The following is an 87,664-nucleotide window of genomic DNA, read 5'->3' as shown; positions in this document are numbered from 1 at the left end:
TACCGATCCGGATGAACTGTTCGTACAAGGAGCAGCGCAGAACAGGGCCAAGGCAGTGTGCACCGGATGCCCGGTGCGGACCGAATGCCTGGCCGACGCGCTGGACAACCGCGTCGAGTTCGGCGTGTGGGGCGGCATGACGGAGCGGGAGCGCCGCGCACTGCTGCGCCGGCGGCCGACCGTCACCTCGTGGCGCCGACTGCTGGAGACCGCACGTACGGAGTACGAGCGGGGCGCGGGCCTGCTGCCCGTCGCCATGGAGGACGACGAGACGTACGAGGCGTTCGCGGCGGTGGGCTGACCCCCGCCCGCTCCCCTCGACACCTCCGCGTCGCTACGCAGCTCCGGCCGGGGACGACCCACCGGTCGCGAGACGATCACCGATGGCCCGAAGCCCAGCGAGGTCGTGTACGTCGCCGGGCAGGGCGGCCACCTCGGCCACCGCCACCTCAGGGTGGAGCGCGGTGAAGCGATCGCGCGTGCGCTGTTCACGCACGAGCACCTGCATTCGCTCGGCATGCAGCCGGAGCAGACCTGCGGTCAACTCCTCGACCGTGGGCTCGGCTGCGGGCTCGACCGACGAACGCGCCGACGAAGGTGCCGACAAATCTGCCGACACCTGTGTCGGTGAGGCTTCCGTACGACCGGACTGGGGCGAGTCCGTGAGGGCGGGCTGAGGCTGGGCTGAATCAGTGGCTGGCGGCTCGGGCTCGGGAGAGGGCGCCCAGGAGCCACGCCCAGCAGTCTTCCCGGCCTCCTGATCCACAATGCGGCTCTCCTCAAGATTTTCCGCGGCGGCGAGCGCCCGCTCGGCCGACAGCCGGGCGGCGCCGCTCCCATGGACGCGGTTGAGGACCAGACCGGCCAGCGGCATCTCCTCCGCCGCCAGCCGCTCCACGAAGTACGCCGCCTCGCGCAGCGCGTCCCGCTCGGGCGCCGCCACCACCAGGAACGCGGTGCCCGGTGCCTGGAGCAGCCGGTACGTGGCGTCGGCACGGGTCCGGAAGCCGCCGAACATCGTGTCCATCGCGGCCACGAACGTCTGTACGTCGCGCAGCAGCTGACCCCCGAGCAGCTTGCCGAGCGTCCCGGTCATCATCGACATGCCGACATTCAGGAACTTCATCCCGGCCCGGCCGCCCATCTTCGCGGGGGCCATCAGCAGCTTGATGAACTTTCCGTCCAGGAACGAGCCGAGCCGCTTGGGGGCGTCCAGGAAGTCCAGCGCCGAGCGGGACGGTGGCGTGTCGACGACGATCAGGTCCCACTCGTCCCGGGCTCGCAGCTGGCCCAGCTTCTCCATCGCCATGTACTCCTGCGTGCCCGCGAAACCGGCCGACAGGGACTGGTAGAACGGGTTCTCCAGGATCGCGCGGGCCCGCTCGGGGTCCGCGTGCGCCTCGACGATCTCGTCGAACGTGCGCTTCATGTCGAGCATCATGGCGTGCAGTTCGCCGCCGCCGTTGATACCCCTCACCCGCCGCGGGGTGTTGTCCAGCGAGTCGATGCCCATCGACTGGGCGAGCCGGCGCGCCGGGTCGATGGTGAGGACCACGACCTTGCGGCCGCGCTCCGCCGCCCGTACGCCCAGGGCCGCCGCGGTGGTCGTCTTGCCCACGCCTCCGGCGCCGCAGCAGACGATGATGCGGGTGCCCGGATCGTCGATCAGCGGATCGACCTCCAGACCGGGGCAGGCCTCCAGCCCCCGGCCGCCGTCGCCGCTCTCGTCCGAACCGTGGCTCTCCCTCGCACCTCGGTTCTCGTCCGCCCCGCGGTTCTCGTCCGTGTCCGGGCCGCTCATCGTGCCGCGGCCGCCGCCCCTCCCGGATGTTTCCGTCACGCGCCCACCCCGAGCTTCCGTAGTTCCTTGGCCAGCCGGTACAGACCGGCGATGTCCGCGCCCTCGCCGAGATAGGGGAGTTCGTACGTCGGCACCTTCAGCTTCTCCAGGACTCCACGCTGCTCCCGCTCCAGCTCCACCCGCTGCGCGTGCTCGGCGGCCTGCTCCAGGAGCGGGGACACGAGCTCCGTGGCGCCCGGGACGCCCGTCGCGGCGAGCGCCTTGGCGATGTCGTCGCGGTGGTCGCCGTCGGCTGCCCCGACCGCGGCCTCGTCCAGCAGGTGCGGCCGCACCATGTTCACGATGACCTGGCCGACCGGAAGCTCCGCCTCCTGGAGCTCCGCGATGCCGTCCGCGGTCTCCTGCACCGGCATCTCCTCCAGCAGCGTCACCAGATGGACCGCGGTCTCCGGGGACTTGAGGACCCGCATCACGGCCTGCGCCTGATTGTGTATCGGGCCGATCCGCGCGAGCCCGGCCACCTCGTCGTTCACATTGAGGAAGCGGGTGATGCGGCCGGTCGGCGGCGCGTCCATGACGACGTAGTCGTACGTGTACCCGCCCTGCTTCTCCCGTCGGCGGACCGCCTCGCACGCCTTGCCGGTCAGCAGGACGTCCCGGACGCCGGGGGCGATGGTGGTCGCGAAGTCGATCGCGCCGAGTTTTTTCAGCGCCCGGCCGGCGCCGCCCAGCTTGTAGAACATCTGGAGGTAGTCGAGGAGCGCGCGCTCGGCGTCGATCGCCAGCGCGTACACCTCGCCGCCGCCCGGGGCGACGGCGATCTTGCGCTCCTCGTAGGGAAGCGCTTCCGTCTCGAAGAGCTGTGCGATGCCCTGCCTGCCTTCGACCTCCACGAGGAGAGTCCGCTTGCCCTCGGTCGCGAGGGCGAGCGCGAGGGCGGCGGCGACCGTCGTCTTACCGGTACCGCCCTTGCCGCTGACGACCTGGAGCCTGCTCACGCCTTCGAGCCTAACCAGTGGCACCGCGGCCTAAGCAGGAGGCTGCCTGTGGCAGCGGCTACAGTCGGCTCCATGACCAAGTGGGAATACGCGACCGTGCCCCTTCTCGTGCACGCGACGAAGCAGATTCTGGACACCTGGGGCGAGGACGGCTGGGAGCTCGTCCAGGTCGTTCCCGGGCCGAACAACCCTGAGCAGCTGGTGGCCTACCTGAAGCGGGAGAAGGGCTGATGGGCGCTGTCGAGGAGAAGCTGGCCGAGCTCGGGCTGACGCTGCCCGAGGTCGTCCCGCCGATCGCCGCGTACCAGCCCGCCGTTGAGTCCGGCGTGTACGTCTACACCTCGGGCCAGCTCCCGATGGTCGCGGGCAAGCTGCCGGTCACCGGCAAGGTCGGTGGCGAGGTCACCGCGGAAGAGGCGAAGGACCTCGCCCGTATCTGCGCCCTGAACGCCCTGGCCGCCGTGAAGTCGGTCGCCGGTGACCTGGACCGGATCAAGCGGGTCGTCAAGGTCGTCGGCTTCGTCGCCTCGGCGGCGGACTTCACCGGTCAGCCCGGTGTCATCAACGGCGCCAGCGAGCTGCTGGGTGCCGCGCTCGGCGACAAGGGTGTGCACGCGCGCAGCGCCGTCGGCGTCACCGTGCTGCCCCTGGACGCGCCGGTCGAGGTCGAGATCCAGGTGGAGCTCTTCCAGGACTGACCCGTACGTGACCGGTCCGTACGTGACCGACCCGTACGCGACCAACCCGTACGCGCCCTGTCGATACGGCCCCGTGGCCGCCGCCCGAGAGCGGCGGGGCGGGGCCGTACAGCGTCCGGCGGCCTCGACGGACCCAGCGGCCCTTGGCCGGCCGTGTCGGGGCCACCGCGCGCGGTGACGGCCCCTCGAACATCCGGATGGATGCGCATAGCATCCGGCCATGCCCAATGGTCAGTGGTACCCACCGGAATGGCCCGACCTGATCCGCGCCCTCGCGGACGGGGAGCTCACTCCCGCCGCGCCCAGGCGGGCCGCGACCGTGATGCTGCTGCGGGACGGCGCCGAAGGTCCGGCCGTGCACATGCTGCGCCGCCGGACCTCCATGGCCTTCGCCGGAGGCGCGTACGCCTATCCGGGCGGCGGTGTCGATCCGCGCGACGAGCATCCCGTGCGGTGGGCGGGCCCGTCCCGCGCGGAGTGGGCGGCGCGGCTCGGCGTACCGGACCCGGCCGAGGCGCAGGCCATCGTCTGCGCGGCCGTACGCGAGACGTACGAGGAGGCCGGGGTGCTGCTCGCGGGGGAGACCGCGGACACGGTGGTGAGCGACATCACGGGCGCCGACTGGGAGGCCGACCGCGAGGCCCTGGTCGAGCGGAAGCTGTCGTTCGCCGACTTTCTGGACCGCAGGGGGCTCGTCCTGCGCTCCGATCTGCTGGGCGCGTGGGCGCGCTGGATCACTCCGGAGTTCGAGCCCAGGCGGTACGACACGTGGTTCTTCGTCGCGGCGCTCCCGGCCGGACAGCGGACCCGGAACGCCTCGACGGAGGCGGATCGTACGGTCTGGATCCGGCCGGCCGAGGCCGCGGCCGGATACGACCGCGGCGAGCTGCTGATGATGCCGCCGACGATCTCCACCCTGCGGACCCTGGCGCCGTACGCGACGGCCGCCGACGCGCTCGCCGCGGCCGCCGGACAGGACCTGACGCCCGTCCTCGCCCAGGCGCGGCTCGAAGGCGACGAGCTGATCCTGAGCTGGCCGGGACACGATGAGTTCACCAAGCACATCCCGACGGGAGGCACGGCATGAACCGGCGGAAGGCGCGCGGGCGGCTGCTGCCGGGGTGCTCCGCGCGAGTACCGGCGCCCGGGGAGGCCACCATGGAGGTCACCACGGCCCGTCGCCGAACAGGAGGCCTCGCATGAGTGACGCCGCCGCCCTGCCCGGACAGCCGCGCGGAGGGGTGCTCTCCGGGCCCGCCACCACGCGCGCGGTGAACGTCCTCGCGCCGAACCCGTCCGCGATGACGCTCGACGGCACCAACACCTGGATCGTCTTCGAGCCCGACTCCGAACTGGCCGCGGTCGTCGACCCGGGGCCGCTGGACGAAGCGCACCTGCGGAACGTGATCACGACCGCGGAGCGCCTCGGCAAGCGGGTCGCCCTGACCTTGCTGACGCACGGTCACCCGGACCATGCGGAGGGCGCGGGCCGGTTCGCCGAGCTGACCCGGACTCATGTCAGGGCGCTGGATCCGGCGTTGCGGCTGGGAGACGAGGGCCTCGCGGCCGGTGACGTGATCACTCTGGGCGGCCTGGAGCTGCGGGTCGTCCCGACCCCCGGCCACACCTCGGACTCGCTCTGCTTCCATCTGCCCGCCGACCGCGCCGTCCTGACGGGCGACACGATCCTGGGCCGGGGGACGACGATGGTGGCGCACCCGGACGGGCGCCTCGGCGACTACCTGGACTCGCTGCGCCGGCTGCGCTCGCTCACGGTCGACGACGGCGTCCACACGGTCCTGCCGGGCCACGGCCCGGTCCTGGACGACGCCCAGGGCGCGGTCGAGTTCTACCTCGCCCACCGTGCCCACCGGCTCGCCCAGGTGGAGACGGCCGTCGAGAACGGCCATGTGACCCCGTCGGAGGTCGTGGCCCATGTGTACGCCGACGTGGACCGCTCGCTGTGGCCGGCGGCGGAACTGTCGGTCCGGGCGCAGCTGGAGTACCTCCAGGAGCACGGCCTGATTCCGGGCGGGCGATAGGACCACCCGCCCTCAGCCCTGGCCGGTCCGTGCGTAGGCGAGTCCGCACGTACGCACGCAAACACGCGCGCGTGGAGCGGGAACGGCCCGCCACGCGCGCGTGGCGGGCACGGGCCGTAGCAGCGCTGGGGGACCCTCCCCCTGAGAAGGCTTCGGCCGATGCTTTACGCTCCGCTTACTTCTGGCCGCCGTTCCTGGGGGGAACTCCACGTGTTTGTCCTGTCCATCGTGCTCATCGTCGCTGCGGTGGTGCTGTACGTCGTCGCGCGCACCGGCGACCGTCGTGGTCTGAAGCTCGGCGCGGTCGGTGCCCTGATCGCCGCCGTCTTCGCCGGGCTCGGCTCCACCCTGACCGTCATCAGCGCCTACGAGGTCGGTGTCCCGGTCGCGTTCGGCAAGGTCGGCTCGCCCATGACCTCCGGCATGCACCTCACCTCGCCCTTCACCACGATCACCACCTTCTCCACGCGCCCGGTGGACCTCAACCTCTCCGACAAGGACGTCGTCGAGGTCCGCTCCTCGCAGGGCGGCGTGATGTACGCGGAGGTGACCGTGAAGTGGGCGGTGACCCCGTCGAAGGCGGTCGAGCTGTACAAGCTGGCCGGCAGCGAGGGCGCCATCCAGCAGCGCCTGGTCTTCCCCGACAGTCGCGAGATCATCCGCAATGTCTTCGCCCGCCACACGAGCGAGGAGGGCTACGCCTCGGCCCGCGAGAAGATCAACACCGAGATCGGCGCGCTGATCAAGGAGCGGCTGAAGCCGCGCGGCATCGACGTCACCACGGTCAACCTGCGCAACGTGAAGCCCTCGGACGCCCTGCAGACGCAGATCGACCGCAAGATTCAGCAGCAGCAGGCCACCGAGCGCGCCACCGAGGCGGCCCGTACGGCGAAGGCCGAGTCCGACCGGCGCAAGATCGAGGCCGAGGGCATCGCCCGGGCCAACAAGATCCTCAACGACTCGCTCACCGACAAGATCCTGCTCAACCAGTGCATCGACGCCTTCAAGGACGCCTCGGCCCGCAATCCGGTGTACGCGGTGCCGTGCGGCGGCGGCAGCGGCACTCCGCTGATCGTGGACGGCACGAAGAAGTAACGCCACCCGCGGCGGTCGTTCCCGTACGCGAGAGGGCCGCCCCGGTCGATTCCGGGGCGGCCCTCTCGTACGTACTCAGGCGTATTTCAGCCGTACTCGGGTGAGCGACTCAGCTCAGCGCGAGCGCTTCGCCAGGCGCTCCACGTCCAGCAGGATCACCGCACGCGCCTCCAGGCGGAGCCAGCCGCGCTGGGCGAAGTCGGCGAGAGCCTTGTTGACCGTCTCGCGGGAGGCGCCGACCAGCTGGGCCAGCTCTTCCTGGGTGAGGTCGTGGACGACGTGGATGCCCTCCTCCGACTGCACGCCGAAGCGGCGCGACAGGTCGAGGAGCGCGCGGGCGACACGGCCCGGCACGTCGGAGAAGACCAGGTCGGACATCTGGTCGTTGGTCCGGCGCAGTCGGCGGGCGACCGCGCGCAGCAGGGCGGTGGCCACCTCGGGGCGGGCGTTCAGCCAGGGCTGGAGGTCGCCGTGGCCCAGGCCGAGCAGCTTGACCTCGGTCAGCGCGGTGGCGGTGGCGGTACGCGGGCCCGGGTCGAACAGCGACAGCTCGCCGATCAGCTCACCGGGGCCGAGGACGGCGAGCATGTTCTCGCGGCCGTCGGGGGAGGTGCGGTGGAGCTTCACCTTGCCCTCGGTGACCACGTACAGCCGGTCCCCGGGGTCGCCCTCGTGGAAGAGCGCGTCGCCACGGGCGAGCGTCGCTTCACTCATCGAGGCGCGCAGCTCCGCGGCCTGCTCGTCATCGAGCGCCGCGAAGAGCGGGGCGCGCCGCAGAACGTCGTCCACGAGTTCTCTCCTTGTCGACCTGCTCAGGGGACCGTGGTCCCCATGATGCCGCACCGTAAAACAGTGCGATCGATCACAAGGATCCCCTACAAGTCTGACGTACTGGCGTGCCCCGTTGTGCGTCAGGGGTCGAATCCCCCAACTCGCCGGTCGGAGCGCCGTCGCAGAGGGCCGGGTGGGTGAGGGGCGCCATGGGATTCCGCTGTGGGCGAACACGCTCCGGGCGGGTGGGAGGAATGGGGCAAAGCGCGTGAAACGGAATGGCGCAGTCCGGATGTCGACCGAAGGCCTGGAGGTCACGTGAACATCGACTCGCACCCAGGCCGTCCGGCGTAGCCTTCGGGCATGGCAGAGAGCAACGACCGGACGGTGAAGCCGAAGAAGTCGACGAAGGCGAGGCCGGGGGCGACCGCGGCGGCGACTCCGACGGAGGCCGCCGAGCCCGCGGCGCCGGCGAAGCCCGTCACGCGCGCGAAGGCCCCGAAGCCCGCCACGCGCGCGAAGACCGCCGCTTCGGACTCGGCCACGCCCGCCACCGTCGCCGCTTCGGCCAACGCCGCCAAGCCGGCCAAGTCCGCCAAGCCCGAGAGCAGGCTGGCCATGGTCCGCCGGGCCCGCCGTATCAACCGCGAGCTCGCCGAGGTCTATTCGTACGCCCATCCGGAGCTGGACTTCCGGAACCCGTTCGAGCTGCTCATCGCGACGGTCCTCTCGGCGCAGACCACCGACCTGCGGGTGAACCAGACCACCCCCGGGCTCTTCGCCGCCTACCCAACCGCCGAGGACCTCGCCGCCGCCGACCCGGAGAAGGTCGAGGAGCTCATCCGCCCGACCGGGTTCTTCCGGGCCAAGACCAAGTCGATCATCGGCCTCTCCGCGGCCCTGAGGGACAACTTCGGCGGGCAGGTCCCCGGCCGCCTCGACGACCTCGTCACGCTGCCCGGCGTGGGCCGTAAGACGGCGTTCGTGGTCCTCGGCAACGCCTTCGGCGTGCCGGGCATCACCGTCGACACCCACTTCATGCGGCTCGTCCGCCGCTGGAAGCTGACCGAGCAGGACGACCCGGTGAAGATCGAGGCGGAGATCGCCGAGATCTTCCCCAAGAGCGAGTGGACGATGCTGTCCCACCGGGTGATCTTCCACGGCCGCCGCATCTGCCACGCCCGTAAGCCCGCGTGCGGCGCCTGCCCGATCACGCATCTGTGCCCCGCGTACGGAGAGGGCGAGACGGACCCCGAGAAGGCCAAGAAGCTCCTCAAGTACGAGATGGGCGGCTTCCCGGGACAGCGACTCAACCCGCCCGCCGACTACCCCGGCCGCCCAGCGCCGCCGCTGGACGCCTCATGAGCCGCCCCACCCCCTGGAGGGTGACGCGCCCCGGAGCCGGAACGATCGTGGCCCTCCCCGGCGTTGGAGACGACGGGGGTGCTCATGACGCGCGCGGGTGAGACATACGACGGCGGGATCGACCGCCGTATCGACGGCGAGATCGCCGTGACGAGTAGGGGCCTGCCCGACTGGCTGGAGCCGGTCGAGCGGGCCGCGAGGACCGTCTCACCGGAGCAGCTGAGCCGGTTTCTGCCGCCCGAGAGCGGCAGCGGCCGCCAGTCCGCCGTCCTGATCCTCTTCGGCGAGGGCGAGCGCGGCCCCGAGCTGCTCCTGATGGAGCGTTCGGGCAGCCTCCGCTCGCACGCCGGACAGCCCTCCTTCCCCGGCGGCGCCCTCGACCCCGAGGACGGCGCCCCGGAGAGCGGCGGGCTGCTGCGGGCCGCCCTGCGGGAGGCCGAGGAGGAGACCGGACTCGACCCGTCCGGTGTCCAGGTCTTCGGCGTGCTGCCGGCGCTGTACATCCCGGTGAGCAAGTTCGTCGTCACACCCGTGCTCGGCTGGTGGCGCCGGCCGTCGCCCGTGGGCGTCGTCGACCCGGGCGAGACCGCGCGGGTCTTCACGGTCCCCGTGGCGGATCTCACGGATCCGGCCAATCGCGCCACCACGGTCCACCCGAGTGGGCACCAAGGCCCCGCATTCCTGGTCGCATCGGCTCTGGTCTGGGGTTTTACGGCCGGAGTGATCGACAGGATCCTTCACTTCGCAGGCTGGGAGAGGCCGTGGGACCGGTCGAGGCAGGTCCCGCTCGACTGGCGCTCATGACAGGCTGACCCAGGCGACCGAAGACGAATCTGCGAGGCTATTGACGGTGAACGTGCTGGACATCCTGTTGCTGGTCGCCGCCGTGTGGTTCGCGATCGTCGGTTATCGCCAGGGCTTCGTCGTCGGCATCCTGTCGGTGATCGGCTTCCTGGGCGGCGGACTCGTCGCCGTCTATCTGCTCCCTGTCATCTGGGACCAGCTCACGGGCGACTCCGAAGTTTCGACGACCTGGGCCGTCGTCGCCGTGGTGATCGTGATCGTCTGCGCCTCCGTCGGCCAGGCCTTCACCACCCACCTCGGCAACCGCCTGCGCCGCCACATCACCTGGACCCCCGCCCGGGCCCTGGACGCCACGGGCGGTGCCCTGGTCAACGTAGTGGCGATGCTGCTGGTGGCCTGGCTCATCGGCTCCGCCCTCGCCGGAACGTCCCTGCCCACCCTGGGCAAGGAAGTCCGCAACTCCAAGGTGCTGCTCGGGGTCTCCCGGGTGATGCCCTCTCAAGCCTCGACCTGGTTCACCGACTTCTCCTCGGTCCTCGCGCAGAACGGCTTCCCGCAGGTCTTCAGCCCGTTCGCCAACGAGCCCATCACGGAAGTCCGCGCCCCCGACCCCGCCTTGGCCAACAGCCCCGTCGCGGCGCGCGCCCAGCGCTCCATCGTGAAGGTCGTCGGCACGGCCCCGAGCTGCGGCAAGGTCCTCGAAGGCACCGGATTCGTCTTCGCCGACCGCCGGGTCATGACCAACGCCCACGTCGTGGGCGGCGTCGACGAGCCCACCGTCCAGATAGGCGGTGAGGGCAAGCTGTACGACGCCAAGGTCGTCCTCTACGACTGGCGGCGTGACATCGCCGTCCTGGACGTGCCCGACCTGGACGCGCCCGCGCTCTCCTTCACCGAGGGCGACGCCCGCAGCGGCGACGGCGCGATCGTCGCCGGCTTCCCGGAGAACGGCGGATACGACGTGCGCTCCGCCCGCGTCCGCGGCCGGATCAACGCCAACGGCCCCGACATCTACCACCGCGGCGAGGTCCGCCGCGATGTGTACTCGCTGTTCGCGACGGTCCGTCAGGGCAACTCCGGAGGACCGCTGCTCACCCCGGACGGCAAGGTCTACGGCGTCATCTTCGCCCGCTCCCTGGACGACCAGAACACCGGCTACGCGCTGACCGTCGACGAGATCCGCGAGGACATCACCCGCGGCCGTACGGCGAACCAGCAGGTCGACAGCCAGGGCTGCGCCCTCTAGCTGCGCCCTGAAGCGGTACGCCCGCGGGCCCGTGCGGAAGTACGGCCCCGTAGCCGCATGAACGGGGTGGCAGCGGGCAGGCGAAGGACAGACCTGCCCGATGAATCCCGCTCAATCGATCCCGTTCGAACCCGCTCGACCACGGGAGGTGTTTGCGTCAGGGGCGCGGCGGCGACGGGGTGTCGTCGCCCGGCGACGCGTTCTCAGTCGCGGGTGTGCCGCAACCGCGCCGAGACCCAGCGCGCACGGCGCCGAAGAATCCTTGAAATCCCGACGCCTTGGCCGGGATGCGCGTGGCCCCTCTCCTGGGGACCACCCCTCTCCGAGTCCGTCGGCCCACCGGCCGAGCGTCGGGTGCGTGCCACGTCACCGTAGTCGTGCGTCCAACCCATACCTCGACGTCTGCCCGGGCCCCAAGGTCGGTAACCGCCCCCGGGGCCGCCAATTGGCCTATGCGCCGGGCATTTGGCTGTTCGTAGGACAGGTGTTCAGAGGGGTTTACCGTGCTCAGCGGTCCGGTTCAGGATCCTTGAGCCAGTTGATGAGCTCCGAGGAAAAAGCGACTGGGTCTTCCTCATGGGGGAAGTGCCCCAGGCCGTCGAAGAGCCGCCAGCGGTACGGTGCCTCCACGTACTCGCCCGATCCCGCGGCGCTACGGGTCCGCATGGCCGAGTCGAGCGAGCCGTGCACATGCAGCGTCGGCACCCGCACCGGCCGCTTCATGCGCCGGTTGAACTGGATGCCGTCCGGCCGGGCCAGCGAGCGCACCATCCACCGGTACGGCTCGATCGAGCAGTGCGCGGTCGACGGGATGGTCATCGCCCTGCGGTACACCTCAAGGGCGTCCTCCTCCGGCGGCACCGGCCCCGACCAGTCCTGGATGAGCTTTCCGACCAGCGCCGCGTCGTCCGCGACCAGCTGACGCTCCGGCAGCCACGGCCGCTGGAAGCCCCAGACGTACGAACCGGCCCGGGTCTGCGAGAAGTCGGAGAGCATCGCCGAGCGCCAGCGCCGGGGATGCGGCATCGAGGAGACGGCGAGACGGCGCACCAGCTTGGGCCGCATGACCGCCGCAGTCCACGCGAGGTAGCCGCCGAGGTCGTGCCCGACCAGCGCCGCGTCCGGCTCGCCCAGCGAGCGGATCACGCCGGTGATGTCGAGGGCGAGGTTGGCGGGGTCGTAACCCCGGGGCGTACGGTCGCTGCCGCCCACACCCCGCAGATCCATGGCCACGGCTCGGAATCCGGCGTCGGCGAGCGCCGGCAGCTGATGGCGCCACGTCCACCAGAACTGCGGGAAGCCATGGAGCAGCAACACCAGCGGCCCGTCGCCCATCTCGGCGATGTGGAAGCGCGCACCATTGGCCGCCACGTCGCGATGTGTCCAGGGACCATCGATCCGCACGGGGCTGCCGGTGCCGTTTCCGTTGCTGCTTGCTGGGGCCGTCATGCAGACGAGCGTGCCACAGCCGCGGAGGTGTCCGTGACCGGGCGCGGATGCGGCTTGACGGTTCCCAGTACGGCAGCCGTCTGCTTGGCCGAGGCGATCGACTTCTCCGGGGGCTTGACCTTCTTGAACTTGGCCACGGCGAGCAGCGACAGCAGCCCCGCGAGCACCAGGTACGCGACGCCCACGATCAGGAACGACCAGGCGAGCCCGAGTCCCAGGTTGTGGATGCCGTACGCGGCCGCGAAACTCAGCACCGGCAGCGAGAAGAGCGCGAACACGCCCGCGATGCTGATGGCCGCGCCACCGATTCCGGCGCGCTTGGCGTCCTGCCGCAGTTCGGCCTTGGCCAGCGCGATTTCGTCATGCACCAGTGCGGACATCTCGGCGGTCGCCGAGGCGACCAACTGGCCGAGACTGCGCTCGGTGCCGAGCTCTACGCTCTTGCCGGGGTCGCTCATCGCTGCTCCCTCTTCTCTTCTACGGTCCGACCTCAGATCATGCCGGACTGTCGGCGTCGTCGCGCGGTGCCCCCGCCAGTTCGGCCTGGCGCCGGTGCTCCGCGGCCTTCTTCTCGTAGATCTCCGCCATCCGCCGGTGGTAGTCCGGGTCGTCCAGCTCGTACATGTCCGGAATCCCGTCCTGGTCGTCGTCGCGCTCCTCGTCGGCCAGCAGCGCCGCGTACTTCCTGACCCGCAGTTTCAGGAGTACGCCGGAGAACACGGCCGCGATCAGCGAGCCCATCAGGACTGCGGCCTTGACCTCGTCGGTCAGGCCGGCGTCGCCGGCGAAGGCGAGTTCGCCGATGAGCAGCGAGACGGTGAATCCGATTCCGGCGAGCGCGGCGACGGCGAAGACGTCCGGCCAGGCCAGGTCCTCGTTCAGCTCCGCCCGGGTGAACCGGGCCGTCAGCCAGGTGCCGCCGAAGATGCCGACCGCCTTGCCGACCACCAGCCCGAGGACCACACCCAGCGTCACCGGCTGGGTGAATACATCGCCGAGGGCGTTGCCGGAGACCGACACACCGGCGGAGAAGAGGGCGAACAGCGGTACGGCGAGGCCGGCCGACAAGGGCCGTATCAGGTGCTCGATGTGCTCGCCGGGGGAGTGCTCCTCGTCGGCGTGCCGGGTGCAGCGCAGCATCAGACCCATGGCGACACCGGCGATGGTGGCGTGCACACCGGAGTTGTACATGAGGCCCCAGATGACCAGGGCGAGCGGGACGTAGATGTACCAGCCGCGTACGCCCTTGCGCAGCAGCAGCCAGAAGACGGCGAGGGCGACGACGGCGCCGCCGAGGGCGGCGAAGTTCAGGTCGTTGGTGAAGAAGACCGCGATGATCAGGATCGCGAAGAGGTCGTCGACGACGGCGAGGGTGAGCAGGAACGCGCGGAGCGCGGACGGCAGTGAGGTGCCGATGACGGCGAGGACGGCGAGCGCGAACGCGATGTCGGTGGCGGTGGGGACCGCCCAGCCGTCCAGGGGGCCGTCGCCGACGACGTTGACGAGGGTGTAGACGAGCGCGGGCACGGCCATGCCGCAGATCGCGGCGATGACCGGCAGGGCGGCGGCCTTGGGGTCGCGCAGCTCGCCGGCGACCAGTTCCCGCTTGAGCTCGATGCCGGCGACGAAGAAGAAGACGGCGAGCAGGCCGTCGGCCGCCCAGTGCTGTATCGACAGGTCGAGGCCGAGCGAGGCGGGGCCTATGTGGAAGTCGCGGACCGTCTCGTAGCTGCCGCTGATGGGCGTGTTGGCCCAGATGATGGCGGCGATGGCGGCCACGAGCAGGAGCACACCGCCGACGGTCTCGGCGCGCAGGGCGTCGGCGACGAACCGTCGCTCGGGCAGCGAAAGGCGGGCGAGGACTTTACGGGCGGTGGGGGTGGGCGCGGCCACGTGTGGAGACCTCCGGTCGGTTTGGGCAGGGCTGAGCACATGCCGACCAGACTTCCCGGCGCACCTAGGTCATTCTTGTCGCGCCATTGACGCGATCCTTACCTTACCTAAAGATGCGCGGCTGTGTCCGGTGATCTTTACTCTAGGTGTGTGGCTGTTTGTCCGCATTCGCCTCCCAGTGGTTTCTCGACTTCACGGCGTCACGTGGCGGCGCCCGCCCCCGGGAATCCCTGGGGCGGGCGCCTTCGTGTGGTGCGGTGTCGGTCGGTGCCGTCGAGTCCCGTCAGTCCTCGGAGCCCGCGCTCGGCAGCTTCGTCTGGATCAGGTCCATCACCGACGAGTCCGTCAGCGTCGTGACGTCGCCCAGCTCCCTGTTCTCCGCGACGTCCCGCAGCAGCCGGCGCATGATCTTCCCGGAACGGGTCTTCGGCAGCTCCGCCACCGGCAGGATCCGCTTCGGCTTGGCGATCGGGCCGAGCGTGGCGCCCACGTGGTTGCGCAGGTCCGTGACGAGGCCGTCGTCCTCGCTCGCCGTGCCGCGCAGGATCACGAAGGCGACGATGGCCTGTCCGGTGGTCTCGTCCGCCGCGCCGACGACGGCCGCCTCGGCGACGGAGGGGTGCGATACGAGCGCCGACTCGACCTCGGTGGTGGAGATGTTGTGGCCCGACACGAGCATGACGTCGTCGACCCGGCCGAGCAGCCAGATGTCGCCGTCCTCGTCCTTCTTCGCGCCGTCACCGGCGAAGTACTTGCCCTCGAAGCGCGACCAGTACGTGTCGAGGAACCGCTGGTCGTCGCCCCAGATGGTGCGCAGCATCGACGGCCACGGCTCGGTCAGGACCAGATAGCCGCCGCCCCCGTTGGGAACCTCGTTGGCCTCGTCGTCGACGACGGTCGCCGAGATGCCGGGCAGCGGCCGCTGCGCGGAGCCCGGCTTGGTCTCCGTGACGCCCGGCAGCGGCGAGATCATCATCGCGCCGGTCTCGGTCTGCCACCAGGTGTCCACGATCGGGGTCTTGCCGCCGCCGATGTGCTCCCGGTACCAGACCCAGGCCTCCGGGTTGATCGGCTCGCCCACCGAACCGAGGACGCGCAGGCTCGACAGGTCGAACTTGGCGGGGATGTCGTCGCCCCACTTCATGAACGTACGGATCGCCGTCGGCGCCGTGTAGAGGATCGTGACGCCGTACTTCTGCACGATCTCCCAGAACCGGCCCTGGTGCGGGGTGTCCGGCGTGCCCTCGTACATGACCTGGGTCGCGCCGTTGGCCAGCGGTCCGTAGACGATGTACGAGTGGCCGGTCACCCAGCCGATGTCGGCGGTGCACCAGTAGACGTCCGTCTCCGGCTTGAGGTCGAAGACCGCGTGGTGCGTGTACGCCGCCTGGGTGAGGTAGCCGCCGGAGGTGTGCAGGATGCCCTTCGGCTTACCCGTCGTACCGGACGTGTAGAGGATGAAGAGCGGGTGCTCGGCGTTGAACGGCTCCGGGGTGTGCTCGGTGGACTGGCGGGCGACGATGTCGTCCCACCACACGTCCCGGCCCTCGTTGAAGGCGGTGTCCTGGCCCGTACGGCGGACGACCAGCACATGCTCCACCTGCGGACAGCGGGCCACGGCGTCGTCGATGGCGGGCTTGAGCGCGGACGGCTTGCCCCGGCGGAAGCCTCCGTCGGCCGTGATGACCAGCTTGGCGTCGGCGTCCTGGATGCGGGAGGCCACGGCGTCGGCGGAGAAGCCGCCGAAGACCACCGAGTGCGCGGCGCCGATCCGGGCGCAGGCGAGCATCGCGACGGCGGCCTCGGGGATCATCGGCAGATAGACGGCGACCCGGTCGCCCTTGCGGACGCCCAGCTCGGTCAGGGCGTTGGCGGCCTTGGAGACCTCGTCCTTGAGCTCGGCGTAGGTGATGGCGCGGCTGTCGCCGGGCTCGCCCTCGAAGTGGATGGCGACCCGGTCGCCGTGGCCGGCCTCCACATGGCGGTCGACGCAGTTGTAGGCGACGTTGAGCTCGCCGTCGGCGAACCACTTGGCGAACGGCGGGTTCGACCAGTCGAGGGTCTCGGTCGGCTCGGTGGCCCAGGTGAGCCGCTTGGCCTGCTCGGCCCAGAAGCCAAGCCTGTCCGCCGCGGCCTGCTCGTACGCCTCCGCGGTGACATTGGCGTTCGCTGCCAGCTCGGCCGGCGGGGCGAACCGCCGCTCTTCCTTCAAGAGGTTGGCCAGGCTTTCGTTGCTCACGACATCTCCCTTTCCCAGGGCGTCCTATGTGCCTATGTGTCCCAGGCCATAGCTCATCAGCCAGATGCCCGGGTGCACAAGGGCCTCCCGGAAATTGGTTTAGACCTATGTGGCCATCGGGGCGTGAGTGGCCCCTTCTCCCCGAGCGGTGGGAAGAAGGGGCCATACGCTCTCACGGACGGGACGTCGTGACGGTTCAGGCACGGGCCGCCTGGGCGCGGGTCAGGCGCTCGCCTTCTGGACGGTCGGGGTGACCCGGTCGAACCGGTCCTCCACCCGGTCGTCCGCGCCCGTGTCGGCCAGCAAGTACGCCTGTGCCTCGCCGACGTGGAAGTACATCCCGTGCAGCTGAAGCGTCCCCTCCGCCAGCCGGCGTGCCACGCACTCGTGCGCCCGCAGATGCTCCAGCTGCTGGACCACGTTGGTCAGACAGAGCTGCTCCACCGCGTCGGCCGGCAGCCGCCCTGAGATCCTGGCCCAGGGGTGCTGGGTGCTCGCCATCCGCCGCAGGCTGGGCAGTCCATGGCGAAGCCAGCGCCGCAGCGGGGTCTGCGGGGTGTCCGGGCCGTTGGTGAGCAAGGCCTGCATCGCCCCGCAGCCGGAGTGCCCGCAGACGGTGATCGAGTCGACCCGCAGCACCTCGATGGCGTACTCGATCGCCGCCGCGACCGAGTCGTCGGCGCTCTCCTCGCCCGGCAGCGGGACCAGATTGCCCACGTTCCGTACGGTGAACAGGTCGCCCGGTCCGCTGGACGTGATCATGCTGGTGACCAGCCGGGAATCGGAGCAGGTCAGGAAGAGCTGCGAGGGCCGCTGCCCTTCGCGCGCCAGCCGGGCGAGTTCGTCGCGCACGATGGGCGCCGTGTTGCGCTGGAACGAGCTCAGCCCGCTCGCCAGTTGATGCCCGTTCGCCGGGAGCGGCTCGACCGGGTGCTCCCCGCAGTGGTGGTTGCGCCAGGGGGTCCAGGGGCGGCAGCAGGTGTGCGTCTCGGACGCGGGCTCGGCGATCCGTCGTCCGGACCGGCCGGTGAACTCCACCGTGCCGCCATGCGCGACATGGGAGGTCTGCCAGTCGTGCAGCGCCTCGTGTGCGGCGTGGTCCATGAAGGAGCCGTCCAGCTCCACGGTGCAGTGGGTGCCGTGCGGCACATGGCTGAGCACCCGGCTCAGGCGGGGCACCGCCAGGAACGTCAACTGCCCGCGCACCCGCACACGATGACCGCTCTCGGTCTCCTCGTCCGTGATCCTGGTCTTGGACAGCCGGTGCAGGGCCACCCCGACGGAGACCGCGATCCCCACCGCGACCCCTTCGAGCACGCCGGTGAGGACGACCGCGGTCATCGTCACCACGTACACCAGTAGTTCGCGGTTCCGCCGGACGCTGCGCATGTGCGTGATGTTGACCATCTGGATGCCGACGACCATCACCAGGGCGGCGAGCGCGGCCAGCGGAATGAGGTCGAGGACCGGGACGAGCACCAGCGCGGCGAGGACCACCCACACACCGTGCAGGATCGTGGAGTTGCGGCTCACCGCGCCGGCCGCCACGTTCGCGGCGCTGCGGACGGCGACGCCCGTGACGGGCAGTCCGCCGAGCGCTCCGGAGACGGCGTTGGCGCAGCCCTGACCGGCCAGTTCGCGGTCGAGCCGGGCGCGGGGGATCCGTACGTCCGGAACCTTCCGGGCGGCCGCGAGCCTGTCCACGGCGACCGCGGAGAGCAGTGACTCGACGCTGGCGACCAGGGTGACGGTGAGGACGGCGGCGATCAGGCCGAGGACCGGTCCTTCCGGCATGCTCGGCAGGGCATGGCTGCGCCAGGACGGCAGGTCGACGCGCGGCAGGCTCAGCCCGGCGACGGCAGCCACGGTCGTCGCGGCGGCCACGGCGGCGAGTGCGGCCGGGACCTTGCGCACGGCCTTCCCCGTACGCCCCGGGATCCGCGGCCACAGCAGCAGCAACACGATGGTGAGGCCGCTGATCGACAGGGCCACCGGGTGGAGGTCGGCCAACTGGGCGGGCAGCCCCTGGACGTTGGCGATGGCGGAGCTCTGCGGGGTGCCGCCGAGGACGATGTGGAGCTGGGCGAGGGCGATGGTGACGCCGATGCCGGCCAGCATGCCGTGCACGATCGCCGGCGACACGGCGAGCGCGGAGCGGGCCACCCGCAGGGCGGCCAGGCCGAGCTGGGTGAGGCCGGCGAGGACGGTGATCGCGCAGGTGGTGCGCCAGCCGTACGTGTGGATGAGCTCGGCAGTGACCACGGTGAGGCCGGCAGCGGGGCCGCTGACCTGCAACGGAGCTCCGCCGAGCCGCCCCACGACGATCCCGCCGACCGCCGCGGCCACGAGCCCCGCCTGAAGCGGGGCTCCGGTGGCGAGTGCGATGCCGAGGGACAGCGGCAGCGCGATGAGGAAGACGGCGATGGAGGCGGACAGGTCGGCGCCGGCGATGCGGAAGCGACCTCCCCCGGTGGGCGGCGGACTGTGTGGCCGCTGGAACCCGGATCGAGGGGCAGTGCGAGTGATTCGTGAGAGGCGATTGGTGCGGGTGGGGACGCAGGTCATGTTTCCCGTCTCCTCCGGGCGGCGGGATACCGGGCCGGCGCAATCACGGCTCGGCGTATTTCAACTCTAGGTAAATGGATCGTAATGGAGAGTAAAGAGTCCGGCATGATTTTCGGGGCAAATGGTGCACCAGTTCACCCGATCCAGTGATTAATGCTTTTGTCTCCGCTTGTCGAGGCCTCACCCGCCCTGCTGCGGTGCGAGTTTGACGCCGCTCGCACTGGTGATTCGTCCGATGAACGAGAGAGGTGGGCGGATGTCAGCCGCCACGAAGAGGATCGCCCTGGGTGCCGTCGCCGTGGCGCTGGTCGCGGGGCTCGCCGGATGCTCGGCCTTCGGCAAGTCCGAGGAAGGAGCCAAGGAGGGCGCCCCGGGCGCCAAGAAGGAGCCCGTCGCGGCCCCGGAGGGCGCGGTACGCCTCATCGGCGACGGATCCACCGCCTTCACCGGGGCCCAGCCCCACCAGCCGGTCTGGCACAAGATGAAACCAGGTCAGAAACCCCCGCAGTTCGTGGTGTTCTCCTGGGACGGCGCCGGCGAGGACAGCCAGAAGCTCTTCTCCCACTTCCGCGAGGTCGGCAGGAAGTACAACGCGAAGATGACGTACTTCCTCAGCGGCATCTATCTGCTGCCGGAGGAGAAATCGAAGCTCTACCGCCCGCCCCAGCACGCCCCCGGCAGCTCCGAGATCGGCTTCAACGACACCGAGGGGATCCGCGCCACGGTCCGCGAACTACGCGCCGCCTGGCAGGAGGGCAACGAGATCGGCACCCACTTCAACGGCCACTTCTGCGGCAAGGAGGCGGGCGTCGGCAACTGGTCCGTCGAGGACTGGAAGAGCGAGGTCACCCAGGCCAAATCGTTTGTGAAGAACTGGAAGACCAATTCCGGGCTGACCGGCGAGGAGCCGCTCCCCTTCGACTACGACAAGGAACTCGTCGGCGCCCGCACCCCCTGCCTGGAGGGCCGCGAGAACTTCGTCCGCGCAGCGAGCCAACTGGGCTTCCGTTACGACACCAGCGGCATCAACAGCCAGATCTGGCCCGAGAAGGAACACGGCCTGTGGGACCTGTCGCTCCAGCTGGTGCCCATCCCGGGCCGGGGCTTCGAGACGCTCTCCATGGACTACAACTTCGCCGTGAACCAGTCCGGGAAGATGCACGGCGACCCCGCCAAGCATCAGTACTGGGGCAACCAGATGCGTGACGGTCTCGTGCAGGCCTTCGAGCGCTCGTACCACGGCAACCGCGCCCCGCTGATCATCGGCAACCACTTCGAGTCCTGGAACGGCGGCACGTACATGCGCGCCATCGAGGAGACGATCGCCAAGGTCTGCGTCCAGAAGGACGTGCACTGCGTGTCCTTCCGGCAGCTGGCCGACTGGCTGGACGCCCAGGACCCCGCGGTCGTCGCCAAACTGCGCACCCTCAAGGTCGGCCAGGCGCCCGCCGGAGGCTGGGAGACCTTCATGGCCGCCCAGCCCGCGGTGGCGTCGCCGGCTGCCTCCGCCCCCGCGGCCAAGCCGGCCGAGAGCTAGACCGGCTGGGGCGTGCCGAGGCTCTCGCCGAGCGTGAAGGACGGGTCGACCTGGGCGGCCAGGTCGGCCCCCGTCTTCGCGTTCCCCCAGCTCTCCGCGTTCTTCAGGTGGAAATGGACCATCTGGCGCGTGTAGCGCTCCCAGTCGCGGTGCTCGTACGAACCCTCCGCCGCGCGCTGGAGGCTCCGCAGCGCCAGCCGGTTCTCCATCTCCAGCCGCTCGAACCGCTGCGGCCGGCCCTTCTCCATGGCCCGCACCCAGTCCGAGTGGCCCACGGTCACCAGCAGGTCGTCCCCGACCTCGTCACGCAGGAAATCCACGTCCTCCGGGCCCTGCACCTTGTTGCCGACCACCCTGAGGGCGACCCCGAAGTCCCGCGCGTACTCCTTGTACTGGCGGTAGACCGACACCCCCTTGCGGGTCGGCTCGGCCACCAGGAACGTCATGTCGAAGCGGGTGAACATCCCGGAGGCGAACGAGTCCGATCCGGCCGTCATGTCGACGACCACATACTCGTCCGGCCCGTCGACCAGATGGTTCAGACAGAGCTCCACCGCTCCGACCTTCGAGTGGTAGCAGGCGACCCCGAGATCCGCCTCGGTGAACGGCCCGGTCGCCATCAGCCTCACCCCGCCCCCGTCGAGCGGTACGGAACGGGCGCACGCGTCGTACACCGGGTTGTCCTCGACCACGCGCAACAGTCGTGAACCCTCTCCGGGCGGCGTCGTCTTGATCATCGTCTCCGCGGACGCGATCCGTGGATTGGTCCCTCGCAAATATTCCTTGATCAGCGGCAGATGTGCGCCCATCGCGGGCAGCGCGGCGGCCTGCGACTCATCGAGGCCGAGGGCCACTCCCAGATGCTGGTTGATGTCGGCGTCCACCGCGATGACATGGGCTTGGCCGGCTGCGAGGTGACGGATGAAGAGCGAGGACAGCGTGGTCTTCCCGCTGCCGCCCTTCCCTACGAAAGCGATCTTCATGTTCACCTAGGGTAGTGGGATGATCGCCCCGAGTGGTCAAGTGCGTGAAGAAGACCACTCCAAGGTGGGGCGCCGCGCCAAGGCGCGTAGCCTCCCTACTTATGAGTACGCACGCCTCTGACCCCTTGGCCGCCCTCGGCTCCCTGCCGGGCGTCGCCGACTCGGTGGACTCCGTACGCAAGGCCGTCGACCGGGTCTACGGGCACCGCGTGATGCGGCGCCGCAGCAACGAGATCACCTCTGAGGCGGCGCTGCGCGGCGCGCGCGGCTCGGCGGCCCTCGCCGGCGCCGACTGGGCCCTGGAGGAGGTGCGCCGGCGCACCGACTTCGGTGGTGACCCCGAGGCGCGCATCGTCGGCGCCGCGCTCCGGCTCGGCGCGGAGGCCGGTCAGCTGCTCTCGATCTGGCGGCAGTCGCCGCTGCGGGTGCTGGCCCGGCTGCATCTGGTCGCGGCCGGTGCGCCGGACGAGACGACCGGGCGGCCGCGGCAGGACGGCGAGCCGGTCGACGAGCCGCTGATCGAAGCACCCCTCCCGGACGCGGCCGAGGTCGCCGGCCGCCTCGACGGCCTGGCCCAGCTGATCATCGCCGGCGGATCGGCCCCCGCGCTGGTGACCGCCGCCGTCGTCCATGGCGAACTCCTCGCGCTGCGGCCGTTCACTTCGTGCAACGGCCTGGTCGCGCGGGCCGCCGAGCGGATCGTGCTGGTCGGCAGCGGTCTGGACCCGAAGTCGATCTGCCCGGCCGAGGTCGGCCACGCCGAGCAGGGGCAGGCGGCCTATGTCGCGGCCTTCGAGGGGTACCGGTCGGGGACGCCCGAGGGCATGGCCGCCTGGATCGCGCACTGCGGCCGCGCGGTGGAGCTCGGGGTCAGGGAGTCGACCGCGGTCTGCGAGGCGCTGCAGCGCGGCGCTGCCTGAGGCTGCCGGTGGGGGTGTCGGGTGCGCCCTGAAGGGCCCCTGAACAGGGTTGCGGCGGTACCAAAGTCTGGTACCGCCGCTGGCATGTCCGCCCAGTTACCATGCGTCCTCGATATGTGCCCATCAAGCGGAGTCTTTGCTCATCGCCTGGTGCGGCTGGCCCGTAATCGACGGGTCGACGTCGCGTGGGTGCTCGGCTTTCATGCTTAGGTCCGTGGGGCCTTCTTGCTCAACAGGTGATCCTCTCGGATGTCCTAGGTCTCGCGGGCCTTAACTCCTTTCTACTCCTGTCACGGGGCAAGCGGAACCCCTGACTCATGCCTCTTTACTTTTCGGTGCAAATGCGGGCGGAACGGTTGAGGGGTGGATCAGCTGGCAGCGGCATGCCGTCGGCGGTTGGCGTACCAGACCAGCCCGGCGGTGGCGGCCGCCGCTCCCACGGCCGCCGCGGCGACCAGCGCGGGGCGGGGCGGCATCTTGAACTCGGGCAGGCGCTGCTTGAGCCGGACGGGGCGGTTGAAGACGAGAATCGGCCAATCGCGGGCGGTCGCCACCCGGCGCAGGGCCCTGTCTGGATTGACCGCGTACGGATGGCCGACGGCCTCGAGCATCGGGATGTCCGTGGCCGAGTCGCTGTAGGCGTAGCAGCGGGCCAGGTCGTAGCCCTCCGACTCGGCGAGCTCCCGGACCGCTGCGGCTTTCGTCGGGCCGTAGGCGTAGTACTCCACCTCCCCGGTGAAGCAGCCGTCCTCGCCGACCACCATCCGGGTGGCGACCACCCGGTCGGCGCCCAGCATCTCGCCGATGGGCTCGACGACCTCGGCGCCGGAGGTGGAGACGATCACGACGTCGCGGCCGGCGGCGTGGTGCTCCTCGATGAGGGATGCCGCCTCGTCGTAGATGATGGGATCGATGAGATCGTGCAGGGTCTCGGCGACGAGTTCCTTGACCTGCTGTACGTTCCAGCCTTTGCAGAGCGCGGAGAGGTACTCCCTCATCCGCTCCATCTGATCGTGGTCGGCACCGCCCACGAGGAAGACGAACTGGATGTAGGCCGTCCGCAGGACAGCACGGCGGTTGATCAGCCCGCCTTGGTAGAAGGACTTGCTGAAGGTCAGCGTCGACGACTTCGCAATGACCGTCTTGTCCAGGTCAAAGAAGGCGGCTGTGCGCGGCAACGAGTGGTTTTCCACGAGCCCGAGCATAGGTGCCCGCCATTCGGCGTACGCTGGGGCGCGTGGGTTTGCCTGAGAGGGCTCTCGGGTACACCATGGAAGTCACGGATCGTTCGCGACCGTGCTAACCCGGACCGGCTCCTCCCCCCCCGAGTCGGCCGGAGAGACGACCCCCGCTCTCCCCCCCGGCGGGGGTCGTCGCATGTCCGGACGCGTTTTCGCCTCTCGCGTCGGCTCGAAAACACCCTCTGACGCCCGCATCGTCCTCCCCCTTCGCCGGCTCTGATTCGTCACTCAGCGTATCGGCTGCGCTGCTCTCCGGAAGTCACCGGTATGGGCGATGAAGTTATTCACAACTGGCGAGTTGTCCACAGTTTTCGAGCAAGATCCACACGATTTTCCGGATCGCTGCACGGTGATTCCCGCCGCGAAGTTCGCGGACCGCAGGAATCACCGATCTCACGGCGTGGACCGACGGCGTGGAGATCGCCCGCGGATCGTATGGATAGGGGGAGCGGGACATGACCGGATTCATGAGTTCCGATCGACCGCAGGCCGCCGAGGGGCGGCGCGCCGGACCGCTGATCGTCACCGAGGACGTCGCGCTGCTGGACGACCTGCTGCGGCTGTGCGCCGCCGCGGGGGCCGAGCCCGAGGTGCGGCACGAGGTACTCCAGCACCGGGCGAGCTGGGACGACGCGCCACTCGTCCTGGTCGGCGACGACGCGGCGGACCGCTGCCGGGGCGCGGCACGCCGGGACGGCGTGCTGCTGGTGGGCCGTGACCAGGACGACCCAGGTGTGTGGCGGCGGGCCGTCGAGATCGGCGCCGACTGTGTGCTGCGGCTGCCGGACGCCGAGAGCTGGCTGGTGGACCGTATCGCCGACACCGTCGAAGGCGTCGGCAGCCAGGCGATGACCGTCGGGGTGATCGGCGGTCGTGGCGGCGCCGGGGCGTCCACGCTGGCCTGCGCGCTGGCGCTGGCCGCGGCACGCGGGGGCCGGCGCACCATGCTGGTCGACGGGGACCCGCTCGGCGGAGGGCTCGACGTGGTCCTCGGCGGCGAGCACTCCGAGGGCCGCCGATGGCCGGATTTCGCCGCCTCCAAGGGACGGGTCGCGGGCGGCGCCCTGGAGGAGTCGCTGCCCGCCCTGCATGGGCTGCGGGTGCTCAGCTGGGACCGGGGCGACTCGGTGGTCGTCCCGCCCGAGGCCATGCGGTCCGTGCTCGCCGCAGCCCGCAGGCGCGGGGGCGTGGTCGTCGTGGATCTGCCCCGCCGGGTCGACGAGGGGGTGGCGGAGGCGCTGGCGCAGCTGGACATGGGGCTGCTGGTGGTCCCGGGTGAGCTGAGGGCGGTGGCGGCGGCGAACCGGGTCGCCTCCATGGCCGGCATGGTCCTGCGCGATCTGCGCGTGGTGGCGCGCGGTCCGTACGCGGCGGGACTGGACGAGCAGTGGGTCGCCGGGACTCTGGGGCTGCCGCTCGCCGGGGAACTCCCCGTCGAGCCCTTCCTTCTGGCCTCCCAGGACGCGGGCACGCCGCCGGGGTCCGTCCCCGGGCCGCTGGCCCGCTTCTGCACGGCGTTCTGGGACCGGGCCCTGGCCGCGGACGGTGTCTCATGACGACGAGTCCGACGGCCGGCGCGCAGCTTCTCGACGCCGTCCGGCAGCGGCTCGCGGAGAGCGGGGCCGAACCCACCCCCGCACGCGTGGCGGCCGCACTGCGCGCGCAGGGGAGGCTTCTGGGCGACGCGGAAGTGCTGGGGGTGGCCGAACGGCTGCGGTCCGAGCTCGTCGGCACGGGCCCCCTGGAGCCGCTGCTGGCGGATCCCTCGGTGACCGACGTACTGGTGTCCGCGCCCGACCAGGTCTGGGTTGACCGAGGCGCGGGCCTCGAACCGACCGGGGTCTCCTTCTCGGACGGCGCGGCCGTGCGCAGACTCGCCCAGCGCCTGGCCTCCGTGGCGGGGCGGCGGCTCGACGACGCGCACCCGTGGGTGGACGCGCGGCTCCCGGACGGGACACGGATGCATGCCGTCCTGCCGCCGGTGGCGGTCGGTTCGACCTGCCTGTCCCTGCGGGTCGTGCGGGCGAAGGCCTTCTCGCTCGACGAGCTGATGGCGGCGGGCACGATCCCACCGGGCGGGGACCGGGTGCTGAGGGCGATGGTGGAGCGCAGGGTCGCGTACCTGATCAGCGGTGGGACCGGCTCCGGGAAGACGACCCTGCTGTCCGCACTCCTGGGACTGGTGGGGAAACGGGAGCGGATCGTACTGGCCGAGGACTCAGCGGAGTTGAAGCCGGACCACCCCCATGTGGTGCGCCTGGAGACGCGGCCGGCGAATCAGGAGGGCGCCGGGCAGGTGACCCTTCGCGATCTGGTGCGGCAGGCGCTGCGGATGCGGCCCGACCGGCTCGTCGTCGGCGAGGTACGAGGGAGCGAAGTGACCGACCTCCTGGCCGCATTGAACACCGGACACGGGGGCTGCGGGACGGTGCACGCCAACACGGCGGCGGACGTGCCGGCCCGTCTCGAGGCGCTGGGAACGGCCGCGGGCCTGGACCGGGCCGCGCTCCACAGCCAGGTGGCCGCCGGTCTCTCGGCGGTGCTGCATCTCGTACGCGACCGGGAAGGGCGGCGGCGGATCACCGAGGTGCACGTCCTGGAGCGCGACCCGCGAGGGCTGGTGGTGACCGTACCGGCGCTGCGCTGGGCCGCGGACGGATTCGTCCAGGAGCGCGGCTGGCCGTGGTTGCGGTCGCTGATCGGGGGTGCCCAGTGGTGACGGCGTACTGGGCCTTCGCGGCCGCCCTGTGCGCCGGGGCCGCGGGCTGGCTTGCCGTGGGACACGAACGGAGCCTGCGGCGGGCACGGTTGATGCTCGCGGGAGGGGGAGCGGTGGAGGCACCGGCTCCCTGGCCCTGGGAGCGCTGGTGGCCCGAGATCCGCAGGCGGCCGGAGTGGCTCTGTCCGGTGCTCGGGGTGGCGCTGGCCGTCCTCGGGGAGGCGGTGCTGCCGTTGATCGCCGGACTGGTGGCGGTGCCGCTGGCCGGACGGAAGCGGCGGGCCAGGGAACGTCGGAGGGCCGGGGAGGCGCGAGCCGACGGTGTCATCGCCCTGTGCGGCGCGGTCGCGGGGGAACTGCGGGCGGGTCTGCAGCCGGGGCAGGCGCTGCTTCTCGGAGCCCGGGCCGCGGGCGGGCTCGGCGGCGCTGAGGCCGGGGTGCTGGCGGCGGCGCGGTTCGGCGGTGACGTACCGGCCGCTCTGCGGCAGGCGGCGCGGGAGGACGGCGCGGACGGGCTGGCCGGGATGGCCGCCTGCTGGCAGGTGGCGGTGGACGGCGGCGCCGGCCTCGCCGCGGGACTCGACCGGCTCGACGCTGTGCTTCGGGAGCGCCGGGATCAACGGGAGCGGCTGCGGTCCCAACTGGCCGGAGCCTGGGCGACGGTGGCGGTCCTCGCGCTGCTCCCGGCGGTGGGGCTCGTGCTGGGCGCGGCCATGGGGGCCGAGCCGCTGCGGGTGCTGTTCCACACGCCGGCCGGCCTCGCGTGCCTGACCGCGGGAGCCCTGCTGGAGGCGGCCGGGATCGCCTGGGCCGCGCGGATCGTACGGGCGGGGGAGAAGCCATGACCGGCGAGATGCTCCACCGGCTGGAGATCGGATGCGCCGTGCTGGCAGGGCTGCTCTGGGCCTTCTTCTCGGCGAGCCGCCGGCGGGATGAGCGGCGTGCCCGGGCCAGGATCGCGGCCCTTCTGGCGGCGGAGCGGGTACGGCCGCCGCGCAACTGGGCCATGTACGGAGCCTGGGCGCGGCGTTGGGGCGTGCCTCTTGGAGCGCTGCTCGCCTGTTACGTACTGGTGGGCGGGGTGATTGGCGCCCTGGTCGGCCTGATCGCGGGTGGCGGGGCGCGGTACTGGCAGCGGCGCCGACCAGCGGCCCCTGCGGGCGTTGGCGAGCGGGATCAGTTGCCCTTGGCGGCCGACCTGTTGGCGGCATGCGTCACGGCCGGCGCCGGGCCGCGGGAGGCGGCCGAGGCGGTTGGGGAATCCCTGGGCGGGCCGGTGGGGGAACGGCTGGCGCATACGGCGGCCGAGCTGCGTCTCGGTGGTGAACCGGCCGAGGTGTGGCGGAGGTTCGGCGGCATACCAGGCGCGGAGAGCCTGGCCCGCTGTCTGGAGCGGGCCGGTTCCTCGGGGGCGCCGGCCGCCGAACCGGTGGCACGGATCGCGGCTGAACTCCGGGCGGCACACGCGCGTGAGGCGGCGACCCGGGCCCAGCGGGCGCAGGTGCTGATCACGGCGCCGGTGGGGCTGTGTTTCCTGCCCGCGTTCCTCGCGATCGGGGTGGCGCCGGGGGTGATCGGCCTCGCGGACGGGCTGATGCGCGGATGACGGAACACGTCGAAGACGAACGGAACATGAGGGGGTTGGCATGAGGAAGCTGCTGAGGGATCGGATCAAGCGGCTCAGGAATCAGCTCGGTGAGCGCCTGGGGCGTCGCATGGGCTCCGACGCGGGAATGACGACTGCGGAGTACGCGATGGGGACGATCGCGGCCTGTGCCTTCGCGGCCCTGCTCTACAAGATCATCAACAGCGGCGCGGTCTCCGGTGCGCTGGAATCGGTGATCGGAAAGGCGCTCGATGTCCCGTTCTGACGCGGGCACGGACGCCGGAGTGAGGTGCGCGGAGTGGTCCGGAGCGAAATCGGGCGCGAGGTCCGGAGCGGGTCGCGGCCGCGATCGCGGCTCGGTGACCGCGGAGGCGGCCGTGGTGATCCCGGCGCTGGTGGTGTTCACGACGGCGCTGCTCTGGGGGCTCAGCTCGGTCGCCGCGTACATCCAGTGCGTGGACGCGGCGCGGGCCGGCGCACGGGCCGTGGCCCGCTCGGAGCCCCCCGAAGCCGCGGCCGCCGTCGCCCGGACGGCCGCACCGGGCGGGGCGAATGTCTCCGTCGGCCGGTCGGGTGATCTGTGGCGGGTCTTGGTGGAGGCACCGGCCGCCGGCCCCGGCGGTCTCGGGCTGACCCTGCGGGCCGAGGCGAGCGCGCTCGCCGAGGACACCGTCGGCCAGGACCCCGCCGGGCCCCCGGCGTCGGGGCAGGGCTCGTGAAGCCCAGGGAGCGAGGATCGGCGACGGTGTGGACGGTCGTCGCGGTGGGCGCCCTGTGCGCGGTGTTCGCCGTCGTGCTGGCCCTGGGGCAGGCGGTCGCGGCCCGACACCGGGCCGGGTCGGCGGCCGACCTGGCGGCGCTGGCGGCCGCCGACCGGGCCCTGTGGGGCCAGGAATCGGCCTGTACGGCCGCCTCACGCGTCGCCAGGGCTCAAGGGGCCCAGGTGGTCCGCTGCGCTCTGCGCGGCGATGTGGCGGATGTGACGGCCCGCGTCCGCCTCGGCCCGTACGCCCCGCAGGTCAGGGCGCGGGCGGGCCCTCCGGGGCCGGGTCCGGGGCCTCCCGCAGCAGTTCCGTGAGGAGCCGCACGGCGCCCCGCTTGTGCAGCGGGTCGTTGCCGTTGCCGCACTTGGGAGACTGGATGCAGGAGGGGCAGCCCGCCTCGCACTCGCAGGACGCGATGGCCTCACGGGTGGCGGTGAGCCAGGCGCGGGCGGTGTGGAAGGCCCTCTCGGCGAAGCCGGCGCCGCCCGGGTGGCCGTCGTAGACGAAGACCGTCGGCAGCAGGGTGTCCGGGTGCAGCGGGACGGAGACGCCGCCGATGTCCCAGCGGTCGCAGGTGGCGAAGAGCGGCAGCATGCCGATCGAGGCGTGCTCGGCGGCGTGCAGCGCCCCGCCGAGCTGCTCCGGGTTCACCCGGGCGGCATCCAGCTGGTCCTCGGTGACCGTCCACCACACGGCCCGGGTGCGCAGAGTGCGCGGCGGGAGGTCGAGTTTGGTCTCGCCGAGCACCTCGCCGGTGATCAGACGGCGGCGGAGGAAGGAGACGACCTGGTTGGTGACCTCGACGGAGCCGTAGCAGAGCCGCCCGGCGCCCCAGGGGATCTCGGTGTCGGTCTCCAGGACGGAGATGGAGGTGCTGTCGCGGGCGGTGGTGGAGTACGGCGGGCTGGCCTCCTCGACGAGGGCGACGGAGTCCTTCAGGTCGAGGTGCTTCACGAGGTACGTACGGCCCTGGTGGAGGTGGACGGCGCCGTCGTGGACGGCGGCGTGCGAGGCGGCCTCGTCGACCGTGCCCAGCAGCCGGCCGGTGCCCGCTTCGACGATCTGGACCGGTGAGCCGCCCCCGCCGCGGATGTCGGTGAGGTCGGCGGCCCGCTCGCGGCGGGTCCAGTACCAGCCGGCCGCGCGTCGGCGCAGCAGCCCGGCCGACTCCAGCTGCGGCAGCAGCTCGGGCACGGCGGGCCCGAACAGATCCAGGTCCGCCTCGGTGAGCGGGAGCTCGGAGGCGGCCGCGCAGAGATGGGGAGCGAGGACGTAGGGGTTGTCGGGGTCCAGGACGGTCGATTCGACCGGCTGGTCGAAGAGCGCCTCGGGGTGGTGGACGAGAAAGGTGTCCAGCGGGTCGTCGCGGGCGATCAGGACGGCCAGGGCGCCCTGGCCGGAACGGCCGGCCCGGCCGGCCTGCTGCCAGAGCGAGGCCCGGGTTCCGGGATAGCCGGCGATGAGGACGGCGTCGAGGCCGGAGACGTCGACGCCGAGCTCCAAGGCGGTGGTCGCGGCCAGCCCGAGGAGCTCCCCCGAGTGCAGGGCGCGCTCCAGGGCCCGGCGCTCCTCGGGGAGATAGCCGCCCCGGTAGGCGGCCACGCGGCGGGACAGTGAGCGGTCCACCTCGGCCAGCCGCTCCTGGGCGATGACGGAGATGAGCTCGGCGCCGCGGCGGGAGCGTACGAAAGCGACCGTACGCACGCCCTGGACCGTCAGGTCGGTGAGCAGGTCGGCGGTCTCGGCGGTGGCCGTGCGGCGCACCGGGGCGCCCTGCTCGCCGTGCAGCTCGGTGAGCGGTGGCTCCCACAGGGCGAAGACCAGTTCACCGCGGGGTGAGGCGTCGTCGGCCACCTCGCGTACCGGCAGGCCGGTGAGACGGGTCGCGGCCACGGCGGGCTGGGCGGAGGTTGCCGAGGCCAGCAGGAAGACCGGGTTCGCGCCGTAGCGGGCGCAGACACGCCGGAGCCGGCGCAGCACCTGGGCGACATGGGAGCCGAACACGCCGCGGTAGGTGTGGCACTCGTCGATGACGACATAGCGCAGGGCCCGCAGGAAGGAGGACCAGCGGGGGTGGGACGGGAGTATGCCCCGGTGGAGCATGTCGGGGTTGGTCAGTACGTAGTTCGCGTACTGCCGGACCCACTCTCGCTCCTCGACCGGCGTGTCGCCGTCGTAGACGGCGGGGCGGACGCGGTTGCCGAGCGGGGCGGCCAGTTCACGCACGGCGCGGCGCTGGTCGGCGGCGAGGGCCTTGGTGGGGGCGAGGTAGAGCGCCGTGGCGCCCCGGCCGTTGGGGGCCTCGGAGCCGTCCAGGAGGGTGCTCAGGACCGGTGCCAGATAGGCCAGGGACTTGCCGGAGGCGGTGCCCGTGGCGATCACCACGGACTCGCCGTCCAGGGCGTGCTCGGCGGCCTGTGCCTGGTGGGCCCAGGGGTGGTCGATGCCGGCCGTCTGAATGGCGTTGATCACTTCGGCGCGGATCCGGTCGGGCCAGACGGCATGACGACCCGGTCTTGGGGGCAAGTGCTCCGTATGAGTGACGCGTGCAGCACGGCTCTGCCCCGCGGTGAGCCGGTCGAGGACCGTACCGGGGGAAGGCTGTGTTTGCCCGCTCGCGTTCGGTCGTCCGGGGCGCTGATTCCTGGCCATCGGCACCGAGTGTGTCACCGGCGTGACGGACAATGCTTCCAAGGCGTCGTGCATGGCTGCTGGTAAGTGATTGAATGCCATCGCGGCTGGCGATCCGTCCCCTGGCTCCGCCGGGGAGACCCGAGGGGGCGACCGCTCGATAGCAAGGTGCTGGAGGATCCGTGGACCTGTCCCTGTCGACTCGCAATGTGTCCGGCCCTGGTGGCGACCGTACGGTCGTCGAGGTCGGTGGCGAGATTGATGTGTATACCGCGCCCAAGCTGCGCGAGCAGTTGGTCGAGTTGGTGAACGACGGCAGCTACCACCTGGTTGTCGACATGGAGGGCGTGGACTTCCTCGACTCGACCGGCCTCGGCGTGCTCGTGGGCGGTCTCAAGCGCGTTCGCGCACACGAGGGCTCTCTGCGCCTGGTGTGCAACCAGGAGCGCATTCTCAAGATCTTCCGGATCACTGGTCTGACCAAGGTGTTCCCCATTCACACCTCGGTCGAGGAGGCCGTCAACGCCACCGACTGAGGTCGCTCGGAGGCTTCCGGAGGAGAACAGGGTGCCGGGCGTGAGCCCGGTCCCCTGGTAGTTCGCCCGTATGTCCGAGGGGGACCGTATGGCCACCGTTGAACTCCGCTTCAGCGCTCAGCCTGAGCACGTCAGGACCGCCCGTCTCGTGGCGGCCGCCGTGGCGCGCCGGGCCGGGGTGGACGAGGCTGTGCTGGACGAGGTCAGACTCGCCGTGGGTGAGGCGTGTTCTCGCGCGGTCGGGCTGCATCGGAGCAATGGCGTGACCGACCCGGTGCGGGTCGTGCTGACCGAGGAGGAGAAGACGTTCTCCATCGAGGTCGGTGACGGCGTGCCGGGCGCGGGTGTCGCCGCCGCCGACGCGGCCGGAGTCCCCGGCTCGCGCGACGGCGCCCCCACCGAGGACTTCGACGACGCCGAGGGCGAGGACGAGATGGGCCTCGCGGTCATCAGCGGGCTCGTCGACGACGTCGAGGTGTCGGCCGGCGAGCACGGCGGAGTGATCCGCATGAGCTGGCCGACGACACCGGCCATTGTTCTGCCCTAGATCTGTCCCAGAAGCGTGGCACCCTCCGGGGCTCCCGTCGCCTTCTGAGGCGGGTGCGCCGCCCCGTCACACAATATGTAGAGGCCCTGCTGAGCAGGGCCTCTTTTCATTTACCTAGATCATTGATCAAGTGTCAATGCGTCAGCCCCATTACCGCTTTCGGGGGTAGTTTCGGAACCCGATCATTTGCTGAGGAGCGCCCGAAGGTCAATTCCATTTGCGGCGCCCTGTTTTGATCAGGTCCAGCTCCCTACAATCCGTCCACATCTTGAGCTCTGAACGTCAAGGAGGACGAATGGCGGGGCTCTTCAACCCAGAACTGACCGACCACACCACTTCTCTCGCCGCCGCGGTACTCACCGACGAGAACCGGACGATCGTGATCGTCATCGCGGCGGTCGCACTCGCGGCACTGATCGTCGCCCAGCTGCTGGTACGCCAAGTCCTGGCGGCCGGCGAAGGCACCGACACCATGAAGAAGATCGCGGCCGCCGTGCAGGAAGGAGCAAATGCCTATCTGGCACGGCAGTTGCGCACGCTCGGCGTGTTCGCCGTCGTCGTGTTCTTCCTGCTGATGCTGCTTCCGGCCGACAACTGGTCGCAGCGCGCGGGCCGTTCGGTGTTCTTCCTGGTGGGTGCGCTTTTCTCGGCGGCCACCGGATACATCGGCATGCGGCTTGCCGTACGAAGCAATGTGCGCGTGGCTGCTGCCGCGCGTGAGGCGACTCCCGCGGAAGGAGAACCGCAAAAGGATCTGACGGCCGTCGCGCACAAGGCCATGAAGATCGCTTTCCGCACCGGCGGTGTGGTCGGCATGTTCACGGTCGGCCTCGGCCTGCTCGGCGCTGCCTGCGTGGTCCTCGTCTACGCGGCCGACGCGCCCAAAGTGCTCGAGGGCTTCGGCCTCGGCGCGGCCCTGATCGCCATGTTCATGCGTGTCGGCGGCGGCATCTTCACCAAGGCCGCCGACGTCGGCGCCGACCTCGTCGGCAAGGTCGAGCAAGGCATCCCCGAGGACGACCCGCGCAACGCCGCCACCATCGCGGACAACGTCGGCGACAACGTCGGCGACTGCGCGGGCATGGCCGCCGACCTCTTCGAGTCGTACGCCGTGACCCTGGTCGCCGCGCTCATCCTCGGCAAGGCCGCCTTCGGCGACCTCGGACTGGCCTTCCCGCTGATCGTCCCGGCGATCGGTGTGATCACCGCCATGATCGGCATCTTCGCGGTCGCCCCGCGCCGCACCGACCGCTCCGGCATGACCGCCATCAACCGCGGCTTCTTCATCTCCGCGCTGATCTCGCTGGGCCTGGTGGCCGTCGCCGTCTTCGCCTACCTGCCCGGCACCTACGCCGAGCTCTCCGGCGTCACCGAGGCCGCGATCAAGTCCCACCCCGGCGACCCGCGCATCCTCGCGCTGGTGGCCGTGGCCATCGGCATCGTGCTCGCCGCCCTGATCCAGCAGCTGACCGGCTACTTCACCGAGACCAACCGGCGCCCGGTGAGGGACATCGGCAAGTCCTCGCTGACCGGCCCCGCCACCGTCGTACTCGCGGGTATCTCCATCGGCCTCGAGTCCGCCGTCTACACCGCCCTGCTGATCGGCCTCTCGGTGTACGGCGCGTTCCTGCTCGGCGGCACCTCGATCATGCTGGCGCTGTTCGCGGTGGCCCTGGCCGGTACCGGACTGCTCACCACCGTCGGCGTCATCGTCGCCATGGACACCTTCGGCCCGGTCTCCGACAACGCCCAGGGCATCGCCGAGATGTCCGGCGACGTACAGGGCGCGGGCGCGCAGGTCCTCACCGACCTCGACGCCGTCGGCAACACCACCAAGGCGATCACCAAGGGCATCGCCATCGCCACGGCCGTCCTGGCGGCGGCGGCGCTCTTCGGCTCGTACCGGGACGCCATCGCCACCGCAGTGTCGGAGGTCGGGGCCAAGGCCACCGACATGAACCTGACCATGGACATCTCGCAGCCCAACAACCTGGTGGGTCTGGTTCTCGGCGCGGCCGTCGTCTTCCTCTTCTCGGGCCTGGCGATCAACGCCGTCTCCCGGTCGGCGGGGGCCGTGGTCTACGAGGTGCGGCGGCAGTTCCGCGAGCGCCCCGGGATCATGGACTACTCCGAGAAGCCGGAGTACGGGCGCGTCGTCGACATCTGTACCAAGGACGCGCTGCGCGAGCTGGCCACGCCCGGACTGCTCGCCGTGATGGCGCCGATCGCGGTCGGCTTCACCCTCGGCGTGGGCGCGCTCGGCTCGTACCTCGCGGGGGCCATCGGCACCGGCACGCTGATGGCGGTCTTCCTGGCCAACTCGGGCGGAGCCTGGGACAACGCCAAGAAGCTCGTCGAGGACGGCCACCATGGCGGCAAGGGCAGCGAGGCGCATGCGGCGACCGTGATCGGCGACACCGTGGGCGACCCGTTCAAGGACACCGCCGGACCGGCCATCAACCCGCTCCTGAAGGTGATGAACCTGGTCGCCCTGCTGATCGCGCCCGCCGTGGTGCAGTTCAGCTACGGCGAGGACGCCAGCGCGGGAGTGCGGGCGGCGGTCGCGACGCTCGCGATCATCGTCATCGTCGGTGCGGTGTACGTCTCCAAGCGCCGTTCCGTCGCCGTGGGTGACGAAGGCAACGCGGCCGAGCGTACGGCCCAGAAGCCCGACCCTGCGGTCGTGTCATAACACCTGGTCAAAGGACGGGCGGGCAACACGTGTTGGCGTGTTGCCCGCCCGTCCGTGTGGGTGCCGTTCGGTGTGTCTCCCATGGTGCAAATGGCTTCAATAAGGTGCGGACCGGTCCCACGAAAGGTGGATGTCGCCCGGTTGACGTGTATGTTCCGGGGCCGAGAGCCTTGGAAGGGACCGATCCGGTGAACAAGAAGCTTGCGGCCGCACTGTCCGGCGGCGCGGTACTGGTGCTGGCGCTGTCCGGTTGCGGCGACGACGGCGACGAGAACAAGGTGGATGCCTGGGCCAAGACGGTCTGCGACCAGGCCAAGCCGCAGATCCAGAAGAGGGCGGACGCCCAGCAGATCATCATCTCGACGGCGGCGGACGGAAAGCCCGCCGACATCCAGGCCGCCGACTCGAAGGCCTTCCAGGACATCGCCGACGCCGACCGGGCGCTCGCCAAGTCCATCGAGTCCGCCGGGGCGCCGCCGGTCGACAACGGCGACAAGCTGCAGCAGGACGCGGTCAAGGAGCTCAACGCGACGGCTGTGGCCTACGAGGGCCTCAAGAAGCAGGTCGACGCGCTCGACCCGGCCAACCAGCAGAAGTTCGCCGACGGCCTCCAGGGCGTCGCGGACGGCCTGAAGAAGATCGAGAAGATGGACCAGGACGCGCTGGCCAAGCTGCAGTCCGGCGAGGTCGGCCAGGCGATGGCGAAGCAGCAGGGCTGCCAGAAGGCCACGCCGTCGGTGGGCGGCACCGGCCCGGCCAAGCCGAAGCCCGGCGCGTCGGCCTCGCAGCCCGCGGCCTCGGCGTCCAAGCCGGCCACGTCCGCGTCGAAGCCGGCCGCCTCCGCCTCGGCGTCCGCCTCCAAGGCCGCCGAATAGCCCCGCCGGCCGGCTCTGCCGCCGGCCGCCCTCTCGGCCCGGCTCCCGTTCGAAACGGGGGCCGGGCCGTTCGGCTTTTGTCAGTGGCGACGGCCACAATGGGCAGGTGAGTACGACCAGCCTGACCGCCAGCCTTCCGACGCCCAGCCACGCCACCCGCCTGCGCGAGGCCTTCCTCTCCGCCGGCTTCACCGCCGACGGACTGCTCGACCTGCTCGGCGCACCCGCGTACGCCGCGCTCGCCCGCAGCGAGACCGTGCCCGCCCTGCGCGCCACCCGTGGGGACACCCCGCTGGAGACGCTCGTCCGGCTGTTCCTGCTCCAGCAGCCCGTCTCCGCCGAGCGGGCCGCCCGCGCGCTGCCCCTGGAGGAGGCCCTGGCGGACGGCTGGCTCGTCCGGGACGGCAAGGAGATCGACGGCGGGGAGACCGGCGGCGGGGAGATTCGCGCCACCGTGGACGTCCGGCCGTACGGCGGGCCTGAGGGCCAGGACTGGTTCATCGTCTCCGACCTGGGCTGCGCGGTCGGCGGCGCCGGAGGCATCGGCCGCAAGGACGAAGGTGTCGTGCTCGGCGTCGGCGGAGCCTCCACCACCCTCGCCGGCATCACGGTCCGTACGCCGGTCGCCTCCGCGCTCGACCTCGGCACCGGCTCCGGCATCCAGGCCCTCCACGCCGCCCAGCACGCCACGCTGGTGACCGCGACCGATCTCAACCCCCGGGCCCTGGAGTTCACCCGCCTCACGCTCGCCCTCTCCGGCGCCCGCGGGGCCGAGCTGCTGGCGGGCTCCCTCTTCGAACCGGTCGACGGCGACACGTACGACCTGATTGTGTCGAACCCCCCGTTCGTCATCTCTCCCCTTGCCTCCGGCAAGGGCGACTCCGGCGCCCGGCTGACCTACCGGGACGGCGGGATGAGCGGCGACGACCTCTGCCGCACGCTCGTCCAGCAGGCCGGGGAGCGGCTCAACGACGGGGGATACGCCCAGTTCCTCGCCAACTGGCAGCACGTCGAGGGCGAGCAGTGGCAGGAGCGGCTGCGCTCCTGGGTGCCGCGGGACTGCGACGCCTGGATCGTGCAGCGCGAGGTGCAGGACATCACGCAGTACGCCGAGCTGTGGCTGCGCGACAGCGGCGACCACCGCGAGGACCAGCAGGCGTACGCCGAGCGGTACGAGGCGTGGCTGGACGAGTTCGAGGCGAGCGGCACCAAGTCCGTCGGCTTCGGCTGGATCACCCTGCGCAAGAACGCCGCGGTCGCCGAAGGCCGGACGGAGCCGTCGATCGTCGTCGAGGAATGGACACACCCCGTCGAGCAGCCGCTCGGCGACACCGTACGGGCGCACTTCGAGCGCCAGGACTTCCTGCGGGCCCACGACGACGCGGCGCTCCTGGCCGCGCACTTCCGCCTCGCGTCCGAGGTGACGCAGGAACAGGTGGGCCTGCCCGGCGCCGAGGACCCCGAGCATGTGGTCCTCCGGCAGAACCGCGGGATGCGCCGCGCCACGCGCGTGGACCACGTCGGCGCGGGCTTCGCGGGCGTCTGCGACGGGACGCTCAGCGCCGGGCGGATCCTGGACGCCATCGGCCAGTTGACGGGCGAGGACTCGGTGGTGCTGCGGGACCGTATACCGCAGGCCATCCGGCTGCTCGTCGAAGAAGGCTTCCTCGAGCCCGTGGACGGGGGTGGCGGCCAGGCGTCCTGACGCCCCTTCCCTTCCGCTTGTGCGTGCCGCACGGCTGGTCGGGGTCGCTGGCGGCATCTCGTACCGAGCACCGTCCCACTGCTCGACACCACCTCTCTTCATAGGAACACCGCTGGTGAGGCCCCTGTTTCAGGGGTCCTCTCCGCCTCACCCTGACGGGAACCCGGCACCCCCGGGCCAAGGTTTCGCCCTCGCGGCCGACGCCGCCCCCGCAGCTTCCGCCTCCTGCCCTCGGCAGGGCCCGCGACACGGCCCCTGCACGGTCTTCGACCCCACGTGCGTCCCGTCCACAACCGGCCAAATTCGGCCGGTACCACCGCCCGGCGGGGCGCCGCGTGGGTGAACCACGCTCGGGTCGCCCGCGTCGTTCACCCGGAATTCGCGCCCACGACGCCGGGAGGTGCCAGCCTCTGCCTCCAGGGCGCCGGGGGCAACAGAGCCCGGGCGCACCACCGACCAGCGACGGAACGGGGCACGGGCATGGAGAGCGGGCCGGCCATTTTCGCCGGGACGGCGTTCGCGCTGTTCGGAGCGGGGCTGCTGCTGTGGACAGGGGTGCGGATGGCGCACCGGCAGCCCGTCGCGTACGGCGTGAGCCCCGCCACGGCAGCGACCCTCACGACGATCTTCAGTGTGGTCTTCCTCGTCCTCGGGGTGTGGTGCTTCGGCCGCCTCTGACCGCAGGCCGACCGGACCGGCGTGAGCGGCGCCGCACCGCCCGGGTGGGAGTCCGGGCGGCAGGAATGCCAGGACTCGGGTTACCGTTCGAGTGGCCGTTGCGGGCTTTTGCCGTTTGACACGGGGGCGGGTTGTACCGTCACACTCCGCAGCGACAGCAGCGTAAGCGGCGTCACCGCAGCAGCGCGCAGTCCTCTGTACTGCGCCGACTGCACCACGGCGTCGACTGCGCCGTAGGTGTCACCGAGCGTCGACCGGAGAGAAGAGCGAAGTTGTCCCCGACCAGCGAGACCGCACACGGCGGCCGCCGACTCGTCATCGTCGAGTCGCCTGCCAAGGCGAAGACGATCAAGGGCTACCTCGGCCCCGGCTATGTCGTCGAGGCGAGCGTCGGGCACATCCGTGACCTCCCCAACGGCGCCGCCGAGGTCCCCGAGAAGTACACCGGCGAGGTCCGGCGCCTCGGTGTGGACGTCGAACATGACTTCCAGCCCATCTATGTCGTCAACGCCGACAAGAAGGCGCAGGTCAGGAAGCTGAAGGAGCAGCTCGCCGAGTCCGACGAGCTCTACCTCGCCACCGATGAGGACCGCGAGGGCGAAGCCATCGCGTGGCACCTCCTCGAGGTCCTGAAGCCCAAGGTCCCCGTCCACCGCATGGTCTTCCACGAGATCACCAAGGACGCGATCCGGGACGCCGTCGCCAACCCGCGCGAGCTGAACAAGCGCATGGTCGACGCCCAGGAGACCCGCCGTATCCTCGACCGCCTCTACGGCTACGAGGTCTCGCCGGTCCTGTGGAAGAAGGTCATGCCGCGGCTGTCGGCGGGCCGTGTGCAGTCCGTGGCCACGCGTCTGGTCGTCGAGCGCGAGCGGGAGCGCATGGCGTTCCGCTCGGCCGAGTACTGGGACCTGACCGGCACGTTCTCCACCGGCCGCGCCGGTGACTCCTCCGACCCGTCGTCGCTGGTCGCCCGGCTGGCGACGGTCGACGGCCGGCGTGTCGCGCAGGGTCGAGACTTCGGCCCCGACGGCCGGCTCAAGAGCGACGTCCTGCACATCGACGAGGCCAACGCACGCGCTCTTGCCGCCGCCCTCGCCGAAACCTCCTTCTCGGTGCGCTCGGTCGAGTCCAAGCCGTACCGCCGCTCTCCGTACGCCCCCTTCCGTACGACGACGCTCCAGCAGGAGGCCTCGCGCAAGCTGGGCTTCGGTGCGAAGGCGACCATGCAGGTGGCGCAGAAGCTGTACGAGAACGGCTTCATCACCTATATGCGTACGGACTCCACGACCCTCTCCGACACCGCCATCGCGGCGGCAAGGGCCCAGGTCACGCAGTTGTACGGCGCCGACTACCTGCCCGAGAAGCCGCGCACGTACGCCGGGAAGGTCAAGAACGCCCAGGAGGCGCACGAGGCGATCCGTCCCTCGGGTGATCGTTTCCGCACGCCCGCGGAGACGGGCCTGACCGGCGACCAGTTCAAGCTCTACGAGCTGATCTGGAAGCGGACCGTGGCCTCCCAGATGAAGGACGCGGTCGGAAACTCCGTGACCGTGAAGATCGGCGGACGGGCGAGCGACGGCCGTGACGCCGAGTTCACCGCGTCCGGCAAGACGATCACGTTCCACGGCTTCATGAAGGCGTACGTCGAAGGCGCCGACGACCCGAACGCCGAGCTCGACGACCGCGAGCGGCGCCTGCCGCAGGTCGCCCAGGGCGACGCGCTGACCGCCGAGGAGATCACGGCGGACGGCCACGCCACCAAGCCGCCGGCCCGCTACACCGAGGCCTCGCTGGTCAAGGAGCTGGAAGAGCGCGAGATCGGCCGCCCGTCGACGTACGCGTCGATCATCGGCACGATCCTCGACCGCGGCTATGTCTTCAAGAAGGGCACGGCCCTCGTGCCGTCGTTCCTCTCCTTCGCCGTGGTCAACCTGCTGGAGAAACACTTCGGCCGGCTCGTCGACTACGACTTCACGGCCAAGATGGAGGACGACCTCGACCGCATCGCGCGCGGTGAGGCCCAGGCCGTGCCGTGGCTGAAGCGTTTCTACTTCGGCGAGGGCGACGCGGCCGGCGCCGCCTCGGAGGCCGGCAACGGCGACGGCGACCACCTCGGCGGTCTGAAGGAGCTGGTCACGGACCTCGGCGCGATCGACGCGCGGGAGATCTCCTCCTTCCCCGTGGGCAACGGGATCATGCTGCGCGTCGGCCGGTACGGCCCGTACGTGGAGCGCGGTGAGAAGGAGCAGGAAGGCCACCAGCGCGCCGACGTCCCCGAGGACCTCGCGCCCGACGAGCTCACCGTCGAGCTGGCCGAGGAGCTGCTGGCCAAGCCGAGCGGCGACTTCGAGCTCGGCACGGACCCGGTCAGCGGCAACCAGATCGTGGCGAAGGACGGCCGCTACGGCCCGTACGTCACCGAGATCCTGCCCGAGGGCACGCCGAAGACGGGCAAGAACGCGGTGAAGCCGCGCACGGCCTCCCTCTTCAAGTCCATGAGCATCGACACCGTGACGCTCGAGGACGCCCTGAAGCTCATGTCGCTGCCGCGGGTGGTCGGCGTCGACGCCGAAGGCGTGGAGATCACGGCGCAGAACGGCCGCTACGGCCCGTACCTGAAGAAGGGCACCGACTCGCGGTCGCTGACCGATGAGGAGCAGCTCTTCACCATCACCCTCGACGAGGCCCTGGCGATCTACGCCCAGCCGAAACAGCGGGGCCGCGCCGCGGCGAAGCCGCCGCTGAAGGAGCTGGGCACCGACCCGGTCAGCGAGAAGCCGGTGGTCGTGAAGGACGGCCGCTTCGGCCCGTACGTCACCGACGGCGAGACGAACGCGACCCTGCGGACCGGCGACAGCGTCGAGACGATCACGCCGGAGCGCGGCTACGAGCTCCTCGCGGAGAAGCGGGCCAAGGCGCCGGCGAAGAAGACCGCGAAGAAGGCCGCGGCCAAGAAGGCACCCGCCAAGAAGACGGCGGCGGCAGCCAAGAAGACGGCCGCGAAGAAGACGACGGCGGCCGCCAAGAAGACCGCCGCCAAGAAGACGACGGCCACCAAGGCCACGGCGGCGAAGAAGACGGCGGCAAAGACCGCCGCCGCGAAGTCCGCTTCGGCCGAGGAGTAGGCCCCGGCCAGGCAGAGACCACCCCGTCCCCACTGGGGGCGGGGTGGTCCGCTTCCGGGGACTGCCTCCGGGGATTGCTTCCGGTCTGCTTCCGTGGACCGGCGCGTACGCCGGGCGCGGGCGTTTGTTCGGGTGGGGACTCCGGGGACCCGGGCGCTCCGGATAGGCTGGGCGGATGACGCGAGCCGAGCAGCCTACGGTCGTGAGCTCCACCTCAGACTCCGACGCCGCCCTTGCCGCAGACTCACGGGAACGCGCCGTACGAGCCCTGTTGCGCCATCAGCCGCTCAAGCGGCTGTGGAGCGCACACCTCGTCGGCGGCATCGGCGACGCCCTCGCCGTGCTGGTCCTGGTGCTGCTGGCGCTGCAGGCGGCCGTCGCCGAAGGGGCGTTCGGCGGCGGATACAGAGGCGCGGCCTTCGCCGTCGCCGCCGTGTTCGGTGCGCGGATTCTGGCCACGCTGCTCTTCGGAGCCGTACTCCTCGGGCCCGTCACCACGCTCACCGCGCCGTCCGGCCCGCTGGACCGCCGCTGGACCATGATCGGCGCGGACGGTGTACGGGTCGGACTGCTGGTGGTCGCCCCGCTGTGGATCGACTGGACCCCTGACAGCGCGGTCTGGTTCCTGCTCGGCACGGTCTTCCTGGCCGGGACCGCCGAGCGGTTCTGGACCGTGGCCAGGGAGAGCGCCGCGCCCGCGCTGCTGCCCGCGCCCCCGCTCGAAGGCGCCGCCGTGCGCCCCCTGCCGGACCACCTGGGCGCGCTGCGCCGCCTGTCCCTGCGTACGTCCTTCCTGGCCATCCCCGCAGCGGCCGCGGCCCTGCTGATCGCCACGCTGGTCGGCAACCTCCTCGGCTCTGGCGTCGCGTGGTTCACACAGCACCAGGCGGCCATCGGGGCCTATGTGGCGGCCGGCCTGTTCGCCGCGTCCGTCTCCCTCCTGTACTTCATCGAGCTGCCCGGCGGACAGACCCCCAGGCCCCGCTCCCCGCTGGAGGGGCTGCGCCGGCCGTCGGCCGGAAACGGCCTCGACAAGGGCCGTACGGGCGCCCTCCCGCTGCTCGTCATCGCCTGCGCCACCGTCGCCGGAGCGATCGCCTGCGCCGCTGCCGTCGCGGTGCTGCACGCCGCCGACCTCGGCGGCGGACCGGTCACGTTCGCGCTGCTGATCCTCGCGCTGACCGGCGGCACCGCCCTCGGCATCCGGACCGCCGGATCCGTCCTGACCGTCCTGTCCCGGCGCCGGCTCCTCGCGCTCGCCCTCGCCGTCACCGGCGTCGCGCTGCTCGCCATGGGCCTCGTCCCGGACACGGCGACCGTCCTCTTCATCGCGCTGCTGGCCGGTTACGCCGCCGGGGTCGCCGCGAACACCGGCCACACGCTCATCGACCAGGAGACCGAGGAGTACCGCCGGCCCCGGATCACCGATCACCTCCAGGCCGTCGTGCGCGTCGCCGTCGCGCTCGGCGTGCTCGCCGCGCCACTGCTCGCCGCCGCGATCGGCCCCCACCGCCTCGCCACCGGCGACTTCGTCTTCGCGCACGGCGGCGCCGCCTTCACCCTGATGCTGGTGGGCGCCCTGCTGCTGCCCGTCGCCGCGCTGGTGCTCGCCAAGACCGACGACCGCTCGGGCGTCCCGCTGCGCCGCGACCTGCGCGACGCGCTGCGCGGCGGCGACCCGGCCCAGGCGCCGGCCACGACCGGTTTCTTCATCGCCCTGGAGGGCGGCGACGGGGCCGGCAAGTCCACCCAGGTCGAGGCGCTCGCCGAGTGGATCCGCGCCAAGGGCCACGAGGTCGTCGTCACCCGCGAGCCGGGCGCCACGCCGATCGGCAAGCGGCTGCGCTCGATCCTCCTGGACGTCTCCAGCGCCGGACTCTCGCACCGCGCGGAGGCGCTGCTGTACGCCGCCGACCGCGCCGAGCACGTCGACTCGCTGGTCCGGCCCGCCCTGGAGCGGGGCGCGATCGTGATCTCCGACCGGTACATCGACTCCTCAGTGGCCTACCAGGGCGCGGGCCGCGACCTGTCCCCGACGGAGATCGCCCGGATCTCCCGGTGGGCCACGGACGGGCTCGTACCGCATCTGACGGTGCTCCTCGACGTCTCCCCGGAGACCGCGCGTGAGCGGTTCACGGAGGCGCCGGACCGGCTGGAGTCCGAGCCGCCGGAGTTCCACGCGCGCGTGCGGGCCGGTTTCCTCGCTCTCGCCGCGGCCGACCCGAGCCGCTACCTCGTCGTCGACGCCGGCCAGGAGCCGGAGGCCGTCACCACCGTCGTACGCCACCGGCTCGACCAGATGCTGCCGCTGTCCGAGGCCGAGGTGAAGGCCCAGGAGGAGGCGCGGAAGGCCGCCGAGGAGGAGGCCCGCCGCAAGGCCGAGGAAGAGGCCGCGCGCAAGGCGGAGGAGGAGCGCCTGGAGCGGGAGCGCCAGGAGCAGCTCGCCAAGCTCCGTGCCGAGGAGGAGGAGCGCAAGCGCCGCGAGGAGGAAGAGGCGCGCCAGCGCGAGGCCGAGCGGCAGGCGGAGGAGGCCCGGCAGCGGGCGGAGGAGGCCCGCAAGGCCGCCGAGGAGGAGCGCCGTCGGCGCGAGGCCGAGGAGAAGGCCCGCCGCGAGGAGCAGGAGCGGCTGCGCAAGCAGGCCGAGGAGGAGGCCCGGCTGCGGGCCGAGGCCGAGGAGCGCCGCCGCGAGAAGCAGCGCAAGGCGGAGGAGGCCCTGCTCAAGGCCGAGGAGGCGCGCCGCCTGGCCGAGGCCGCCGCCGCGGCGAAGGCCGCCGAGGAGGCCGCTGCCGCTGCGGCGGTGGCCGCCGCGACACAGGCGGCGGTTCCGGAGGTGTCCCCGAACGAGGTCACCGTCCCGACGCCGATCCCGCAGCCCGACGCCCGGCCCGAGGACGACCCCCGCGCGGAGCGGGACGCCGGCCGGGACCGGACCCGGGGCGCGGCCCGGGACGAGAAGCGGTTCGTGAAGCCCGACGACGTCACGCAGACCATCCCCACGCCGGTCGTGCCGGAGGAGCGCGCCGAGCCCGCCGACGCGGCCGAGACGACCGTCCTGCCGCCGGTACGTGACCCTCGGGCCGCGGACGAGACGGCGGTGCTGCCGCCCGTACGGGACACGCGCGCGGTGGACGAGACGGCCGCGCTGCCGCCGGTACGTGACCCGCGGGCCGCGGACGAGACGGCGGTGCTGCCGCCGGTACGGGACACGCGCGCCGCCGACGAGACCGCGGTGCTGCCGCCCGTACGCCAGGACGACCCGGCCGACCGGGTTCCGCCGGGGATCTTCCGGGACCAGGCGCAGGCCGCGCCCGGGGCCAACGACCGGACGGCCGAGCTGCCCCAGATGGACGAGCAGGGCCGCCCGCGGCGCCGCTCGGACTGGGCGGAGGACACCCCGCTGGACGACCTCCCCTCGCTCGCGGACGAACTGCTCGGGCCGCACGCCCACGACGAGGACGACCACCGCCGCCGGCGGGGCTGAGACCGTGACCCGAGGGGGCGGAGCGCCTGCTCCGCCCCCTCGGCGCGTCCGGGACTGTCAGTGGGGTGCCCCACAATGGAGCCCGTACGTCGAACCCGTGGCAGGACGGGACCGGACCGCGCACCTGAGGAGGGTGGACATGGCCGTATGGGACGACCTGGTGGGCCAGGAGCGGGTGCGTGAGCAGCTCGCCGCCGCCGCCCGGGACGCCGACGCCCTCGTCACCTCCCACGCCGCAGGCGAGGCGCCGCCCGACGCGTCCAAGATGACCCACGCCTGGCTGTTCACCGGCCCGCCCGGCTCCGGCCGGGCGACCGCCGCGCGGGCGTTCGCCGCCGCCCTGCAGTGCGTCAGCCCGGACCGCGCCCTGGGCGGGGAGCCCGGCTGCGGCTTCTGCGACGGCTGCCACACCAGCCTCGTCGGCACCCACGCCGATGTGGAGGTCGTCCGCACCGACCTGCTCTCCATCGGCGTGAAGGAAACCCGCGACCTGGTGCGCCGCGCCCAGCTGTCGCCGGCGGGCGGGCGCTGGCAGGTCATCGTCCTGGAGGACGCCGACCGTCTGACCGAAGGCGCCGGAAACGTGCTCCTGAAGGCCGTCGAGGAGCCCGCGCCCCGCACGGTGTGGCTGCTGTGCGCCCCCTCGCTGGAGGACGTGCTCCCCACGATCCGTTCCCGCTGCCGCCACCTCACCCTGCGCACCCCGTCGGTCGACGCCGTCGCCGACGTGCTCGTACGGCGCGACGGCATCGACCCGCAGGCCGCCGCGGCCGCCGCCCGCGCCACCCAGGGCCACATCGACCACGCCCGCCGCCTCGCCACCGACGAACGGGCCCGCGCCCGCCGGGCCACGGTCCTCAAGGTGCCGCTGCGCGTCGACGACGTCGGCGGCTGCCTCAAGGCCGCTCAGGAGCTGATCGACGCGGCGGGCGAGGACGCCAAGCAGGTCGCCGAGGAGATCGACGTCAAGGAGACCGAGGAGCTGAAGGCCGCCCTCGGCGCCGCCCAGGGCGGCCGCATGCCCCGCGGCACGGCGGGCGCGATGAAGGAGCTGGAGGAGCGCCAGAAGCGCCGCAAGACCCGCACCCAGCGCGACAGCCTCGACCTCGCGCTCAGCGACCTCACCGGCTTCTACCGCGATGTGCTGGCCCTGCAGCTGAACGCCCGGACGCAGATCGCCAACGAGGACGTACGCGACTCCCTCGACCGGATCGCCCACGGCTCCACGCCCGAGCGGACCCTGCGCCGGATAGAGGCGGTCCTCGCCTGCCGCGAGGCCCTGGACAAGAACGTGGCGCCGCTGCTGGCGGTCGAGGCGATGACGATGGCGCTGCGCGCGGGCTGAGCCGCGCCTGCCGCGGCGGCGGCCTGGGAGATCGAGGCCGGCGCCTGTCGCGGCGGCGGCCTGGGTCTGGTCGGCTCCATCACTCGGACCGGGCAGACCGGGTCGGAGTGAGCCGCCGAGGACCATCGCGATCGTGGCTCGGCTCCGTCACTCGTACCGGGCAGATCGCGGCGGAGTGGGCCGCCGGCAGTCGCCCGGTGACTACTGTCCGGATATGTCCTTCCGCCGGTCCTTCAGCCGTTCGCTCCCCGCCCGATCCCGGGCTCGCCTCCGTCCCCGTCGGCGCGTCGCGGCACTCGCCGCGGCCGCCGGGCTGCTGATCGCGGTCGGATGTACGAGTGGCGGCGCGGGAGGTGGCGGCGGTGGCACGACGTCCGCGTCGCCGACGGCGCGGCCTGTCGGGGACCTCTCGGCGTACTACGGACAGAAGCTGAGCTGGCGGGAGTGCGGCGTCCCCGGCTTCGACTGCGCGACCCTGCGGGCGCCGCTCGACTACGCCCGGCCGGACGGCGGGCAGGTCAAGCTGGCCGTGGCCCGGGCCAAGGCCACCGGCCCTGGCGAGCGGATCGGATCGCTGCTGGTCAACCCGGGCGGGCCGGGCGGCTCGGCCGTCCAGTACCTCCAGGCGTACGCCGGGCTCGCCTACCCCGCACCCGTACGCGCCCGTTACGACCTGGTCGCCGTCGACCCGCGCGGAGTCGCCCGAAGCGAGCCCGTCACGTGCCTCGACGGGCCGCGCATGGACGCGTACACGCAGGTGGACCAGACCCCGGACGACGCACGGGAGAGGGGCCTGCTGGCAGCGGCGTACAAGGAGTTCGCGGCCGGCTGCGCGCGCCGCTCCGGCCCGGTCCTGCCGCATGTCTCCACGGTCGAGGCGGCCCGGGACATGGACATCCTGCGCGCCGTGCTCGGCGACGAGAAGCTGTCGTACGTCGGGGCCTCGTACGGCACGTTTCTTGGCGCGACCTACGCGGAGCTGTTCCCGGCGCGGGCCGGGCGCCTGGTCCTCGACGGGGCGATGGACCCGTCCCTGCCGGCCGTCGAGCTGAACCGCGACCAGACGGCGGGCTTCGAGACCGCCTTCCGCTCCTTCGCCGAGGACTGCCTGCGCGGCCCGGACTGCCCGCTCGGGTCCGGATCGGTCACGGCGGCATCCCGCCGGCTGAAAGCGTTCTTCACCGAGCTGGACGCCCGGCCGGTGCCGGCAGGTGAGGGCCGTGAGCTGGGCGAGTCGCTCGCCACGACCGGAGTGATCGCCGCGATGTACGACAAGGGGGCGTGGCCGGAGCTGCGCGAGGCGCTGACGGGGGCGATGGGCGGCGACGGCTCCGGGCTGCTGGCTCTCGCCGACGCGTACTACGAGCGCCAGGGCGACGGGTCGTACTCGAACCTCATGTTCGCCAACGCCGCCGTGAACTGCCTGGACCTGCCGCCGTCCTTCGCCGGCCCGGACGCGGTCGGCCGCGCGCTCCCCTCCTTCGTGAAGGCTTCCCCGACCTTCGGCGAGGGGCTCGCCTGGGCGGCGCTGAGCTGCACGTACTGGCCGGAGAAGGCCACCGGCGCCCCGCACCGCATCGCGGCGAAGGGCGCGGGCCCGATCGTGGTGCTGGGCACGACGAGGGACCCGGCGACGCCGTACAAGTGGGCCGTCTCCCTGGCGGGGCAGCTCACCTCGGGGCGGCTGCTGACGTACGAGGGTGACGGGCACACGGCGTACGGGCGAGGCAGCGACTGTGTGGACACGGCGGTCAACCGCTATCTGCTGGAGGGCACGGTGCCGCCGCGGGGGATGCGCTGCCGCTGAGGGCGGATGGGGCCGGGTGCGTGGGTCAGTGGCCGGCGGTGGCCTTGAACCCGTGCGGTACGAGCCACACCACCAGCACGGTCACGGTCGCCACGATCGCGACGGAGACGTACGCGGTCGTGGTCAGCGCGGAGTCGAAGGCGGCCCGGGCGGCGTCCATGACGGCTCCGTCGCCCTGCTCGGCCAGCTCGTGGGCGCTGCCGACCGACTCGGCGGCCTGGGCGGGCGCGCCGGCCATGTGGTGGGTGTAGACAGCGCCGTGGATGGACCCGAGCAGGGCCACGCCGAGGCCGACGCCGAGCTCGTAGCTGGTCTCGGACACGGCGCCCGCCTGCCCGGCCCGCTCGGCGGGTACGGCCGAGACGAGGACGGAGGCGGCCGTGGTGATGGCGAGACCGTCGCCGAGGCCGAGCGCGACGAAGACGACGGCGACGTAGCCGTACGTCGTCGGCTCGGGGGAGAGCGCGAGCACGAGGAAGCCGAGGACGAGCCCGCCGAGGCCGAGGGCCATGACGGCACGGACGCCGAGCCGTTCCATGAGCCATGGGCTGAGCAGGGATCCGACGAGCATCGCTCCGGCGGCGGGCACGGTGTGCAGCCCGGCCTGGAAGGGCGAGTAGCCGTGGACGTACTGGAGCCACAGGGACATCAGGAACAGCGCGGCGCCGACGGCGAGCATGGCCATCAGGGTGGCGAGCGCGGCGGCGGTGAAGGCGCGGTTCTTGAAGAGCCGTACGTCGAGCAGTGGGTCGGGCAGGGAGAGCTGCCGCCTGGCGAAGAGCGTCAGGACGAGAATTCCGGCCGCGAGGATCGCCAGATCGGACAGGGTGAGGCTGCCCTTGGCGACGTGCTTGATACCCCAGGCCAGGGCGACGATCCCGACGACGGACAGCACGGCCCCCAGCACGTCGGGCGGCCCGTGGCCGGCGTCCTTGAACTCCGGCAGCAGCCAGATCCCGGCGACGACGGTCACCACGACGACGGGCACATTGACCCAGAACGCGGCCGCCCACCCGTACGTCTCGACCAGCAGCCCGCCGACCAGCGGCCCGACGGCGGCCCCCGCTCCGGCGACGGCGGCCCAGATGCCGATGGCGAGGGCGCGCTCGCGGGCATCGGTAAAGATGTTCCGGATCAGCGACAGTGTCGACGGCATGACCATCGCCCCACCGATCCCGAGCAGCACCCGCCCCGCGATCAGCTGCCACGACGACCCGGCGGTGGCGGCGACCACGGACGCCACGCCGAAGAGCACGAATCCGGCGAGAAAGAGCCGTTTACGGCCGTAACGGTCGCTGATTGCCGCGGTGGTGACCAGCAGGCCACCGAGCACCAGTCCATAGATGTCGATGATCCACAGCTGTTGCAGGGCGTCAGGTCGTAGGTCGTCGATGAGCGACGGCAGCGCGACATTGAGGATGGTGGCATCCATGGCGACCAGCAGCAGGCTGGCACACAACACCGCGAGCATCGCCCAACGCCCACCACCGGACGCCCGACGGCTCTGAGCGGCGAGCTCTGTGGGGTGCACGATCAATGAGTATGGCCGGTAATCTCCCGTTACGCCCGACATCAGGCCAGGGGAGGGCCTCGCTGAGGGTGTGCGAGGCACTGGTTTTCACTGTGTAGACTTGGCGACGCTGCTGCACCCACTTCAGGGAACGCACGGCATGCCGCCTTAGCTCAGTTGGCCAGAGCAACGCACTCGTAATGCGTAGGTCTCGGGTTCGAATCCCGAAGGCGGCTCCGTTGAAACCCCAGGTCGGACTCTTCCGAGCTGGGGTTTTTGGTTGTCTGCCGCAGTTGACGTCCCGGGCTCGGTCTCAGTTCCGGTCTCAGTTGGCTGGTTCCGGGTGAGGCGGCGTCTGCTTCGGGAGGGTTGGGTCCGGGGTCGGGGCGGTGATCGGGGCCGTGATCTGGGGGAGGTCGGAGCCGGCGAGTTTCATGATCAGGCCGGCTTGGAGGCGGGTCTTCGTCGCCGGGTCCGAGACGGCCGCCAGGAGCATGATCGCTTGTTCTGTGGAGCGCTCCGTGCGCATGTCGTCCCGCAGGGAGTCGGTCTGTTGCGCCATGTGGCTCAAGGCGAGGTCCGCGCGGCGGTGGAAGAGCTGGCCTATGAGGGCCGTCACCAGGCCGAAGGCGCTGGTGGCGATGGAGAGGTAGAGGTCGCCGGTGGTTTCCGCGCGCCAGATGGCAAGGCCCACGCCGAGCAGCAGGATCGTCGCGCCGAGGCCGGCGAACCACTGGCTGGTCAGGAAGCTGTTGCGGGCCTGCGCCAGGCCGTACGCGTAGTACTCCACGAGCAGTTCGGCGAACCGGTCGTCGTCGATCCGCTGCTGTGCTGCTCGGGCGATCGCCGCCTCGTCGGGTGAGCCGTCCGGGTTCGTCATCCCAGGGCCGGTGTTGATCACCAGGTCCCCGCCGATGTGCATCTCCTGGGCGTTCAGTGATTCGCGAAGGCGCTTGCGTTCCTTGGCCACTTGGCTGTCGAGGGAGGAGCGCACCGCGCGCCAGGCGATGCCGGTGCCGGTGGCTGCCATGACCGCGCTCGCCACGGCAACTGCCGTCTCCAGATAGGTGTTCACGGGCGGCTCGCTCCTCTGTCGCAGGAGCGTGATGGTAGCCGCTGGGTTCGCGCGGCACAGGCGAATCAGACGAGCCCCGCGCCGGTGCGCCCCGGCAGCCTGTAGCCTCGCCGCATGAGTGCGGTGGCCGACGAATATCTCCGTCCCGCCCGGCCCGACGACCTTCCCGCGCTGCTCGCGCTGCGCGCGGAGGCCACGCGGTGGCTGCGGGACCGGGGGAGCGATCAGTGGAGTGACGCCCGGACCGGGCCCGTCGCCCTCGAGAAGTGGCGGCGGGTCGTCGAGCAGGGCAACACCTGGGTCGTCGTCGACGCCCTGGGCGGGGACGCGCTGGCGACCGTCAGCCGGGGCTCCGCCGACGTGGACTTCTGGACCGCGGACGACCGGCCCGAATCCGCCTTCTACCTCGACAAGCTCATCGTCGCCCGGCGCGCGGCCGGGCGGCGGCTCGGTGAGCGCGTCGTCGACTGGGCGTGCGGCGTGGCCGAGCGGGAGGGGCGCGCGTGGGTCAGGGTCGATGTGTGGCGTACGAACCCCCGGCTGCACGCCTACTACGAGCGGCTCGGCTTCACCCACGTACGGACCTGCGTCCACCCGGGCCGGCGGTCCGGCTGGCTCGCCCAACGAGCTGCCGCCACCCGGACGGTGCCCGACGCGCCTCTGACGGCGCGGGGCGGCGTCTAGGGCACGGGTGTACGTGGCGTGTGCTGCGGCGGGACCGTACGGCGCGGGGTCATCGAGCGGCCCAGCCACTCCAGGTCCTCGTACAGCCGGGGTTCCCCCTGCCGGGCGCGCTGCTCCGTGATCCAGGGCCGGTAGTGCTCGGTGAGCGCGACGATCGAGCCGCCCCACGCGCGGTCGATGAGGGAGAGGTCGAAGGCGTCCGACTGGGCTGCCACGCCGAGGTAGTTGTAGATCGTCAGATAACTGGAGATGAGGCGGGCCGCGTCGGCGTCGCCGCCCAGCGCGCGGGTCACCAGCGCCTCGACTGCCTGCTCGTCACGGTCGTCCGGGATGCCGGCGTTCCGCAGCTCCCGGCGCCGGTCCATCGTCGTGCTCAGATACTCCATCGTCGCCTGCTTGCGCCGGCGGTCGTGGTCGAGGCGGGTGGCGCGGGCCAGCATCAACAGCTGCCAGGCGAGTGCTCCGAAGGCGATCACGCTCACGGCGAGGGCTCCGAAGGAGGCGATCAGCGACAGGCGTTCGTATGTCGTCACAGGCGGTCACCCTAGGCAGGCCTTCGTCGATGGCGCCGGGCTTTCGGCAAGTCGAAGCCTCGGCTCCGGTCACGAGCTTCCGACGTCCAGCTCGGTCACGACGTCCCGCTTCGGACGCCCAGCTCCCGTCCCCGGCTCCCGTCCCCCGCTCCCGTCCCCCGCTCCCGTCCCCGGCTCCGATGGCCGGCTCCCGGCCGTCGGCCACCGCCGACAAGACCACCGCCAACCAGCCCGCCGCCAACAACACCCCCGTCCCGCTCATTTGGCGTCGGAGTAGCGCTCCACCGTCGCCGTCGTGAACGGGAACCGCACCGGGGTCGGGCCGAAGGCGATTCGGCCGGCCTCGTCTCCCGCCGCGCGGATCGCTTCCGTCACCGCCTCCGCCTCCTCGGCCGGGCAGTGCACGATGACCTCGTCGTGCTGGAAGAAGACCAGCTCGGCCCGCATTCCCGCGGTCGCCCGGCGCAGGGCGGCCAGCATCAGCAGGGCCCAGTCGGCGGCGCTGCCCTGCACCACGAAGTTCCTGGTGAACCGGCCGCGGGCGCGCGCGTTCGTCGACGCGTAGCCCGGGATGAACTCCCCTCCCCCTTCCGTCACCGGCACATCGCCGGTGTCCTGCGGAATGCCCGCCTCGTCGTCGTCCCCCGCCCCGGCCGCCCGGGGGCTGGTCCGCCCCAGCCAGGTCCGTACGAGCCTGCCCTCCTCGCCGGCCTTCGCCGCCTCGTCCACGTAGGCCACGGCCTTCGGGAAACGGCGGCGCAGCGCCGCGAGGTTCTTCAGGCCGTCGCCGCTGGTCTGTCCGTAGATCGCGCCGAGCAGCGCCAGTTTGGCGTGGTCCCGGTCGCCGGCGAACGCCCGGTCCGACAGGCGGGTGTAGAGATCGTCGGGGTGGCCGGCGACCTCCATGAGGCCCGGGTCGCGGGAGATGGCCGCGAGGACCCGTGGCTCCATCTGGTCGGCGTCGGCCACCACCAGCCGCCAGCCCTCGTCGGCGACGACCGCCTGCCGTATCACCTTGGGGATCTGCAGCGCCCCGCCGCCGTTGGTCGTCCACCGGCCCGAGACCGTGCCTCCCGGCAGGTACTCGGGCCGGAAGCGTCCGTCCCGCACCCAGTCCTGGAGCCAGCCCCAGCCGTGGGCCGTCCAGATCCGGTACAGCTTCTTGTAGGCGATGAGCGGCTTCACCGCTGGGTGGTCGAGCTCCTCCAACTCCCAGCGCCGCGTGGACTTCACCCTGATACCGGCCTGTGCGAACGCCTTCACCACGTCCGCCGGAAGATCCGGCCGGACCCTGCGTCCGAACGCCGCCGACACCTCGTCGGCGAGCTCCGCGAGGCGGCGCGGCTCACCACCGCCCGCGTACCGCTCCCCGAGCAGCTCGTGCAGCACCGCGCGGTGGACGTCGGCCCGCCAGGGCAGGCCGGCCCGGTGCATCTCGGCGGCCACCAGCATCCCCGCCGACTCGGCCGCTGTCAGCAGCCGCATCCGGCCCGGATGCTCGGCGGCATCATGTCTTCGCTGCTGCTCCGCGTAGACCTCCAGGAGGGCGTCGAAGGGGAGGGCCACCGGCTGCGGCTCGAAGAGGGAGTCCTGAGAGCCGGGCTCGGCGGTGCGCTGCGGCGGGTCGGGGGGTACGGGACGGTGGTGCAGCCGCGCCCAGGCCGCGGCCGCCGACCTCGGCTCCCCGAGCCGCCCCTCGTGCCCGAGGAGGAGCAGTTCGGCGGCCTCGATGTCGTAGCACCGCTCGACCCGGACGCCGGCGGCCAGCAGCCGGGGGTAGATCTCCGTGGTGGCCCGCCACACCCACCGGGTCACACCGGGGCGGGACCGGACCGCCTCGACGAGGTCCGGCTCGTGGCGGACGGCTCCGGCGGGCAGCCCGTCGGAGCCGAGGGGGACGAGCCGTGCCCCGTCCCCTTCCGCCGCAGCCAGAGCCCACCTTTCGCTCATGCATGCGAGTGTGGCAGCCGCCACTGACAATCGCGTCGGTACACGTCGCGGGTCGGCCGGAGCGGCCTCGATGGCGCCCTCGCGCGGTACGCGTTGCGGGTCGGCCGGAGCGGCCCCGGTGGCGCCCTCGCGCGGTACACGTCGCTGGTCGGCCGAGCAATGCCCCGACGACCGTCCCGGCGACCGCCCTGACGCTGCCCGACGGGGGCTCCAGCCGGCTACGCCACCGCGTGGAACAGCGCCGCCGCCTCGCCCCGCGAGGCCACGCCCAGCTTCGTCAGGATCTTGGCGACGTGGAACTTCACCGTCGACTCGCTGATGTGCAGTTCCTGCGCGATCACGCGGTTGCGGTGGCCCATCGCCAGGTGCGTGAGGACCTCCAGCTCCCGGCCGCCCAGCGCCCCGAGCGGGTCGGGCGCGGTCTTCGCCGTCGGGGCGTCGGCCGCCGACAGCGGGACGATCGCGGTGACCGTCGTCCCCCAGCCCGGTACGGCGTCGATGTCGAGGCGGCCGCCGAGGACCTCCAGCCGGTCGCCGATCCGGGCCCGCCCCAGGGTGCAGTGGTCGAGGGCGCCCGGCCCGTCGTCCCGTACGGACGCGCGGAGTTCGTGCTCGTCGACCTGCCAGCCGACGTGGACCCGGCTCACCGGCTCCTGATCCAGCACGGCGAGCAGCACCTCACGGACGATCAGCCGCGCCGTGTGCGCCACGTCGGCGGCCACATGGCGGGTGGAGTCCGGGGCGCCGAGTTCAAGGCGTACGTGGCTGTACCGCAGCAGAGGCCGCAGGGTGTCCGCGAGCCGGGCGAAGGCCTCGTCGACCCGCTCCTCGGCGACGGCCTTGTCCCGGTCCGCCTCGGCGCGCAGCTCGACCAGCGCGGAGACGGCGAGTTCGGTGGCGGTGGCGCGGGCGGCCGCGTCGTCCAGGCTGCGGCTGCGCAGCACCCCGAGGAGCCCGGTCAGAGTCGCCGCGTGGGTGGCGGTGAGTTCGGCGATGACCCGGGAGCGGGTGTCGGCGGCGGCCCGGGACCGGGCAAGCGCGCCGGGCGCGGCCTCCGCGGACAGCCGGTCGAAATGGCTGGTCACCAGTGACCAGAGCTGCTGGGCGACCGCGAGTTCGGGTTCCCCGGCGGGCGCGACGCCGTCGGCCCGTACGAGGACGAGCAGCGCGCCCCGGGGGGTCGCGTCCGTCATGAACGTGATGACGGAACGCTCGGCTCCCGCGATCTGCGCCCTGCCCTGCCAGGGCTGCCCGGCGGCAGTGGCGGTGAAGAGCGGGTCCAGCTCGGCCGTGCTGATCCGGTCGGTCAACTCCGCTTCCCCGTATGCCTTGAAAGGCGAGAACGCGCAGTGAGTGGAGAGTTCGGCGGCGGCCTCGTGCGGGATCAGCTCGGCGAGGGTCAAGGAAAGCCGGGGCAGGATCTGCCCCAGCGGCTGCCGGATGATGTCGTATCCCGCGGTGAGCGCCGCGAGCGTGTCGGGGCCGGTGGTGAGCGGAGCGGAACCGGGGCCGGGGCCCGCGACGGGCTCCTCCACCAGGGCCACCGCGGGCACGGTCCTCGGGGCGGGCAGGGGGGTCACCGTTCCGGTGACCGTTCCGATCAGCTCCATGAGAGCAGCCTAGTCAGCACCACCCCACCCTCGCCTGGCCTTTCGGCCAGCGGGGACTGTCCGAAAGGCTGGCCGGAACGGCTGTCCCTGCGCCCCAGGCTTAGGTCATCAACCGGTTCACCGGCCGGTTCATCAACCGGTCCGGAACACACCGGCACCAAACCGGCACCACACCGGACGACCGACCAAGCGGGGAGAACAGTCATGGAAGCGATCGTGTACAAGGAGTTCGGCGGCCCGGACGTGCTGCGCCACGAGGAGGCCGAGAAGCCCGAGCCCGGCCTCGGCCAGGTCCGCGTCAAGGTGGCTGTGGCGGGGGTGAACCCCCTCGACTACAAGCGGCGTAACGGCTGGGTCGAGGAGTTCTACCCGACCACCTTCCCGATGATCCCGGGCCTGGAGTTCGCCGGGACGGTCGACGCCATCGGCGAGGGCGTCACCCATGTCGCCGTGGGCGACGAGGTCATGGGCTGGACGGAGACCGGCGCCTACGCCGAGTACGCCATCGCCGGGGACATCGTCGTCAAGCCGGCCAAGCTCTCCTGGGAGCTCGCGGCGGCCCTGCCCGTGGCCGGCGAGACCGCGCGGCGCGTCTTCGACCTGCTGCGCGTCAAGGCCGGCGAGACGCTGCTGCTCCACGGCGCCGCGGGCGTGGTCGGCACGGTCGCCGTGCAGCTGGCCGTCGCGGCCGGCCTCACGGTCATCGGTACGGCGTCCCCGGCCAACCACGACCACCTGCGCGCTCTTGGGGCCGTCCCCGTCGCGTACGGAGAGGGTCTGGCCGAGCGGGTGAAGGAGGCGGCTCCCCAGGGCATCGACGCCGTCTTCGACGCGGCGGGCGCCGGCGTCCTGCCGCTCTCGATCGAGCTCGTGGGCGGCTCCGCCGAGCGGGTCGTCACCATCGCAGACCCGGACGCCGCCGCGCACGGCGTCGTCTTCACCGGTGGAGGTACGCCCTCGGAGGTCGTCCGCGCCGGACTCACCGAGCACGCCCGGCTCGCCGCGGAGGGCCGGCTCGACGTACGTATCGCGGAGGTCTTCCCGCTCGCGGACGCGGCGAAGGCGCATGAGCTGAGCGAGTCGGGGCACGCGCGCGGGAAGCTGCTCATCAAGATCTGACCGGATCCGGGGGAGGGGGAGAGGGGTACGGCGAGGTCACTCCAGCCGCCGTACCACCCTGGCCGGATTACCCACCGCCAGGACTCCCTCCGGCAGATCCTTCGTGACCACGGCCCCTGCCCCGACGACCGTGTTCGCGCCGATCGTCACCCCAGGGCAGACGATCACCCCGCCCCCCAGCCAGACGTTGTCGCCGATCGTGATCGGCTCGGCCTTCTCCCAGCCCTCTCGGCGACGCTCATGGTCCAGTTCATGCGAAGGGGTGAGGAGTTGGACGTTTGGGCCGATCTGCGCGTAGGAGCCGATGGTGATGGGGGCGGCGTCCAGGAAGACCGCGTTGAAGTTCACGAAGGTGCCGTCCCCGATGGAGATGTGCCGGCCGTAGTCGCACTGGAACGGGGGCCGGATCCTGACCCCGTCACCCACCGCTCTCAGCAACTCCTGCAGGAGGTCGGCCCGTTCGGTGGGTGCGGCGCCACCGTTCGCGTTGTACGCGGCGCAGAGCGCGAAGCGTCGTTCGGTGTCCGCGCGGAGCTCCGGGTCGTCGGGCAGGTACCACTCGCCGGCCAGCATGCGCCGCTTGTTCTCGCCCATGTCGCGTGGGTCCTCTCCGTTTGCGGGGCCAACGCGCGCGTGCCGCGGATCGTGCCCCGCTCTGTGCTGTGCGGCCGGGCGACCACAGCTCACCGCCGGGTCAGCCGCCAGGCGGGCAGCACACCGGCCACCACCGCGACCAGCGCACACGCCCCGCTGGCCGAGCCCGCCACCGCCCAGGGCACCGTCACTTCCACCGGCGCCGAGAGGGAGGCAAGGGCTGCCCCCAGTGCCGACAGGTTGACGGCGGCGACCGTCGCGCCGAGGACCGCTCCGACGGTCACCGCGAGGAGCGATTCACCGGCGACGACCCGCAGGATCTGGCTCCGAACCGCGCCGGTCAAACGCAAGGTATCGAGCTCTCCGCGCCGTACCGATGTGGCCATCAGGAGCGTGTTCGCCAGGCCGATGGCCGTGTAGACGAGGGCGATGCCGAGGACGAGGAGCAGGCCGAGGCGGGTCTTGGGGCTCGTACGGGGATGGGTGGCGTCCGCCCAGGCGTCCGCGGTCCGGACCGTACCGCCGCTCGCGCGCAGCGCCTGTCCCGCGGCTGCCACGGCTTCGTGGCCGCCGCCGGTCGCCCGTACGTCGATCCGGTCCACGGGCACGCCCTTCGCGTGCACGGCGGTCAGATAGGCGCCGTTGTTGCCCGTGCCGGTCGCGAGCACGGCGGCGATGCGCAGGGTCACCGGGCGGCCGTCGCCGAGCCGTACGGTCACCCGCTCGCCGACGGTGTGCCGCTCCCATTCCTCGTTGACGACGATCGAACCGTCGTCCAGGTCGCGGATGTCGCCCGCCACCACGGGCAGCCGCGCGATCTCGGCGAAGGCGGCGGGATCGGTGACCGCGCGGGCGTCAGTACGGATCAGGGCGCGGCCGTCCTCCCGTACGTACACGGCGGTCGACTTGGTGGCGGACACGACGGCGCCGGGGATGGCCCTCGGCGTCAACCGCTCCCCGGTGGCGACGTAGTGGGCGGAGGTCTGCTCGCGCGCCTCGGCCGCCTTCGACTCGGTGACGGTGGCCGCCGAGCCCAGCAGGCTCCCCGCGAGGGCGACGGTGACCAGGACGGGCGCGGCGACGGCGGCCGTACGGCGCAGGGAGGCGGCCGTGTTCTCGCGTACCAGCGTCCCGGTGGCCCCCGGCGGCCGCAGTGCGCGCGCCACCGGCCGTACGAGCAGCGGCGAGAGCAGGGCCGCCGCGGTGATCAGCAGCATCGGCTGGGTGGTGTACGTCTTGCGCTTCAGCAGCTCCGACGGGTCGGTGGCCAGCGTCCACACCAGCAGTCCGCCTCCGGTGAGCAGCAGGGCGGCGCCGGCGAGACGCCGGCCGAGTGGTAGCACGCCCTGGTCCACGTCGGCGTCGCGCAGCGCCTCCACGGGGCCGATGCGGCCGGCCCGACGGGAGGCCGCGAAGGCGCCTCCGAGCGCGACCAGCAGTCCGGTCCAGAAGGCCAGGTGGAACGGCCACAGCAGGCCCTCCTTGATGGCGAACCACTCCGGCGCCACACCACCGTCCACCAGCAGCCGGGCCAGCCACGGCGCGCCCACGGCGCCGAGCGCGCAGCCCGCCGCCGAGGCGAGGACTCCGACACCGGCCGCGTCCGCGAGCAGCAGGCGGCGCACCTGCCCCGGAGTGGCGCCCGCCGTGCGCAGCAGCCCGATCTCGCGGCGGCGCAGGGCGACGGCGAAGGCGAACGTGGACGCCACGACGAAGACGGACACGAAGGTGGTGACGCCGCCCGCGGTGCCGAGCAGGGCGTTGAGGGTCACGAGCGCCTCGGCGTCCCGCCGCGGCTCGGGGTCCGCCAGGCGCCGGTCGTCGCCGGTCAGGACCTGGGCCCGGTCGCCCACCACCGCGCGGACGCGGTCGGCGGGAGCGTCGACCCCGACGGCGTCGGGCTGTCCGTCGGCGCTGACCTCGCCGAGCTTGCGCAGCTCGGTGACGAGGGCGGCGTCCACAGGGTGTGGATGAGCGAGCTTCTGCGGCCGGGAACCGTCGACGGTGAGCGTGTCGGTGCCACGCACGACCACAGGGGAGGCGGCGAAGCGCTGCGGCGCGCGCTCGGGGGCGTCGAAGGTGGAGCCGAGCCCGAGCCCCATGGTGGTCAGCAGCCCGACGGCGAGAGCGAGCGCGACGAAGCTGCCGAGGAAGGTGGCCCAGCGCGTACGCAGGGCGCTCAGCGCGACGGTCAGCATGCCACGGCCTCCTCGCCCAGACCCGACGCACGCACCGGCCCCGACCCCGTCCGCGAGTCAGTCCCCGTCCCCGTCCCCGTGCGAGTCCCCGTCCCCGTCTCCAGGCGAGCCATGCGCGCGGCGACCTGTTCCGCCGTGGGGGCGGCGAGCTCGCCGCTCAGGCGGCCGTCGACGAGGAAGACCACCCGGTCCGCGTACGACGCGGCCACCGGGTCGTGCGTCACCATGATGATCGTCTGGCCCTCCCGGTCCACCAGCTCCCGCAGCATCACCAGCACGTCCCGGCTGGTGGCCGAGTCCAGCGCACCGGTCGGCTCGTCGCCGAACAGCACGGCCGGCCGGGTGATCAACGCCCGCGCGATGGCCACCCGCTGCTGCTGCCCGCCGGACATCTCCCCAGGCCGGTGCCCGGCCCGCTCGCCCAGCCCGACCCGTTCCAGCGCGGCCCGTACCTCGCCCCTGGACGGGCGGCGTCCGGCCAGCCGCAACGGCAGAGCCACGTTCTGCGCGGCGGTCAGCGGCGGCAGCAGGTTGAAGGCCTGGAAGACGAAGCCGATCCGGTCGCGCCGCAGCAGGGTCAGCTCGCGCTCGCGAAGGCCGGTCAGCTCCACGCCGCCGATCTCCACGCTTCCTGACGTGGGCCGGTCGAGCCCGGCCGCGCACTGCAGCAGCGTCGACTTTCCGGATCCGGAGGGTCCCATGACGGCGGTGAACGAGCCGGTACGGAAGTCGAGATCGACCCCGTCCAGGGCGCGGACGTCGCGGTGCAGGCGGCGGAGGGAGGTGAGCCGTACGGCTGTTGAGGTCATGACTCGAGCCAACCGTTTCCGGCGGGCGCGCTCACGACCACTGGAGGGCGTTCCGATGGTGGGGCCAGCCATACCCCTGGACGATCGAGTGCCTGGACACCCTGCTGACCGCCCTGTACGTGAAGATCGACGATGAGTTGGGGGCGGACCGGTGGATGGGCAGGCCGCCCCGGTTGTCGGACTCCACTCCCGGTTCTTTTGGGGCCTGCGCCTGTATCTGGTCTGCACTCCGACCGCTATGCCGATCCTGTGGGCGCTGGCGAATCCGAAGATGGACGAGCGCGAGGTGTTGCAGGCCATGCTCGACATCGACGCTGACCTGGTCGCCGATCGCCAGGGATTGCTGCTGATCTCCGACAAGGGCTTCGCCTCCAAAGTGTTCGAAAACGACCTGGCGATGCGCGGCATCGAGCTGTTGCGGCCCTCGTTCAAGCGCGAGAAGCGCCGCAAGGGCAAGGGCCTGCGACTTGATCGTCTAGGGGCTGCGCCGAGGCCCCGCCTACGGGTCCGTCGTCCGGTTCCCTTCCGTAACTAGGATGTCGTTCCGGGTACGGATCACCGCAGAACCGCAGAACCGCAGAACCGCAGAACCGTAGAAGAGGAGACACGTCGATGCCGGCAGGCGACACCGTCGAGAGGGCGCTGGCCGCCGCGCTCTACGCGGACGACGACACCGCCCTCGACACCGGCGCCTCGCTGCTCGCGGCCGATCCCGGCGCCGATGCGGAACTGGCCAGGCGGGGCGAGGAGTTCGTCCGGCGGGCCTGGGAGCGGGGCTGGCAGCCCGCCGACGTTCTGCGGCTCGTACGCCGCGACCTGGGCGAGCACCACGTGCTGCTGGCCGCCGAGGTGATCACCTGCGAGGTGAAGCGGTACGGGCAGCTGCCGCCCCGTTGGGCCGCCCAGCTCGCCGAACTCCCGGATCGGCAGTGGAGCTCCGACCGCTTCTCGTACGCCACCGCGGTCCTGGAGCTGTACCGGCTCCTCGCCCGCCTCCCGGCCGTCGAACCCGTCGGCCCGGTCCCCGGCTCGCCGCTCCACGCGCCCCCGGCCGCCGGTGAGCCGCGCATGCTGAGCCGGATCCGTGCCCTGCTCGCCAAGGCCGAGGCGACCGGCTTCCCCGAGGAGGCCGAGGCGCTGACCGCGAAGGCGCAGGAGCTGATGGCGCGGCACAGTCTGGACGAGGCGGCGCTCGCCCACCGGACGCACGCGCGCGATGTGCCCGGCGCCTGCCGGATCGGCGTCGACGCGCCGTACGAGACGGCCAAGGCGATCCTGCTCGACGCCGTCGCCGCGGCCAACCGCTGCCGGGCGGTGTGGAACAGCGCGCTCGGCTTCTCCACGGTCGTCGGCTTCGAGGCCGACCTGGAGGCCGTCGAGCTGCTCCACACCTCGCTCCTGGTGCAGGGCACGGCCGCGATGACCAAGGCCGAGGCGGGACAGCGGGCCGGCGGGCGCAAGCGCACCAAGACGTTCCGGCAGTCGTTCCTGATGGCGTACGCGACGCGGATCGGCGACCGGCTGGCCTCGGCGGCCGAGGGAGTGGTCGCCGAGAGCGTGAGCGCCTCCGACGGCCTGCTGCCCGTCCTGCTGGCGCGGGACGTCGCGGTCGCGGACCGGGCGCAGGAGATGTTCCCGGAAACGGTCTCCACGCGTGTGAGGGGCGTGACGGACCTCGCGGGCTGGCAGGACGGCACAGCCGCCGCCGACCGGGCCCACATGGGACAGGGCCGCCGCCCCTTGCGCCCGTAGCGGAGCTCCGGGCGGCGGTGGATCGGTGAGCCGTACGGGCGGCGCCCGCCGAGCACACCGCATGAGAGGCGCCTGGGCGGGTTCGGGGAGCCGCCGCTCCCGGAACCCGCCCCACTCCTGCCGGAATGCGGCCACCCGGCACGCAACAGGCGCCGGGCGCCGGTTCCGGGAGCCGCCGCTCCCGGCCAGGCCCGGCCCCGCCCTCCCGTACCGGACGGCGCCGACCCGCGCGGGCCGACGGCCCCCGCCCGCCGACCCCGCAACAGGCGCTGGGCGCAGCCCGGGAGCCGCCGCTCCCGGACCCGCCCCCGACCCCGTCCCCCTACGGGGGACCACCGCTCCTACCAGGACGCCTTACGGATCCCCGGCAGGAACCCCGCGTGCGCCTGCTCGCGCATCCGCACGCGCGAGAGGCCGAACTTGCGCAGGTGGCCCCGCGGCCGGCCGTCCACCCCGTCGCGGTTGCGGACGCGGGTCGCGCTCGCGTCGCGCGGCTGGCGGCGCAGTTCGGCGTCCGCCGCGCGGCGTTCCTCCTCCGTGGAGGACGGCCGGCGGAGGATCTCCTTCAGCTCCGCCCGCCGCTCGGCGTACCGGGCCACGACCTCGCGGCGCCGCTCATTTCGGACGATCTTGCTCTTCTTCGCCATCAGACCTTCACCCCCCGCGCGCGGATCCGGGCCACGGCCGCCTCGATCCCGATGGTGTCGACGGTCTTGATCGCCTTCGTGCTGAGCGTGAGCCGGACGTACCGGCCCTCGCTCGGCAGCCAGTAGCGCTTGCGCTGGATGTTGGGGTCGAACCGGCGCGAGGTGCGCCGGTGTGAATGGGAGATGCGGTTGCCGAAGCCGGGCTGGGCGCCGGTCAGCTGGCAGTGGGCGGACAAGGGGTGACCTACCTCTCTGATCGGTTTCTTGGTAATGGAAACCGTTTCCATTTACTCTACCCTCATGGCCCGCAACGAACTCCGCCCGATCATCAAGCTCCGGTCCACCGCCGGCACCGGCTTCACCTACGTGACCCGCAAGAACCGCCGTAACAACCCCGACCGACTGACCCTGCGCAAGTACGACCCGGTCGCAGGCCGCCACGTCGACTTCCGAGAGGAGCGCTGACCGTCATGCAGCCCGGAATCCACCCTCCGTACGCGCCCGTCGTCTTCCGCGACAAGGCCGGAGGCTTCGCCTTCCTCACCCGCTCCACGGCGACCAGCGACAAGACGGTCGAGTGGGAGGACGGCAACACCTACCCCGTCATCGACGTCGAGATCTCCTCGGCGAGCCACCCCTTCTACACGGGCCACGCGCGCGTGCTCGACACCGCCGGCCGCGTCGAGCGCTTCGAGCGGCGTTACGGAAGCCGGGGGCAGGGCAGGTCATGAACATCGCGCTCGTCGGCGGGCTCCACGCGGACGCCCGCCGGGCCGCCGTCGACCGGCTGCTGACCGCCGTCCCCGGCAGTGTCGCCCTCCACCACGACCTCGCGACCGCCGTGCAAGGCACGGTCGTACGGACGATCCGCGACGCCACCGGCACCCTCTCGACGGAGGACACAGCCCTCGTCAACGACTGCGCCTGCTGCGCCCTGCGCGAGGACCTCGTGCCGGAGCTGAGCCGCCTCGACGACGCCGGGCTGACCCGGCTCGCCGTCGTCGAACTGTGGGACTCCGTCGAGCCGAAGGCGATGGCCGAGGTCGTCGCGGCCGCCGGACTGCGCGTCACCGGCGTCGTCACCGCGGTCGACCCGGCCCTGCTCCTGCCGTACCTCGGCAACGGCGACGACCTCATGGAGGGCGGCCTCGCCGCCGCCCCCACCGACCAGCGCACCGTCGCCGACACCTGGGCGCGCCAACTGGAGTACGCGCCCGTGCTCGCCGTCCTCGACAACGACGAGGCCGACGACGAGGACCGCGCGCTGCTCACCCAGCTCCACCCCACCGCCCGGCACGTCCGGATCGAGGACGGGCAGGAGCTCGCGGCCGCCGCGCAGGCCGGCTTCGACGTCGAGGCCGCGGCCGCCGCGCAGCACCCGGCCTGCGCGCTGCTGCCGCAGGAGGCCGACGCGAACGGCGTCGCCACCTACGTCTGGCACCGCCGCCGCCCCTTCCACCCCGAGCGGCTGTACGCGGCGCTGGAGGACCTGACCTGCGCCGCCGCCCGCAGCCGTGGGCGGTTCTGGCTCGCCGACCGGCCCGACACCCTGCTGGCCTGGGACGCGGCCGGCGGTGCGCTCTGTGTGGAGAGCGCCGGGCCCTGGCTGGCCTCGCTCCCCGACGCGGCCTGGGACATGGTGCCGCCCGTACGCCGGGCAGCGGCCGCCATGGACTGGCACCCCGACCACGGCGACTGCTGCCAGCACCTGGTCTTCACCTCGCCCGGTCTTGACCGCGAGGGCCTGGCCGAACTGCTCGACTCCTGCCTGCTCACCGACGCGGAGTACGCCGCGGGACGCGACGCCTGGAAGCTGCTGCCGCCCGCCTTCGACTCCCTCCTGGAGGTCTGACCCCATGCCCAAGCCCGCCCGTAACAAGCCCCTCAAGCCCCGGCCGAACCCGCTCGACCGCGACGGCATCACCTACATCGACTACAAGGACACGGACCTGCTGCGGAAGTTCATCTCCGACCGCGGCAAGATCCGCAGCCGGCGGGTGACCCGGGTGAGCGCCCAGCAGCAGCGACAGCTCTCCCGCGCGATCAAGAACGCCCGCGAGATGGCGCTGCTGCCGTACGTGTCGACATCCCGTTAGCCCGGGAGGGATCCGGAAGGGCGTGCTCTGCGTCTCTTCCCGTGGGAACGGCCCGCCCCCGAGGTCCGTTTCCTGATAGCTGTAGTCAACAGGCCACCCCGCGTGCACGTGCATCTGCACATGCATCGGCATATGAACACAGCTATGATCCGGGAAAGTTGACACCTGCATCATGCATCTCTCGGGGAGCTTCCAGTGCACCACGCATACAACGGCATGGCGGCCACGGAACTTCACGGGGTCGTCTGGCAGAAGAGCAGGCACAGTAACTCACAGGGCTCGTGCGTGGAGTTCGCCAAACTGCCGGGCGGAGGGGTGGCCGTGCGCAACTCACGCCACCCCGACGGCCCCGCCCTGGTCTACACGCCCGCGGAGATCGAGGCGATGCTGCTGGGCGTGAAGGACGGGGAGTTCGACCACCTCGTCGAGGGCTGACCGCCCCTCGACGACGGTCGGCACGGATCCGACACCGATCCGACACCACCGGGCCCCGGCACAGCCGGGGCCCGTACTCGTTTATCGGTCACCGGTCACCGGTCACCGGTAGCCGAGTGCGAGCACGCCCAGGCGGCCCACGGCCCGTACCCGCCCCATCGGCCGCGGTGGCCGACGGCTACGCCTCCGCGCCCAGCCGGAACAGCGCCCAGACCACCTTGCCGTGCAGCGTGCCGGCCAGCGGGTGCCAGCCCCAGCTGTCGCTGAAGGAGTCCACGAGGAACAGCCCGCGCCCCGACTCGGCCGCGAAGTCCTCGTCGGACTCACGCGTCCGGGGACCCGAGTGGCTGGGGTCGCGTACCGCGCACACCAGCCGGGTGGTCCAGCGCATCAGATGCAGCCGCACGGGCGGATCCTGCGGGGCCTCGGGGTCGGTGGAATCGGCGGGTACGGCGTGCCGCAGCGCGTTCGTCACCAACTCCGAGACGACCAGGGCCACATCGTCGAAGCGGTCGTCGAGATCCCACTGGCTGAGCGTCGATCTGGTGAACGTCCGGGCGCCGCGTACGGCTTCGAAACGGGCCGGCAGCGCGCACGAGGCGGAGCTGGAGACGGAGGCGGGATCGATCGGCGGAAGGCCCTGCCGTAACGGCTCGAGCATGGTCGATCCATTCGTCCCCATGCGAGGCACTCCCGGGAATCGCGGCTGTGACGCTACAACACGAACGAGTACGCAGGTGCGCGAGGACCATGGTTCCGAATGCGCCGAGCGGATGCAAGGGCAGATGCACGTGCACGCGCCGGACCTGTCCACCCCCGTGCCGTTTCTTGCTCATATCTTCCACCCACCAGTTTCACCTGGTTGGCGAGCGCTTCGCCTTTCCGTAATCGTATGAGTACGGGGTGAAGCGTTTTGGTGGCAGAATCCGGGACTCGGAGTTCGGGGGTGCTCCGTCCACACTGATGTGTAGACAGGCGGCAGACGTGCAGACGGGAACACACCGACGCGAAGGGGAGGCTGAAGTCGTGACCGCAGGTGAATCGAGCGGATCCGTGGTGCGACGGATCCTGCTGGGGTCACAGCTGAGGCGGCTGAGGGAATCGCGCGGGATCACGCGCGAGGCGGCCGGCTACTCGATCCGCGCATCCGAATCCAAGATCAGCCGTATGGAGTTGGGAAGGGTGAGCTTCAAGGCACGGGACGTCGAGGACCTTCTCACGCTCTACGGCGTCGGTGACGAGGCGGAGCGCGCCTCGCTGCTCGGTCTCGCCCGCGAGGCCAATGTGGCCGGCTGGTGGCACAGCTTCGGTGATGTGCTGCCCGGGTGGTTCCAGACGTACATCGGCCTCGAAGGGGCCGCTTCGCTCATCCGGATCTACGAAGTCCAGTTCGTCCACGGCCTGTTGCAGACCGAGGCCTACGCCCATGCCGTTGTCACCCGCGGCATGCCCGACGCCCCGCACGCGGAGATCGAGCGCCGCGTCGCCCTGCGTCTGGAGCGCCAGAAGGTGCTGGTCGCCGAGAACGCGCCGCGCTTCCACGCCGTCCTCGACGAGGCCGCGCTGCGCCGCCCGTACGGCGACCGGGCGGTGATGCAGGGACAGTTGAGGCATCTCATCGAGATCTCGGAGCACCCCAACGTCACGCTCCAGATCATGCCCTTCAGCTTCGGCGGTCATGCCGGCGAGAGCGGCGCCTTCACCATGCTGCGCTTCCCGGAGTCCGACCTCTCCGATGTCGTTTACCTGGAACAGCTGACGAGCGCGCTGTACCTGGACAAGCGTGAGGAGGTCGCCCAGTACGAACGGGTGATGGAGCGTCTACAGGAAGACAGCCCCGATCCCGCCGAAAGTCGTGACCTTCTCCGGGGCCTCCTTCAACTCTCGTAACTCATAAGTACGATGACGTGACATCAGCTGTCAGCAGCGTGCGCAGCCGGACCGGGCTGCCCGCGCACTCCGCGATGAGGGGTCCTGTCTCATGTCCTACTTCACCGACCTGGCCCATCAGTACATCGACGGGGAATGGAAGCCGGGCAGCGGTTCCTGGGACATCATTGACTTCAACCCCTACAGCGGCGAGAAGCTCGCCTCGATCACCGTCGCCACGGCCGACGAGGTCGACCAGGCCTACCGCGCCGCCGAGCGCGCCCAGGCCGCCTGGGCCGAGACCAATCCGTACACCAGGCGGCTCGTCTTCGAGCGCGCCCTGCGGATCGTCGAGGAGCGCGAGCAGGAGATCAGCGACACGATCGTCGCCGAGCTCGGCGGCACCCGTCTGAAGGCCGCCTTCGAGCTGCACCTCGCCAAGGAGTTCCTGCGCGAGGCGATCCAGCTGGCGCTCCGCCCCGAGGGCCGAATACTCCCCTCCCCGGTGGACGGCAAGGAGAACCGCGTCTACCGCCTGCCGGTCGGTGTCGTAGGTGTCATCAGCCCCTTCAACTTCCCCTTCCTGCTGTCGATCAAGTCGGTCGCGCCCGCGCTCGCCCTCGGCAACGCCGTGGTGCTCAAGCCGCACCAGAACACCCCGATCTGCGGCGGCACCCTCGTCGCGAAGGTGCTGGAGGACGCGGGCCTGCCCGCGGGCCTGCTCAACGTCGTCGTCACCGACATCGCCGAGATCGGCGACGCGCTGATCGACCACCCGGTCCCGAGCGTCATCTCCTTCACCGGCTCCGACCGGGTCGGCAGGCACGTGGCCACGGTCTGTGCGGCCAACTTCAAGCACGCCGTCCTCGAACTGGGCGGCAACAGCGCGCTGATCGTCCTCGACGACGCCGACATCGACTACGCCGTCGACGCGGCGGTCTTCAGCCGGTTCGTGCACCAGGGGCAGGTCTGCATGGCCGCGAACCGCGTGCTGGTGGACCGGAAGGTGGAGAAGGAGTTCACCGAGAAGTTCGTGGCCAAGGTCAAGACGCTCAACGTCGGCGACCCGGCCGAGCCCACCACCCACATCGGCCCCCTCATCAACTCCCAGCAGGCCGAGTCGGTCGCCGCGCTCGTCGACCAGACCGTCCGCGACGGCGCCACGGCGCTCCTCCAGGGCGATGTACGGGGCAACCTGCTCTCCCCCTCCATCCTGACCGGGATCGCACCCGACGCGCCCGTCATGACGCAGGAGATCTTCGGCCCGGTCGCGCTCGTCGTGCCGTTCGACGGCGAGGACGAGGCGGTCCGGATCGCGAACGACAGCCCGTACGGGCTGAGCGGCGCGGTGCACACGGGCGACATAGAGCGCGGTGTACGGGTTGCCAAGCGCATCCGCACCGGCATGATCCACATCAACGACGGCACGGTGAACGACGAGCCGATCGTGCCCTTCGGGGGCGAGAAGCACTCGGGCATCGGCCGGCTGAACGGCGAGTCGATGATCGAGGCGTTCACCACCCAGAAGTGGATCTCGGTGCAGCACGGCCGCACCCGTTTCCCGTTCTGATGCCCCGTTCCACCTCCACGCGCGCGTGGAGGTGGACGGTGGGTTTCCGCCGCCCACGCACGCGTGGATACCGGTCACTTTTCCTTTGCGGACAGGAACTGACCGCAAGGGTCCGTAGCTTGGTGGTTGTCCGGGAGGCGCACGGCCTCCCGGAACGGACCGGAAGGCGGACACCATGGTCACTCACGTTCCCGCGGAGGCTCACGGCGACGAGCGCGGTGCGCTGATCAGCTTCGTGGAGGCGCAGCGCGGCGCGGTCCGCCGGTCGGTGCTCGGTCTCACGGAGGAGCAGGCGGCGAGCCGGCCCAGCGCGAGCGAGCTTTCGCTCTCCGGGCTGGTCAAGCATGTCGCCGAGGTGGAGCTGAACTGGCTGCGGATGGCTCAGCGCCGGCCGAACGAGAAGGCGCGTACCGAGGAGACCTGGGGCGACAGCTTCCGCCTGGTCGACGGTGAGACCGTGCCGGAGACGCTGGCCTTCTGGGACGACGTCGCGAAGCAGACAGAGGCGTTCATCCGCTCGGTCCCGAGCCTGGACGACACCTTCCCGCTGCCGCCGGCGCCGTGGTTCCCCAAGGACGGCGCGGTGTCGATGCGCTGGCTGATGATGCACCTGGTGGAGGAGATCGCACGCCACGCCGGGCACGCGGACATCATCCGGGAGTCACTGGACGGCAAGGGCGCCTTCGACCTGGTCGCCCTGGAGCGGGAGCAGGGCTTGTAGTGCCTTGACGGGGCCGCCACAGGCGTCTCGGCGTGGCGCCCGGAGGAGCCCGTACCCTAGTCAAAGTTGATTAGGGAGTGTGGCGATGTCGGCGATCCGGCTTCTGGTTCTCGGTGCCGTGCGGCAGCACGGGCGGGCTCACGGCTATCAGATCCGCAACGACCTGGAGTACTGGGGCGCGCACGAGTGGTCGAACGCCAAGCCCGGTTCGATCTATCACGCGCTGAAGCAGATGGCCAAGCAGGGGCTTCTGCACGCCTACGAGATCGCGCCGAGCACCGCCGGCGGGCCGCCGCGGACCGAGTACGAGGTCACGGAGAAGGGCACGGCCGAGTACTTCTCACTCCTGCGCGAGTCGCTGAAGTCGTTCGACACGAAGCTGGACGTGCTGTCCGCGGGACTCGGCCTCATCGTCGACCTGCCGCGCGACGAGGCCGTCGCCCTCCTGGAGCAGCGGATCGAGGGGCTTCGGAAGTGGCGGGACAGCGTCACGGAGTACTACACGCCGGAGGGTGGCCCGGGGCAGCTGGGCCACATCGGCGAAATCATGCACCTGTGGGTGCATTCGGCGGACACCGGCGCGCAGTGGACGCGCGAGCTGATCGAGCGGATCGAGGGCGGCGCGTACGTCTTCGCGGGGGAGGGCGGCGAGCGCTTCGTGGGGATCCTCGCCGACGATCAGGAGAACCCGTACGGGACCGGTGAACCGCATCCGGGAGATCAAGACTAATCAAGTTTGACCAGTCGGCGATTCGGGGTTATCTTCGGTCGAGTGGTCAAGTTTGACTACTGGGCTGAAGGAGCGGAATGACTGACGCGATCGTCGTCGAGGGCGCGCGGAAGAGGTACGGGGAGAAGCGGGCGCTGGACGGACTGGACCTGCGGGTCGCGCAGGGCACGGTGCACGGGGTGCTCGGCCCGAACGGAGCGGGCAAGACCACCACCGTCCGGATGCTGGCCACGCTGCTGCGGGCGGACGAGGGCAAGATCGAGGTCGCCGGACACGACGTACGGACCCGGGCCCGTGAGGTACGGCGCCGGGTCGGGCTGCTCGGACAGCACGCGGCGGTCGACGAGGAGCTCGGCGGCCGCCAGAACCTGGAGATGTTCGGGCGGCTGTACCACCTGGGCGCGAAGCGGGCCGGCGCGCGGGCGGACGAACTCCTGGAGCGGTTCGGGCTCGCGGACACCGGGCGCAAGCCGGTCAAGCAGTACAGCGGCGGCATGCGGCGCCGCCTCGATCTGGCAGCCTCACTGATCACCGAGCCCGCGGTGCTGTTCCTGGACGAGCCCACCACCGGGCTCGACCCGAGGGGACGCGCCGAGGTGTGGGCCTCGGTGCGCTCACTGGTCGGCGGGGGTACGACCGTGCTGCTGACGACCCAGTACCTGGAGGAGGCCGACCAGCTCGCCGACCGCATCTCGGTGGTGGACCGGGGGCGGGTCATCGCCGAGGGCACCGCCGACGGGCTGAAGAGTCAGGTCGGCGGCGACCGGATCGACGTCGTGGTGCGCCACGCGGAGCAGCTGCGGCGCGCGGCCGCCCTGCTGCCCGGCGAGACGGCCGTCGACGAGGACCGACGCCTGGTCAGCGCGCCGGTGACGGACCGGATGGCGGCCCTGGCGGGCGCTGTACGGGCCTTGGAGGATGCAGGGATCGAAGCGGAGGACATCGCACTGCGCAGGCCGACCTTGGACGAGGTGTTCCTGACACTCACGGGCGGACGCGAGACGGCGGAGGTGACGGCATGAGTACGTACGTCCTGAGCGACAGCTGGACGATGACCCGGCGTGAACTCGCCCACTGGGCGCGGCAGCCGGTACAGGTCGTGGTCGGGCTGGTCTTCCCGGTGATGATGCTGCTGATGTTCGGCTACCTCATCGGTGGCGGACGCGAGGTCAAGGGCGAGTACGTCGACTTCCTGGTGCCCGGCATGCTGGCGCTGACCATGGCGTTCGGCCTGGAAGGGACGATGACCGCGGTCACCCAGGACCTCAACAAGGGGGTCGTCGACCGCTTCCGTTCCATGCCGATGGCCAACAGCGCGGTGCTGGTGGGGCGTTCGGTGGCCGACATGCTGCAGTCCGCGCTCGGCCTGGCCGTGGTGATCGCCGTCGGTTACGCGATCGGCTGGCGGGCCCACGGGGGCCTCGGAGCCGCCCTGGGGGCCGTGGGGCTGCTGCTTCTGCTGCGGTTCGCGATGCTGTGGATCGGGATCTTCCTCGGCATGGTGGCGGGGCGGCCCGAGATGGTGCAGGCGGTGCAGATCCTTGTCTGGCCGGTGGGCTTCCTCTCCAACGCGTTCGCGTCCCCGGAATCCATGCCCGAGTGGCTGGGGACAGTGGTGGAGTGGAATCCGATGTCGGCGACGGCGACGGCGGTACGCGACCTGTTCGGCAACCCGGGCGGGGAGCCGGGGCACATGGCGGCGGCGATCATCTGGCCGGTGGCGCTGGTCGCGGTCTTCTTCCCGCTGGCGGTACGGAAGTTCCAGGCGCTGAGCCGCTGAGCCGGGCGGCCGGCTGCTCTTTCCCTCCCACCACGCAGACCGGCTGATCTCTCCCTGACTGTCCCTGCATTCCGGGGCTCGAGAAGTCGTAGGGCGAATCGTGGAACCCGAAGCCGGTGAGCGGTGTACCAGAAGCAGACGGTTCACCGCGGACCGGCTTCGGGACAGCCTCGGACAGGGGGAGCGCGATGCGTGGACACATCGGAGCAGTCGGCGCCGTCGTGGCGCTGGTGTTGGTGGGTACGGCCGGGACGGCGGGATGTACGGCGGAGCCCGCGGGGCGCTCCGCGGCGCCCGCGCGGAGTGAGGGGGCAGCGGGCCCGGCGGCGGGGGCACCGGCGCCGCCGCGCATGCCGTCGGCGCCGGACCTGCCCGGCTGGGCCCACAGCCCCGGATTCGCCGCCGACGGCAGCGGGTTCACCCTCCTGGCCCGCTGCGTCGAGGACGAAGCGCAGCCGGAGAACAGCTTCTGCCGGCAGCATGTCGCCGTCCTGGACAAAGGCGCGGCCCGCTGGGAGCTGCGCAGATCTCCGCTGCCCGAAGTGCGGGGCACCCACGGCGTCTCGGCGCAGATCACCGTCCTGGGGCCCGGCCGCGCGCTCATCCAGGAGGGGAGCGAGGAGCATCCGCTGCGGACCTGGTTCACCCGGGACGGCGGTCGCTCCTGGACGAAGGGGGAAGGGCGGCCGGCCGGCACGGTCGCGGCCATCCCGACGGGCGGTGCCCTGACCCTCGCCTGCGCCCAGCCACCGGGCGCGAGCGTGGACGACTGCGCCCGTCGGCAGCTGCTGGTGATCTCACCCGAGGACGGGAAGTTCAGGGCCCTGGCGCGGGGGCCGCAGCTCGGGTCGCACATGCGGCCCGCCGACGTGGCGGAGCCCGACGGCTCCTGGTGGGCCTCCGGGGTCGATCCGGTGTCCAAGCGTCCGGCGGTGGCGGTGTCACGGGACGCGGGGCGCAGCTGGGCCACGAGCGTCCTCCCGTCGCCGCCCACGACCAACCCCTGGGGCGTCTCGGTCGCGGTCGGCCCGGACGCGGTCTACGCCGCCGAGATGGGCGAGCTGACGGGCGGCGAGCCGGTCAAGAACCCGATGCGGGCGCTGCACCGCTCGCTGGACGGAGGCCGCACTTGGAAGCGGATGTGGACCACCACCTCGACCGACGAGCCGCGTACGCTGCTCGGCCTGCCGGTGCCCGGACCCGGTGGCAGGGTCACCATCCACGGCGAGGCGGGCGCGTACACCAGCATGGACGGCGGCTCCACATTCCGGCCCGCGGGCGCGCGTCTCGGCCATGTGAACCGTACGCCTATGGGACTGCTGCGCCAGCCGGGCTCGGGCTGTGAGTACGGCATATCCGCCGACGGTGTCCGCTGGACGCAGGTGCGGCTGGCCTGCAGCGCGGAGTCCTGAGCTGCCTGCTCTGGCCCACGGGCCCGCCCCGCCCGGCTTCCGCCGGTAGCGGTAGCGGTCAGTGGTGGAAGGCGGTCGCCGCCTCCTTGTCTTGGGTCAAGGGGCCGGGCTGGGCGCGTAGTTCGGGCATCAGCCGGCCCAGGTCCTCCACGAGCAGGTCGGCCAGGTCGGTCGAGAAGCCGTTGCGGCAGACCACGCGGAGGACGGAGAGGTCCTGCCGGTTCGCGGGGAAGGTGTAGGCGGGCACCAGCCAGCCGCGCTCCCGGAGCCTGCGCGAGACGTCGAAGACGTCGAAGTTCCGCACCTCGGGCGCGGTGGTGAAGGCGAAGACGGGCAGCTCGTCGCCCCGGGTGAGGAGCCGGAAGTCGCCCAGCGCCTCGATGTGTTCGGCGAGGCCGCGGGCGACGTCCCGGGTGGTCTGCTGGACCGCCCGGTAGCCCGCACGGCCCAGCCGCAGAAAGGTGTAGTACTGCGCGACCACCTGCGCCCCGGGTCGGGAGAAGTTGAGGGCGAAGGTGGGCATGTCACCGCCCAGGTAGTTGACCCGGAAGACCAGTTCCTCGGGGAGCTCGGCGGGCGAGCGCCACAGCGCCCAGCCCACCCCGGGGTAGACCAGACCGTATTTGTGACCGGAGGTGTTGATGGAGGAGACCCGGGGCAGCCGGAAGTCCCAGACCAGGTCCTCGTCGATGAAGGGGGCGACCATCGCGCCGGAGGCGCCGTCCACATGGACGGGGACGTCGATACCGGTGCGCTCCTGGAGGGCGTCCAGGGCGGCGCAGACCTCGGCGACGGGTTCGTAGGAGCCGTCGAAGGTCGAGCCGAGCACGGCCACCACCCCGATGGTGTTCTCGTCGCAGAGTTCGGCCGCCGCCTGCGGGTCCAGATGGAAGCGGTCGCCCTCCATCGGGACCAGTCGGGCTTCGACCTCCCAGAACGTGCAGAACTTCTCCCAGCAGACCTGCACGTTGACGCCCATGACCAGATTGGGGCGGGCAGCGGCGGGGTAGCGGTCGCGGTGCCGCCGGGCCCAGCGGCGCTTGAGCGCCATGCCGGCGAGCATGCAGGCCTCGCTCGACCCGGTGGTCGAGCAGCCGACCGCGGCGGCCGGGTCAGGGGCGTTCCAGAGGTCGGCAAGCATGGCCACACAGCGCCGCTCCAACTCGGCGGTACGCGGGTACTCGTCCTTGTCGATCATGTTCTTGTCGCGGCACTCGCCCATCAGCACCCCGGCCTGCGGCTCCATCCAGGTCGTCACGAACGTGGCGAGGTTGAGCCGGGAGTTGCCGTCGAGCATCAGCTCGTCGTGGACCAGCTGGTAGGCGCTGCTCGGCGGGAGCGGTCCGGCCGGCAGACGGTGTTTGGGCGGGGCCTCGGTCATGCCGCCGACCGGATCGGCCTCGCCGAAGAACGGGTTGAGGGCGAGCCGGCGGTCGGGCTCGCCCTGGGGCTGGTGCAGCGGCACGGGGGAACTCCTTGGGAGAGGGGGACGGCTCAGCGCAGGGGCGCGCCGGATGTGTCGAGTTGCATCTGGGGGCGGCCGGTCACGATCAGCCAGGCGGGCAGGGAGGCGATGCAGAGCAGCGCGAGGACGGCGGGGGAGGCGACGAGGACGGCGGCGGTGAAGAGGCTGATCCAGCCCTGCCTGGTGATCGCGAGGAGGAGGCCGAGTACGCCTGAGGCGACACCGACGGCTGGATGGACCGCCGGGACGAGGGCGTGCGCGCAGAGCCCGAAGGCGGCGCCGATGAAGACCGCGGGGAAGATCCGGCCACCGCGGAAGCCGCACGAGGCGGCCACGAGCAGGGCGGCCAGCTTGACCGCGGCCAGGGCGGCGACGGCGCCCGCACCGCGGCCGTCGGGGTCGGCGGCGATCTCCTTCACCTCGTCCAGACCCTTGAACAGCGTCAGATGGCCCCCGAGGGCGCCCAGCAGCCCGAGCGTCAGACCCCCGAGGGGCAGCATCACCATCGGATGAGGCAGCCGCCGGAAGGCGGCGTGGACGAAGGGAAAGGCGTATACGGCGACGAGCCCGAAGAGGGCGGCGGCGGGGGCGATCACCAGCGAGGCCAGCAGATCGGCCCACCCGGGATAGGTGACGGGCGGCAGGGAGATGTCGAACGTGGGGTGGGCGATCAGGGCGGTGGTCGTCGCGCCGGCCCCTGCCGCGACCAGTGGGGCGAAGAGCCGGTCCCAGAGCGATCGGTCGCCGGGCCGGCGGGCGAGCGCCTCGGAGATGACGAGGGCAGCCGCCACCGGTGTGCCGAAGAGGGCGCCGATGGTGGCCGCGGAGGCCAGGGACACCCAGAGGGCGGCGGGTGCGACGGGCTGGGCGCGGCTGCCCAGCCAGTAGGCGAGGGCGATGTTGGCGGCGATGATCGGGTTCTCGGGGCCGAGGCTGACCCCGCCGGCCAGCCCGAGGGCGGCGGCAACGAGCAGACCCGGCACCACCACGGGGGACACCGGCGCCTCGTCCCCCAGACCCATGGTGGCGGGGTCGGGTCCGGCGTGCCCGGGCGCCTTCCAGACGACCAGACCGACGGCGACGCCCGTCGCCGTGAGAATGGTGATCATCCACAGTGAGGAGAAGCCGCCGATCCCCAGCGTGTCCGGAAGCGCCTCCCACAGCACGTCCTTGAACAGCTCGGCGATCTCGCTGACCCCCAGCAGAAGCAGACTCGCGCCCACCCCGATCAGCAGGGCGGGCACGATCTGCGGCAGCAGGACGCGGACGGGGGTCGGCAGCGGCGGAGACGGTGCTGAGGGTGCATCAGGAGCCACGAGCACACCATAAATGGGCGAATCCGGCATAACATCCCGAGATTCGGACTTGCACCTCTCGTTACGTGAGGTCCGAGGCTGATGTCCGTACCGAAAAGTGCCGTACCGAAGAGAGAAGGGAGCGGAAAGCCATGAGCTACTCCGTGGGACAGGTCTCCCAGTTCGCCGGAGTCACGGTGCGCACGCTGCACCACTACGACGAGATAGGGCTGCTGTCCCCGAGTGGCCGCAGCCACGCGGGCCACCGGCGTTACGACGACGCCGACCTGGACCGGCTGCAGCAGATCCTGTTCTACCGGGAGCTGGGCTTTGCGCTCGACGAGGTCGCGGCACTGCTCGACGACCCGGAGGCGGACCCGCAGGAACACCTGCGGCGCCAGCATCAGCTGCTGACCGCCCGGATCGCCGAGCTCCAGAAGATGGCCGAGGCCGTCGAGCACGCCATGGAGGCGAAGAAGATGGGCATCAACCTCACGCCCGAGGAGAAGTTCGAGGTCTTCGGGGACAAGGACCCGGACCAGTACGCGCAGGAGACCGAGGAGCGCTGGGGCACCACGGAGGCCTACGCCGAATCACAGCGCAGGGCGGCCTCGTACACCAAGGAGGACTGGCTGCGGATGAAGCAGGAGCAGGAGGACTGGGGCCGCCGTCTCTCGGCCGTCATGGACTCCGGCGCCCCCGCCGACGGCGAGGCCGCCATGGACCTCGCCGAGGAGGCGCGGCAGCAGATCTGCCGCTTCTACTACGAGTGCAGCCACGAGTTCCACACCTGCCTGGCCGAGATGTACGTCGCCGACGAGCGGTTCCGGCAGTACTACGAGGAGATCAAGCCGGGCATGGCGCAGTACCTGCACGACGCGATCTTCGCCAACGGAGTGCGGAACGTGTGACGAACGCCGGGGGCGGGGGCGGGGTCCGTACGGGGGTCGGGTCCCCGCCTCCCCGTACCCCCGGCTCGGGCACGGACGACGGCCTCAGGCGCGGGCGATGACCACGGCCGTGCCGTAGGCGCAGACCTCCGTTCCCACGTCCGCCGCCGAGGTCACGTCGAAGCGGAACGCCAGCACCGCGTTGGCCCCTCGGGCCCTGGCCTGGTCGATCAGCCGCTCCATCGCCTGGCTGCGGGTCTCCACCAGGGTCTTCGTCAGCCCCTTGAGCTCACCGCCGACCATCGACTTCAGCCCCGCGCCGATCTGGCTGCCCAGATGCCGCGACCGGACGGTCAGACCGAAGACCTCGCCGATCACCTGCTGCACCTGGAACCCGGGCACATCGTTGGTGGTGACGACCAGCACATCGGGGTGCGGGTCCTGCCCGCCGCCGTACTCTTCGATACCCATGGCGACAGCTTCCTGTCCGAGCGTGCTCGCCGCATCCCGGGGGGCCGGTGGAACCGGTGGCAGTGCGGAAGCGTTGATAGCTTTGGGCAGCCGTCCCCCCGCATTCGAACCTGGAGCCCGGAACCCGTGAATACGCTTGCGCTCGGACCGAGCTGGCTCGACCCCGACTTCCTGATCGAGACCTTCGGCCTGATCGGCGTCCTGGTCATCGTCTTCGCCGAGTCCGGCCTCCTGATCGGGTTCTTCCTGCCCGGCGACTCGCTGCTGTTCACCACCGGCCTGCTGGTCACGACGGGCGCCCTCGACACCCCGCTGTGGCTGGTGTGCACGCTGATCGTCCTCGCGGCGATCATCGGCGACCAGGTCGGCTATCTCTTCGGCCGGAAGGTCGGCCCGGCCCTCTTCAAGCGCCCGGACTCCAAGCTGTTCAAGCAGGAGAACGTGGAGAAGGCGCACGAGTTCTTCGAGAAGCACGGCCCCAAGTCGCTGATCCTGGCCCGTTTCGTGCCGATCGTGCGGACGTTCACGCCGATCATCGCGGGCGTGAGCCGGATGAACTACCGCTCGTTCATCACGTTCAACATCATCGGCGGTGTGCTGTGGGGTGCGGGTGTCACGCTCCTCGGCGCCTCGCTCGGCAAGATCGACTTCGTGCACGAGCACATCGAGGCGATCCTCATCCTGATCGTGCTGATCTCCGTGGTCCCGATCGTGATCGAGTACCTCCGCGCCCGCTCCCAGAGCAAGAAGGCCAAGGCGGAGGAATCCCCCTCGGCGGCCCAGGCCCAGGCCCAGCGCGGCCGCCACGCCAAGCGCTAGCAGCAGCTGGAAGCCGGCCGCTAGAAGCCGCGGGTTCGCTTGGCCGCGCGGCGGCCCGCGCCGCTGCCAGGGGCCTGGATGAAGAGGCGGGCCAGCTCGCCGCCGAGGTTGACGCCGATCGCGATCGCCAGGGCCAGCGCGGCCGCCTTCGCCAGCGAGGTGAAGCCCTGGTCGAGATTGTTCTGGGCGATCGCGAGGACACCGAAGTACGTCGCCGAACCAGGCAGCAGCGGCCCGATCGCCGCTGTCACGTACGGCAGGGACGACGTGTGGTGGTAGCGGGCGATCAGCTGCCCGAACAGGCCGACCAGCCCCGCCGCCACCGCCGTCGCCATCACCGCCGACCCTTCCGCGGTCACCGCGATGGACGCGAAGATCACCCACGCCACGCCGCCGTTGAGCGTCGCGAAGAGCACCGTCGCGCGGCTCTGCTGGAGCAGGATCGCGAAGGTCAGGCAGAGCACCATCGAGGCGGCGATCTGGACCGCGGGCCGTTCGACCGGCTCGAGGACCCCCTCGGGGTTGAGGTTGGCCCCGAACTGCACGGCCACATACAGCACGGACAGCACACCGACCACGATCGCGACGAAGAAGTAGCCGACTTCCAGGAGGCGTGCGGAGGCGGTGATGTAGAAGCCGGTCAGGCCGTCCTGGACGGCGGCGACCAGCGCCCGCCCCGGGATCAGGGCGAACAGCCCACCGGTGATGACCGCGGACGGCCGCAGCTCGGCGTGGAGCAGGGTCAGCAGGACCCCCATCGCGGCCGGCGGCATCGCCGCCACCAGGAACTGGTAGAACTCCGGCAGCCCGCGCCCCGCGCAGAACCACGCCAGTCGGTCACCGAGCACCGCGCCGAGCGCCGCCATGAAAAAGACGGTCGGCCCGCCGCCGACCAGCACGGACGCCGCGCCGGCCAGCCCGCCGGCGGCCGTCGTGAGCACCCAGCCGGGGTACGGGTGCCGGTTTCGCCGGATCTCGGCGAGGCGCCGGTAGGCCTCCTCCGGGGAGACGTCTTGGTCCTCGGCGTTGATGTCGGCGAGGAGCTGGTAGACCGCCTCGAGACGGGTGTAGTCGGTGCCCCGCCGCCGTACGGTCCGGTTCGCGGTGACCGGGTCGTCCACCAGCGACGGCTGGTACGTGATCGACAGCAGGGTGAACGTGACCGTCGGCTCGCACCGGTCGAGGCCGTAACTGCGGCAGATCGCGAACATCGCCGCCTCGACGTCCTCGGCGCCCTCGCCGCCCGCGAGCAGCAGCTCGCCGATACGGAGCGTCAGGTCGAGCACGCGGGGGACGGCCGGGCCGGTCTCGTCGTCCTTCCGGGCCGCCAGCTCCGGCACCGGCCGCTCGCTGACCGGCAGCCGCAGCATCGTGCGCATCCGGTCCTGCCAGGGCGCGTCCTTGGACAGCCGGACCATCGGCACGCCGTGGGCCGGGGTGAAGACGGGCGGCGACTTCCGCGCCGAATACGTGGAGGGCGGTGCGAAGGCGGAACCTTCCTGCTCCGGCGGACCTTCCGCGTCCACGCCCTCGGGAAGGGCGAACTCGGAGGTCGGATGCTCCTCCTCCGGTACGACAGGCTGCTCGACCCCGGCCGGCGGGGTGAAGGCGCTGCGCGCCTCGTCCGACTGCGGCTTACGGTCCTCTGGACCGTCCGGCTCCGCCACCACTGCGTTCGTCCTCACTCCCATGCGACCCATGCGGCCCGCCTGCCCAGTATGGACACGGTCAGCCGGTCCCACGCGAGACGGACGGCGCCCCCACCACCGATGCGGACGCGCGACGGGCGGCGCACCCCGTGGGGTGCACCGCCCGTCGGACGTTCAGCAGCGCCTCACCGGCGCCTCGGCGGGAAATCCGCTCAGTGGGCGCCGCCCTGCGCCTCAAGGCGCTTGTAGGAGGCCTCGATCTCGGCCTCGGCCTCGGTGCGGCCGACCCAGTTGGCGCCCTCGACCGACTTGCCCGGCTCCAGGTCCTTGTAGACCTCGAAGAAGTGCTGGATCTCCAGGCGGTCGAACTCGGAGACGTGGTGGATGTCCCGCAGGTGCTCGACACGCGGGTCGGAGGCCGGCACGCACAGCAGCTTGTCGTCGCCACCCGCCTCGTCGGTCATCCGGAACATGCCGATCGCGCGGCACTTGATCAGGCAGCCGGGGAACGTCGGCTCGTCCAGGATCACCAGCGCGTCCAGCGGGTCGCCGTCCTCGCCCAGGGTGTTCTCCACGAAGCCGTAGTCGGCCGGGTAGCTGGTCGAGGTGAAGAGGCGACGGTCAAGGCGGATCCGACCGGTCTCGTGGTCGACCTCGTACTTGTTCCGCGATCCCTTCGGGATCTCGATGGTGACGTCGAACTCCACGGGTGGCTCCTCCTGATCAACACATATGTCTGCTTGCGACATGGCGCAGTGGTTAAGTGTCCCTCACGCACGTGTGTGATCGCGAAAGGGGCTGGTCAGCGATGCCGGAGCCGAGATTGTGGCAGCTCACGGCGGGCTCAGCCGTGCTCGGCCTCGCCCTTGCGGCCGGGGCGGTGACCACGGCAGGCCCCTGGGACTCCGGTCAGCGTAAGGCCGAGCGGTCCTGGGCGGCCGCCCAGGAGGGCACAGGTGGCGCACATCACGAACCGGGCGCGCCCGGCCCCCAGCGCCCGACGCCCGCCCCCAGCGCCGCAGGGGTGCTCACCGCGCTCGCCTCCCCGCGCGGCGCCGCCCCGGGCGACCTCGTCCCCAGGCTCGTACCCCTCCTGAACGACCCCGGCCTCGGCCCGCTGCGCTCCGCGTCGGTCGTCGACGCCACCACCGGCAAGCGGCTGTACGGAGCCGGGGACACCACCCCGATGACCCCCGCCTCCACGATCAAGATCGCCACGGCGGTGGCGGCGCTCACCGCCCTCGGCCCCGACCACCGCATCGCCACCACCGTCGTCGCCGGCAAGGACGCCCGCCGCATCACCCTGGTCGGCGGCGGCGACGCCACCCTCGACCGGGCCCGGCTGCGCGCCCTGGCCGCCGGCACCGCCCGCGCCCTGCGCGACCGGGGCGTCACCACCGTCCGCCTCGCCTACGACACCTCGCTCTACCAGGGCCCGGTCACGCACCGCATCGGCCCCAACGACAACCTCGCCCCCGTCGTCCCCCTCATGCTCCACGCCGGGCGGCTCGACAACTCCACGTACGGCACCGCCCGCCGCAGCGCGGACCCGGCCTTCGACACGGCAACCGCCTTCGGACAGCTCCTCGGCAAGGCGGGCGTGGCCGTCGAGGCCGCCCCCGCCCCCGGCCGAGCTCCCAAGGGCCCCGAGGCCGTCACCGTCGCCAAGACGCTCTCGGCCCCCCTGTCGGCCCTCGTGGAGCGCACCCTGACCCACAGCGACAACGACCTCGCCGAAGCCCTCGCCCGCCAGACCGCGCTCAAGACCGGCCGGCCCGCCAGCTTCGACGGCGCCGCCAAGGCCGTCCGCACCACCCTCGCCCGGCTGGACGTCCCCCTCACCGGCGCCCGCTTCGCCGACGGCAGCGGACTCGACCGGCGCGACCAGGTCTCCGCCGCCCTCCTCACCGCACTGCTGACCCGCGCCGCCGACCCGGCCAGACCCGCCCTGCGCCCCGTCCTCACCGGCCTGCCCGTCGGCGGCTTCAGCGGCACCCTCCGCAGCCGCTTCGAGGACGGTTCACCGGGCGCCGGACTCGTCCGCGCCAAGACCGGCACCCTCACCGGCGTGAACGCCCTCGCCGGAACCGTCGTGACCGCGGACGGCCGACTCCTCGCCTTCGCCTTCCTCGCCGGACGCACCCCGTCCGCCGACACCGCCCAGCCCGCCCTGGACCGGCTGTCCGCGGCCCTCGCCCCACCCCGCTGACGCCCCGTCCGCCGCAGGACCCTCACCCCCACGCCCGGCAGCACGTACGGTTGACGCATGACGAGCATCGGTGGTGCCGAGATGGTCGACTGGAACCTCGCGGTGGCGACCGCGATCCGACTGGTGCGCCCGGGGCCGGAGGTGAGCCGCGACGAGGCCCGCGCGGTCGTCGCCGAACTTCGGCGCCACGCCAAGTCCTCCGAGGAACACGTACGGGCCTACACCCGGATGATCCCCGAGGGCCACACGCCCGACGACACCCCCGTCCTGGTCGTCGACCGGGCCGGCTGGGTCAGGGCCAACGTCGCCGGATTCCGCGAGCTGCTCGCCCCGCTCCTGGCCAAGATGCAGGAACGCCGCTCCGGAACCCCCGGCGCCGCCATGCTCGGCGCGGTCGGCGGCAAGGTCACCGGCGTCGAGCTCGGCATGCTGCTGTCCTTCCTCGCCTCCCGCGTCCTCGGGCAGTACGAGACCTTCGCCCCCGTCACCCGCGACCTGCCCGGCAGCGCGGACGGCGGCGGCCGCCTCCTGCTCGTCGCCCCCAACATCGTCCACGTGGAGCGCGAGCTCGAGGTCGACCCGCACGACTTCCGTCTCTGGGTCTGCCTCCACGAGGAGACCCACCGCACCCAGTTCACCGCCGTCCCGTGGCTGCGCGACCACCTCCAGGGCGAAATTCAGTCATTCCTCGCCGCGACCGACGTCGACCCCTCCACCGTCCTGGAACGGCTGAGAGAAGCCGCTCAGAGCTTCGCAGGCGGCCGCCCCGAGGCCGAGGAGGACGACGGCGGACGCTCCCTCGTCGAGCTGGTGCAGACGCCCGAACAGCGCGAGATCCTCGGCCGACTCACCGCCGTGATGTCCCTCCTGGAGGGCCACGCCGACTACGTCATGGACGGCGTCGGACCCCAGGTCGTGCCGTCCGTAGCGGAGATCCGCGAGAAGTTCCAGCAGCGCCGCGCACGTGGCGCGTCGCGCCTCGACCAGGCACTGCGCAAACTCCTCGGCCTCGATGCCAAGCTCCGTCAGTACCGCGACGGAGAGCGGTTCGTACGGGCCGTGGTGGAGGAGGTGGGCATGGACGGCTTCAACCGCGTCTGGACGTCCCCGAACACGCTGCCGACCAAGGCGGAGATCGCCAAACCGGCGGACTGGGTGGCGAGGGTGCACCGTAAAACAGATTCGTGAGTCCGATGAGGCGGAACGGCAGAAGGACGCCCCCCTAATCACCCATCCGAGGGACCGTGAGCCATGGGTAGGCGTGCAATGCTCGGGGAACGGCCAGGTTCTGTCACCATCGACGCACTCTGAGTGACCGAACCCCCTGTTACGACCGTTAACACTCCGACCGAGGCACCCCTACTCCACGAAGGGCACCGGACATGGGTCCCCATCCTGCGGTCGCGGCGATACGCCTGGCGGTCCGCCGCGTACTCCACGACGTACTGACCGAGACCACCAACGAGAACCGAACCGACGCGCACGGCACTCCGCCCGCGCCCCTGGTCCTCGTCGCCTGCTCAGGCGGCGCCGACTCCATGGCGCTCGCCTCCGCCCTCGCCTTCGAAGCCCGCAAACTTTCCGTGCGCGCCGGCGGCATCACCGTCGACCACGGCCTCCAGGACGGCTCCGACCTCCGCGCCGCCGAGGTCGTCGCACGCCTCCGAGAGATGAACCTCGACCCCGTCGAGTCCGTCGCCGTCCGCGTCGGCCGCGAAGGCGGGCCCGAGGCCGCCGCCCGCGACGCCCGCTACGCCGCCCTCGACGAAGCCGCCGACCGCCTCGGCGCCGCCGCCGTCCTGCTCGGCCACACCCGCGACGACCAGGCGGAAACCGTTTTGCTCGGCCTCGCCCGCGGCTCCGGCATCCGCTCCCTGTCCGGCATGGCCGCCGTCTCCGGCGCCGCAGGCCGCTACCGCCGCCCCTTCCTCGCGCTCGACCGGCAGACCGCCCGCAAGGCCTGCCTGGTCCAGTCGATCCCGGTCTGGGACGACCCCCACAACACCGACCCCGCCTACACCCGCTCCCGGCTCCGCCACGAAGGCCTGCCCGCCCTGGAGAAGGCGCTTGGCAAGGGAGTCGTCGAAGCACTGGCCCGCACCGCGCAGCTCTCCCGCGACGACGCCGACGCCCTCGACTCCTGGGCCGCCGCCGCGGACTCCTCCGTACGCGACGAAGCCGGCCAGCTGGAGTGCGCCAAGCTCTACGGACTGCCCCCCGCCGTCCGCCGCCGCGTCCTGCGCCGCGCGGTCATCGCCGAAGGCGCCCCCGCGGGATCACTCTTCGCCCGTCACATCGAAGAAGTCGACCGGCTGATCACGAGCTGGCGCGGCCAGGGAGCCATCAATCTGCCCGGCCGAGTCGAGGCACGACGGCAGGGTGGCAGACTGGTCATCCGGCAAGGCTGACGCAAGCTGCAACGAAAGTGACCCGGGTGAACGAGAAGGACATGAGCACCGACCTTCAGTCGGTGCTCATCACCAAGGAAGAGATCGACGCGAAGCTGGCCGAGCTGGCCGCGAAGATCGACGCGGAGTACGCGGGCAAGGACCTGCTCCTCGTCGGTGTCCTCAAGGGCGCCGTGATGGTGATGGCGGACCTGGCGCGCGCCCTGTCCACCCCCGTCACCATGGACTGGATGGCCGTCTCGTCGTACGGCGCGGGCACCCAGTCCTCCGGTGTGGTGCGGATCCTCAAGGACCTCGACACCGACATCAAGGGCAAGCACGTCCTGATCGTCGAGGACATCATCGACTCCGGGCTGACGCTGTCCTGGCTGCTGTCCAACCTCGGTTCGCGGGAGCCGGCCTCCCTGGAGGTGTGCACCCTGCTGCGCAAGCCGGACGCCGCCAAGGTCGCGATCGACGTCAAGTGGATCGGCTTCGACATTCCCAATGAGTTTGTCGTGGGATACGGCCTGGATTACGCGGAGAAGTACCGCAACCTCCCCTTCGTCGGCACGCTCGCGCCGCACGTGTACGGAGGCTGAGGCACGGGAACCCGCACCGCCCTCCCGCCGTTGGAGCAAGGGAAGGCGGTCGCGGGTGACAATGCTGGGGTACCGTCCGAAGAACAGCTTTTCTTTCTCACAGCAGCATTTACCTACGGGCAGGAGGGACGGAGCGATTTCGCTCCGTATGGATGGACGTGAAGCGATACTTCCGTGGGCCGGTCATGTGGATCGTGCTGGCCGTCCTCGCCGTGGTCGTGTTGATGCAGGTCGTCGGCTCGTCCGGCGGCTACAAGACGGTGGACACCGGTGAGGTCGTCCAGGCGATCGACAGGAACCAGGTCGATCAGGTCAAGCTGACCACCGGCGACGAGCAGATCATCAAGGTCGACCTCAAGGACGGCCAGAAGGTCAAGGGCAGCGACAAGATCCAGGCCAGCTACATCGGGACCCAGGGTTCCGACCTGGCCGCGACGCTGCAGAAGAAGTTCGAGGCAGGTGAGATCGACAAGGGCTACACGGTCTCGCCGTCCAAGCAGTCCCCGTTCATCTCGGTGCTGCTCTCGCTGCTGCCCTTCGTCCTCATCGTCGTGGTGTTCCTGTTCCTGATGAATCAGATGCAGGGCGGCGGCTCCCGAGTCATGCAGTTCGGGAAGTCCAAGGCCAAGCTGATCACCAAGGACACCCCCAAGACCACCTTCGCCGACGTGGCCGGGTCCGACGAGGCCGTCGAGGAGCTCCACGAGATCAAGGAGTTCCTCCAGGAGCCGGCGAAGTTCCAGGCCGTCGGTGCCAAGATCCCGAAGGGTGTGCTGCTGTACGGCCCGCCCGGTACGGGCAAGACGCTCCTCGCGCGCGCCGTCGCGGGCGAGGCCGGCGTGCCGTTCTACTCGATCTCCGGCTCCGACTTCGTCGAGATGTTCGTCGGTGTCGGTGCCTCCCGGGTCCGCGACCTCTTCGAGCAGGCCAAGGCGAACGCCCCGGCGATCGTCTTCGTCGACGAGATCGACGCCGTCGGCCGGCACCGCGGCGCGGGCCTCGGCGGCGGCCACGACGAGCGCGAGCAGACCCTCAACCAGCTCCTCGTCGAGATGGACGGCTTCGACGTAAAGGGCGGCGTCATCCTGATCGCCGCCACGAACCGGCCCGACATCCTCGACCCGGCGCTGCTGCGCCCGGGCCGCTTCGACCGGCAGATCGCCGTCGACCGCCCGGACATGCAGGGCCGTCTGGAGATCCTCAAGGTCCACCAGAAGGGCAAGCCGGTCGCCCCGGACGTCGACCTCGGCGCCGTCGCCCGCCGTACGCCCGGCTTCACCGGTGCCGATCTGTCCAACGTCCTGAACGAGGCGGCGCTCCTGACCGCCCGCAGCGACAAGAAGCTGATCGACAACCACTCGCTGGACGAGGCGATCGACCGTGTGGTCGCGGGCCCGCAGAAGCGGACCCGGATCATGTCGGACAAGGAGAAGAAGATCACCGCGTACCACGAGGGCGGACACGCCCTGGTCGCGGCGGCCTCGCCGAACTCCGACCCGGTCCACAAGATCACGATCCTGTCCCGCGGCCGGGCCCTGGGCTACACCATGGTCCTCCCGGACGAGGACAAGTACTCGACCACGCGCAACGAGATGCTCGACCAGCTGGCATACATGCTGGGCGGGCGCGCGGCCGAGGAGCTGGTCTTCCACGACCCGACCACGGGCGCGGCCAACGACATCGAGAAGGCCACGGCCACCGCCCGCGCGATGGTCACGCAGTACGGCATGACCGAGCGGCTCGGCGCGATCAAGTTCGGCGGCGACAACACCGAGCCGTTCCTCGGCCGTGAGATGGCGCACCAGCGCGACTACTCGGAAGAGGTCGCGGCGCTGGTCGACGAAGAGGTCAAGAAGCTCATCGAGACCGCGCACAACGAGGCCTGGGAGATCCTCGTCGAGAACCGCGACGTCCTCGACAACCTGGTCCTCCAGCTGCTGGAGAAGGAGACGCTCGGCAAGGAGGAGATCGCCGAGATCTTCGCCCCGATCGTCAAGCGCCCGGCCCGCCCGGCGTGGACCGGCTCCTCGCGGCGTACGCCCTCGACGCGTCCGCCGGTGCTCTCCCCGAAGGAGCTGGCGCTCACCAACGGCGCGAGCAACGCCACGGTGGACACCACCACGGTGGACACCACCAAGGCGACCGAGGTGGTCCCCGAGGAGCGCCCGGAGGCCTGATCTCGCCTTGACGGGTCTGCCGGTCGCCCCGGCAGACCCGGAATGGATGCCGCGCCCCCCAGGTTTTAGCCTGTGGGGGCGCGGCATTTCGCGTACTCAGGTAGACGGAACGAGGCACAAATGACCGACCCGGTGACGCTGGACGGCGAGGGCACGATCGGCGAGTTCGACGAGAAGCGCGCCGAGAACGCCGTGCGGGAGCTCCTCATCGCGGTCGGCGAGGACCCGGACCGCGAGGGACTGCGCGAGACGCCGGGGCGGGTGGCGAGGGCGTACAAGGAGATATTCGCCGGCCTCTGGCAGGAGCCCGAGGACGTCCTGACGACGACGTTCGATCTCGGACACGACGAGATGGTCCTCGTGAAGGACATCGAGGTGTACAGCACCTGTGAGCACCACCTCGTCCCCTTCAGGGGCATTGCTCACGTCGGCTACATCCCCTCCA

Annotated in this window: 79 protein-coding genes, 1 tRNA gene and 1 pseudogene (1 of these 81 only partly in view); 53 read left to right on the top strand and 28 right to left on the bottom strand. The window is 71.4% G+C overall.

The features are described from left to right. The coding region (locus IEZ01_RS17425) for a WhiB family transcriptional regulator (RefSeq protein ID WP_229833028.1) at nucleotides 1–301 on the top strand (301 nt) is incomplete at its 5' end. Between the two features lie 33 nt (nucleotides 302–334). Here the strand turns inward: IEZ01_RS17425 and bagB are convergent. Both bagB and bagA read right to left on the bottom strand, forming a co-directional pair. After that, complete coding sequence (gene bagB / locus IEZ01_RS17420; protein WP_019888266.1) at nucleotides 335–1,801, bottom strand: ATPase BagB; 1,467 nt, start codon at nucleotides 1,799–1,801, stop codon at nucleotides 335–337. 35 nt (nucleotides 1,802–1,836) lie between these two features. Then, nucleotides 1,837–2,799 (bottom strand): ATPase BagA, encoded by a 963-nt coding sequence (gene bagA / locus IEZ01_RS17415; protein ID WP_019888267.1) that lies wholly within the window; start codon nucleotides 2,797–2,799, stop codon nucleotides 1,837–1,839. 72 nt (nucleotides 2,800–2,871) lie between these two features. Here bagA and sp36 point away from each other — a divergent pair, with 72 nt between their 5' ends. The 5 genes from sp36 (at nucleotide 2,872) to IEZ01_RS17390 (ending at nucleotide 6,634) form a co-directional block, all read left to right on the top strand. Beyond that, a complete protein-coding gene (gene sp36 / locus IEZ01_RS17410; protein ID WP_019888269.1) occupies nucleotides 2,872–3,030 on the top strand; it encodes a Sp36 family protein in 159 nt (52 codons plus the stop codon). Then, nucleotides 3,030–3,497, top strand: coding sequence for a RidA family protein (locus IEZ01_RS17405; RefSeq protein ID WP_019888270.1), 468 nt, complete (start codon nucleotides 3,030–3,032; stop codon nucleotides 3,495–3,497). Before sp36 ends, IEZ01_RS17405 begins: the two co-directional genes overlap by 1 nt. 220 nt (nucleotides 3,498–3,717) lie before the next feature. Continuing rightward, entirely contained in the window at nucleotides 3,718–4,584 is an 867-nt protein-coding gene (locus tag IEZ01_RS17400; RefSeq protein WP_019888271.1) for an NUDIX hydrolase, read from the top strand. 112 nt (nucleotides 4,585–4,696) lie between these two features. After that, complete coding sequence (locus IEZ01_RS17395) at nucleotides 4,697–5,539, top strand: MBL fold metallo-hydrolase (protein ID WP_189202492.1); 843 nt, start codon at nucleotides 4,697–4,699, stop codon at nucleotides 5,537–5,539. 210 nt (nucleotides 5,540–5,749) lie between these two features. Next, a complete protein-coding gene (locus tag IEZ01_RS17390) occupies nucleotides 5,750–6,634 on the top strand; it encodes a prohibitin family protein (protein WP_019888273.1) in 885 nt (294 codons plus the stop codon). Between the two features lie 114 nt (nucleotides 6,635–6,748). On the opposite strand, the gene IEZ01_RS17385 is transcribed toward IEZ01_RS17390, so the two are convergent. After that, nucleotides 6,749–7,423, bottom strand: a complete 675-nt coding sequence (locus IEZ01_RS17385) for a Crp/Fnr family transcriptional regulator (RefSeq protein WP_019888274.1) — start codon at nucleotides 7,421–7,423, stop codon at nucleotides 6,749–6,751. A 345-nt stretch (nucleotides 7,424–7,768) separates the two neighbouring features. Here IEZ01_RS17385 and nth point away from each other — a divergent pair, with 345 nt between their 5' ends. From nth to IEZ01_RS17370, 3 genes are all read left to right on the top strand, one after another. Next, the gene (gene nth, locus IEZ01_RS17380; RefSeq protein WP_078513362.1) at nucleotides 7,769–8,770 is read left to right on the top strand and encodes an endonuclease III; all 1,002 of its coding nucleotides are present in this window, start codon (nucleotides 7,769–7,771) and stop codon (nucleotides 8,768–8,770) included. A gap of 84 nt (nucleotides 8,771–8,854) precedes the next feature. Then, nucleotides 8,855–9,574 (top strand): NUDIX hydrolase, encoded by a 720-nt coding sequence (locus tag IEZ01_RS17375; protein WP_028797790.1) that lies wholly within the window; start codon nucleotides 8,855–8,857, stop codon nucleotides 9,572–9,574. A gap of 46 nt (nucleotides 9,575–9,620) precedes the next feature. After that, nucleotides 9,621–10,820, top strand: a complete 1,200-nt coding sequence (locus IEZ01_RS17370) for a MarP family serine protease (RefSeq protein WP_189202490.1) — start codon at nucleotides 9,621–9,623, stop codon at nucleotides 10,818–10,820. Between the two features lie 203 nt (nucleotides 10,821–11,023). Here the strand turns inward: IEZ01_RS17370 and IEZ01_RS35010 are convergent, their stop codons facing one another. The 6 genes from IEZ01_RS35010 to IEZ01_RS17345 all read right to left on the bottom strand — a co-directional run bounded on the left by IEZ01_RS35010 (nucleotide 11,024) and on the right by IEZ01_RS17345 (nucleotide 18,966). Beyond that, a complete protein-coding gene (locus IEZ01_RS35010) occupies nucleotides 11,024–11,212 on the bottom strand; it encodes a hypothetical protein (RefSeq protein ID WP_229833025.1) in 189 nt (62 codons plus the stop codon). A 115-nt stretch (nucleotides 11,213–11,327) separates the two neighbouring features. Next, the gene (locus IEZ01_RS17365; protein WP_028797792.1) at nucleotides 11,328–12,269 is read right to left on the bottom strand and encodes an alpha/beta fold hydrolase; all 942 of its coding nucleotides are present in this window, start codon (nucleotides 12,267–12,269) and stop codon (nucleotides 11,328–11,330) included. Next, nucleotides 12,266–12,727 carry a phage holin family protein gene (locus IEZ01_RS17360; protein WP_019888280.1) on the bottom strand — a complete coding sequence of 154 codons (462 nt, stop codon included), beginning with the start codon at nucleotides 12,725–12,727 and terminating at the stop codon, nucleotides 12,266–12,268. The genes IEZ01_RS17365 and IEZ01_RS17360 overlap by 4 nt, the downstream gene beginning before the upstream one ends. Before the next feature lie 37 nt (nucleotides 12,728–12,764). Beyond that, a complete protein-coding gene (nhaA, locus tag IEZ01_RS17355) occupies nucleotides 12,765–14,162 on the bottom strand; it encodes a Na+/H+ antiporter NhaA (RefSeq protein WP_189202488.1) in 1,398 nt (465 codons plus the stop codon). 283 nt (nucleotides 14,163–14,445) lie between these two features. Continuing rightward, nucleotides 14,446–16,401, bottom strand: coding sequence for an acetate--CoA ligase (acs, locus tag IEZ01_RS17350; protein ID WP_189202486.1), 1,956 nt, complete (start codon nucleotides 16,399–16,401; stop codon nucleotides 14,446–14,448). Nucleotides 16,402–16,623: 222 nt separating this feature from the next. Further along, on the bottom strand, nucleotides 16,624–18,966 hold the full coding sequence (locus tag IEZ01_RS17345; protein WP_189202484.1) for a SulP family inorganic anion transporter: 2,343 nt from the start codon (nucleotides 18,964–18,966) through the stop codon (nucleotides 16,624–16,626). A 256-nt stretch (nucleotides 18,967–19,222) separates the two neighbouring features. Here IEZ01_RS17345 and IEZ01_RS17340 point away from each other — a divergent pair, with 256 nt between their 5' ends. Then, nucleotides 19,223–20,503, top strand: coding sequence for a polysaccharide deacetylase family protein (locus IEZ01_RS17340; protein WP_019888287.1), 1,281 nt, complete (start codon nucleotides 19,223–19,225; stop codon nucleotides 20,501–20,503). Here IEZ01_RS17340 and IEZ01_RS17335 read toward each other — a convergent pair. Beyond that, nucleotides 20,500–21,486, bottom strand: coding sequence for an ATP-binding protein (locus IEZ01_RS17335; RefSeq protein ID WP_019888288.1), 987 nt, complete (start codon nucleotides 21,484–21,486; stop codon nucleotides 20,500–20,502). The two genes, IEZ01_RS17340 and IEZ01_RS17335, sit on opposite strands and share 4 nt — an antisense overlap. 101 nt (nucleotides 21,487–21,587) lie before the next feature. Here IEZ01_RS17335 and IEZ01_RS17330 point away from each other — a divergent pair, with 101 nt between their 5' ends. Then, complete coding sequence (locus IEZ01_RS17330; protein ID WP_028797793.1) at nucleotides 21,588–22,406, top strand: Fic family protein; 819 nt, start codon at nucleotides 21,588–21,590, stop codon at nucleotides 22,404–22,406. A gap of 368 nt (nucleotides 22,407–22,774) precedes the next feature. On the opposite strand, the gene IEZ01_RS17325 is transcribed toward IEZ01_RS17330, so the two are convergent. After that, nucleotides 22,775–23,611 (bottom strand): HAD family hydrolase, encoded by an 837-nt coding sequence (locus IEZ01_RS17325; RefSeq protein ID WP_189202481.1) that lies wholly within the window; start codon nucleotides 23,609–23,611, stop codon nucleotides 22,775–22,777. 491 nt (nucleotides 23,612–24,102) lie between these two features. On the opposite strand from IEZ01_RS17325, the gene ssd reads away from it, so the two are divergent. The 7 genes from ssd (at nucleotide 24,103) to IEZ01_RS17290 (ending at nucleotide 29,050) form a co-directional block, all read left to right on the top strand. Beyond that, nucleotides 24,103–25,203 (top strand): septum site-determining protein Ssd, encoded by a 1,101-nt coding sequence (gene ssd / locus IEZ01_RS17320; RefSeq protein WP_189202479.1) that lies wholly within the window; start codon nucleotides 24,103–24,105, stop codon nucleotides 25,201–25,203. Beyond that, a complete protein-coding gene (locus IEZ01_RS17315) occupies nucleotides 25,200–26,366 on the top strand; it encodes a TadA family conjugal transfer-associated ATPase (protein ID WP_019888292.1) in 1,167 nt (388 codons plus the stop codon). The genes ssd and IEZ01_RS17315 overlap by 4 nt, the downstream gene beginning before the upstream one ends. After that, on the top strand, nucleotides 26,360–27,211 hold the full coding sequence (locus tag IEZ01_RS17310) for a type II secretion system F family protein (protein ID WP_019888293.1): 852 nt from the start codon (nucleotides 26,360–26,362) through the stop codon (nucleotides 27,209–27,211). The genes IEZ01_RS17315 and IEZ01_RS17310 overlap by 7 nt, the downstream gene beginning before the upstream one ends. After that, complete coding sequence (locus tag IEZ01_RS17305; protein WP_189202478.1) at nucleotides 27,208–27,972, top strand: type II secretion system F family protein; 765 nt, start codon at nucleotides 27,208–27,210, stop codon at nucleotides 27,970–27,972. Before IEZ01_RS17310 ends, IEZ01_RS17305 begins: the two co-directional genes overlap by 4 nt. Before the next feature lie 40 nt (nucleotides 27,973–28,012). Continuing rightward, a complete protein-coding gene (locus IEZ01_RS17300) occupies nucleotides 28,013–28,237 on the top strand; it encodes a DUF4244 domain-containing protein (RefSeq protein WP_019888295.1) in 225 nt (74 codons plus the stop codon). Nucleotides 28,238–28,331: 94 nt separating this feature from the next. Beyond that, nucleotides 28,332–28,691 carry a TadE family type IV pilus minor pilin gene (locus tag IEZ01_RS17295; protein WP_019888296.1) on the top strand — a complete coding sequence of 120 codons (360 nt, stop codon included), beginning with the start codon at nucleotides 28,332–28,334 and terminating at the stop codon, nucleotides 28,689–28,691. Nucleotides 28,692–28,717: 26 nt separating this feature from the next. Further along, nucleotides 28,718–29,050 (top strand): Rv3654c family TadE-like protein, encoded by a 333-nt coding sequence (locus tag IEZ01_RS17290; RefSeq protein WP_019888297.1) that lies wholly within the window; start codon nucleotides 28,718–28,720, stop codon nucleotides 29,048–29,050. Here the strand turns inward: IEZ01_RS17290 and sftH are convergent. Further along, nucleotides 28,992–31,469 (bottom strand): DEAD/DEAH box helicase, encoded by a 2,478-nt coding sequence (gene sftH / locus IEZ01_RS17285; protein WP_189202476.1) that lies wholly within the window; start codon nucleotides 31,467–31,469, stop codon nucleotides 28,992–28,994. The genes IEZ01_RS17290 and sftH overlap by 59 nt on opposite strands. Nucleotides 31,470–31,549: 80 nt before the next feature. On the opposite strand from sftH, the gene bldG reads away from it, so the two are divergent. The 10 genes from bldG to IEZ01_RS17235 all read left to right on the top strand — a co-directional run bounded on the left by bldG (nucleotide 31,550) and on the right by IEZ01_RS17235 (nucleotide 48,161). Continuing rightward, entirely contained in the window at nucleotides 31,550–31,903 is a 354-nt protein-coding gene (bldG, locus tag IEZ01_RS17280) for an anti-sigma factor antagonist BldG (protein ID WP_019888300.1), read from the top strand. An 88-nt stretch (nucleotides 31,904–31,991) separates the two neighbouring features. Further along, nucleotides 31,992–32,450 carry an ATP-binding protein gene (locus tag IEZ01_RS17275; protein ID WP_028797795.1) on the top strand — a complete coding sequence of 153 codons (459 nt, stop codon included), beginning with the start codon at nucleotides 31,992–31,994 and terminating at the stop codon, nucleotides 32,448–32,450. 295 nt (nucleotides 32,451–32,745) lie between these two features. Further along, nucleotides 32,746–35,142 carry a sodium-translocating pyrophosphatase gene (locus IEZ01_RS17270; RefSeq protein ID WP_019888302.1) on the top strand — a complete coding sequence of 799 codons (2,397 nt, stop codon included), beginning with the start codon at nucleotides 32,746–32,748 and terminating at the stop codon, nucleotides 35,140–35,142. A gap of 188 nt (nucleotides 35,143–35,330) precedes the next feature. Then, a complete protein-coding gene (locus IEZ01_RS17265; RefSeq protein WP_189202474.1) occupies nucleotides 35,331–36,017 on the top strand; it encodes a small secreted protein in 687 nt (228 codons plus the stop codon). A 106-nt stretch (nucleotides 36,018–36,123) separates the two neighbouring features. Continuing rightward, nucleotides 36,124–37,722, top strand: coding sequence for a DUF7059 domain-containing protein (locus tag IEZ01_RS17260; protein WP_189202472.1), 1,599 nt, complete (start codon nucleotides 36,124–36,126; stop codon nucleotides 37,720–37,722). 480 nt (nucleotides 37,723–38,202) lie between these two features. Continuing rightward, nucleotides 38,203–38,400 (top strand): hypothetical protein, encoded by a 198-nt coding sequence (locus IEZ01_RS17255; RefSeq protein ID WP_019888307.1) that lies wholly within the window; start codon nucleotides 38,203–38,205, stop codon nucleotides 38,398–38,400. A gap of 272 nt (nucleotides 38,401–38,672) precedes the next feature. Further along, nucleotides 38,673–41,528, top strand: coding sequence for a type I DNA topoisomerase (topA, locus tag IEZ01_RS17250; RefSeq protein WP_019888308.1), 2,856 nt, complete (start codon nucleotides 38,673–38,675; stop codon nucleotides 41,526–41,528). A 175-nt stretch (nucleotides 41,529–41,703) separates the two neighbouring features. Next, on the top strand, nucleotides 41,704–45,009 hold the full coding sequence (gene tmk / locus IEZ01_RS17245) for a dTMP kinase (RefSeq protein WP_189202470.1): 3,306 nt from the start codon (nucleotides 41,704–41,706) through the stop codon (nucleotides 45,007–45,009). Nucleotides 45,010–45,148: 139 nt separating this feature from the next. Continuing rightward, nucleotides 45,149–46,354, top strand: a complete 1,206-nt coding sequence (locus tag IEZ01_RS17240) for a DNA polymerase III subunit delta' (RefSeq protein WP_189202467.1) — start codon at nucleotides 45,149–45,151, stop codon at nucleotides 46,352–46,354. 214 nt (nucleotides 46,355–46,568) lie between these two features. Next, a complete protein-coding gene (locus tag IEZ01_RS17235; RefSeq protein WP_189202465.1) occupies nucleotides 46,569–48,161 on the top strand; it encodes an alpha/beta hydrolase in 1,593 nt (530 codons plus the stop codon). Between the two features lie 25 nt (nucleotides 48,162–48,186). On the opposite strand, the gene IEZ01_RS17230 is transcribed toward IEZ01_RS17235, so the two are convergent. Next, nucleotides 48,187–49,692, bottom strand: a complete 1,506-nt coding sequence (locus IEZ01_RS17230) for an MFS transporter (protein WP_229833023.1) — start codon at nucleotides 49,690–49,692, stop codon at nucleotides 48,187–48,189. 141 nt (nucleotides 49,693–49,833) lie between these two features. Between IEZ01_RS17230 and IEZ01_RS17225 the strand changes: the two genes are divergently transcribed. Further along, nucleotides 49,834–49,907, top strand: a tRNA-Thr gene (locus IEZ01_RS17225). Nucleotides 49,908–49,996: 89 nt separating this feature from the next. On the opposite strand, the gene IEZ01_RS17220 is transcribed toward IEZ01_RS17225, so the two are convergent. After that, nucleotides 49,997–50,746 (bottom strand): TRADD-N-associated membrane domain-containing protein, encoded by a 750-nt coding sequence (locus IEZ01_RS17220; protein WP_189202463.1) that lies wholly within the window; start codon nucleotides 50,744–50,746, stop codon nucleotides 49,997–49,999. 114 nt (nucleotides 50,747–50,860) lie between these two features. Between IEZ01_RS17220 and IEZ01_RS17215 the strand changes: the two genes are divergently transcribed. Further along, nucleotides 50,861–51,430: a GNAT family N-acetyltransferase gene (locus tag IEZ01_RS17215; RefSeq protein WP_229833021.1), complete on the top strand. Its 570-nt coding sequence runs from the start codon at nucleotides 50,861–50,863 to the stop codon at nucleotides 51,428–51,430. Here the strand turns inward: IEZ01_RS17215 and IEZ01_RS17210 are convergent. The 3 genes from IEZ01_RS17210 to IEZ01_RS35885 form a co-directional block, all read right to left on the bottom strand. Beyond that, nucleotides 51,427–51,963 carry a DUF4760 domain-containing protein gene (locus IEZ01_RS17210; protein ID WP_189202461.1) on the bottom strand — a complete coding sequence of 179 codons (537 nt, stop codon included), beginning with the start codon at nucleotides 51,961–51,963 and terminating at the stop codon, nucleotides 51,427–51,429. The genes IEZ01_RS17215 and IEZ01_RS17210 overlap by 4 nt on opposite strands. A 258-nt stretch (nucleotides 51,964–52,221) precedes the next feature. Further along, nucleotides 52,222–53,913 carry a bifunctional 3'-5' exonuclease/DNA polymerase gene (locus IEZ01_RS17205; protein WP_019888375.1) on the bottom strand — a complete coding sequence of 564 codons (1,692 nt, stop codon included), beginning with the start codon at nucleotides 53,911–53,913 and terminating at the stop codon, nucleotides 52,222–52,224. Between the two features lie 218 nt (nucleotides 53,914–54,131). After that, complete coding sequence (locus tag IEZ01_RS35885; protein ID WP_189202459.1) at nucleotides 54,132–55,523, bottom strand: helix-turn-helix transcriptional regulator; 1,392 nt, start codon at nucleotides 55,521–55,523, stop codon at nucleotides 54,132–54,134. 204 nt (nucleotides 55,524–55,727) lie between these two features. On the opposite strand from IEZ01_RS35885, the gene IEZ01_RS17195 reads away from it, so the two are divergent. Next, a complete protein-coding gene (locus tag IEZ01_RS17195) occupies nucleotides 55,728–56,642 on the top strand; it encodes an NADP-dependent oxidoreductase (protein ID WP_189202457.1) in 915 nt (304 codons plus the stop codon). Between the two features lie 36 nt (nucleotides 56,643–56,678). Here IEZ01_RS17195 and IEZ01_RS17190 read toward each other — a convergent pair whose 3' ends face one another. From IEZ01_RS17190 to IEZ01_RS17180, 3 genes are all read right to left on the bottom strand, one after another. Next, nucleotides 56,679–57,236, bottom strand: a complete 558-nt coding sequence (locus IEZ01_RS17190; RefSeq protein WP_189202455.1) for a sugar O-acetyltransferase — start codon at nucleotides 57,234–57,236, stop codon at nucleotides 56,679–56,681. 89 nt (nucleotides 57,237–57,325) lie between these two features. After that, complete coding sequence (locus tag IEZ01_RS17185) at nucleotides 57,326–59,434, bottom strand: FtsX-like permease family protein (RefSeq protein ID WP_189202453.1); 2,109 nt, start codon at nucleotides 59,432–59,434, stop codon at nucleotides 57,326–57,328. Further along, nucleotides 59,428–60,243, bottom strand: coding sequence for an ABC transporter ATP-binding protein (locus tag IEZ01_RS17180; RefSeq protein ID WP_019888381.1), 816 nt, complete (start codon nucleotides 60,241–60,243; stop codon nucleotides 59,428–59,430). The genes IEZ01_RS17185 and IEZ01_RS17180 overlap by 7 nt, the downstream gene beginning before the upstream one ends. A 150-nt stretch (nucleotides 60,244–60,393) precedes the next feature. Between IEZ01_RS17180 and IEZ01_RS17175 the strand changes: the two are divergent. Beyond that, a pseudogene (locus IEZ01_RS17175) lies at nucleotides 60,394–60,706 on the top strand (IS982 family transposase); the annotation flags it as partial. Between the two features lie 149 nt (nucleotides 60,707–60,855). Further along, nucleotides 60,856–61,995 carry a DUF2786 domain-containing protein gene (locus tag IEZ01_RS17170; RefSeq protein WP_019888382.1) on the top strand — a complete coding sequence of 380 codons (1,140 nt, stop codon included), beginning with the start codon at nucleotides 60,856–60,858 and terminating at the stop codon, nucleotides 61,993–61,995. Nucleotides 61,996–62,336: 341 nt separating this feature from the next. Here IEZ01_RS17170 and rpsN read toward each other — a convergent pair whose 3' ends face one another. Next, complete coding sequence (gene rpsN / locus IEZ01_RS17165) at nucleotides 62,337–62,642, bottom strand: 30S ribosomal protein S14 (protein WP_189202449.1); 306 nt, start codon at nucleotides 62,640–62,642, stop codon at nucleotides 62,337–62,339. Then, a complete protein-coding gene (gene rpmB / locus IEZ01_RS17160; protein WP_019888384.1) occupies nucleotides 62,642–62,878 on the bottom strand; it encodes a 50S ribosomal protein L28 in 237 nt (78 codons plus the stop codon). The genes rpsN and rpmB overlap by 1 nt, the downstream gene beginning before the upstream one ends. Nucleotides 62,879–62,942: 64 nt before the next feature. Between rpmB and rpmG the strand changes: the two genes are divergently transcribed. From rpmG to IEZ01_RS17135, 5 genes are all read left to right on the top strand, one after another. Beyond that, complete coding sequence (gene rpmG / locus IEZ01_RS17155) at nucleotides 62,943–63,107, top strand: 50S ribosomal protein L33 (protein WP_019888385.1); 165 nt, start codon at nucleotides 62,943–62,945, stop codon at nucleotides 63,105–63,107. Between the two features lie 5 nt (nucleotides 63,108–63,112). Continuing rightward, nucleotides 63,113–63,373, top strand: a complete 261-nt coding sequence (locus IEZ01_RS17150; RefSeq protein ID WP_019888386.1) for a type B 50S ribosomal protein L31 — start codon at nucleotides 63,113–63,115, stop codon at nucleotides 63,371–63,373. Next, the gene (locus IEZ01_RS17145) at nucleotides 63,370–64,494 is read left to right on the top strand and encodes a CobW family GTP-binding protein (RefSeq protein WP_189202447.1); all 1,125 of its coding nucleotides are present in this window, start codon (nucleotides 63,370–63,372) and stop codon (nucleotides 64,492–64,494) included. The genes IEZ01_RS17150 and IEZ01_RS17145 overlap by 4 nt, the downstream gene beginning before the upstream one ends. Before the next feature lie 4 nt (nucleotides 64,495–64,498). Next, nucleotides 64,499–64,738 (top strand): 30S ribosomal protein S18, encoded by a 240-nt coding sequence (gene rpsR, locus IEZ01_RS17140; protein WP_019888389.1) that lies wholly within the window; start codon nucleotides 64,499–64,501, stop codon nucleotides 64,736–64,738. Between the two features lie 195 nt (nucleotides 64,739–64,933). Beyond that, nucleotides 64,934–65,173 (top strand): DUF397 domain-containing protein, encoded by a 240-nt coding sequence (locus IEZ01_RS17135; protein ID WP_019888390.1) that lies wholly within the window; start codon nucleotides 64,934–64,936, stop codon nucleotides 65,171–65,173. Nucleotides 65,174–65,351: 178 nt separating this feature from the next. On the opposite strand, the gene IEZ01_RS17130 is transcribed toward IEZ01_RS17135, so the two are convergent. Then, on the bottom strand, nucleotides 65,352–65,855 hold the full coding sequence (locus IEZ01_RS17130; protein WP_040875172.1) for an ATP-binding protein: 504 nt from the start codon (nucleotides 65,853–65,855) through the stop codon (nucleotides 65,352–65,354). 344 nt (nucleotides 65,856–66,199) lie between these two features. Here IEZ01_RS17130 and IEZ01_RS17125 point away from each other — a divergent pair, with 344 nt between their 5' ends. The 7 genes from IEZ01_RS17125 to IEZ01_RS17095 all read left to right on the top strand — a co-directional run bounded on the left by IEZ01_RS17125 (nucleotide 66,200) and on the right by IEZ01_RS17095 (nucleotide 73,255). Then, nucleotides 66,200–67,063: a Sco1979 family transcriptional regulator gene (locus IEZ01_RS17125; RefSeq protein WP_028797808.1), complete on the top strand. Its 864-nt coding sequence runs from the start codon at nucleotides 66,200–66,202 to the stop codon at nucleotides 67,061–67,063. Nucleotides 67,064–67,154: 91 nt separating this feature from the next. Then, entirely contained in the window at nucleotides 67,155–68,612 is a 1,458-nt protein-coding gene (locus IEZ01_RS17120; RefSeq protein ID WP_019888393.1) for an aldehyde dehydrogenase family protein, read from the top strand. A 175-nt stretch (nucleotides 68,613–68,787) separates the two neighbouring features. After that, complete coding sequence (locus IEZ01_RS17115) at nucleotides 68,788–69,333, top strand: DinB family protein (protein WP_189202445.1); 546 nt, start codon at nucleotides 68,788–68,790, stop codon at nucleotides 69,331–69,333. A gap of 85 nt (nucleotides 69,334–69,418) precedes the next feature. Beyond that, nucleotides 69,419–70,063, top strand: a complete 645-nt coding sequence (locus IEZ01_RS17110) for a PadR family transcriptional regulator (protein WP_019888396.1) — start codon at nucleotides 69,419–69,421, stop codon at nucleotides 70,061–70,063. A gap of 77 nt (nucleotides 70,064–70,140) precedes the next feature. Then, a complete protein-coding gene (locus IEZ01_RS17105) occupies nucleotides 70,141–71,085 on the top strand; it encodes an ATP-binding cassette domain-containing protein (RefSeq protein ID WP_189202443.1) in 945 nt (314 codons plus the stop codon). After that, nucleotides 71,082–71,843 (top strand): ABC transporter permease, encoded by a 762-nt coding sequence (locus IEZ01_RS17100; protein ID WP_189202441.1) that lies wholly within the window; start codon nucleotides 71,082–71,084, stop codon nucleotides 71,841–71,843. The genes IEZ01_RS17105 and IEZ01_RS17100 overlap by 4 nt, the downstream gene beginning before the upstream one ends. A 188-nt stretch (nucleotides 71,844–72,031) precedes the next feature. Further along, nucleotides 72,032–73,255, top strand: coding sequence for a WD40/YVTN/BNR-like repeat-containing protein (locus IEZ01_RS17095; RefSeq protein ID WP_229833019.1), 1,224 nt, complete (start codon nucleotides 72,032–72,034; stop codon nucleotides 73,253–73,255). Nucleotides 73,256–73,313: 58 nt separating this feature from the next. Here IEZ01_RS17095 and gad read toward each other — a convergent pair whose 3' ends face one another. After that, the gene (gad, locus tag IEZ01_RS17090) at nucleotides 73,314–74,720 is read right to left on the bottom strand and encodes a glutamate decarboxylase (RefSeq protein ID WP_019888402.1); all 1,407 of its coding nucleotides are present in this window, start codon (nucleotides 74,718–74,720) and stop codon (nucleotides 73,314–73,316) included. Between the two features lie 29 nt (nucleotides 74,721–74,749). Then, nucleotides 74,750–76,066 (bottom strand): ion channel protein, encoded by a 1,317-nt coding sequence (locus IEZ01_RS17085; protein WP_189202439.1) that lies wholly within the window; start codon nucleotides 76,064–76,066, stop codon nucleotides 74,750–74,752. 101 nt (nucleotides 76,067–76,167) lie between these two features. Here IEZ01_RS17085 and IEZ01_RS17080 point away from each other — a divergent pair, with 101 nt between their 5' ends. Next, on the top strand, nucleotides 76,168–76,926 hold the full coding sequence (locus tag IEZ01_RS17080; RefSeq protein WP_189202437.1) for a MerR family transcriptional regulator: 759 nt from the start codon (nucleotides 76,168–76,170) through the stop codon (nucleotides 76,924–76,926). An 84-nt stretch (nucleotides 76,927–77,010) separates the two neighbouring features. On the opposite strand, the gene IEZ01_RS17075 is transcribed toward IEZ01_RS17080, so the two are convergent. Next, a complete protein-coding gene (locus tag IEZ01_RS17075) occupies nucleotides 77,011–77,376 on the bottom strand; it encodes a YbjQ family protein (protein ID WP_019888406.1) in 366 nt (121 codons plus the stop codon). Nucleotides 77,377–77,502: 126 nt separating this feature from the next. On the opposite strand from IEZ01_RS17075, the gene IEZ01_RS17070 reads away from it, so the two are divergent. Then, nucleotides 77,503–78,195 (top strand): DedA family protein, encoded by a 693-nt coding sequence (locus IEZ01_RS17070; protein ID WP_019888408.1) that lies wholly within the window; start codon nucleotides 77,503–77,505, stop codon nucleotides 78,193–78,195. A gap of 20 nt (nucleotides 78,196–78,215) precedes the next feature. Here the strand turns inward: IEZ01_RS17070 and IEZ01_RS17065 are convergent, their stop codons facing one another. Both IEZ01_RS17065 and IEZ01_RS17060 read right to left on the bottom strand, forming a co-directional pair. Then, nucleotides 78,216–79,865: a threonine/serine exporter family protein gene (locus IEZ01_RS17065; protein WP_019888409.1), complete on the bottom strand. Its 1,650-nt coding sequence runs from the start codon at nucleotides 79,863–79,865 to the stop codon at nucleotides 78,216–78,218. Nucleotides 79,866–80,056: 191 nt separating this feature from the next. After that, nucleotides 80,057–80,551, bottom strand: a complete 495-nt coding sequence (locus IEZ01_RS17060; RefSeq protein ID WP_108151010.1) for an inorganic diphosphatase — start codon at nucleotides 80,549–80,551, stop codon at nucleotides 80,057–80,059. A gap of 101 nt (nucleotides 80,552–80,652) precedes the next feature. Here IEZ01_RS17060 and dacB point away from each other — a divergent pair, with 101 nt between their 5' ends. The 6 genes from dacB to folE form a co-directional block, all read left to right on the top strand. Beyond that, a complete protein-coding gene (gene dacB / locus IEZ01_RS17055; RefSeq protein WP_028797810.1) occupies nucleotides 80,653–82,053 on the top strand; it encodes a D-alanyl-D-alanine carboxypeptidase/D-alanyl-D-alanine endopeptidase in 1,401 nt (466 codons plus the stop codon). Between the two features lie 57 nt (nucleotides 82,054–82,110). Then, a complete protein-coding gene (locus IEZ01_RS17050) occupies nucleotides 82,111–83,241 on the top strand; it encodes an Rv3626c family coenzyme F420 biosynthesis-associated protein (protein ID WP_019888414.1) in 1,131 nt (376 codons plus the stop codon). A gap of 194 nt (nucleotides 83,242–83,435) precedes the next feature. Next, entirely contained in the window at nucleotides 83,436–84,461 is a 1,026-nt protein-coding gene (gene tilS, locus IEZ01_RS17045; protein WP_019888415.1) for a tRNA lysidine(34) synthetase TilS, read from the top strand. 41 nt (nucleotides 84,462–84,502) lie between these two features. Continuing rightward, the gene (gene hpt, locus IEZ01_RS17040; protein WP_040875606.1) at nucleotides 84,503–85,042 is read left to right on the top strand and encodes a hypoxanthine phosphoribosyltransferase; all 540 of its coding nucleotides are present in this window, start codon (nucleotides 84,503–84,505) and stop codon (nucleotides 85,040–85,042) included. Between the two features lie 152 nt (nucleotides 85,043–85,194). After that, nucleotides 85,195–87,219 carry an ATP-dependent zinc metalloprotease FtsH gene (gene ftsH / locus IEZ01_RS17035; protein ID WP_019888417.1) on the top strand — a complete coding sequence of 675 codons (2,025 nt, stop codon included), beginning with the start codon at nucleotides 85,195–85,197 and terminating at the stop codon, nucleotides 87,217–87,219. 120 nt (nucleotides 87,220–87,339) lie between these two features. Then, on the top strand, nucleotides 87,340–87,664 hold the 5' portion of the coding sequence (gene folE, locus IEZ01_RS17030) for a GTP cyclohydrolase I FolE (protein ID WP_019888418.1). 281 nt of this gene lie beyond the right edge of the window; only the first 325 of its 606 coding nucleotides appear in the window; it begins with the start codon at nucleotides 87,340–87,342; the stop codon falls past the right edge of the window.

Source organism: Streptomyces purpureus (assembly GCF_014648195.1).
GTDB lineage: Bacteria > Actinomycetota > Actinomycetes > Streptomycetales > Streptomycetaceae > Streptomyces > Streptomyces purpureus.
This window is presented reverse-complemented; position numbering and strand designations above follow the sequence as displayed.

What these genes read in the sequence shown, in the direction of transcription:
- bagB (WP_019888266.1), bottom strand. Translation starts at nt 1,801, where the DNA reads ATGAGCGGCCCGGACACGGACGAGAACCGCGGGGCGGACGAGAACCGA.
- sp36 (WP_019888269.1), top strand. Translation starts at nt 2,872, where the DNA reads ATGACCAAGTGGGAATACGCGACCGTGCCCCTTCTCGTGCACGCGACG.
- IEZ01_RS17405 (WP_019888270.1), top strand. Translation starts at nt 3,030, where the DNA reads ATGGGCGCTGTCGAGGAGAAGCTGGCCGAGCTCGGGCTGACGCTGCCC.
- IEZ01_RS17400 (WP_019888271.1), top strand. Translation starts at nt 3,718, where the DNA reads ATGCCCAATGGTCAGTGGTACCCACCGGAATGGCCCGACCTGATCCGC.
- IEZ01_RS17395 (WP_189202492.1), top strand. Translation starts at nt 4,697, where the DNA reads ATGAGTGACGCCGCCGCCCTGCCCGGACAGCCGCGCGGAGGGGTGCTC.
- nth (WP_078513362.1), top strand. Translation starts at nt 7,769, where the DNA reads ATGGCAGAGAGCAACGACCGGACGGTGAAGCCGAAGAAGTCGACGAAG.
- IEZ01_RS17375 (WP_028797790.1), top strand. Translation starts at nt 8,855, where the DNA reads ATGACGCGCGCGGGTGAGACATACGACGGCGGGATCGACCGCCGTATC.
- IEZ01_RS35010 (WP_229833025.1), bottom strand. Translation starts at nt 11,212, where the DNA reads ATGGGTTGGACGCACGACTACGGTGACGTGGCACGCACCCGACGCTCG.
- IEZ01_RS17365 (WP_028797792.1), bottom strand. Translation starts at nt 12,269, where the DNA reads ATGACGGCCCCAGCAAGCAGCAACGGAAACGGCACCGGCAGCCCCGTG.
- IEZ01_RS17360 (WP_019888280.1), bottom strand. Translation starts at nt 12,727, where the DNA reads ATGAGCGACCCCGGCAAGAGCGTAGAGCTCGGCACCGAGCGCAGTCTC.
- IEZ01_RS17345 (WP_189202484.1), bottom strand. Translation starts at nt 18,966, where the DNA reads ATGACCTGCGTCCCCACCCGCACCAATCGCCTCTCACGAATCACTCGC.
- IEZ01_RS17340 (WP_019888287.1), top strand. Translation starts at nt 19,223, where the DNA reads ATGTCAGCCGCCACGAAGAGGATCGCCCTGGGTGCCGTCGCCGTGGCG.
- IEZ01_RS17335 (WP_019888288.1), bottom strand. Translation starts at nt 21,486, where the DNA reads ATGAAGATCGCTTTCGTAGGGAAGGGCGGCAGCGGGAAGACCACGCTG.
- IEZ01_RS17330 (WP_028797793.1), top strand. Translation starts at nt 21,588, where the DNA reads ATGAGTACGCACGCCTCTGACCCCTTGGCCGCCCTCGGCTCCCTGCCG.
- IEZ01_RS17325 (WP_189202481.1), bottom strand. Translation starts at nt 23,611, where the DNA reads ATGCTCGGGCTCGTGGAAAACCACTCGTTGCCGCGCACAGCCGCCTTC.
- ssd (WP_189202479.1), top strand. Translation starts at nt 24,103, where the DNA reads ATGACCGGATTCATGAGTTCCGATCGACCGCAGGCCGCCGAGGGGCGG.
- IEZ01_RS17315 (WP_019888292.1), top strand. Translation starts at nt 25,200, where the DNA reads ATGACGACGAGTCCGACGGCCGGCGCGCAGCTTCTCGACGCCGTCCGG.
- IEZ01_RS17305 (WP_189202478.1), top strand. Translation starts at nt 27,208, where the DNA reads ATGACCGGCGAGATGCTCCACCGGCTGGAGATCGGATGCGCCGTGCTG.
- IEZ01_RS17300 (WP_019888295.1), top strand. Translation starts at nt 28,013, where the DNA reads ATGAGGAAGCTGCTGAGGGATCGGATCAAGCGGCTCAGGAATCAGCTC.
- sftH (WP_189202476.1), bottom strand. Translation starts at nt 31,469, where the DNA reads ATGGCATTCAATCACTTACCAGCAGCCATGCACGACGCCTTGGAAGCA.
- IEZ01_RS17275 (WP_028797795.1), top strand. Translation starts at nt 31,992, where the DNA reads ATGGCCACCGTTGAACTCCGCTTCAGCGCTCAGCCTGAGCACGTCAGG.
- IEZ01_RS17270 (WP_019888302.1), top strand. Translation starts at nt 32,746, where the DNA reads ATGGCGGGGCTCTTCAACCCAGAACTGACCGACCACACCACTTCTCTC.
- IEZ01_RS17255 (WP_019888307.1), top strand. Translation starts at nt 38,203, where the DNA reads ATGGAGAGCGGGCCGGCCATTTTCGCCGGGACGGCGTTCGCGCTGTTC.
- tmk (WP_189202470.1), top strand. Translation starts at nt 41,704, where the DNA reads ATGACGCGAGCCGAGCAGCCTACGGTCGTGAGCTCCACCTCAGACTCC.
- IEZ01_RS17240 (WP_189202467.1), top strand. Translation starts at nt 45,149, where the DNA reads ATGGCCGTATGGGACGACCTGGTGGGCCAGGAGCGGGTGCGTGAGCAG.
- IEZ01_RS17235 (WP_189202465.1), top strand. Translation starts at nt 46,569, where the DNA reads ATGTCCTTCCGCCGGTCCTTCAGCCGTTCGCTCCCCGCCCGATCCCGG.
- IEZ01_RS17215 (WP_229833021.1), top strand. Translation starts at nt 50,861, where the DNA reads ATGAGTGCGGTGGCCGACGAATATCTCCGTCCCGCCCGGCCCGACGAC.
- IEZ01_RS17205 (WP_019888375.1), bottom strand. Translation starts at nt 53,913, where the DNA reads ATGAGCGAAAGGTGGGCTCTGGCTGCGGCGGAAGGGGACGGGGCACGG.
- IEZ01_RS35885 (WP_189202459.1), bottom strand. Translation starts at nt 55,523, where the DNA reads ATGGAGCTGATCGGAACGGTCACCGGAACGGTGACCCCCCTGCCCGCC.
- IEZ01_RS17195 (WP_189202457.1), top strand. Translation starts at nt 55,728, where the DNA reads ATGGAAGCGATCGTGTACAAGGAGTTCGGCGGCCCGGACGTGCTGCGC.
- IEZ01_RS17190 (WP_189202455.1), bottom strand. Translation starts at nt 57,236, where the DNA reads ATGGGCGAGAACAAGCGGCGCATGCTGGCCGGCGAGTGGTACCTGCCC.
- IEZ01_RS17185 (WP_189202453.1), bottom strand. Translation starts at nt 59,434, where the DNA reads ATGCTGACCGTCGCGCTGAGCGCCCTGCGTACGCGCTGGGCCACCTTC.
- IEZ01_RS17180 (WP_019888381.1), bottom strand. Translation starts at nt 60,243, where the DNA reads ATGACCTCAACAGCCGTACGGCTCACCTCCCTCCGCCGCCTGCACCGC.
- IEZ01_RS17170 (WP_019888382.1), top strand. Translation starts at nt 60,856, where the DNA reads ATGCCGGCAGGCGACACCGTCGAGAGGGCGCTGGCCGCCGCGCTCTAC.
- rpsN (WP_189202449.1), bottom strand. Translation starts at nt 62,642, where the DNA reads ATGGCGAAGAAGAGCAAGATCGTCCGAAATGAGCGGCGCCGCGAGGTC.
- rpmG (WP_019888385.1), top strand. Translation starts at nt 62,943, where the DNA reads ATGGCCCGCAACGAACTCCGCCCGATCATCAAGCTCCGGTCCACCGCC.
- IEZ01_RS17150 (WP_019888386.1), top strand. Translation starts at nt 63,113, where the DNA reads ATGCAGCCCGGAATCCACCCTCCGTACGCGCCCGTCGTCTTCCGCGAC.
- IEZ01_RS17145 (WP_189202447.1), top strand. Translation starts at nt 63,370, where the DNA reads ATGAACATCGCGCTCGTCGGCGGGCTCCACGCGGACGCCCGCCGGGCC.
- rpsR (WP_019888389.1), top strand. Translation starts at nt 64,499, where the DNA reads ATGCCCAAGCCCGCCCGTAACAAGCCCCTCAAGCCCCGGCCGAACCCG.
- IEZ01_RS17130 (WP_040875172.1), bottom strand. Translation starts at nt 65,855, where the DNA reads ATGGGGACGAATGGATCGACCATGCTCGAGCCGTTACGGCAGGGCCTT.
- IEZ01_RS17120 (WP_019888393.1), top strand. Translation starts at nt 67,155, where the DNA reads ATGTCCTACTTCACCGACCTGGCCCATCAGTACATCGACGGGGAATGG.
- IEZ01_RS17115 (WP_189202445.1), top strand. Translation starts at nt 68,788, where the DNA reads ATGGTCACTCACGTTCCCGCGGAGGCTCACGGCGACGAGCGCGGTGCG.
- IEZ01_RS17110 (WP_019888396.1), top strand. Translation starts at nt 69,419, where the DNA reads ATGTCGGCGATCCGGCTTCTGGTTCTCGGTGCCGTGCGGCAGCACGGG.
- IEZ01_RS17105 (WP_189202443.1), top strand. Translation starts at nt 70,141, where the DNA reads ATGACTGACGCGATCGTCGTCGAGGGCGCGCGGAAGAGGTACGGGGAG.
- IEZ01_RS17100 (WP_189202441.1), top strand. Translation starts at nt 71,082, where the DNA reads ATGAGTACGTACGTCCTGAGCGACAGCTGGACGATGACCCGGCGTGAA.
- IEZ01_RS17095 (WP_229833019.1), top strand. Translation starts at nt 72,032, where the DNA reads ATGCGTGGACACATCGGAGCAGTCGGCGCCGTCGTGGCGCTGGTGTTG.
- IEZ01_RS17085 (WP_189202439.1), bottom strand. Translation starts at nt 76,066, where the DNA reads ATGCCGGATTCGCCCATTTATGGTGTGCTCGTGGCTCCTGATGCACCC.
- IEZ01_RS17080 (WP_189202437.1), top strand. Translation starts at nt 76,168, where the DNA reads ATGAGCTACTCCGTGGGACAGGTCTCCCAGTTCGCCGGAGTCACGGTG.
- IEZ01_RS17075 (WP_019888406.1), bottom strand. Translation starts at nt 77,376, where the DNA reads ATGGGTATCGAAGAGTACGGCGGCGGGCAGGACCCGCACCCCGATGTG.
- dacB (WP_028797810.1), top strand. Translation starts at nt 80,653, where the DNA reads ATGCCGGAGCCGAGATTGTGGCAGCTCACGGCGGGCTCAGCCGTGCTC.
- IEZ01_RS17050 (WP_019888414.1), top strand. Translation starts at nt 82,111, where the DNA reads ATGACGAGCATCGGTGGTGCCGAGATGGTCGACTGGAACCTCGCGGTG.
- tilS (WP_019888415.1), top strand. Translation starts at nt 83,436, where the DNA reads ATGGGTCCCCATCCTGCGGTCGCGGCGATACGCCTGGCGGTCCGCCGC.
- hpt (WP_040875606.1), top strand. Translation starts at nt 84,503, where the DNA reads ATGAGCACCGACCTTCAGTCGGTGCTCATCACCAAGGAAGAGATCGAC.
- ftsH (WP_019888417.1), top strand. Translation starts at nt 85,195, where the DNA reads ATGGACGTGAAGCGATACTTCCGTGGGCCGGTCATGTGGATCGTGCTG.